The 113,214-nt window shown below is 75.3% G+C and carries 108 protein-coding genes (1 of these 108 only partly in view); 63 read left to right on the top strand and 45 right to left on the bottom strand.

Annotation, left to right across the window (positions count from 1 at the left end; translation table 11 throughout):
• Positions 1-1,088, top strand: the 3' portion of a protein-coding gene (locus D0Z06_RS07710; RefSeq protein ID WP_158579908.1) for an FUSC family protein. The gene continues 73 nt to the left of window position 1, outside the view; 1,088 of the gene's 1,161 nt are visible here — the last part of the coding sequence; its start codon lies beyond the left edge, outside the window; the stop codon is at positions 1,086-1,088.
• 92 nt (positions 1,089-1,180) lie between these two features.
• On the opposite strand, the gene D0Z06_RS07705 is transcribed toward D0Z06_RS07710, so the two are convergent.
• The gene (locus D0Z06_RS07705) at positions 1,181-1,573 is read right to left on the bottom strand and encodes a tautomerase family protein (RefSeq protein WP_117376794.1); all 393 of its coding nucleotides are present in this window, start codon (positions 1,571-1,573) and stop codon (positions 1,181-1,183) included.
• Positions 1,574-1,674: 101 nt separating this feature from the next.
• Positions 1,675-2,469 (bottom strand): GntR family transcriptional regulator, encoded by a 795-nt coding sequence (locus D0Z06_RS07700; RefSeq protein ID WP_304999752.1) that lies wholly within the window; start codon positions 2,467-2,469, stop codon positions 1,675-1,677.
• Positions 2,470-2,637: 168 nt separating this feature from the next.
• Here D0Z06_RS07700 and iolC point away from each other — a divergent pair, with 168 nt between their 5' ends.
• The 10 genes from iolC to D0Z06_RS07650 all read left to right on the top strand — a co-directional run bounded on the left by iolC (position 2,638) and on the right by D0Z06_RS07650 (position 13,586).
• The gene (iolC, locus tag D0Z06_RS07695) at positions 2,638-3,612 is read left to right on the top strand and encodes a 5-dehydro-2-deoxygluconokinase (RefSeq protein ID WP_199522192.1); all 975 of its coding nucleotides are present in this window, start codon (positions 2,638-2,640) and stop codon (positions 3,610-3,612) included.
• The gene (locus tag D0Z06_RS07690; protein ID WP_233517526.1) at positions 3,605-4,543 is read left to right on the top strand and encodes a class I fructose-bisphosphate aldolase; all 939 of its coding nucleotides are present in this window, start codon (positions 3,605-3,607) and stop codon (positions 4,541-4,543) included. Before iolC ends, D0Z06_RS07690 begins: the two co-directional genes overlap by 8 nt.
• Entirely contained in the window at positions 4,540-5,451 is a 912-nt protein-coding gene (gene iolB, locus D0Z06_RS07685) for a 5-deoxy-glucuronate isomerase (protein WP_117376793.1), read from the top strand. The genes D0Z06_RS07690 and iolB overlap by 4 nt, the downstream gene beginning before the upstream one ends.
• Positions 5,448-7,397 carry a 3D-(3,5/4)-trihydroxycyclohexane-1,2-dione acylhydrolase (decyclizing) gene (gene iolD, locus D0Z06_RS07680; RefSeq protein WP_117376792.1) on the top strand — a complete coding sequence of 650 codons (1,950 nt, stop codon included), beginning with the start codon at positions 5,448-5,450 and terminating at the stop codon, positions 7,395-7,397. Before iolB ends, iolD begins: the two co-directional genes overlap by 4 nt.
• Before the next feature lie 25 nt (positions 7,398-7,422).
• Entirely contained in the window at positions 7,423-8,409 is a 987-nt protein-coding gene (locus tag D0Z06_RS07675) for a sugar phosphate isomerase/epimerase family protein (RefSeq protein ID WP_117376791.1), read from the top strand.
• A complete protein-coding gene (locus D0Z06_RS07670; protein WP_117376790.1) occupies positions 8,406-9,491 on the top strand; it encodes a Gfo/Idh/MocA family protein in 1,086 nt (361 codons plus the stop codon). Before D0Z06_RS07675 ends, D0Z06_RS07670 begins: the two co-directional genes overlap by 4 nt.
• On the top strand, positions 9,488-10,363 hold the full coding sequence (locus D0Z06_RS07665) for a sugar phosphate isomerase/epimerase family protein (protein ID WP_117376789.1): 876 nt from the start codon (positions 9,488-9,490) through the stop codon (positions 10,361-10,363). Before D0Z06_RS07670 ends, D0Z06_RS07665 begins: the two co-directional genes overlap by 4 nt.
• 33 nt (positions 10,364-10,396) lie before the next feature.
• Positions 10,397-11,890: a CoA-acylating methylmalonate-semialdehyde dehydrogenase gene (locus tag D0Z06_RS07660; RefSeq protein ID WP_117376788.1), complete on the top strand. Its 1,494-nt coding sequence runs from the start codon at positions 10,397-10,399 to the stop codon at positions 11,888-11,890.
• A gap of 159 nt (positions 11,891-12,049) precedes the next feature.
• On the top strand, positions 12,050-12,904 hold the full coding sequence (locus tag D0Z06_RS07655; RefSeq protein WP_117376787.1) for a mycofactocin-coupled SDR family oxidoreductase: 855 nt from the start codon (positions 12,050-12,052) through the stop codon (positions 12,902-12,904).
• Positions 12,905-13,034: 130 nt separating this feature from the next.
• Positions 13,035-13,586 carry a nuclear transport factor 2 family protein gene (locus D0Z06_RS07650; protein ID WP_370453297.1) on the top strand — a complete coding sequence of 184 codons (552 nt, stop codon included), beginning with the start codon at positions 13,035-13,037 and terminating at the stop codon, positions 13,584-13,586.
• Between the two features lie 57 nt (positions 13,587-13,643).
• On the opposite strand, the gene D0Z06_RS07645 is transcribed toward D0Z06_RS07650, so the two are convergent.
• From D0Z06_RS07645 to D0Z06_RS07620, 6 genes are all read right to left on the bottom strand, one after another.
• Complete coding sequence (locus D0Z06_RS07645; protein WP_117376785.1) at positions 13,644-14,030, bottom strand: YybH family protein; 387 nt, start codon at positions 14,028-14,030, stop codon at positions 13,644-13,646.
• A 119-nt stretch (positions 14,031-14,149) separates the two neighbouring features.
• Positions 14,150-16,369 carry a DUF222 domain-containing protein gene (locus tag D0Z06_RS26890; RefSeq protein WP_117376784.1) on the bottom strand — a complete coding sequence of 740 codons (2,220 nt, stop codon included), beginning with the start codon at positions 16,367-16,369 and terminating at the stop codon, positions 14,150-14,152.
• A gap of 102 nt (positions 16,370-16,471) precedes the next feature.
• The gene (locus tag D0Z06_RS07635; RefSeq protein WP_117376783.1) at positions 16,472-18,190 is read right to left on the bottom strand and encodes a TIGR03086 family metal-binding protein; all 1,719 of its coding nucleotides are present in this window, start codon (positions 18,188-18,190) and stop codon (positions 16,472-16,474) included.
• Positions 18,187-18,864 (bottom strand): hypothetical protein, encoded by a 678-nt coding sequence (locus D0Z06_RS07630; RefSeq protein WP_117376782.1) that lies wholly within the window; start codon positions 18,862-18,864, stop codon positions 18,187-18,189. The genes D0Z06_RS07635 and D0Z06_RS07630 overlap by 4 nt, the downstream gene beginning before the upstream one ends.
• A gap of 13 nt (positions 18,865-18,877) precedes the next feature.
• Positions 18,878-19,552 carry a hypothetical protein gene (locus tag D0Z06_RS07625; protein WP_117376781.1) on the bottom strand — a complete coding sequence of 225 codons (675 nt, stop codon included), beginning with the start codon at positions 19,550-19,552 and terminating at the stop codon, positions 18,878-18,880.
• A complete protein-coding gene (locus tag D0Z06_RS07620; RefSeq protein WP_117376780.1) occupies positions 19,549-19,914 on the bottom strand; it encodes a putative quinol monooxygenase in 366 nt (121 codons plus the stop codon). The genes D0Z06_RS07625 and D0Z06_RS07620 overlap by 4 nt, the downstream gene beginning before the upstream one ends.
• Positions 19,915-20,038: 124 nt before the next feature.
• Between D0Z06_RS07620 and D0Z06_RS07615 the strand changes: the two genes are divergently transcribed.
• On the top strand, positions 20,039-20,554 hold the full coding sequence (locus tag D0Z06_RS07615; RefSeq protein WP_233517524.1) for a MarR family winged helix-turn-helix transcriptional regulator: 516 nt from the start codon (positions 20,039-20,041) through the stop codon (positions 20,552-20,554).
• Positions 20,551-20,982: a DUF5313 family protein gene (locus tag D0Z06_RS07610; RefSeq protein WP_233517523.1), complete on the top strand. Its 432-nt coding sequence runs from the start codon at positions 20,551-20,553 to the stop codon at positions 20,980-20,982. The genes D0Z06_RS07615 and D0Z06_RS07610 overlap by 4 nt, the downstream gene beginning before the upstream one ends.
• A gap of 29 nt (positions 20,983-21,011) precedes the next feature.
• Here the strand turns inward: D0Z06_RS07610 and D0Z06_RS07605 are convergent, their stop codons facing one another.
• Positions 21,012-21,218: a dodecin gene (locus D0Z06_RS07605; RefSeq protein ID WP_117376778.1), complete on the bottom strand. Its 207-nt coding sequence runs from the start codon at positions 21,216-21,218 to the stop codon at positions 21,012-21,014.
• Between the two features lie 41 nt (positions 21,219-21,259).
• Positions 21,260-21,934, bottom strand: a complete 675-nt coding sequence (locus D0Z06_RS07600; protein WP_117376777.1) for a prolyl oligopeptidase family serine peptidase — start codon at positions 21,932-21,934, stop codon at positions 21,260-21,262.
• 35 nt (positions 21,935-21,969) lie between these two features.
• Here D0Z06_RS07600 and D0Z06_RS07595 point away from each other — a divergent pair, with 35 nt between their 5' ends.
• Both D0Z06_RS07595 and D0Z06_RS07590 read left to right on the top strand, forming a co-directional pair.
• Complete coding sequence (locus D0Z06_RS07595; protein ID WP_233517522.1) at positions 21,970-23,364, top strand: amidase family protein; 1,395 nt, start codon at positions 21,970-21,972, stop codon at positions 23,362-23,364.
• Positions 23,365-23,374: 10 nt separating this feature from the next.
• Positions 23,375-24,787: an NAD(P)/FAD-dependent oxidoreductase gene (locus D0Z06_RS07590; protein WP_117376776.1), complete on the top strand. Its 1,413-nt coding sequence runs from the start codon at positions 23,375-23,377 to the stop codon at positions 24,785-24,787.
• A gap of 12 nt (positions 24,788-24,799) precedes the next feature.
• On the opposite strand, the gene D0Z06_RS07585 is transcribed toward D0Z06_RS07590, so the two are convergent.
• Positions 24,800-25,672, bottom strand: coding sequence for an alpha/beta fold hydrolase (locus D0Z06_RS07585; RefSeq protein ID WP_233517521.1), 873 nt, complete (start codon positions 25,670-25,672; stop codon positions 24,800-24,802).
• A gap of 121 nt (positions 25,673-25,793) precedes the next feature.
• Between D0Z06_RS07585 and D0Z06_RS07580 the strand changes: the two genes are divergently transcribed.
• Entirely contained in the window at positions 25,794-26,057 is a 264-nt protein-coding gene (locus tag D0Z06_RS07580; protein WP_117376775.1) for a hypothetical protein, read from the top strand.
• Here the strand turns inward: D0Z06_RS07580 and D0Z06_RS07575 are convergent.
• Entirely contained in the window at positions 26,054-27,295 is a 1,242-nt protein-coding gene (locus tag D0Z06_RS07575) for an alpha/beta fold hydrolase (RefSeq protein ID WP_117376774.1), read from the bottom strand. The two genes, D0Z06_RS07580 and D0Z06_RS07575, sit on opposite strands and share 4 nt — an antisense overlap.
• A gap of 203 nt (positions 27,296-27,498) precedes the next feature.
• On the opposite strand from D0Z06_RS07575, the gene D0Z06_RS07570 reads away from it, so the two are divergent.
• Together D0Z06_RS07570 and D0Z06_RS07565 are read left to right on the top strand one after the other, a co-directional pair.
• Positions 27,499-29,244 carry a PHA/PHB synthase family protein gene (locus D0Z06_RS07570; protein ID WP_117376773.1) on the top strand — a complete coding sequence of 582 codons (1,746 nt, stop codon included), beginning with the start codon at positions 27,499-27,501 and terminating at the stop codon, positions 29,242-29,244.
• A 63-nt stretch (positions 29,245-29,307) separates the two neighbouring features.
• Positions 29,308-30,174 carry a beta-ketoacyl-ACP reductase gene (locus D0Z06_RS07565; protein WP_117376772.1) on the top strand — a complete coding sequence of 289 codons (867 nt, stop codon included), beginning with the start codon at positions 29,308-29,310 and terminating at the stop codon, positions 30,172-30,174.
• 32 nt (positions 30,175-30,206) lie between these two features.
• Here D0Z06_RS07565 and D0Z06_RS07560 read toward each other — a convergent pair whose 3' ends face one another.
• Both D0Z06_RS07560 and D0Z06_RS25295 read right to left on the bottom strand, forming a co-directional pair.
• Positions 30,207-30,875 (bottom strand): hypothetical protein, encoded by a 669-nt coding sequence (locus tag D0Z06_RS07560; protein ID WP_117376771.1) that lies wholly within the window; start codon positions 30,873-30,875, stop codon positions 30,207-30,209.
• 194 nt (positions 30,876-31,069) lie between these two features.
• Complete coding sequence (locus tag D0Z06_RS25295; protein WP_158579906.1) at positions 31,070-31,207, bottom strand: hypothetical protein; 138 nt, start codon at positions 31,205-31,207, stop codon at positions 31,070-31,072.
• On the opposite strand from D0Z06_RS25295, the gene D0Z06_RS07555 reads away from it, so the two are divergent.
• The 3 genes from D0Z06_RS07555 to D0Z06_RS07545 all read left to right on the top strand — a co-directional run bounded on the left by D0Z06_RS07555 (position 31,206) and on the right by D0Z06_RS07545 (position 33,115).
• On the top strand, positions 31,206-31,745 hold the full coding sequence (locus D0Z06_RS07555) for a ComF family protein (protein WP_147331996.1): 540 nt from the start codon (positions 31,206-31,208) through the stop codon (positions 31,743-31,745). The two genes, D0Z06_RS25295 and D0Z06_RS07555, sit on opposite strands and share 2 nt — an antisense overlap.
• Before the next feature lie 94 nt (positions 31,746-31,839).
• A complete protein-coding gene (locus D0Z06_RS07550; protein WP_199522191.1) occupies positions 31,840-32,631 on the top strand; it encodes a crotonase/enoyl-CoA hydratase family protein in 792 nt (263 codons plus the stop codon).
• 94 nt (positions 32,632-32,725) lie between these two features.
• On the top strand, positions 32,726-33,115 hold the full coding sequence (locus tag D0Z06_RS07545) for a universal stress protein (protein ID WP_117376769.1): 390 nt from the start codon (positions 32,726-32,728) through the stop codon (positions 33,113-33,115).
• A 92-nt stretch (positions 33,116-33,207) separates the two neighbouring features.
• Here D0Z06_RS07545 and D0Z06_RS07540 read toward each other — a convergent pair whose 3' ends face one another.
• Together D0Z06_RS07540 and D0Z06_RS07535 are read right to left on the bottom strand one after the other, a co-directional pair.
• Positions 33,208-34,257 (bottom strand): PD-(D/E)XK nuclease family protein, encoded by a 1,050-nt coding sequence (locus D0Z06_RS07540; RefSeq protein WP_117376768.1) that lies wholly within the window; start codon positions 34,255-34,257, stop codon positions 33,208-33,210.
• A gap of 67 nt (positions 34,258-34,324) precedes the next feature.
• Entirely contained in the window at positions 34,325-35,797 is a 1,473-nt protein-coding gene (locus D0Z06_RS07535; protein ID WP_199522190.1) for a hypothetical protein, read from the bottom strand.
• A gap of 266 nt (positions 35,798-36,063) precedes the next feature.
• Here D0Z06_RS07535 and D0Z06_RS07530 point away from each other — a divergent pair, with 266 nt between their 5' ends.
• The 5 genes from D0Z06_RS07530 (at position 36,064) to D0Z06_RS07510 (ending at position 39,620) form a co-directional block, all read left to right on the top strand.
• The gene (locus D0Z06_RS07530; protein WP_117376767.1) at positions 36,064-36,549 is read left to right on the top strand and encodes a methylated-DNA--[protein]-cysteine S-methyltransferase; all 486 of its coding nucleotides are present in this window, start codon (positions 36,064-36,066) and stop codon (positions 36,547-36,549) included.
• Between the two features lies 1 nt (position 36,550).
• Positions 36,551-37,039 (top strand): RNA polymerase sigma factor, encoded by a 489-nt coding sequence (locus D0Z06_RS07525; protein WP_117376766.1) that lies wholly within the window; start codon positions 36,551-36,553, stop codon positions 37,037-37,039.
• Complete coding sequence (locus tag D0Z06_RS07520; RefSeq protein WP_117376765.1) at positions 37,026-37,592, top strand: methylated-DNA--[protein]-cysteine S-methyltransferase; 567 nt, start codon at positions 37,026-37,028, stop codon at positions 37,590-37,592. The genes D0Z06_RS07525 and D0Z06_RS07520 overlap by 14 nt, the downstream gene beginning before the upstream one ends.
• 143 nt (positions 37,593-37,735) lie before the next feature.
• Positions 37,736-37,993 carry an Ada metal-binding domain-containing protein gene (locus tag D0Z06_RS07515; RefSeq protein ID WP_117376764.1) on the top strand — a complete coding sequence of 86 codons (258 nt, stop codon included), beginning with the start codon at positions 37,736-37,738 and terminating at the stop codon, positions 37,991-37,993.
• Between the two features lie 118 nt (positions 37,994-38,111).
• Positions 38,112-39,620 (top strand): HNH endonuclease signature motif containing protein, encoded by a 1,509-nt coding sequence (locus D0Z06_RS07510; protein ID WP_117376763.1) that lies wholly within the window; start codon positions 38,112-38,114, stop codon positions 39,618-39,620.
• A gap of 6 nt (positions 39,621-39,626) precedes the next feature.
• Here D0Z06_RS07510 and D0Z06_RS07505 read toward each other — a convergent pair whose 3' ends face one another.
• Together D0Z06_RS07505 and recD2 are read right to left on the bottom strand one after the other, a co-directional pair.
• Positions 39,627-40,067, bottom strand: a complete 441-nt coding sequence (locus tag D0Z06_RS07505; RefSeq protein WP_117376762.1) for a VOC family protein — start codon at positions 40,065-40,067, stop codon at positions 39,627-39,629.
• A gap of 119 nt (positions 40,068-40,186) precedes the next feature.
• Positions 40,187-42,436 carry an SF1B family DNA helicase RecD2 gene (gene recD2 / locus D0Z06_RS07500; protein ID WP_117376761.1) on the bottom strand — a complete coding sequence of 750 codons (2,250 nt, stop codon included), beginning with the start codon at positions 42,434-42,436 and terminating at the stop codon, positions 40,187-40,189.
• 180 nt (positions 42,437-42,616) lie between these two features.
• On the opposite strand from recD2, the gene D0Z06_RS07495 reads away from it, so the two are divergent.
• Positions 42,617-43,114 (top strand): single-stranded DNA-binding protein, encoded by a 498-nt coding sequence (locus tag D0Z06_RS07495; protein ID WP_117376760.1) that lies wholly within the window; start codon positions 42,617-42,619, stop codon positions 43,112-43,114.
• A 78-nt stretch (positions 43,115-43,192) separates the two neighbouring features.
• On the opposite strand, the gene D0Z06_RS07490 is transcribed toward D0Z06_RS07495, so the two are convergent.
• Positions 43,193-43,708, bottom strand: coding sequence for a hypothetical protein (locus D0Z06_RS07490; RefSeq protein WP_117376759.1), 516 nt, complete (start codon positions 43,706-43,708; stop codon positions 43,193-43,195).
• A 451-nt stretch (positions 43,709-44,159) separates the two neighbouring features.
• Between D0Z06_RS07490 and D0Z06_RS07485 the strand changes: the two genes are divergently transcribed.
• The 4 genes from D0Z06_RS07485 to D0Z06_RS07470 are packed head-to-tail and all read left to right on the top strand — an operon-like array spanning position 44,160 to position 49,218.
• Positions 44,160-47,699 (top strand): indolepyruvate ferredoxin oxidoreductase family protein, encoded by a 3,540-nt coding sequence (locus D0Z06_RS07485; RefSeq protein WP_117376758.1) that lies wholly within the window; start codon positions 44,160-44,162, stop codon positions 47,697-47,699.
• A gap of 55 nt (positions 47,700-47,754) precedes the next feature.
• Positions 47,755-48,006, top strand: a complete 252-nt coding sequence (locus D0Z06_RS07480; RefSeq protein ID WP_117376757.1) for a hypothetical protein — start codon at positions 47,755-47,757, stop codon at positions 48,004-48,006.
• A 49-nt stretch (positions 48,007-48,055) separates the two neighbouring features.
• Positions 48,056-48,526 carry an Lrp/AsnC family transcriptional regulator gene (locus D0Z06_RS07475; protein WP_117376756.1) on the top strand — a complete coding sequence of 157 codons (471 nt, stop codon included), beginning with the start codon at positions 48,056-48,058 and terminating at the stop codon, positions 48,524-48,526.
• Positions 48,527-48,579: 53 nt separating this feature from the next.
• Complete coding sequence (locus D0Z06_RS07470; RefSeq protein WP_117376755.1) at positions 48,580-49,218, top strand: trimeric intracellular cation channel family protein; 639 nt, start codon at positions 48,580-48,582, stop codon at positions 49,216-49,218.
• A 3-nt stretch (positions 49,219-49,221) separates the two neighbouring features.
• Here the strand turns inward: D0Z06_RS07470 and D0Z06_RS07465 are convergent, their stop codons facing one another.
• Complete coding sequence (locus D0Z06_RS07465) at positions 49,222-49,959, bottom strand: IclR family transcriptional regulator (protein WP_117376754.1); 738 nt, start codon at positions 49,957-49,959, stop codon at positions 49,222-49,224.
• Between the two features lie 77 nt (positions 49,960-50,036).
• Here D0Z06_RS07465 and D0Z06_RS07460 point away from each other — a divergent pair, with 77 nt between their 5' ends.
• Together D0Z06_RS07460 and D0Z06_RS07455 are read left to right on the top strand one after the other, a co-directional pair.
• Complete coding sequence (locus D0Z06_RS07460) at positions 50,037-51,974, top strand: FAD-dependent monooxygenase (RefSeq protein WP_117376753.1); 1,938 nt, start codon at positions 50,037-50,039, stop codon at positions 51,972-51,974.
• A gap of 149 nt (positions 51,975-52,123) precedes the next feature.
• Positions 52,124-52,513, top strand: coding sequence for a hypothetical protein (locus tag D0Z06_RS07455; RefSeq protein WP_233517520.1), 390 nt, complete (start codon positions 52,124-52,126; stop codon positions 52,511-52,513).
• Positions 52,514-52,541: 28 nt separating this feature from the next.
• On the opposite strand, the gene D0Z06_RS07450 is transcribed toward D0Z06_RS07455, so the two are convergent.
• Entirely contained in the window at positions 52,542-53,345 is an 804-nt protein-coding gene (locus D0Z06_RS07450; protein ID WP_117376752.1) for a PaaX family transcriptional regulator, read from the bottom strand.
• A 154-nt stretch (positions 53,346-53,499) separates the two neighbouring features.
• Between D0Z06_RS07450 and D0Z06_RS07445 the strand changes: the two genes are divergently transcribed.
• The 4 genes from D0Z06_RS07445 to D0Z06_RS07430 are packed head-to-tail and all read left to right on the top strand — an operon-like array spanning position 53,500 to position 59,991.
• Complete coding sequence (locus tag D0Z06_RS07445) at positions 53,500-55,092, top strand: FAD-dependent monooxygenase (protein ID WP_117376751.1); 1,593 nt, start codon at positions 53,500-53,502, stop codon at positions 55,090-55,092.
• A complete protein-coding gene (locus D0Z06_RS07440; protein WP_117376750.1) occupies positions 55,089-57,155 on the top strand; it encodes an acetate--CoA ligase family protein in 2,067 nt (688 codons plus the stop codon). The genes D0Z06_RS07445 and D0Z06_RS07440 overlap by 4 nt, the downstream gene beginning before the upstream one ends.
• The gene (locus tag D0Z06_RS07435; protein WP_199522189.1) at positions 57,152-58,849 is read left to right on the top strand and encodes a (2,3-dihydroxybenzoyl)adenylate synthase; all 1,698 of its coding nucleotides are present in this window, start codon (positions 57,152-57,154) and stop codon (positions 58,847-58,849) included. The genes D0Z06_RS07440 and D0Z06_RS07435 overlap by 4 nt, the downstream gene beginning before the upstream one ends.
• Entirely contained in the window at positions 58,846-59,991 is a 1,146-nt protein-coding gene (locus tag D0Z06_RS07430) for a cupin domain-containing protein (RefSeq protein WP_117376749.1), read from the top strand. The genes D0Z06_RS07435 and D0Z06_RS07430 overlap by 4 nt, the downstream gene beginning before the upstream one ends.
• 60 nt (positions 59,992-60,051) lie before the next feature.
• Here D0Z06_RS07430 and serA read toward each other — a convergent pair whose 3' ends face one another.
• Positions 60,052-61,263, bottom strand: coding sequence for a phosphoglycerate dehydrogenase (serA, locus tag D0Z06_RS07425; protein WP_117376748.1), 1,212 nt, complete (start codon positions 61,261-61,263; stop codon positions 60,052-60,054).
• A 103-nt stretch (positions 61,264-61,366) separates the two neighbouring features.
• Here serA and D0Z06_RS07420 point away from each other — a divergent pair, with 103 nt between their 5' ends.
• Genes D0Z06_RS07420 through katG form a run of 3 tightly spaced genes read left to right on the top strand, consistent with a single transcriptional unit; the run spans position 61,367 to position 64,795 of the window.
• Positions 61,367-62,077 carry an NRDE family protein gene (locus D0Z06_RS07420; RefSeq protein WP_233517519.1) on the top strand — a complete coding sequence of 237 codons (711 nt, stop codon included), beginning with the start codon at positions 61,367-61,369 and terminating at the stop codon, positions 62,075-62,077.
• 31 nt (positions 62,078-62,108) lie between these two features.
• A complete protein-coding gene (locus D0Z06_RS07415) occupies positions 62,109-62,579 on the top strand; it encodes a Fur family transcriptional regulator (RefSeq protein WP_117376746.1) in 471 nt (156 codons plus the stop codon).
• Complete coding sequence (gene katG / locus D0Z06_RS07410) at positions 62,576-64,795, top strand: catalase/peroxidase HPI (RefSeq protein ID WP_199522188.1); 2,220 nt, start codon at positions 62,576-62,578, stop codon at positions 64,793-64,795. Before D0Z06_RS07415 ends, katG begins: the two co-directional genes overlap by 4 nt.
• A gap of 64 nt (positions 64,796-64,859) precedes the next feature.
• On the opposite strand, the gene D0Z06_RS07405 is transcribed toward katG, so the two are convergent.
• The 4 genes from D0Z06_RS07405 to D0Z06_RS07390 form a co-directional block, all read right to left on the bottom strand.
• Positions 64,860-65,801 (bottom strand): NAD(P)-dependent oxidoreductase, encoded by a 942-nt coding sequence (locus D0Z06_RS07405; protein WP_117376744.1) that lies wholly within the window; start codon positions 65,799-65,801, stop codon positions 64,860-64,862.
• 125 nt (positions 65,802-65,926) lie between these two features.
• Positions 65,927-67,570 (bottom strand): AMP-binding protein, encoded by a 1,644-nt coding sequence (locus D0Z06_RS07400; RefSeq protein ID WP_117376743.1) that lies wholly within the window; start codon positions 67,568-67,570, stop codon positions 65,927-65,929.
• A gap of 30 nt (positions 67,571-67,600) precedes the next feature.
• On the bottom strand, positions 67,601-68,554 hold the full coding sequence (locus D0Z06_RS07395; RefSeq protein ID WP_117376742.1) for an NAD-dependent epimerase/dehydratase family protein: 954 nt from the start codon (positions 68,552-68,554) through the stop codon (positions 67,601-67,603).
• Positions 68,555-68,570: 16 nt separating this feature from the next.
• Entirely contained in the window at positions 68,571-69,845 is a 1,275-nt protein-coding gene (locus D0Z06_RS07390) for a flavin-containing monooxygenase (protein ID WP_117376741.1), read from the bottom strand.
• A gap of 102 nt (positions 69,846-69,947) precedes the next feature.
• Between D0Z06_RS07390 and D0Z06_RS07385 the strand changes: the two genes are divergently transcribed.
• Positions 69,948-70,535, top strand: coding sequence for a TetR/AcrR family transcriptional regulator (locus D0Z06_RS07385; RefSeq protein ID WP_158579905.1), 588 nt, complete (start codon positions 69,948-69,950; stop codon positions 70,533-70,535).
• Between the two features lie 81 nt (positions 70,536-70,616).
• Here the strand turns inward: D0Z06_RS07385 and D0Z06_RS07380 are convergent, their stop codons facing one another.
• From D0Z06_RS07380 to D0Z06_RS07370, 3 genes are all read right to left on the bottom strand, one after another.
• Positions 70,617-71,873, bottom strand: coding sequence for a M23 family metallopeptidase (locus D0Z06_RS07380; RefSeq protein ID WP_117376739.1), 1,257 nt, complete (start codon positions 71,871-71,873; stop codon positions 70,617-70,619).
• A 108-nt stretch (positions 71,874-71,981) separates the two neighbouring features.
• Positions 71,982-72,830 (bottom strand): formyltetrahydrofolate deformylase, encoded by an 849-nt coding sequence (purU, locus tag D0Z06_RS07375; protein ID WP_117376738.1) that lies wholly within the window; start codon positions 72,828-72,830, stop codon positions 71,982-71,984.
• Between the two features lie 10 nt (positions 72,831-72,840).
• Positions 72,841-74,214, bottom strand: a complete 1,374-nt coding sequence (locus D0Z06_RS07370) for an L-serine ammonia-lyase (RefSeq protein ID WP_117376737.1) — start codon at positions 74,212-74,214, stop codon at positions 72,841-72,843.
• A 132-nt stretch (positions 74,215-74,346) separates the two neighbouring features.
• Here D0Z06_RS07370 and D0Z06_RS07365 point away from each other — a divergent pair, with 132 nt between their 5' ends.
• Positions 74,347-75,015, top strand: a complete 669-nt coding sequence (locus tag D0Z06_RS07365; protein WP_199522187.1) for a GntR family transcriptional regulator — start codon at positions 74,347-74,349, stop codon at positions 75,013-75,015.
• A 71-nt stretch (positions 75,016-75,086) separates the two neighbouring features.
• On the opposite strand, the gene D0Z06_RS07360 is transcribed toward D0Z06_RS07365, so the two are convergent.
• The 7 genes from D0Z06_RS07360 to D0Z06_RS07330 all read right to left on the bottom strand — a co-directional run bounded on the left by D0Z06_RS07360 (position 75,087) and on the right by D0Z06_RS07330 (position 84,634).
• Entirely contained in the window at positions 75,087-75,608 is a 522-nt protein-coding gene (locus D0Z06_RS07360) for a dihydropteroate synthase (protein WP_117376735.1), read from the bottom strand.
• A gap of 93 nt (positions 75,609-75,701) precedes the next feature.
• On the bottom strand, positions 75,702-78,170 hold the full coding sequence (locus tag D0Z06_RS07355; RefSeq protein WP_117376734.1) for a GcvT family protein: 2,469 nt from the start codon (positions 78,168-78,170) through the stop codon (positions 75,702-75,704).
• Positions 78,171-78,264: 94 nt separating this feature from the next.
• Positions 78,265-78,849 (bottom strand): sarcosine oxidase subunit gamma, encoded by a 585-nt coding sequence (locus D0Z06_RS07350; RefSeq protein ID WP_117376733.1) that lies wholly within the window; start codon positions 78,847-78,849, stop codon positions 78,265-78,267.
• The gene (locus D0Z06_RS07345) at positions 78,842-81,712 is read right to left on the bottom strand and encodes a 2Fe-2S iron-sulfur cluster-binding protein (RefSeq protein ID WP_117376732.1); all 2,871 of its coding nucleotides are present in this window, start codon (positions 81,710-81,712) and stop codon (positions 78,842-78,844) included. Before D0Z06_RS07345 ends, D0Z06_RS07350 begins: the two co-directional genes overlap by 8 nt.
• A complete protein-coding gene (locus tag D0Z06_RS07340; RefSeq protein ID WP_117376731.1) occupies positions 81,709-82,020 on the bottom strand; it encodes a sarcosine oxidase subunit delta in 312 nt (103 codons plus the stop codon). The genes D0Z06_RS07345 and D0Z06_RS07340 overlap by 4 nt, the downstream gene beginning before the upstream one ends.
• A 29-nt stretch (positions 82,021-82,049) precedes the next feature.
• Positions 82,050-83,309, bottom strand: a complete 1,260-nt coding sequence (locus tag D0Z06_RS07335; RefSeq protein ID WP_117376730.1) for a sarcosine oxidase subunit beta family protein — start codon at positions 83,307-83,309, stop codon at positions 82,050-82,052.
• Complete coding sequence (locus tag D0Z06_RS07330; RefSeq protein WP_117376729.1) at positions 83,306-84,634, bottom strand: serine hydroxymethyltransferase; 1,329 nt, start codon at positions 84,632-84,634, stop codon at positions 83,306-83,308. Before D0Z06_RS07330 ends, D0Z06_RS07335 begins: the two co-directional genes overlap by 4 nt.
• A gap of 184 nt (positions 84,635-84,818) precedes the next feature.
• Here D0Z06_RS07330 and D0Z06_RS07325 point away from each other — a divergent pair, with 184 nt between their 5' ends.
• Together D0Z06_RS07325 and D0Z06_RS07320 are read left to right on the top strand one after the other, a co-directional pair.
• Positions 84,819-85,910, top strand: coding sequence for an S-(hydroxymethyl)mycothiol dehydrogenase (locus D0Z06_RS07325; RefSeq protein WP_117376728.1), 1,092 nt, complete (start codon positions 84,819-84,821; stop codon positions 85,908-85,910).
• A 47-nt stretch (positions 85,911-85,957) separates the two neighbouring features.
• Positions 85,958-86,890, top strand: coding sequence for a methylenetetrahydrofolate reductase (locus D0Z06_RS07320; protein WP_117376727.1), 933 nt, complete (start codon positions 85,958-85,960; stop codon positions 86,888-86,890).
• A 54-nt stretch (positions 86,891-86,944) separates the two neighbouring features.
• Here the strand turns inward: D0Z06_RS07320 and D0Z06_RS07315 are convergent, their stop codons facing one another.
• Together D0Z06_RS07315 and D0Z06_RS07310 are read right to left on the bottom strand one after the other, a co-directional pair.
• Complete coding sequence (locus D0Z06_RS07315) at positions 86,945-88,066, bottom strand: aromatic ring-hydroxylating oxygenase subunit alpha (RefSeq protein WP_117376726.1); 1,122 nt, start codon at positions 88,064-88,066, stop codon at positions 86,945-86,947.
• Positions 88,067-88,454: 388 nt separating this feature from the next.
• Positions 88,455-89,255 carry an IclR family transcriptional regulator gene (locus D0Z06_RS07310; RefSeq protein ID WP_117376926.1) on the bottom strand — a complete coding sequence of 267 codons (801 nt, stop codon included), beginning with the start codon at positions 89,253-89,255 and terminating at the stop codon, positions 88,455-88,457.
• A gap of 133 nt (positions 89,256-89,388) precedes the next feature.
• Here D0Z06_RS07310 and D0Z06_RS07305 point away from each other — a divergent pair, with 133 nt between their 5' ends.
• Positions 89,389-89,709: a bifunctional 3-phenylpropionate/cinnamic acid dioxygenase ferredoxin subunit gene (locus D0Z06_RS07305; RefSeq protein ID WP_117376725.1), complete on the top strand. Its 321-nt coding sequence runs from the start codon at positions 89,389-89,391 to the stop codon at positions 89,707-89,709.
• Entirely contained in the window at positions 89,706-90,878 is a 1,173-nt protein-coding gene (locus D0Z06_RS07300; protein WP_117376724.1) for an NAD(P)/FAD-dependent oxidoreductase, read from the top strand. Before D0Z06_RS07305 ends, D0Z06_RS07300 begins: the two co-directional genes overlap by 4 nt.
• A gap of 225 nt (positions 90,879-91,103) precedes the next feature.
• Here the strand turns inward: D0Z06_RS07300 and D0Z06_RS07295 are convergent, their stop codons facing one another.
• Entirely contained in the window at positions 91,104-92,933 is a 1,830-nt protein-coding gene (locus D0Z06_RS07295) for a BCCT family transporter (protein WP_117376925.1), read from the bottom strand.
• Between the two features lie 420 nt (positions 92,934-93,353).
• Between D0Z06_RS07295 and D0Z06_RS07290 the strand changes: the two genes are divergently transcribed.
• The 4 genes from D0Z06_RS07290 to D0Z06_RS07270 all read left to right on the top strand — a co-directional run bounded on the left by D0Z06_RS07290 (position 93,354) and on the right by D0Z06_RS07270 (position 96,935).
• Positions 93,354-94,352, top strand: coding sequence for a peptidase (locus D0Z06_RS07290; protein ID WP_117376723.1), 999 nt, complete (start codon positions 93,354-93,356; stop codon positions 94,350-94,352).
• Positions 94,353-94,361: 9 nt separating this feature from the next.
• Positions 94,362-94,568 carry a hypothetical protein gene (locus D0Z06_RS07285; RefSeq protein ID WP_117376722.1) on the top strand — a complete coding sequence of 69 codons (207 nt, stop codon included), beginning with the start codon at positions 94,362-94,364 and terminating at the stop codon, positions 94,566-94,568.
• Positions 94,569-94,643: 75 nt separating this feature from the next.
• Positions 94,644-96,533, top strand: coding sequence for a M28 family peptidase (locus tag D0Z06_RS07280; protein WP_117376721.1), 1,890 nt, complete (start codon positions 94,644-94,646; stop codon positions 96,531-96,533).
• Between the two features lie 90 nt (positions 96,534-96,623).
• Complete coding sequence (locus D0Z06_RS07270; RefSeq protein WP_147331995.1) at positions 96,624-96,935, top strand: hypothetical protein; 312 nt, start codon at positions 96,624-96,626, stop codon at positions 96,933-96,935.
• Between the two features lie 22 nt (positions 96,936-96,957).
• Here D0Z06_RS07270 and D0Z06_RS25290 read toward each other — a convergent pair whose 3' ends face one another.
• Positions 96,958-99,168 carry a zinc metalloprotease gene (locus tag D0Z06_RS25290; protein WP_117376719.1) on the bottom strand — a complete coding sequence of 737 codons (2,211 nt, stop codon included), beginning with the start codon at positions 99,166-99,168 and terminating at the stop codon, positions 96,958-96,960.
• A 246-nt stretch (positions 99,169-99,414) separates the two neighbouring features.
• On the opposite strand from D0Z06_RS25290, the gene D0Z06_RS07260 reads away from it, so the two are divergent.
• Positions 99,415-99,804 (top strand): hypothetical protein, encoded by a 390-nt coding sequence (locus D0Z06_RS07260; RefSeq protein WP_117376718.1) that lies wholly within the window; start codon positions 99,415-99,417, stop codon positions 99,802-99,804.
• A gap of 100 nt (positions 99,805-99,904) precedes the next feature.
• On the opposite strand, the gene D0Z06_RS07255 is transcribed toward D0Z06_RS07260, so the two are convergent.
• Entirely contained in the window at positions 99,905-100,291 is a 387-nt protein-coding gene (locus D0Z06_RS07255) for a hypothetical protein (protein WP_117376717.1), read from the bottom strand.
• Positions 100,292-100,475: 184 nt separating this feature from the next.
• Here D0Z06_RS07255 and D0Z06_RS07250 point away from each other — a divergent pair, with 184 nt between their 5' ends.
• Together D0Z06_RS07250 and D0Z06_RS07245 are read left to right on the top strand one after the other, a co-directional pair.
• Positions 100,476-100,658, top strand: coding sequence for a PspC domain-containing protein (locus D0Z06_RS07250; RefSeq protein ID WP_117376716.1), 183 nt, complete (start codon positions 100,476-100,478; stop codon positions 100,656-100,658).
• 40 nt (positions 100,659-100,698) lie between these two features.
• The gene (locus tag D0Z06_RS07245; RefSeq protein WP_117376715.1) at positions 100,699-100,902 is read left to right on the top strand and encodes a zinc-ribbon domain-containing protein; all 204 of its coding nucleotides are present in this window, start codon (positions 100,699-100,701) and stop codon (positions 100,900-100,902) included.
• Between the two features lie 15 nt (positions 100,903-100,917).
• Here the strand turns inward: D0Z06_RS07245 and D0Z06_RS07240 are convergent, their stop codons facing one another.
• Positions 100,918-101,232, bottom strand: a complete 315-nt coding sequence (locus tag D0Z06_RS07240) for a hypothetical protein (protein ID WP_147331994.1) — start codon at positions 101,230-101,232, stop codon at positions 100,918-100,920.
• Positions 101,233-101,445: 213 nt separating this feature from the next.
• Here D0Z06_RS07240 and D0Z06_RS07235 point away from each other — a divergent pair, with 213 nt between their 5' ends.
• The gene (locus D0Z06_RS07235; RefSeq protein ID WP_233517518.1) at positions 101,446-103,176 is read left to right on the top strand and encodes a PHA/PHB synthase family protein; all 1,731 of its coding nucleotides are present in this window, start codon (positions 101,446-101,448) and stop codon (positions 103,174-103,176) included.
• Here D0Z06_RS07235 and D0Z06_RS07230 read toward each other — a convergent pair.
• Positions 103,149-103,421: a hypothetical protein gene (locus tag D0Z06_RS07230; RefSeq protein WP_117376713.1), complete on the bottom strand. Its 273-nt coding sequence runs from the start codon at positions 103,419-103,421 to the stop codon at positions 103,149-103,151. The genes D0Z06_RS07235 and D0Z06_RS07230 overlap by 28 nt on opposite strands.
• 219 nt (positions 103,422-103,640) lie before the next feature.
• Here D0Z06_RS07230 and D0Z06_RS07225 point away from each other — a divergent pair, with 219 nt between their 5' ends.
• The gene (locus D0Z06_RS07225; RefSeq protein WP_117376712.1) at positions 103,641-104,627 is read left to right on the top strand and encodes a coiled-coil domain-containing protein; all 987 of its coding nucleotides are present in this window, start codon (positions 103,641-103,643) and stop codon (positions 104,625-104,627) included.
• A gap of 125 nt (positions 104,628-104,752) precedes the next feature.
• Here D0Z06_RS07225 and D0Z06_RS07220 read toward each other — a convergent pair whose 3' ends face one another.
• Positions 104,753-104,965 (bottom strand): hypothetical protein, encoded by a 213-nt coding sequence (locus D0Z06_RS07220; protein ID WP_117376711.1) that lies wholly within the window; start codon positions 104,963-104,965, stop codon positions 104,753-104,755.
• A 334-nt stretch (positions 104,966-105,299) separates the two neighbouring features.
• Positions 105,300-105,995, bottom strand: coding sequence for a peptidoglycan-binding domain-containing protein (locus D0Z06_RS07215; RefSeq protein ID WP_233517517.1), 696 nt, complete (start codon positions 105,993-105,995; stop codon positions 105,300-105,302).
• 322 nt (positions 105,996-106,317) lie between these two features.
• Here D0Z06_RS07215 and D0Z06_RS25285 point away from each other — a divergent pair, with 322 nt between their 5' ends.
• From D0Z06_RS25285 to D0Z06_RS07165, 8 genes are all read left to right on the top strand, one after another.
• Positions 106,318-106,545, top strand: a complete 228-nt coding sequence (locus tag D0Z06_RS25285) for a hypothetical protein (RefSeq protein ID WP_158579904.1) — start codon at positions 106,318-106,320, stop codon at positions 106,543-106,545.
• 198 nt (positions 106,546-106,743) lie between these two features.
• On the top strand, positions 106,744-107,553 hold the full coding sequence (locus tag D0Z06_RS07210) for a hypothetical protein (RefSeq protein WP_117376709.1): 810 nt from the start codon (positions 106,744-106,746) through the stop codon (positions 107,551-107,553).
• A 1,126-nt stretch (positions 107,554-108,679) separates the two neighbouring features.
• The gene (locus D0Z06_RS07195) at positions 108,680-108,964 is read left to right on the top strand and encodes a type II toxin-antitoxin system Phd/YefM family antitoxin (protein ID WP_117376707.1); all 285 of its coding nucleotides are present in this window, start codon (positions 108,680-108,682) and stop codon (positions 108,962-108,964) included.
• Positions 108,961-109,254: a type II toxin-antitoxin system RelE family toxin gene (locus D0Z06_RS07190; protein WP_117376706.1), complete on the top strand. Its 294-nt coding sequence runs from the start codon at positions 108,961-108,963 to the stop codon at positions 109,252-109,254. The genes D0Z06_RS07195 and D0Z06_RS07190 overlap by 4 nt, the downstream gene beginning before the upstream one ends.
• Positions 109,255-110,118: 864 nt before the next feature.
• Positions 110,119-110,361, top strand: a complete 243-nt coding sequence (locus tag D0Z06_RS07180; RefSeq protein ID WP_117376705.1) for a hypothetical protein — start codon at positions 110,119-110,121, stop codon at positions 110,359-110,361.
• Entirely contained in the window at positions 110,358-110,615 is a 258-nt protein-coding gene (locus D0Z06_RS07175) for a PIN domain-containing protein (protein ID WP_117376704.1), read from the top strand. Before D0Z06_RS07180 ends, D0Z06_RS07175 begins: the two co-directional genes overlap by 4 nt.
• 488 nt (positions 110,616-111,103) lie before the next feature.
• A complete protein-coding gene (locus D0Z06_RS07170; protein WP_147331993.1) occupies positions 111,104-112,339 on the top strand; it encodes a site-specific integrase in 1,236 nt (411 codons plus the stop codon).
• Between the two features lie 302 nt (positions 112,340-112,641).
• Positions 112,642-113,214, top strand: a 573-nt coding sequence (locus D0Z06_RS07165; protein WP_233517516.1) for an N-terminal phage integrase SAM-like domain-containing protein, incomplete at its 3' end; no start/stop codon positions are given.

Raw genomic sequence — 113,214 nt, 5'->3', positions numbered from 1 at the left:
CCTACCTCGTCGCGCGGGCCCTGGGGCTGGCGGACCCGCCCCCGCTGATCGCCGCGCTCACCGCGCTGCTGGTCGTCCAGGCCACGCTCACCGGCACCGTGGTCAACGGCGTCCAGCGGGTGCTGAGCGTCGTCTCCGGCGTGGCCCTCGCCGTCCTGTTCGTCGCGGTCGTGGGCCTGACCTGGTGGAGCCTCGCGGCGCTCGTCGCGGCGTCGATCCTCGTCGGCCAGCTGCTGCGCCTGGGGCCGCACCTGGTGGAGGTGCCGATCAGCGCGATGCTGGTGCTGGGCGTGGGCGCCTCGACGGCGGGGACCGTCGGCGCCGACCGCGTCCTCGAGACGCTGGTCGGGGCGGCCGTGGGCATCGCCGTCAACGCCGCCGTCCCGCCCGCGGTGCAGACCCGGTACGCGACCCGGTCGGTCGGCCACTTCGCCGCGGAGATCGCCGGGCTGCTGCACGGGGCGGCGGCGGAGCTGCGCGCGGGCGCGGTGGGGGTGGAGCAGTCGTCCCGCTGGCTGCAGGACGCCCGCCGGCTCAACCGGCACGTCCCCCGGCTGGACCGCGCGCTCGCCGACGCCGAGGAGAGCCGCCGGCTCAACCTGCGGGCGCTGCGGGCGCCGTGGGTGCCCGACGGCATGCGAGCCGGGCTCGACGCGCTGGAGTACACCTCGGTCTCGCTGCGCACGCTGTTCCGCGCCATCGACGACGCCACGCGGGAGCGGACCGGCGTCGCCGCCGACGCCGCCTACGCCGACACGGTCCGGTCGAGCACCGCGGCCCTGCTCGAGCGCATGGGGGACGTGGTCGACGCCTTCGGCCGGCTGCTCACCGAGCCGGCGCGGGGTCCGGAGGACGACCGGGCCGGGCTGCTCGCCGGCTCGCTGGCCGCGCTGGGCAGCGACCGCGCCCTGGTGCGGGACCTGCTCCTCGAGGACCCGCGGAGCCGGGCGGGGCTGTGGGAGCTGAACTCCGCGCTCCTCACGACGGTGGACCGCATGCTCGACGAGCTGGGCCCCGTCCCCGGCGGAGGTGCGGTGACGAGGCGCCGCGCCGCGCTGCAGCTGCGGGTCGGTCGCCGTCCGCTCTGATCGCGGTGCGGGCATGGCTGGTCTCCAGACGGGCGGGGGCGGGCCGGGCGGGGCAGGGCCAGGGGCGGGCCGGGCGGGGGCAGGGCCCGGGGTCAGAGGTCGCCGTCGAGGAACTGGGCGCGGCCGAGCCCGAAGGACCAGTCGGCCCGGGTGTTGGCGGTGACGGAGACGACGAGGTCGCCGGGCGCCAACCCGGTCACCTCGCCCAGGCGCTCGCACAGCCGGGCGTAGAGCGCCCGCTTCTGCTCCTCCGACCGCCCCTGCTGGACGACCTGGAGCACCACGAGGTCGTCGGTGCGCTCGATGCCCAGCCCGGTGTCCTCGCAGATGAGGTGACCGGGCCGGTGCTCGGTGAGGACCTGGTAGCGGTCGCGGGGCGGTGCGGCGAACACGTCGAGCAGCACCTCCTGGACGGTGTCGGCCAGGAGCCGCAGCTGCTCGGGGGTGCGTCGTCCCTCGACGACGTCGATGCGGACCAGGGGCACGGGAACTCCCTCGACGGCGGGATCGGCCGGCGTGACGCCAGCCACACGTCGAGGACTATGTCAGGACATTACGTCTTTGTGAAGAGGGAGCCGGAAGATCCTCAGCGGCCGACGAGCGTGGTCTCGAAGTCGTAGCGGGACGCGCGGTAGACGTGCCGGCCGTGCTCGACGGCGGCGCCCTTGTCGTCGAAGGCGGTGCGCTGCATGGTCAGCAGGGCCGACCGTGGCGGCTCCTCGAGCAGCCGCGCCTCGTCCGCACGCGCCAGCCGCGCGCCGATGCGCTGGTGGGCCACCCGCAGGTGCACCCCCTGCCCGCGCAGGTACTGGTAGAGCCCGCGCTCGGTGAGCTCCTCGAGCGTCGGCTCGAAGCGCCCGGGCAGGTAGTTGGTGAGCAGCGCCAGCGGCTCCCCGCGGGTCCGCCGCAGCCGGCGCAGCGCCACCACCTCCTCGCCCGGCGCGAGGTCCAGCTCCTCGGCGACGTCGGCCGGCGCGGGCACCCGCTGCAGCGAGAGCACCTCGGTGGTCGGCTTCTCGCCGCCGCGGGCCAGGTCGTCGTAGAGGCTGGTCAGCTCCACGGAGCGGCGCACGTGCGGCTGGATGACCTGCGTCCCGACCCCGCGCTTGCGCACCAGGAGGCCCTTGTCGACCAGTTCCTGGACCGCGCGCCGCACGGTGGGCCGCGACAGCCCGTAGCGCTCGGCGAGGGAGAGCTCGTTCTCCAGCCGCGACCCGGTCGGCAGCCGCCCCTCCGAGATGGCGCTCTCGATGGCGTGCGACAGCTGGAACCACAGCGGCGTGGGGCTGGAGCGGTCGATGTCGAAGGTCGGCACGTCGGCCACCTCGTCCTCCTCGTCCTCCTCGTGCGGGCGGGCGCGCGGCCGGAGCGGCGGCGACACACCCGCATGATCGCACCGGGCACCGGGTCTGCCCTCACCTCATCGGGGCAATCGGTCGTCGACACAAAAGTTCGTCCGTATGTCAGGACAAAGTCTTGACGGCGTGCTGTGCGGTGGCGCACAGTCGCAGACGACCGACGACAGACCGCCGACAGGACGGAGCGCACCGTGGAGAACGCCCACGACGTGGTGGTGATGGGCCGCAGCGGCGTCGACGTCTACCCGCTGCAGACCGGGGTCGGCCTCGAGGACGTCGAGACGTTCGGCAAGTTCCTCGGCGGCAGCGCGGCCAACGTGGCCGTCGCCGCGGCCCGCCTCGGGCACTCCCCCGCCCTCGTGACCGGCGTGGGCGAAGACCCCTTCGGCCGCTTCGTGCGCCGGGCGCTGCGCGACCTCGGGGTCGACGACCGGTTCGTCGTCGTCGACCCCGACCACCCCACGCCGGTGACCTTCTGCGAGGTCTTCCCGCCCGACGACTTCCCCCTCTACTTCTACCGGCGCCCCACGGCCCCGGACCTGCAGGTCCGCCCCGAGGACCTCGACCTCGACGCCGTCCGGGGTGCCGACCTCTTCTGGGCCACGGTGACCGGCCTGTCCGAGGAGCCCAGCCGGTCGGCGCACCACGCCGCCTGGGCCGCCCGCGGCCGGCGCCGGCACACCGTGCTGGACCTCGACTACCGTCCGGTCTTCTGGGCCTCCCGCGAGGAGGCGAGCGCCCAGGTGCGTGCCGCCCTCCCCCACGTCACGGTGGCCGTCGGCAACCGCGAGGAGTGCGAGGTCGCCGTCGGGGAGACCGACCCCGACCGCGCCGCCGACGCCCTCCTCGACGCCGGGGTGGAGCTCGCCGTGGTCAAGCAGGGGCCGCGCGGCGTCCTCGGGAAGACCCGCACCGAGCGGGTCGTCGTCCCCCCGACCCCCGTGGACGTCGTCAACGGCCTCGGCGCCGGCGACGCGTTCGGCGGCTCGCTGGTCCACGGCCTGCTCACCGGCCGGCCGCTGGAGCAGCTGCTGCACGCGGCCAACGCTGCCGGCGCCCTCGTCGCCTCGCGGCTGGAGTGCTCGACCGCCATGCCCACCGCCGACGAGGTCGCCGCGCACGTCGCCGCCCACCCCGTGCCCCGCCTGGAGGAGACCCGTGCCTGACACCGCCCTGACCCTGGACGAGGTGGCGGCACCCGCGCCCCGCTGCCGCACCTACGCCGAGATCACCGAGCTGCGCAGCCGCGACCCGTGGGCGGTCGGCCGCGCGCTGGCCGACCGCCGGCGCCGCGCCTCGTTCCTGCCCGAGGACGGCCGGCTGATGCTCGTCGCCGCCGACCACCCCGCCCGCGGTGCGCTGTCGGCGCAGGGCCGGCCCACCGCGATGAACAGCCGGACCGAGATGCTCGACCGGCTGCGGACCGCCCTGGCCCGGCCCGGGGTCGACGGGCTGCTGGCCACCGCCGACATCGCCGAGGACCTGCTCCTGCTCGGCGCCCTGGAGGACAAGGTCGTGGTCGCCTCGATGAACCGCGGCGGGCTGGCCGGGGCGACGTTCGAGCTCGACGACCGCATGACCGGCTACGACGTGGCCGGGGTCGTCGACGCCCGGTTCGACGCGGCCAAGATGCTCAACCGCATCGACCTCGACGACGCCGGGACCGTGGCCATGCTCGAGAGCGCCGGCCGGGCGGTGAGCGAGCTGGCCCGCGCGGGCGTGATCGCCATGCTCGAGCCGTTCCTGTCCCGGCGGGTCGACGGCCGGGTCGTCAACGACCTCGGCCCCGACGCGGTCATCAGGTCGGTGCACATCGCCCAGGGCCTGGGCGCCACCTCCGCGTTCACCTGGCTCAAGCTGCCCGTGGTCACCGAGATGGCCCGGGTCATGGACGCCACCACGCTGCCCACCCTGCTGCTCGGCGGCGACCCCTCCCGCCGGCCCGAGGAGACCTACGCGCAGTGGCAGGACGCCCTGGCCCTGCCCTCGGTCCGCGGCCTCGTGGTGGGCCGGACGCTCCTCTACCCCCCGGACGACGACGTCGCCGCCGCCGTGGACACCGCGGTCGGGCTGGTCCACCCGGGGGGCGCCCGGTGACCGCGACCACCCGCTCGCTGCACCTGCCGGCCGGCAGCGCCGCCTCCGGCCCGTACGCCGTCGAGGTCACGCCGGGGTCCGCCGGCTGGGGCCACGCCGGGCTGCGCGTCCTCGAGCTGCCCGCCGGCGGCGTCCACACGCTCGGCACCGGGGACGACGAGGTGCTCGTCGTCCCGCTGTCCGGCTCGCTCACCGTCCGCTGCGAGGGGCAGGCGCTGACCCTCGCCGGCCGGGCCGGTGTCTTCGCCGGGCCCACCGACTTCGCCTACCTGCCGCTGGGCAGCACCGCCGAGCTCGCCAGCGAGAGCGGCGGCCGGTTCGCCCTCTGCAGCGCCCGCGCCTCCCGGCGGCTGCCGGTCCGCCACGGCCCGGCGGCCGGGGTACCGGTGGAGCTGCGCGGCGCCGGGCGGTGCAGCCGGCAGGTGAACAACTTCGCCACCGCGGGGGTGTTCGAGGCCGACTCGATCATCGCCTGCGAGGTCCTCACCCCGGGCGGCAACTGGTCCTCCTACCCGCCGCACAAGCACGACGAGACCTCGGCGGAGGAGACCGAGCTCGAGGAGATCTACTACTTCGAGGTGGCCCCCGGCCCGCACGGGGAGGCCGGCCTCGCCTACCACCGCGTCTACGGCACCCCCGAGCGGCCGATCGACGTCCTCGCCGAGGTCCGCGACCGCGACGTCGTCCTCGTCCCCCACGGCTGGCACGGGCCGTCGATCGCCGCGCCCGGCCACGACCTCTACTACCTCAACGTCATGGCCGGCCCCGGCCCCGAGCGCGCCTGGCGGATCGTCGACGACCCGCAGCACGCCTGGGTGCGCGACACCTGGGCCGGGGAGGACCTCGACCCGCGCCTGCCCCTCACTCCCCCCGCCGGCCGACCCCAGGACGGAGCGTCCCGACCGTGAGCGACCACTTCCCGCCGCCGGCCGCCGAGGAGACGGTGCGGCTCACCGTCTCCCAGGCCGTCGTCCGCTTCCTCGCCCAGCAGCACACCGAGCGCGACGGGCAGCGGCAGCGCCTGTTCGCCGGCTGCTTCGGCATCTTCGGCCACGGCAACGTCGCCGGGCTCGGCCAGGCCCTGCTGCAGGCCGAGGTCGACGAGCCCGGCGCGCTGCCCTACGTGCTGGGCCGCAACGAGCAGGCCGTGGTGCACACCGCCGTCGCCTACGCCCGGGCCCGGGACCGGCTGCAGACCTGGGCGGTCTCGACCAGCGTCGGCCCCGGCGCCACGAACATGGTCACCGGCGCGGCCCTGGCCACCATCAACCGGCTTCCGGTGCTGCTGCTCCCGGCCGACACCTTCGCCACCCGGTCGGCGAGCCCGCTGCTGCAGGAGCTCGAGCGGCCCGACAGCGGCGACGTCACGGTCAACGACGCCTTCCGCCCGGTCTCGCGCTACTTCGACCGGATCTGGCGGCCGGAGCAGCTGCCGGCCGCCCTGCTCGCGGCCGTGCGGGTGCTCACCGACCCGGCCGAGACCGGCGCGGTCACCCTGTGCCTCCCGCAGGACGTGCAGGCCGAGGCCTTCGACTGGCCGGTGGCGCTCTTCGCGGAGCGCACCTGGCACGTCGGGCGCCCGCTGCCCGAGCCGGCCGCCCTGGCCCGCGCCGTCGAGGTGATCCGCTCGGCCCGCCGGCCGCTCGTGGTCGCCGGCGGCGGGGTCGTCTACTCCGGCGCCACCGACGCCCTCGACGCCTTCGCCCGCGCCACCGGCATCCCGGTCGGCCAGACCCAGGCCGGCAAGGGCGCCCTCCCCTACGACCACCCGCAGTCGGTCGGCGCCATCGGCTCGACCGGCACCACGGCCGCCAACGCCCTGGCCCGGGACGCCGACGTCGTCATCGGCATCGGCACCCGCTACCAGGACTTCACCACCGCCTCGCGGACGGCGTTCAACGACCCGGGCGTCCGCTTCGTCAACGTCAACGTCGCCGCGCTGGACACCGTGAAGAACGCCGGCGTCGTGGTGCAGGCCGACGCGCGGGAGGCGCTGACCGCGCTGACCGCGGCGCTGGCCGGCTGGTCGGTCGACGACGGCCACCGCGCCCGCACCGCCGAGCTGGCCGCGGAGTGGGACCGCATCGTGGAGGCCGCCTACCACCCGGCCACCCCGGGTGCCGGGGAGGGCGGCCGGCTGACCCAGAACGAGGTCATCGGGCTGGTCAACGACGTGTCCGCGCCGCGGGACGTCGTGGTGTGCGCGGCCGGCTCGATGCCCGGCGACCTGCACAAGATGTGGCGCACCCGCGACCCCAAGGGCTACCACGTCGAGTACGGCTACTCCTGCATGGGCTACGAGGTCGCCGGCGGCATCGGCGTGGCCATGGCCAGCCCCGACCGCGACGTCTTCGTCATGGTCGGCGACGGCTCCTACCTGATGATGGCCACCGAGCTGGTCACCGCCGTCCAGGAGGGCGTGAAGGTCGTCGTCGTCCTGGTGCAGAACCACGGTTTCGCCTCGATCGGCGCGCTGTCCGAGCAGCTCGGGTCGCAGCGCTTCGGCACCCGGTACCGCTACCGCGACGCCCGCGGCCGGCTCGAGGGCGACGTCCTCCCGGTCGACCTGGCCGCCAACGCCGCCAGCCTGGGCGTCGACGTGCTGGTGGCCCAGGACGGCCCGAGCCTCGAGGCCGCCCTGCGCAAGGCCAAGGCCGCCGACCGCACCACGGTCGTGCACGTCGAGACCGACCCGCTGGTCGACGCCCCGTCCAGCGGGTCGTGGTGGGACGTCCCGGTCGGCGAGGTCTCCACCCTGCGGAGCACCCAGGAGGCCCGGGCGGTCTACGACCGCTGGAAAGCCGTCCAGCGCACCCCCCTGGCGCCGTCCGAGCGGCCCACCACCGAGTCCTGAGCACCCCACCCCGGAGGAGAGACGAATGACCGCGCAGAGCTCAGCGGCGAGCACGCCGACCGGCCCGGGCGGCCCCCGGATCCGGGTCGGGTCGGCCCCCGACTCGTGGGGGGTGTGGTTCCCCGACGACCCCGTGCAGGTGCCCTGGCAGCGCTTCCTCGACGAGGTGAGCGCCTCCGGGTACGAGTGGATCGAGCTCGGCCCCTACGGCTACCTCCCCACCGACCCGTCGCGGCTGGCCGACGAGCTCGGCGCGCGGGGGCTGAGGGTCTCGGCCGGCACGGTGTTCGAGCACCTGCACCGGCCCGACTCGTGGGACGCGGTGTGGCGCCAGGTCACCGATGTCGCGGCCCTCACCCGGGCCGTGGGCGGCACCCACGTCGTCGTCATCCCCGACGTCTGGCGCGACCACCGGACCGGTGCGGCCGTCGAGCCGCGCGACCTGCCCGCCGAGGGGTGGGCGCGCCTGGCCACCGGGATGGACCGGCTGGGCCGGGCGGTGCAGGAGGAGTACGGCCTGTCCGTCGCCTTCCACCCGCACGCCGACAGCCACGTCGGCCACCAGCACGACATCGAGCGCTTCCTGGCCGAGACCGACCCGTCGTACGTGCCGCTGTGCCTGGACACCGGTCACGTCAGCTACTACGGCGGCGACAACCTGGACCTGATCCGCCGCTACCCCGAGCGGATCGGCTACCTGCACCTCAAGCAGGTCGACCCGGCCGTGATCGAGCGGGTGCACGCCGAGGACATCCCCTTCCCCCAGGCGGTGCAGCTGGGCGCCATGATCGAGCCGCCGAACGGCGTGCCCGACCTCCCACCGCTGCTCGAGGCGGTGGAGGAGCTGGGCCTGGACGTCTTCGCGATCGTCGAGCACGACCTCTACCCCTGCGACCCGGACCTGCCGTTCGGCATCGCGCAGCGCACCCACCGCCACATCGGCTCCTGCGGGCTGCGCTCGCTGGAGATCGGCACGCCGCGCACCGCGGTCCCCGGGGGAGGCCGGGCATGACCACCGCCGAGACCGTCGCGGGCGTCCTGCCGGCCCGCACCGAGGTCCCCGCCACCGAGCTGCGCGTGGCCGTGCTGGGCGTCGGCCTGATGGGCGCCGACCACGTCGCCCGCCTGCACGCGCGGATCTCCGGCGCCCGGGTGGTCGCCGTCAGCGACGCGTCCGCCGAGCGCGCCGAGCAGGTCGCCGGCACGGTGCCCGGGGCCCGGGTGGTCACCGACCCGCTCGCCGCCATCGCCGACCCCGAGGTCGACGCCGTCGTGATCGCCACGCCCGGGCAGTTCCACGAGGAGCAGCTGCTCGCCTGCATCGACCGAGGCCTGCCGGTGCTCTGCGAGAAGCCGCTGACCCTGGACGCGGCCAGCTCGCTGGCCGTCGTCCGGGCCGAGGACGCGTACGCCGCGCGGACCGGGCGACGCCTGGTCCAGGTCGGCTTCATGCGCCGCTTCGACCCGGAGTACGCCCAGCTGCGGGCACTGATCGCCTCCGGTGGGATCGGCGAGCCGCTGCTGCTGCACTGCGCTCACCGCAACGCCGCCGTCCCACCGCACTTCGGCAGCGAGCTGACGATCACCGACTCGGTCGTGCACGAGGTCGACGTCACCCGGTTCCTCCTCGACGAGGAGATCACCGCGGTGACCGTGCTCCGGCCGCGGGCCACCCGGCACGCGCTGCCCGGGCAGTCCGACCCGCTGCTGGTGCTCCTCGAGACCACCGGCGGCCGGCTGGTGGACGTCGAGGCCTTCGTGAGCACCGGCATCGGCTACGAGGTGCGCACCGAGGTGGTCGGCGAGGACGGCAGCGCGGTCATCGGCCTCGACCAGGGCCTGGTGCGGGTGGGTGCGGGGCCCCGCGGGGCCGCGCGCAGCACGACGATCGCCCCCGACTTCCGCGTGCGGTTCGGGCGCGCCTACGACGTCCAGGTGCAGCGCTGGGTCGACGCGGCCCGCCGCGGCGGCACCGACGGCCCGGGCGTCTGGGACGGGTACGCGGCCGCGGCCGTCGCCGAGGCCGGCGTCGAGGCCCTGCGCAGCGGCCGGCGCACGGAGGTCCGGATGGCACCGCGAGAAGGCCGGTCATGAGGATCGCCCTGGACCCGCAGATGCTGCGGACCACGCCGCTGCTGGAGCTGCCCGACGTGGTGGCCTCGATGGGCTACGAGTGGATCGAGCTCTCGCCGCGCGAGGACTTCATCCCGTTCTTCAAGCACCCCCGGGTCGACCTGGCCACGGTGCGCGCCTTCCGGTCGAGGCTGGCCGACGCCGGGGTCGGCGTGACCTCGCTGCTGCCGGTGATGCGCTGGTCGGGGCCGGACGAGGTCGAGCGGCAGGCCGCCGTCCGCTACTGGCGGCGGGCCATCGAGATCTGCGCCGAGCTGGGCGTGGACACGATGAACAGCGAGTTCAACGGCCGCCCGGAGGCGCCCGAGCTCGCCGAGGCGATGTTCTGGCGCTCGATGGAGGAGCTGCTGCCGGTGTTCGAGCGCGAGGGCATCAGGCTCGCCCTCGAGCCGCACCCGGACGACTTCATCGAGCTCGGGTCCCCTGCGGTCGACATGGTCCGCGGCATCGACTCGCCGTGCGCGTCCTTCCTGTACTGCCTGCCCCACACGTTCCACCAGGGCGACGACGCGCCGGGGATCATCGCCCGCGCCGGCGAGCTGCTGACGCACGTGCACGTCGCCGACTCGATGGACCACCGGGCCTCCGACGGGTTGCGCTACATCACCAACCCGCCGGGCAACACGACGCGCGTCCACCAGCACATGGAGATCGGCCGCGGCGACGTGGACTTCGACGAGGCCTTCGCGGCGCTGGCCGGCGTCGGCTTCGACGGCGTCCTCACCACCTGCGTCTTCGGCTGGGACGACCAGGCCCGCGAGTCCGGCATCCGGATGCTCGAGGCCATCCGGGCGCTGGTCGCCGAGCACTTCCCGAACGCCCCCACCCCCTGAACCTCCGACCCCCTGACCCCGAGAGAGGCACCCATGCCCACGTCCATCCCGCACTGGATCGACGGTGCCCGCCGCGAGGGCACCAGCGGCCGCACCACCCCCGTCACCGACTCCGCGACCGGCGAGGTCACCGGCGAGGTCGCGCTGGCCTCGGTGGAGGAGGTCGACGCCGCGGTCGCCGCCGCGTCGGCGGCCTTCCCGGGCTGGCGCGACACGTCGCTGACCAAGCGCACCGCCGTGCTGTTCCGCTTCCGGGAGCTGCTCAACGCCCGCAAGCCCGAGCTGGCCGCGATCATCACCGCCGAGCACGGCAAGGTCCTCGACGACGCCCTCGGCGAGGTCTCCCGCGGCCAGGAGGTCGTCGAGTACGCCTGCGGCGTGCCCTCGCTGGTGCGCGGCGGGTTCACCGAGAACGCCTCGACCAGCGTCGACGTGCACTCGGTGCGCCAGCCGCTCGGCCCGGTCGCGATCATCAGCCCGTTCAACTTCCCGGCCATGGTGCCGATGTGGTTCTTCCCCATCGCCATCGCCACGGGCAACACCGTCGTCCTCAAGCCCAGCGAGCAGGACCCGTCGGCCGCGCTCTGGATCGCCGAGCTGTGGAAGGAGGCCGGGCTGCCCGACGGCGTGTTCAACGTCGCCCAGGGCGACAAGGTCGCCGTCGACCGGCTGCTGGAGCACCCCGACATCCAGTCGGTCTCCTTCGTCGGCTCGACCGCCATCGCGCGCTACGTGTACGAGACCGGCACCCGGCACGGCAAGCGGGTGCAGGCCCTCGGCGGGGCGAAGAACCACATGATCGTGCTGCCGGACGCCGACCTGGACCTGGCCGCCGACCAGGCCATCAACTCCGGCTTCGGCTCGGCCGGCGAGCGCTGCATGGCGATCAGCGCGGTCGTGGCCGTCGGGGGGATCGGCGACGACCTCGTCGCCCGGATCTCCGAGCGCGCCCACACGCTGCGCACCGGCGACGGGCGCAAGGGCTGCGACATGGGCCCGCTGATCAGCCGCACGCACCGGGACCGGGTCGCCTCCTACGTCGACGCCGGCGAGGCCGACGGCGCCAAGGTCGTCGTCGACGGCCGGCAGGTGACCCCCGACGGCGGCGAGGACGGCTTCTGGCTGGGCCCGACGCTGCTGGACCACGTGCAGCCGCACATGAGCGTCTACACCGACGAGATCTTCGGCCCGGTGCTGTCGGTGCTGCGCGCCGACACCTACGAGGAGGCCCTCGCGCTGGTCAACGGCAACGAGTACGGCAACGGGACGGCGATCTTCACCAACGACGGCGGCGCCGCGCGCCGGTTCGCCCACGAGGTGGAGGTCGGGATGATCGGGATCAACGTGCCGATCCCGGTCCCCATGGCCTACTACTCGTTCGGCGGGTGGAAGAACAGCCTGTTCGGCGACTCCCACGCGCACGGCGCCGAGGGCGTGCACTTCTTCACCCGCGGCAAGGTCATCACCTCCCGCTGGCTGGACCCCAGCCACGGCGGGTTGAACCTGGGCTTCCCCCAGAACGCCTGACAGGGCCCTCCTGCCCACCACGCGCGAGCTCGCGGCGGGACCCCCGCAGGAGGCTGCGGAGGGTGGCCGGCGCCGACGGGACGCGTTCCCGACGGCGCCGGCCACCCTGCGCCGCTGCCCCCCCACCCCCACTGCCCCCCCGACAGACGAGGAAGAGACATGACAGAGCCGTCGTTCGACCCCGGCCGGTTCGCGGGCCGGGTGGCCTTCATCAGCGGCGCCGGCCGCGGGCAGGGTCGCCAGTTCGCCGTGGACCTCGCCAAGGAGGGCGCGGACATCATCGGCTTCGACATCTGCGAGGACATCCCCGGGGCCAGCACGCCGATGGCCACCAAGGCCGACCTCGAGGAGACCCGCGCCGCGGTCGAGGCCGCGGGCCGCCGGATGGTGGCGGAGCAGGCCGACGTGCGGGACTACGCCGCGGTCGAGGCCGTGCTGAACCGGGGGTTGGCGGAGTTCGGCCGGGTCGACATCGTCGTCGCCAATGCCGGCATCCTGGCCGGCGCCGCGCCCTTCTGGGAGATCGGTCTCGAGGACTGGCGGTCCACCGTGGACACCGACCTCACCGGCGCCTGGCACACCGTGCGCGCGGCCACACCGGCCATGATCGAGGGCGGCCGTGGCGGGGCGATCGTCATGGTCGCGTCCGCGGGCGCCACCAAGGGCTTCCAGAACATCACGCACTACGTCGCCGCCAAGACGGCTCTGGTGGGGATGCTCAAGCCGATGGCCGCCGAGCTCGGCCCGCACTTCATCCGGGTCAACGCCCTGTCGCCGACCAACGTCAACACGGCGATCTACATGACCGAGACGAACAAGCGGCTGTTCCTCCCGGACAACCCGGCCCCCACGGACGAGGAGTACGAGCTCGCCTCGCGGCCGCAGCACGTGATCCCCATCGGGTGGATGGAGACCCGCGACACCTCGGCCGCCCTGCGCTGGCTCGTGTCGGACGAGGCGCGGTACGTCACGGGGCTCGAGCTCCGGGTGGACGCGGGCGTCGTCCTCCGCTGACCGGGGCGGTCTGCGTCCGCTCGGCGCCCCGGGGCGGTGACGAACGCCCGTCCCGGGGCCCGGGGGCTCGCGCGAGCGCGCGGAGCCGTCATGCTCACCGCAGTGCCGGGCGGAGCGGTGGCAGCTGCGCGTGCCTGCCCGGCTCCGTCCCGAGAGGAGACCCGTGGCAGCCCTGGCCGATCCCCGGACGGCATCCGATCCCACCGCAGCCTGGACCGCGTTGATCACCCGCTACTACGACGGCTGCAGCGCCGGTGACGTCGACCGGGTGCGGGAGACGCTGCACCCGGACGTCGTCCACTGGTTCCTGGCGCCGAACACCGGCTCCGCGGCCGTGGCCGGGGCCGAGCACCTCGCCCGCTACTGGCGCAAGGTGGCCCGCACGCTGCAGGCCCGCTGGGTCGTGGAGAGCATCTGCGCCACCCCGGAGCAGGCGGTCGTCGAGTGGACGATGTGGTGGCAGCCCGAGGGCGCTCCGGCGCGGGTCGCCACCCGCGGCACCGAGTGGTTCACCTGCGCCGACGGGCTGATCCGGGAGATCCGCTCCTACCACCAGCTGCGGCCGGTGACGACCGAGCTCGACGGGTTCCCCTACGCCGAGCGGGGCTACTCCGTGCCCGGCTCCGAGCACAGCCGCCTGCACGCCGACGCCGACTCGCACGGTCCCGCGGACGTCACCTGAGCTCCCGCGGCCCCCGGTCTCGCCCGGTGCCGGTGCTCCACCACGCCGGGCTGCGCCTCACCCGGCCGATCCGGCGTCCGCGGTGTACGGCCTGCCCGGCCAGTACGCCCACTCCTCGAAGTCCTCGACCCGGCCGTCCGCCGCGAAGCGCAGCACCCACAGGTCCCGGTACTCCCGGGGCTCCGGGTCGCCGTACCGGACCTCCAGCCGGACCACCGCCTCGCGTCCCTCGACCGCGACCGGCTCGGCGGCCACCGTGAACGTCCTGCCCTCGTCGTCCCGCCAGAACTCCCGGATCTGCGCGTGTCCGACCTTCGACGGCTCGTAGGGCGACCGCCGGTAGCGGGCGTCGTCGGTGAACAGCCGAGCGACCGAGGCGAGATCACCCTCGCGCCACGCGCGCTCGTAGCCGGCGACCCACTGCATCACGCCGGCGCGGTCCACGGGGGCACGCTGCCACGTCCCGGGGCGACGCGGCGGACCTCCGTGCACGGGACCGGTCGGCGGGCCGGAGCAGGAGAACGCTCGTGCCACAGGTCGCAGCACCGTCACCGGTCGCGGGGTCAGTACGGGCAGTCCTGGTCGCCGTAGGGGGGCGGGTCGGTGGTGGCGGTCAGGCCGGCGGGGGTGGTGACGGTGAGCGCAGCATCGCCGCTGGGGGTGTGGGTCCAGCCGGGGGCCTGGTGCTTGCCGCGGTGGTGGCCGGTGCAGAAGCCGGCCATGTTGGCCGCGGCGGTGGGCCCGTCGGGATAGCGGATGCGGTGGTCCAGCTCGCCGCCGGCGGGCACCCGGCGGCGGCAGCCGGGAAAGCGGCAGCGGCGGTCGCGGGCGCGCAGGAACCGGTCCAGCGCGGCGCCGGGCCGGTAGCCGGCGGTCGAGCCGGGCGCCCCCAGCCCGGGCCGGCCGGTGAGGTCGTGCGGGCAGCCGCCGGCCGGGGCGCGCCGGCAGCCGGGGCGGGCGCAGGCGCCGGTGCGGCGCAGCGCGGGCAGGTCGGTGAGGGCGATCAGCGCGCCGGTGAGGGCGTCGACCAGGGCCAGGCGGGGCCGGTCGGCCAGCCCGCCGCCGGCGGTGGCGGCCAGCAGCGCGCCGAGGGCGGCCCGGTCGGCGGCGCCGGCGGCGGCCAGCGCGGCCAGGCTGGTGGCCGCGGCGTCCAGTGCGGCGGCCGGGCGGGTGCGCCAGGTGTGCTCGTCGGCGGCGGCGGCGTGCTCGGCGGTGCGCACCAGCCGGCGGGCCCGGGCCAGGGCCAGCAGCGCCTGGTGGGCGGCGGAGGCGGCGTCGGTGACCGCGGCGTCGGCCGCCGCCCACCAACCCGACCCCACCGCCGCGTCACCGGGCGCGGTGTCACCGGGCGCGGTGTCACCGGGCGCGGTGTCACCGGGCGCGGTGTCACCGGGCGCGGTGTCACCGGGCGCGGTGTCACCGGTCCGGTCGCCGGGCGCGGCGGGGCCCGGCGGGGGCGCCTCCGGTGCAGGTGGGCCCGGCGGCCACTCCTCCGGCCCCGGCGGGCCCGGCGAACTCGGCGCGAGGAGGTCGTCCACCATCCCCGCGCCGAATCCGGGCATCGGGTCATCGCCGAAGACCTCGCCCTCGCCGAAGACCTCGCGGTCCCGGTCGGCCCACCAGCGGGCCTCCGCGGCGGCCAGCGCGCGCCGCTGGGCCGGGGTCAGGTCCGGGGCCAGGGCCGGGTCGTCGTCACCGGCCCAGTCCAGCCACCCCGCATCGCCCCCGGCCCCGGCCCCGCCCGCGGGCCCGGCCCCGCCCGCGGCGCCGGTGCCGGTGTCGCCGGGGTCGTCGGGGTCGTCGGTGGGGTCGTCGGTGGGGTCGTCGCCGGTGCCGGCGGGGGTGCCGGTGAGCAGCCGCAGCAGCTGGCGAACCATCTCCGCCGAGATCACCTGCCCGTCCAGCTCGCCGGGGGCCTCCCCGCCCAGCACGGTCTCCAGCGAGGCCACCAGCGTCAGCGCCACCTGCACCGGCGGCCACGCCCCCTCACCCGGGCGCAGCACCAGGTCCACCAGGCAGTCGGCCATCCGCTCGCCCCGGGACCGGGCGTCACCCGGGTCGGCGGGCAGCGCGTCGACGCAGGCGCCCAGCGCCGCGTGCACCGCCCGGGCCTCGGGCAGGGTCAGCAGCGCCGACAGCGACGCCATCCCCGCCGTGCGCTCCGCCACCACCGCCACCCCGCGGGCCCGGATCGCCGCCGCCAGGTCCTGCGCGGCCTGCCGCAGCCCGCGGCCGGCCAGCACCCGCCGGGCCTTGTCCCGCAGCTGCGCCGGGGTGGTCACCCGCCCGCCGGCGGTACGGGCGGCCACCCAGCCCAGCAGCTGCGCCTCCACCGCGGCGCGCACCGCGTCCTCGGCCAGCGGTGCCACCAGGTCCAGGAACACCCACAGCTGCCCGCGGTGCAACCGGCCCTCCTGCAGCGCCGCGTGCACTCCCGGCAGCCGGAGCACCAGCGTCAACGACCGCTCGAGCAGCAGCTCAGCCGACCGCTCGCTGCACGACAGCGCCACCGCCAGCTCCGGGGCGGCCCACTCACTGACCTCCCGCAACAGCTCCGGGCGCGCCGCCCACCGCTCCGCGCTCATCGCCCCCCGCTGACCCTGCGGCCGGTCGACCGAGGCAGGCCGGGCGTCGGCGAACTCCGCCACCGCGGTCGCCTGCACCGCCACGAGGCGGGCCATCTCCCGCTCCGCGGCCTGCACCACCCCCAGCGGCCCGGACGCCCAGCCCGCCGCCGGCGCCACCACCGCCGGATCGGCGGGCGGAGCGGCGACGGGCGGCATGCATCGATCATACGTTCGAGAACTAGCCACAGGCAACCGCTGTGGACAAAGAATCCGCAGGTCAGCCGGCAGCACCCCAGGGACCAGGGAGCCGGCGGGACCTCAGCTCGGCACCCGTCCCAGGAAGGCCGCGAGGCGGTCGTAGGGACCGGCGTCCGCCGGGACGGGCACCGGCTCACCGAAGGCCGCCGACTCCCCGCGGAGCTCGGCCGGAACCAGCCGCTCGGCGAAGCCGAGCGCAGCGGTCGCGAGCCCCTCGTCGAGCGGCCGGCCGGACGACGTCGCGACGGCCAGGTCGTGCGTGTGCGCGACGACCTCCAGCACGAACCCCGACAGGCCGGCCGGCGCCGGCACCGCCCCCCAGGGGGCCGGGACGTCGACCGGCGCGCCGTCCGCCGCCCACGCCTCCCGCGCCCGCCGCGCGGACGCCGCGAAGGTGGACGCCCAGCGCCCGCGCGGGTCGACGACGGCGACCGCCGGAACGGACGACGCCGGGCGTCCCCGCGCCACCCGCTCGGCCCGCCGGACCGCGGCCAGCAGGTGCCCGAGCAGCGCCCGCACGTCCCAGTCCGCGCACGGGGTGGGCAGCGGCAGGTGGTCGGCGGTCACGTCGGCGACGACGCGCTCGGCCTGCGCCAGCGCATCGGCGAAGAGAGTCGCGGCGTCCGGGGACCGGGCCGCGAGGGCGACCCGGGCACGCCCCGGTCCCGCGGGCACCGGCTCGGCAGCGCCGGCCGGCTCGGCGACCACGACCGGTTCCCCGACCGCGGCCGGCTCGGGAACGGCAGCGGGGAGCCCGAACAACCGCCGCGTGTTGTTCTCGAGGAAGGCTCGCAAGACGTCCGGCTCCAGCAGGCGGGCCAGGCGCAGGAGGCTGGTGTTGTAGTTCTCGACCAGCTCGATGTTCGGCGGCGTCCGGACGAAGTGGGCGGGCCCGTCGACCGCCGCATCGGACCCGAACAGCACCCGGTCGGGCCCCACCTCGTCGATCAGCCGCCGGACCTCCTCCGAGCGGCACCACGACGTCTCCAGGTGCAGGTTCGGCAGCTCCCGGGCGTGCCGGGCCGCCCGCCGCCGGCCCTCCGGGAGGCCGAGGAAGGTGTGGTACAGGACGACGGGCACGGTGGGGAACCGCTCGGCCAGCCGGCGGATCAGGTCGGGGTCCGAGGGCCCCGGCGCGGTGTGCACGGTGACCGGCACGCCCGTCTCGGCCGCGACCCGGAGGAACGGGTCCAGCGCCGGGGTGTCGGCCGGGTACTCGTCGTAGGAGGGGTGCAGCTTCAGCCCGACCGCGCCGTCGGCCAGCCGCCGGCGGACCTCGTCGGGGTCCGGCCCGCCCGGGCTCACCCAGACCAGCCGGGTCAGCCAGGGCACCCCCGCGGCCACCCCGTCCACGAAGGCGTTGTCCTGCCAGGACACCAGCCCGTGCGTCATCCCCCCGGAGGCCAGCGCGACCCGCAGGCTCTCGAACCCCATCTCGTCCAGGCCGGGCGTCCGCACGTGCACGTGGGAGTCGACCGGGTCCAGGCCGATCCAGAGCCGGTGGTCGGCCCCGCCGTTGTTGTCCCACTCGCCGTCGGCGGTGGCGACGGCGCCGTCGAGCAGGACGTGGCCGCCGGTGTCCGGCACCTCGCCCACCCAGCTGCCGTCGTCGGCGCGCTGCAGGGGGACGGCGGTGAACGGCGGGCCCGCGCCGTCGAGACCGAGGTGCAGGTGCAGCGGCCGGTCGGCGCCGGCGAGACTCCCTCGGTAACGCACCCACCCCGTCGGGGCCCGCTCCTCCACCGGCGAGGCCCAGCTCAGGGGCAGCACCGTGCTCACAGGGTGATCGTCCACCCGGCCCCGCCGTTGTCCTCCCAGGCCTCCGCGTCCTCCTCGGGCCGCGGGCTCCCCGCGCGGACCAGGTGGACGACGTAGCGGACGTCGGCCCCCCGCGGCCCCCACACCAGGCCCCGGAAGACGTGCGGCAGCGGCTGCGCCCGCACGAACTCGTGGATGGGGGAGGGCTCCGGAGGCGCGCCGGCGCCGGCGTCCTCGAAGGTCAGGCCGTCCATCGCGGCGGCGGTGTAGTTCGGTGCGGCGAGCCCGGGGGCGCCCGGGGACACCCCCCAGCCGATGCCCACGTGCGTCCAGTCACCGGTCTCGTCGGTCCAGGTCACCTCGCGGGTGACGACCTCCTCGGTGAACACCGGCGAGCTGACCCACTCGGTGCCGCGGACCACGTAGAAGAAGTGGTGCAGCAGGTACTCCCGGCTCCCGTCCAGCTCCCGGGGCACCTCGAGGACCGCGGTCCGCAGCCGGGAGAGCTCGCCCGGCGTCATCACCCGGGACTCGGCCGACTCCCAGTCCGGTTCCCCGTCCGGGGGCGTCCAGGCGAAGTGGATCTGCACCATCTCGATGCCCGGCGCGGGGTCCCACCACGTCTTGCGCAGGCCGAACAGGTGGTCGGCCCCGGCGTGCCGGGCCCCGGCGGCGCCGGCGGTCAGTTCGCTCACGGGTCTCCCGTCCTCACAGGTGCTGGACCCACCAGTTGCCGCCGGGCGCGGACCGGCCGTCCGGCCCCAGCCAGAACTCGTCCTTCTCCTCCGGCGGGTGCATGCGGCCGATGTGGTACTGCTGGACGAGCGTGGCCCCGCGCGGCCCGTACATGCGGGCCTGCCAGCGGTGCGGCCGCTCCATCGCCTGGAGCATGTGGAACTTGTCGTGGTGGAAGCGGTCCTTGTCCCAGTAGGAGTAGTACCGCGTCGACCGGAACTCGGAGTCCGCCGGGAAGCGGGGGTCCTCCATCGGGCTGTAGACGGGGGCGCCCCAGTCCCCCACCGACCAGTAGATGCAGATGTTGGTCGCCCAGCCGTGGTCGTCGACGTACTCGAGGTCGCGGTAGACGATGTCCTCGCTGAACAGGTCCGTCGTCCAGCGGGCGCCGTCCTGGAAGACCTCGAAGTAGTAGTGGAACCGGTACTCCGGGGTCGACCACCCGTGCTCCATGTCCCAGACCTCGCGGGGCATCCGCAGCACCTTCAGCCGGGTGCGCGGGTACCCGCCGCGGTCCTCCAGGACGCGGGACCCGTGCCCCCAGGACCAGTCGGGGTACTGGCCCGGCGGCGTGCAGGCGTAGTGGATGAGGACCTGCTCGACGCCGTCCTCCTGGTCGGTCCAGCCCTTCGGGTAGTACCAGCTCACCGCGCACCACCGCCCGCGGGCGCACCGCCGTCCGCGGGCGCACCGCCGTCCGCCCACGCCGCGGCGCCGTCGTCGCCGGACCCCAGCACCTCGTACGTGCGGACGCTCGGCGTCCCCATGAGCAGGTCGGTCAGGGCCCGGTAGAAGCGCTGGGTCACCTCCTGGTCCAGGTAGCGCGCGACGTCGTCGGCGCTGCGCCAGCTCGAGACGGCGAGCACCTGGTCGCCGCTGCGCAGCGCCTGCGCGAACAGCGCACCGGGGGCCGAGGAGACCACCTGCTCGTTCTGGCGGACGAGGAGCTCGGCGAGGCGGTCGAGCGCGCCGGGGCGCGCCCTCGCCTCGAGGATCCGGAAGACGGCCATGACCCCTCCTGCTCGGACGGTCACCGGGCGGTGCCGCCACCGTAGGGCGGTCGGCGGCGGGGCGCAGGCCGAGGAATCCTTGGGGGGCCAACCATTGGGGTACCACACGTGTACGGTCGGTGGCGTGCGGACGACGACCGACCCGGCGGCACCACCGGACCCGCTCGCCCTCGACCAGCAGGTCTGCTACGCGCTCTCCGTGGCCGCCCGCACCGTCGTGGCCGTGTACCGCCCCTGGCTCGAGCCGATGGGCCTCACCCACCCGCAGTACCTCGTGATGCTCGCGCTCTGGCAGCACGGGCCGCTGGCCATCCGGGACCTCAGCCGGCTGCTCCAGCTGGACCCGGGGACCCTCTCCCCGCTGGTCAAGCGCCTGGAGGCCGCGGGCCTCGTCCGCCGGGACCGCGACCCCCGCGACGAGCGCGCCCTCGCCATCGCGCTCACCCCGGAGGGGCGGGCGCTGCGCGCCCGGGCGGAGGAGATCCCGGCGGGGATCGTGGCGCACCTCGGCCTGCCGGTGGAGGACCTGGTGTCCCTGCACGGGGCGCTCACCCGGGTCATCACCGCGGCGCAGGGGGCCCTGGAACGCCGGGGGCCGGACGGATCGCCGGGGGACGACGAGCCCGAGGGGGCCCCGTGACGCAGCCGGCCCTGCAGCGGCCGGGGGTGCTGCGCTGGCTCTGGTACGCCCTGGGCGGCGGCCTCCCCGAGCGCCACCGCACCTGGGTGCTGCACGACACCACGACCCGGACCTGGGCGCTGCGGCACGTCGGCCGGGCCGTCGTGCAGATGGCCGTCCCGATCGCCCTGGTCCTGCTCGTCGTCCCCGGCCCGTTCTGGATCCGCGGGATGGCGGCGCTGGGCGGCATCGCCCTCGGGCTGATCTTCTCGCTGGCCTACATGCCGGAGGCGACGGAGAACCGGGTGGTCAAGGCCGGCTACCCGGCCGGCACCGCGACCGCCGTGCGCGAGGAGGCGGCCCGCACCCGCGAGGCGGAGGACTCGGCACGCCGCCGGGCCGCCGCCGCCCGGCGGGCCGCCCGGTACCGGGAGCGCCAGGGCCGCTGACACCGGCGGGACCCGGCCCGGGCCCGCGGTCAGTCGACCCGGAAGCCGATCTTCAGGACGACCTGGAAGTGCGCGACGTCGCCGTCCACCACCTGGCCGCGGACCTGCTGGGTCTCGAACCACTCGATGTTGCGGACCGTCTCGGCCGCCTTGCGGATGGCCGTCCTGATCGCGTCGTCGACGCTGGTGGTGCTGCTGCCGACGACCTCGCTGAGCCGGTAGACGTGGTCGCTCACGGGGTCCTCCTCGCCGTCGTGGGGACCGGACCGAGGCTAGGTCAGCCGCGCCCCGGCCGCAGCCCCCCGGAGCCGTGCGGTCGGTCCAGCGCGACGCGCAGGGAGGACTGGACGGTCGCGAGGGTCGGTGGGGTGCCCACCGGCCACGGCACGGCGGGGAGGGTCGAGCGGACCTCGGCGGTGGGGGTGCCCGGGTCGACGATCGTCCGGCTGTGCCCCGTGCCCGGTAGCGAGGAGAAGGTGGCCGGCACGCCGGCCCCGGCCAGCGCCGCGAACAGCAGCTCGCTCCGGTGGCGCGGGACCACGGCGTCCTCGCGGCCGTGCGCGATGAGGAACGGCGGGGCCCCCGGGCCGACGTGGGTGACCGGGTTGGCGGCCCGAACGGCCTCGGGGCCGGTCCCGATCGGCCGGCCGAGCAGCAGCGACTCGGGCGAGGCCGGGTCGCCGTGGCAGCCCGACAGGCCGAACACCGCGTCGAAGTCCTGGCAGGCCCCCGGGAGCACGTGCTCGTCCATCTGCAGGAAGTCGGTGGGTCCGTAGAGGTCCACGACGGCCTGGACCGCGCTCGGGTACCCGGCGTTGCCGCCGACGTCCCCCTCCAGCGCGGCCACGTCCCCGGTGACACCGGCCATGGCCGCCGTCCACCCGCCCGCCGGCTCGGCGGGCGCGTACGGGACGCCGGTGTGGACGGCGACTGCTCGGTCCGGTGGCGGCACGTGTGGCAGTCTCCGGGGCGGCGAGAGGGGACGGCATGGCGGGGCCCGACGGCACGGCGGGGCCCGGCGACCGGGTGGGGCCCGGCGACCGGGCGGGGATCGACGAGGTCCGGCGGCGGATCGCCGCGTCCTCCGCCGCGGACGTCGTGGCCGCGAGCCTCGAGCGGGCCCGGGGGGTCGCCCACCTCGGCGCCTTCACCACGATCGCCGACAGCGCCGCGGGCGGGGACGGGCCGCTGGCCGGCGTCCCGGTCGCGGTCAAGGACAACCTCGACACCCAGGACCTGCCCACCACCGGCGGCACGCCGGCGCTGCGGCACTCCCACCCGGCGCACGACCAGCACGCGGTCGGCCGGCTCCGGGCGGCCGGTGCGGCGGTGGTCGGGAAGACGAACCTGCACGAGCTCGCGCTCGGCATCACCAGCAACAACGCCGCCTTCGGCCCGGTCCGCAACCCCGCCGACCCGGGCCGGTCGGCCGGCGGCTCCTCGGGCGGCTCGGCGGTCGCGGTCGCCACGGGCGTCGTCCCGGTCGCGCTCGGCACCGACACCGGCGGGTCGGTGCGGGTGCCGGCCGCGCACTGCGGGCTGGTCGGCTGGCGGCCGACGGTCGGCCGGTGGGGCACCGGGCGCACCGTGCCGATCTCCAGCACCCGCGACACCGCCGGCGTCCTGGCCACGCGCGTCGCCGACGCCGTCCTGGTCGACGGGCTGGTCACCGGGGAGCCCGCCGGCGCGGCGCCGGACCGCCCGCTGCGGCTGGGCGTCCCCCGCACCGGCTTCTACGACGACCTCCACCCGGAGGTGGCCGACACCGCCCGGCGCGCGCTCGACCGGCTCGCCGACGCCGGGGTGCGGCTGGTCGAGGTGGACGTCGCCGACGCGCACGCGCTCGACGCCGAGTGCGGCTTCCCCATCGTGTTCTTCGAGATCGCCCGCGAGCTGCCCGCCTACCTGGCCACGCTGCCCGGACCGGAGAACCGGCTGACCCTGGCCGAGGTGATCGAGCAGGTGGCCTCCCCCGACGTCCGCGCCGCGCTCGAGATGGCCGCCTCCGGCAGCGTCACCGAGGAGCTGTACCGGCAGAACCTGGAGGTCCGCGCGCGGCTGCGGCAGGCCTACGGCGCGGCGCTGCGCCCGGCCGGCGGCGAGCGGCTCGACGCGCTCGTCTACCCGACGGTGCCGCTGCCCGCCCCACCTGTCGGGGACGACGAGACCACCGAGCTCAACGGCCGGCAGGTACCGGTCTTCCTCACCACCATCCGCAACACCGGCCCCGGGTCGACCGCCGGCATGCCCGCGATCTCGCTGCCCGCCGGCGCCACGGCGGCCGGCCTGCCGATCGGCGTCTCGCTGGAGGCGCTGCCGGGCGACGACGCCGCCCTCCTCGCGGTCGCCGGCCGGGTCGAGGCGCTCCTCGCGGCCGGCTGACCGGGCTCCCGTGGGCGCGCGCGCGTACCGGACCCGGGAGCGGGCCGGCACCGTCACCGGCGGGGTGTCGTTCTGGTACCGGCAGATCGGCGTCCCGGAGCGCGGCCCCGCGCTGCCCGGCGACCGGACCGCCGACGTCTGCGTCGTCGGCGGGGGCCTCACCGGTCTGTGGACCGCCTACCACCTCGCCGGGGCCCGGCCGGACCTGCGGGTCGTCGTGCTGGAGAAGGAGTTCGCCGGCTACGGCGCCTCCGGCCGCAACGGCGGCTGGCTGTCCGCCGAGCTGTCCGGGGACCTCGGCCGCTACGCCGCGACCGGCGGCCGGGACGGCGTGCGACGCCTGGTCCGGGCGATGGAGCGGGCGGTCGACGAGGTCATCGACGTCTGCCGGCGCGAGGGCATCGACGCCGACGTCGCCAAGGACGGCGTCCTGCTCGTCGCCCGGTCCGAACCCCAGCGGGCCCGCCTGCGGGCGGGGCTCGACCACCACCGCGCCTGGGGCATCGGCGCCGACCACGCCCGGTGGCTGACCCGCGGCGAGGTCCGCGACCGGGTGCGCGTGGAGGGTGCGCTGGGTGGGGTGTACAGCCCGCACGGTGCCCGCGTGCAGCCGGCGGCGCTGGTCCGCGGGCTCGCCGGGGCGGTGCGCCGGCGCGGGGTCACCGTGCACGAGGGCACCGAGGTCACCGCGGTCTCCCCCGGCCGCGCGGTCACCCGGCACGGGACGGTCCGCGCCGAGGTCGTGCTGCGCTGCCTGGAGGGCTGGACCGCCGCGCTGCCGGGGCAGCGGAGGGCGTGGCTGCCGATGAACAGCTCGATGGTGGTCACCGAGCCGCTCCCGGCGTCGGCCTGGGCGGAGATCGGCTGGGCCGGTGCGGAGCTGGTCGGGGACGGCGCGAACGCCTACAGCTACGCGCAGCGGACCGCCGACGGGCGCATCGCGATCGGCGGCCGCGGCGTCCCCTACCGGTTCGGCTCGCGCACCGACACCGATGGCGTGACCCAGCGCCGGACGGTCGAGGCCCTCACCGCCGTCCTGCACAGCCAGTTCCCCGCCACCCTCGACGTCCCGCTGGCGCACGCCTGGTGCGGGGTCCTCGGCGTGCCCCGCGACTGGTGCGCCAGCGTGACCCTGGACCGGCGGACCGGGCTGGGCTGGGCCGGCGGGTACGTCGGCAGCGGGCTGACCACCGCGTACCTGGCCGCGCGCACCCTCGCCGACCTCGTGCTCGGCCGGGACACCGAGGCGGCGTCACTGCCCTGGGCGGGCCGCCCGGTCCGGCGGTGGGAGCCCGAGCCGCTGCGCTGGCTCGGCGTCCGGTCGATGTACGCCCTCTACCGGGCGGCCGACCGGCGGGAGGCGGCCGGGCTGCGCCGGCCCAGCCGGATCACCGACGTCGCGGACCTGCTCACCGGCCGGTGAGGCGGGCGCGGCTCAGCGCCGGGACCCGCCGCGGGCCTGCAGCATGCGCAGCTCCGCGGTCATGACCTCGGGGTACTGCAGCGGGAGGAAGTGGGTGCCGAGCAGCTCCCGGAAGCGGGCGCCGGGGACCGCGCGGGCGGCGGCCCGCACGTCCTCCACGTCGACGAGGGAGTCGAAGCGACCGGCCAGGAAGGTCACCGGGCAGCGCACCCGGGCGACGTCGAGCGGGGCGTGGTCGCCCGCGGCGACCGCGAGGTGCCGGAACCACGACCAGTCGTGCCGGGAGAACTCGCGCAGCACCGTGGCCAGGGCCGCGGGGTGGGTGGCCTCGCGCGCCGGGCCGCGGAGCGCGTCGGCGGAGAACGCGCTGCCCCACGACGGCAGGCTGGCCACCAGCACCGGCAGCACCGGGCCGACGAGGGGCAGCAGGCGGGAGCTGAGCCGGCCCAGCGGCGGCCGGAGCGGCCGGGGCACCCCCTGGGGGCCGAACAGCGCGGAGAAGCTGCCGCCGGGCACCCCGGCCACCGCGAGGACGCCGGACACCCGGTCCGGGTCGGTCAGGGCGAGCTCGAACGCCACGTTGACCCCGAGCGACCAGCCCACCAGGAGAGCCGAGTCGACGCCGTACGCGTCGAGCACCGCCCGGGCGTCGTCGGCGTGGTCCTCCACCCGCACCCGGGAGCGGTCGCGGGGCCGGTCGGAGCCGCCCAGCCCCCGCTGGTACCAGGTGACCACCCGGAAGCCGCTGCCGCGGGCCACGACCCCCGGCCAGGCCTGCGGCGGGGTGCCCAGGCCGTTGCACACGAGCACCGCCGGGCCCGCCCCGTCGTTGCACCAGGCCCGCAGCACCGTGCCGTCGCGGCTGGTCACCCTCGTCTCGCCCACCGGCACCCCTCCCCTGCCCGGGGACCGTCGTCCCCGGGCAGAGCATGCCGCGCGCGGGCCGCCCCCGCGCCGGCCGGACCCGGCAGGATGGGTGCACCACCCGCCCGCAGGGAGGAGCGCGATGCCCACCGGACCGCTGCTCGGCCGCGTCACCCGCCTCGCCGACCAGGGCGGGCACGCCGTCACCGGTGCGGCCCGCGCCTGGGCCGGAGCGCTCCGGCAGCTGGGCGAGGTGGTGCCCGACCCGGAGACCGCGGTGCGCGCCTCCTACGACGTCGCCGCGGAGGTGCTGCGGGCCCAGCGGGACCTGACCCTCGAGGTCCTGCGGGTGGTCCGCAGCGGCAGCGGGCGCCGGGGTGCGGGGCGCGGGGGTGCGGGAGGCTAGGAGGCGATCCCGACGTCGCGGCGGCTGCGCCGCGCGACGTCGGCGAAGATGACCGGCCAGTGGTCGCGCAGCGCCTCGGTGCCCATGAACAGCCCGAGGTGCCCGCCCGCGGTGGTCGCGGCGCGGATGTCCGCGACCGGCGTCCCGACGTGGGCGGCGGCGGCGAAGACCTGGGCCGGCGGGGTGATGTGGTCGGTGGCGCCGCCGAGCAGGTGCAGCGGGCAGGTGATCCGGGCGAGGTCGACCCGCTGCCCGCCCACGACGAGCTCGCCGCGCACCAGCTCGTTGTCGCGGAAGAGGTGCTGGACGATCCAGAGGTAGAACGCGCCGGCGACGTCCTGGGTGTGCTTGAACCAGTCCTCGAACTCGCGGTAGCGGGCCACGTGGTCGGGGTCGTCGAGGTGGGTGAGCAGCTGCAGCTGGCGCTCCACCTCGGCCTCCGGCTTGAGCGCGATGAACCCGCCGAGCTGGTAGCGGCCGGGCAGCACCCCGCCGCCGCTGGCCACCAGCGCGCGGTAGAAGGCCATGTCGCCGGCCTCGAGCACGCCGATCCAGTCCCCGACCTGCGGGGCGCCGATGACCGTGTCGATCGGCGCCCCGGCCAGGGTCAGCGTGTGCACTTTCGCCGGGTGGAGCGCGGCGTAGATGGCCGACAGCCAGCCGCCCTGGCAGTCACCGACCAGGTTGACCCGGCCGCCCAGCGTCTCCACGGCCCGGTCGACGACGGCGACGTGGTCCTCGATGCCTGCGTCGCGGGTCTCGTACGTGGCGCCGATCCAGTCCAGGGACCACAGCGCGGTCAGCCCGGCGGCTCGCGCCGCCCGGACCTGGCTCTGCTGCGGGCTGAAGTCGACGATGCAGGAGTCGTGCCCGGCCTGCGGCGGCAGCAGCAGCGTGGGGACGACGTCGTCGCCCGCGCCGTCGGTGAAGTCGCGGAGGCGGGCGATGGGCGTGCTCCAGACGACCTCGTTCGGGCTGTGCCAGACCGGCGGGCGGCGGTCGAGGACGATCGCGGCCCACCGGCCGAGGTCGGCGAGCACGGTCAGGGGCGGGAACCCGCGGCGCGGCAGCCGGGACCAGTAGCGCCAGCCCTCCGAGAGCCCGACCCGGCCGATGGCGAGGGCGCTGGCCACCGCGCGACCGGCCAGGGTGGGCGGGTCGGGCGCCTCGGCCGTCGGGAAGAACCCCGCCTCGGGCTCGGCGGGCGGGTCCGCGGCCCCCGCGCGCGTCTCGGTCATGCGCCTGCTCCCGTCCCGCGGTCCCGCCACCCCGTCGTGTGAGACCGCACACGACTGTAGGCCCGCGGGCGTGTCGCGGGGTCGGTTCGGCACGCTGGCCCCCGCGCCGGGAGCGCGGCCGGCGCCGTGCCACTACCGTGTGATCTCGATCACGAGGTCACCCGCGACACGGCCGCCCGCACCGGCGGCCAAGGGGAGGCGACATGGTCAGCGAGCCCACGAGGACCGCTGGGGCCGGGAGCGGCAGCACGGCCCGGGAGGGCGCCGAGGCGCCGCCGGGGCTGCTCGAGGAGGCCGCCGCCGAGGCCGTGCTCGGCGCCAACCCCTTCGTGGGGCTCAACGTCCGCCAGGTGCTCGCCGCCGCCGGTCGGCTGCTCACCCGCCTCGGGCTGCGCCCGCGGGTGGTCGCCCGGCAGCTGGGCCTGCTCGCCCGCGACCTCGCGCTGGTGGCCGCCGGCCGCTCGGAGCTCACCCCGGCCCGCGGGGACAAGCGCTGGGCGGACCCGGCGTGGCAGGGCAACCCGGCCTACCGGCGGATGCAGCAGACCTACCTGGCGGTGACCGCGGCGGTCGACCGCGCCATCGAGGAGGCCGACCTCGACGTCAAGAGCGAGATGCGGGGCCGGTTCGCCGTCGGGATCATCACCGAGGCCCTGGCCCCGACCAACAACCCGCTGCAGCCCGCCGTCCTCAAGCGGGTCATCGACACCGGCGGCGGGTCGCTGCTGACCGGCGCCCGGCACCTCGTCTCCGACCTGCGGCACAACGGCGGCATGCCCAGCACGGTCGACCGCCGGCCGTTCGTCGTCGGCGAGAGCCTGGCCGCCACGCCCGGGCAGGTGGTGTTCCGCAACGAGGTGCTCGAGCTCATCGAGTACGCACCCACCACCGACACCGTGCACGAGGTGCCGCTGGTCTACGTGCCCCCGCAGATCAACAAGTACTACGTCCTCGACCTGGCGCCCGGGCGCTCCCTCGTCGAGCACGCCGTCGGGCAGGGCGTGCACTGGTTCACCGTCAGCTGGCGCAACCCCGGCCGCGAGCACGCCGACTGGGACCTCTCCACCTACGCCGGCGCCCTGCTGGAGGCCCTGGACGCGGTCGAGGAGATCACCGGCCGGCCGTGCGCGCACGTCCTCGGCCTGTGCGCCGGGGGGATGACGGCGGCAGGGCTGCTGGGCCACCTGGCCGCCACCGGGCGGCTGTCCCGGGTGCGCACGCTGACGCTGCTGGTCAACATGCTCGACACCTCCGCGCCCACCCAGCTGGGTGCGCTGGCCTCCCGCCGGTCGGTGGCCGCGGCCGTCGCCCGGGCCCGGCGCCGCGGCGTGCACTCCGGCCGCGACATGGCCCGGGTGTTCGCCTGGCTGCGCCCCAACGACCTGGTGTGGAACTACGCGGTCAACAACTGGCTGCTCGGCAAGGAGCCGCCGGCCTTCGACGTCCTCGCCTGGAACGCCGACACCACGGAGCTGCCGGCCGCGCTCTACGCCCAGTACCTGGAGCTCTACGAGGGCAACCTGCTCGCCACCCCCGGCGGGCTGACCGTCCTCGGGACGCCGGTGGACCTCTCCAAGGTCGACGTGGAGACCTACGCCATGGCGGGCAGCACCGACCACATCGTGTCCTGGCGGGCCGCCTACGCCACCACCCAGGTCCTCGGCGGCCGGGTGGAGTTCGTCCTCTCCAACGCCGGCCACATCCAGTCGATGGTCAACCCGGTCGGCGGCGCGAAGGCCTCCTACCGGGAGGGCCCCGACACCGGGCCGGACCCCGACCGCTGGCTCGAGGCGTCCACCGAGCACCGGGGCAGCTGGTGGGAGCACTGGATCGCCTGGCTCGCCGAGCGCAGCGGCCCGCGTCGCGCCGCCCCGGAGCAGCCCGGCAGCACCGCCCACCCGCCCCTGGGCCCGGCGCCCGGCACCTACGTGCGCGCCGACCGCCGCTGACGACCGCACCCCCACCCCGAGCCGCCCCACCCCAGCCGCCCACCCGAGCCCAGGAGGAGACCCATGACCACGACCTCGTCCACGAGCACGGAGTTCCGCGAGAACACCGCGCAGACCGACGCCGCGCCCGGCACGGCGGCCGCGGGCAGCAAGCTGCGCGACCGGGTCGCCTTCGTCACCGGCGGCACCCGGGGCATCGGCGCGGCGATCTGCCGCAGCCTGGCCAGCCAGGGCGCCGCGGTCGCCGCCGGCTACAGCGGCAACGACGAGGCCGCCGAGCGCTTCCGCACGGCCTTCTGCTCCGACTTCCCCGACCAGGGCTTCAGCGTGCACAAGGGCGACATCAGCGACGCCGACGACTGCCGGCGGACCATCCAGGAGGTCATCGACCAGCACGGCCGGCTCGACATCCTGGTCAACAACGCCGGGATCACCGCCGACCGCACCGTGCTGAAGATGACCGACGACGACTGGCGCCGGGTCATCGACGTCAACCTCTCCGGCGCCTTCTACCTCTCCCAGGCCGCCCTGCGGCACATGCTCGAGCGGGGCACCGGCCGGATCATCAACATCTCGTCGGTCATCGGCGAGATGGGCAACATCGGCCAGTCCAACTACGCCTCGGCCAAGTCGGGCCTGTTCGGGCTGACCAAGACGCTGGCCCGCGAGGCCTGCTTCCAGCTCCAGCGGTCCGGCAAGCTCGGCGAGGGCATCGGGCTGACGGTCAACACGGTGACGCCGGGCTACATCGCCACCGAGATGGTCGAGGCGGTGCCGGAGAAGGTCCTCGAGAAGATCACCGCGCAGATCCCCATGGGCCGGCTCGGCCGCCCCGAGGAGGTCGCCCGCATCGTGCACTTCCTCGCCGCGGACGCCTCCGGGTACGTCACCGGCCAGGTGTGGGGCGTCAACGGCGGCCTCGACATGTGACCGCGGACGGGGGGCGGGCGCGCCCGCCGGGGTCAGGCCGGGAGGATGTTGACGACCCGGGCGAGCACCACCACCAGGACGCCCAGGGAGATCGCGGACTGCACCGCCATCAGCCCCTTGGCCCGCAGGGTCAGCGGCAGGGTGTCGGTCGGGCTGAAGGCCACCAGGTTGGTGAACGCGAGGTACAGGTGGTCCCCGAACCGGGGCCGCCAGCCCGGCGCCGCCAGGGCCGGCGCGGTCGTCTGCGGGAACTGGAAGTCGGGCAGGGGTGGGTGATCGGCGACGCGCCCGGCCGGCCCGCCGCCGTCGAGCTGCCAGTAGAGCAGCGCGAAGGTGACCACGTTGGTCAGCAGCACCAGGGCGCCCGCGACGAGCAGCCGCTCCGCGGTCAGCGCGGCGCCGTCGACCTCGCCGCCCTCCAGCACCAGGACGACCAGCCGCGTCGCCGCGGACGCGTTGGCGCACACCAGCACCCCGAACAGGGCCAGGACGACGGTGCGGGCGGTCCGCGGGACGGGGCCCGGTCGCGCCGCGATGCCCACCAGCACGAGCAGGACGACCGCCTCGACGACCGGCACCACGAGGGGCGGGCCCACCCGCCTGTCGGCGGGCACCAGCACCTGGGCCGCGATGACGACGGCGATCGAGAACAGCGGCCAGGTGAAGCTCTCCTGGACGTCGCGACCGACCGCACGGCTCACCGCGGCACCGCCCCTTCCCTCCCGGAGGAGGGTGCGGGCGCGGAGGGGCCGGCGCGTCACCCCGCGGGGACGAACCCGCGCGACGCCGGTGGCGGTGGGCCGACCGCCACCGGCTGCCCCCGGGCTGCGCCCCGGTCCGGGGGCGCGGACCCCGCACCGCTCCCGGCCGGGTTCGGCGCCTGCGGGGACTGCGCCTACCGGGCCCGCGGCACCTCGGCGGTCTGCTTCGCGTGCGCCCGCTCCCCCGGGGCGGCGGCCGGGGGGCCGGCGTGCGCCGTCTGCGGCGAGCCCTGCGACGCCGGCGGCCGGTGCCCGAACACCGTGTGCGGCATGGCCGACCGCCACTTCTCCCGCATCTACGCCCTGACCGACCGGCAGGAGGCGATGTGGGGCGCGGTGGCGGCGTACAAGTACGGGGACGACCGCGGCTGGGCCGAGATCCTCGGGCGCATCCTCGCGGGGTTCCTGGACGAGCACCGGGAGGACCTGGCGCGCTTCGACCTGATCACCACCGCCGCCGCGTACGTCGGACCCCCGGCGCCCCGGTCGTGGGACCACCTGCGCCTGATCGTCGAGGCGGCCGGGCGGGCCGCTCCCGGCTGGCCGTTCGCGCCCGGCCTCATCGTGAAGTCGGTGCCCACGCGGCGCTTCCTCGGCATCGGGCCGGGTGACCGCCGGACCGTCGCCGAGGGACCGCTGCGGGCGGCCCTGTCCGTGCCGGAGCGGTCCCGGGTGGCCGGGCGCCGGGTCCTCGTCTTCGACGACGTCTACTCGGAGGGCTTCTCGCTGCGCGAGATGGCCCGGGTGCTCCTCGAGGCCGGGGCCGCGGAGGTCGCCGGGCTGGTGCTGACCCGCCGGAAGGGCTGCTGAGCAGCGCCGCGGGCCGGCGCCGGCCGCCGGGGCGCCGGCCGGACGCGCGGCCGGGGCGTTGACACCCGCGTCACGCCTCCGTAGACACCGGGGGGTGGACGAGCCGCGCCGGGTGGCGCTCGAGGTGTCCGACGGCGTGGCGACGGTCCGGCTGGACCGGCCGGAGAAGCTCAACGCCCTCGACCCCGCGATGTTCGAGGCACTGGTGGCGGTGGGCCGGGAGCTGGTCGAGCGGGACGACGTCGGCGCGGTCGTGCTCACCGGCTCCGGTCGCGCGTTCTGCGCGGGCCTGGACCTCGGCTCGTTCGCCGCGATGGCCGAGGGGGGCGCCGGCCGCGTCGTCGTCCCCCGGGAGCCGCTGGGCGCCGCCCGCGCCCGCGGCCAGCAGGCCGTGCACGTGTGGTCGCTGGTCCCCGCCCCGGTGGTCGCCGCCGTCCACGGGGTCGCCTTCGGCGGCGGCCTGCAGATCGCCCTCGGCGCGGACATCCGAACCGTCGCCCCGGACGCGCAGCTGTCGGTGATGGAGGTGCAGTGGGGGCTGGTGCCGGACATGTGCGGGACCCAGCTGCTGCCCGAGCTGGTCGGCCGCGACGTCGCCAAGGAGCTGGCGCTCACCGGCCGCCGGGTGCCCGGCACCGAGGCGGTGCGGCTCGGCCTGGCCACGCGGGAGGCCGCCGACCCGCTCGCCGCGGCGCAGGAGCTGGCCGCCGAGATCGCCGGGCACAGCCGCAGCGCCACCCGCGCCACCAAGCGGCTCCTGGACCTCGCCGGCCGGGTACCGCTCGCCGAGGGGCTGCAGGCCGAGCAGGACGAGATCGGTGCCCTCATGGGCTCCCCCGAGCAGGTCGCCGTCGTCCGCCGGAGGCTGGGCACGGTCACCCGGTGAGCTGGCGGCCGACCCGCTGCCCGCCGGGCCCCCGACGTGGTCCCCGGGCGGGTGATCGGGCCAGTACGCTTCCGGGCACGACCAAGGAGCCCGTATGACCGTCCTGGCCGGCTACCTCCCCACCCCCGAGGGGGACGCCGCCTTCCGCGCCGCCCTCGGTGAGGCGGTGCGCCGCGGGGAGCGCCTGGTGGTGCTCAACTCCGCCCGCACCGGCGCCCCGGTGAGCGCGGACGTCGCGCCGGAGGCCGCCGTCGCGGAGATGACCGCTCGCGCGCGGGACGAGGGCGTCGACATCGAGGTCCGGCAGTCCGCGCACAGCGGCGAGGTGGCCGACGAGATCCTGCGCGTCGCCGACGAGACCGACGCCTCCGTCATCGTCATCGGGCTGCGCCGGCGCTCCCCCGTCGGGAAGCTGCTCATGGGCAGTTCCGCCCAGCGCGTCCTGCTCGACGCCCACCGCCCGGTGCTCGCCGTCAAGCCGTAGGCCGCGGCTCCGGTCGCAGGGCCGGCCACCACGCCGGGGCCCGGGAGGGGTCCGGGGCGCCGTCGTCCGCACCCGCGGCGGGACGCGGGCCCTCAGCCCGGCGGGGTGCCGTTCCGGGTGACCCGGATGGTCTGCGCGCTGCGGGTGGTCCGGGTGGGGACGACCTCACCGAGCTCGGCCAGCCGCTCGACCGCGGCCTCCTTGTCCACCTGGGTGCGCAGGCCGCCCCCGGTCCACTCGCAGTGCAGGTCGTCGGCCGGGCCGGACCGGCCCCGCAGCCGTTCCCGCGCGTACTCCTTGTGCCGACGGGCCTCGTTCTCGGCGGCCCGCCAGGCGTCGTAGTCGTGGACCGCGGCGACGTAGTCGTCGTCGGTGACCGTCAGGCGCGACTGGCGCGAGACCTCGCCCTCCCTCGCCGGGTCGACCGGCGGGCCCCAGCACAGGTCGAGGAACGGGCACCAGTCGCACATGGTGTCCACGCCCGGCCCGAACCCGTCGCGGGGGACGGCGTCCACCCCGTCGTCCTCCACGGTGGCGTAGACGTCGGTGAGCCACAGGATCGCCTCGGCGGTCAGCGCGGGGTCGTGGTCGGCCTCGAAGACGACGTCCTCGCCGGAGTCCCGGGACAGGTAGCGGATCCGCAGCCCCTCGACGTCCTGCGCGCCACCGGCCGGCAGCCGGCGGTCGGCGGTCTGCCCCGTCCGCAGCAGCCAGGCGTAGACGGCGACCTGGAACCAGTGCCGGACCGGCACCCCGCGGGTCAGCACCCGCTCGAACCCGAAGCGGGAGGTGGTCTTGAGGTCCTCGACGACGGGGGCGTGCCACCAGTCGCAGCGGCCCTTGACCTGCTCGCCCCTGAGCGCGACCTCGGTCAGCCCGCCGTACTGGCGGCGCAGCGCGCGCAGCACCCCGCGGTGCAGCTCGGTGCCCATGAAGGCCTGCAGCCCGGTGCGGGTGTTGGTCGGCCGGCGGCGGGCGACCCGGTAGGCCGCCCGCCGCCGGCACTCGCCCAGCTCCGAGGCACCGATCATCCGCTGGCGGGACCGGGCCCGGCGGCTGTCCAGGTCGCGGACCGCGGCGGCCAGGCTCGGGGCGGCCCGGCGCTCGGCGGCGCTGGGCCGGGCGGGGAGGACGGCGGTCACCACGTCCTCCCCGCGGCACGAGGGGTGGGGCGGGGCCGGTGGACCGGCCCCGCCCCGGCGGCGTCGCTCACGCGACGATCTCCTGCTGCCCGGTCAGGCCGGCCCGCTGGACGGCGATGACCTCGCGGACGAGGGCGGTCAGCCGCCTGGTCGCCACGTGCTCGACCGGCCGGCCGAACCGCTCGCCGATCTGCTCGCCGGTCACGCCCAGCGACTCCAGGCTGGCCAGCACGCCCCGGCGGGCCGCGGTGAGCCGGCGCTCCCTCGGGTCGTCCGGCGTCGGCGAGGCCTCCAGCAGCGGGTTCGCCGACGGGGGCTGCTCGCCGCCCGCGGCGCCGGCCGCCGTGCCGGAACCGCTGCCGGCGGCCGGGCGGGCGGCCGCGGAGGCCGCGCGCGCCGACGCGAGCACCGCCTCGGGCGTCCGGTCGGCGGGCGGCGCCGAGCGCCGCCCGGCCGGGTGGGCCTGCACCGACGCCTCGAGGAACTCCTCGTGGCGGGCCTGGATCAGCTGGGCGAGGGTGTACGAACCGCCGGGGGTCGGCACCTCGACCTGCAGCAGGCCGCCGCGGTTGGCCTCGGCCCACACCTCCCGCAGCTCGTCGTCGTCACCCGCCTCGCCGATCCGCGCGACCAGGTCGGCGACGTCGGCCTCGTCCGGCCGGCGGGTGCGCCCGGCCGCGGCGTCCTCGGTCCGCTCGTGGTCGAGCAGCCCGCCGCCGTGGAAGGGAACCAGGTCGCGGACGTGCGCGGTGCCCGGGTCGCACTGGAGCGCGTCGAACACCAGCCACTCCAGCAGCCGGCCGGTGGCGGCCTTGTCGGTGACCTCCTTGGCCGGGTCGGTGTTGGGCTTGATGCCGACGTGCACGCTGCGCGCGCCGACGATCAGCGGCCGGCGCCCGCGCCGCAGCCGCAGCCACACGCTGGCCGCGTACGGGAACTCGCGGTGGGTCTGCACCGACCAGGTCTTCTGCCCCTCGATCGGGCGGCCGTTGGCGTCGACCTCGGTGACCTCCTTGCCGCGGGCGGTCACGACGACGATGCCGGGGAAGGTCAGCAGCTCGGTCTGCAGCTTGCGCCAGCGGGCGCCGGCGTCGTTCCACAGGTTCTGGCTGATGGTGATCTCGGCGTTCGGGTCGCGCTTGAGCAGCTCGCGGTTGCGGGCCGACTTCGCGGCGCGCTCGCTGGCCCAGTCCTTCAGGCCGTCCCAGATGGCCGAGCCGGTGTCGATGCCGAGCACGACCGGCGGCTCGCCGGCGTCGGCGGCCCGGCGCGCCTGGGCCTTGACCGCCTGGACGGCGGCCAGCACCGCGGCGTAGGAGCCGTCGTGCTCGATGATCTGGTAGTTCGCGCCGGGGATGGCGCCGTACTCGTCGCCGGCGCCCTCGTTGAGGTCGATCCAGTAGAGGGCGCCGATCTTGTCGCTGGTGCTGAACTGGGCCAGCGCCCAGCTCTTGCCCGCCTTCTCCTCACCCTCCAGGAGGATGCAGGGCCACGGCACGCGGCCGGTCGGCTTGCGGGTCTTGAGGCCGGAGACGGCCATGGTGAACTCCTCGTCGACATGGGGAAGATGTCGATCCGGAAGCTACGGAGGGGTACTGACACACAGATCCGGCCGTGACGCAAGCGCATCCACCTCTCCGAGGTGACGTCGCAGGTCAGGAGCGTGCCAAGGACGTCACCGGCGTGTCGGGTGTTCGCTGTCGGCGTAACCGGGGCCGGCGTCGTGCCCGGCGGAGCCGAAGATGTCGTCCCCCGACCTCACGATCACGAGGTCCGGGGCGTCTACCCGGTATGGAGATGCGAACGATGAGCAGGACGCACACGGTGGTGCCCTCGCCGATCGGCCCGCTGACCGTCGTCCAGGAGGACGGGGCGCTGGTCCGGCTGGCCATGTCGCCGCCCGGGCGCTTCGCGGACGCCGAGGTCGGCGAGCGGTCCGGGGAGGGGTTCGCCGACGTCGTCCGGCAGCTGGGCGAGTACCTCGCCGGCGAGCGGACCGCCTTCGACCTGCCGCTGCGGCCGGTGGGCAGCGACTTCGAGCTGGCCGTCTGGGAGCAGCTGACCCGCATCCCCTACGGCGAGACCCGCTCCTACGGCGCCGTCGCCCGGGCCGTCGGCGAGCCCGGCGGGGCGCAGGCCGTCGGGGCCGCGAACGGTCGCAACCCGCTGGCGATCGTCGTCCCCTGCCACCGGGTGATCGGCGCGGACGGCAGCCTGGTCGGCTTCGGCGGCGGGCTGGCCCGCAAGCGGTTCCTGCTCGACCTGGAGCAGCGCGACCACCGGCTGTTCTGACGTGCGGCTCGAACCGTTCGAGGCGGTCGTGCGACGGCACGGGCCGGCGGTCCTGCGGGTCTGCCGCGCGGTCGTCGGCCCGGACGCCGCCGACGACGCCTGGTCCGAGACGTTCCTCGCGGCGCTGCGGGCCTACCCCGTGCTGCCGCCGGGCAGCGACGTCGAGGCCTGGCTGGTGACGATCGCGCACCGCAAGGCGGTCGACCAGCTGCGCGCCGCGGCCCGCCGCGCCGTCCCCGTCGCCGAGCTGCCGGAGGTGCCCAGCGCCACCGGCCTGCCCGGGGAGCGGGACGGCGAGCTGTGGGCGGCGCTCGCCGCGCTGCCGGAGAAGCAGCGGCAGACCGTCGCCTACCACCACCTCGCCGGCCTGCCCTACGCCGAGATCGCCGCCCTCGTGGGCGGCACCCCCGAAGCCGCCCGCCGCGCGGCCGCCGACGGCGTCGCCGCGTTGCGCCGCACCTACCGAGGAGCCCTCGATGACGACCGCTGACCTGGACCGCCTGGCGGCGCGGCTGGCGTCCGCCGCCGACGACGCCGGCCTGCTCGACGTCGCGTTCACGACCCTGGACACCCCGGTCGGGCCGCTGCTGCTGGCCGCCACCGACCGGGGCCTCGTGCGGGTGGCGTACGCCGCCGAGGACCACGACGCCGTCCTGCAGTCCCTCGCCGACCGGATCAGCCCGCGCCTGCTGCGGGCACCGGCCCGGCTCGACCCCGCCGTCCGGCAGCTCGAGGAGTACTTCGCCGGCGGGCGCCGCGCCTTCGACCTACCGCTGGACCTGCGGCTGTCGGCCGGGTTCCGCCGCGACGTGCTGGCCCGGCTGCGCGAGATCGGCTACGGGACGACGGCCAGCTACGCCGCCCTGGCGGCGGCCGCCGGCAGCCCGCGGGCGGTGCGCGCGGTGGGGACGGCGTGCGCGACCAACCCGCTCCCGGTCGTCGTCCCCTGCCACCGGGTGGTGCGCAGCGACGGTGCGCTCGGCAGCTACGTGGGCGGCGTCGCGGCCAAGCGGACGCTGCTCGGCCTGGAGGCGGCGGCATGAGGGACCGCGTGGACGCGGCCGGGCGGCCCGGGCGCCGGCCGGTCCGATGCGGCACCGGGTGAGCACGGTGCGTTCGCGGGTGCGGCACTCCCCCGGCCTCGTCCTCCTCGGCGCGGCGGGGAGGCGTGCCGCAGGATCGCCCCGTGTACACCCTCCTCGGCGCCGACGGCCGGCCCTACGCCAGCGAGCACCGCGGCACGCTGGGCGGCAACTCGAGGCTGCGGATCTACGGGCGGCTCGACTGCTGGAGCGCTCGTCGTGCCCTCGGCCGGGGCTACGAGCGGATCCGCGTCTTCTTCGCCGACGAGGAGACGGCCACCGCGGCCGGCTACCGGCCGTGCGGGCACTGCATGCGGGCGCAGTACCGGGAGTGGAAGAGCCGGCAGCCGGGCCCGGCGTAGTCCACGGCGCCCACCGGGTGGTCGGATCGCCGCGGCGCCGGTCCGCAGGCCCGAGGGCCGGTTGAGAAAGTCCCGCTCACCCCCCGGAACTGTCGTACCCCGCCCGTAGCTTCGGGGCATGACACCGGCCGGCACCGCGCCCTCACCGCTCGAGGCAGCGCTGGTCGGCCGGCTGCTCGAGCTGCCGCCGACCAGCGCTCGGCTGCCCGTGGCGCTGCTGAGCCGCGAGCAGAAGGCCGCCGAGTTGCAGCGGGTGCAGGCCCGCAAGGCGATGGAGGCCGCCTACGAGGCCGAGCTCGTCCTGGGCCTGGCCGACGACACCCCCGACACGGCCGACCCGCCGCCGGGCCACCCCGGCGCGCGCACGGGCTCGTGGGCGCCCGACACCGAGCTGCCCGGCGTGTCGGAGTTCTTCCCCGCCGAGCTGGCGGTCGTGCTCAACTGCGGCCGCGGCACCGCGTCGCACGTCGCGCAGCGCGCCTGGACCTACCGGGAGAGCCTGCCCGGCACCTGGGCCGCGATGGCCGCCGGCGCGCTCGACGAGGCCCGCGCGAAGGTGCTCGTCGACGTGCTGCAGCACACGACGCCGGCCGTCGCCCGGCAGGTCGAGTCCCGGCTGCTCCCCGAGGCCGCTCAGCTGTCGACCGGGCGGTTGCGGCGCCGCGCCCTGGCGCTGCTCCTGGAGCTGGACGCCGACGCCGTGGATGCGCGCCGCGAGGACGCGCAGCGGCAGGCCGACGTCCGCGCCCACCCCTCGCACCGGGAGGGCATGAGCACGCTGGCGGCCGATCTGCCCACGGACGAGGTCGCCGAGGCCTACGACGTGATCAACCGGCTGGCGGAGATGGCCAAGGCCGACGGCGACCCCCGCCCGATCGGTCAGGTCCGGGCCGAGGTCTTCTCCGTGCTCCTGCGCCGCCCCGGGGGCTCCGGGCTGCCCGGGGTCACGGCGGCGGTGACGATCACCGCCGCGCTGACCGCCCTCGAGGGCACCGCGGCCACGCCGGGCGAGGTCGACGGCCTGCCGATCACCGCCGCCCACGTGCGCGAGCTGGCGGCCCGCATCGGAGCCCTCGGCCTCTGCGCGCCCGAGGGCGGGGCGCTGCGCCTCGCCCTCACCGGCGCCGACGGGCGCCTGCTGGCCACCACCACCCCGGAGCAGCTCGAGCGGCTGGCCCGGTCCGGCTGCCGCCGGCACCCCGACGGCGACTGCGGGTGCGCGGTACTGGGGCGCCCGGTGGCGACCGCGGCGTACGCGCCGACCGCCGCCCAGTCCGCGTTCGTCGACGTGCGCGACCGCACCTGCCGCTTCCCCAACTGCGGCCGGCGCGCGGGCTGGGCCGACCACGACCACGTCGTCCCCCACGCCTGCGGCGGGGCGACCGACTGCACCAACCTCTGCTGCCTGTGCCGCAGCCACCACCGGCTCAAGACGCTGGCCCGCGGCTGGCGGTTCGTGATAGAGGCCGACGGCACGCTGCACGTGACCACACCGTCGGGGGTCACCCGCACCACCCGACCGCCCGGCCTTCGGCCACCCGCACCCGAGCCGCCGCCACCGACGCCGACACCGACGCCGACGCCATCGAGCGACCCGCCCCCGGACGACGACCCGCCACCGTTCTGACCGCCGTCAGCCGAGCTGCTCGGCCAACGCGACGATGATCCCGGCGGGGCCGCGGACGTAGCAGAGCCGGTGGCTGTCCTGGTACTGCGCCACCTCTCCGACGAGCTTCGCGCCCTGGGCCCGCAGGGCGGCGACAGCGGCGTCGACGTCGTCGACGGCGAACATGATGCTGCGCAGGCCCAGCGTGTTCCCCAGTGCGTCCTCCGGCTCGGCGCGGACCGCCTCCGGGGAGTGGAACTTCGTCAGCTCGAGCCGGCCGTGGCCGTCGGGGGTCCGCATCATCGCGACGTCGACGCGGACGCCGTCGAGCCCGTTGACGCGGTCCACCCACCGTCCCTCGATCGGCGCCTCGCCCTCCAGCTCCATGCCGAGCTCGACGAAGAAGGCCTTGGCGGCCTCGAGGTCGTCGACGACGACGCTCACGTGGTCCATCCGCTGGATCGTCATGGTGTCCTCCTTCGTCGCGCGGCCTGGCGTGGCCACCGCTGCCCCCGGGACGGAGCCGGCACCGCGTTCGTGACATCCCGGCACGTGCAGGGTCCTCGGCAATGGCCCGCGGCGCCGTCCTACCCGGCGGCCAGTACGGCGGGCGCGGCGCGGGTGCGGCCCGGGTCCCCGCGGAGGCGGTGGGCGAGGGCGGTGTGCCGGCGCCCGGAGCCGCCGGCGCGCACGGCCTGGGCGAGCGCCCGCGGCGAGCCGACCAGGACGACCAGCTGCTTGGCGCGGGTGACGGCGGTGTAGAGGAGGTTGCGCTGCAGCATCATCCAGGCGCTGGTCGTCAGCGGGACGACGACGCAGGGGTACTCGCTGCCCTGGGAGCGGTGCACGGTGACGGCGTAGGCGTGCACCAGCTCGTCGAGCTCGGCGAAGTCGTACGCGATGGTCTCGTCCTCGTCGGTGACGACGGTGACGGTCTGCTCGACGGGGTCGACGGCGGTGACGACCCCCTGGGTGCCGTTGAAGACGCCGTTCCTGCCCTTGTCGTAGTCGTTGCGGATCTGGCTGACCTTGTCCCCGACCCGGAACACCCGGCCGCCGAAGCGCTTCTCGGGCCGGTCGGGGCCGGCCGGGGTCAGCGCCTCCTGCAGGAGCTCGTTGAGCGCCACGGCGCCGGCCGGACCGCGGTGCACCGGCGTCAGCACCTGGACGTCCCGGCGGGGGTCGAGGCCGAACCGGACCGGGATGCGGCGGACGACGACGTCCACGGTGAGGCGGGCGGCCTCCTCGGCGTCGTCGGTGCTGAACAGGAAGAAGTCGTCCAGGCCGCGCACCTGGGGCGGGCGGCCGGCGTTGATCCGGTGGGCGTTGGTCACCACCCCCGACCGGCTGGCCTGGCGGAAGACCTGCGTCAGGCGCACGTGCGGGACCGGGGTGCCGTCGGCGAGCAGGTCACGCAGCACCTGGCCGGCGCCGACCGAGGGCAGCTGGTCGACGTCCCCCACCAGCAGCAGGTGCGCCCCCGGCGGGACGGCCCGCACCAGCTTGTTGGCCAGCAGGAGGTCCAGCATCGAGGACTCGTCGACCACGACCAGGTCGGCCTGCAGCGGCCGCTCCCGGTCGAAGGCGGCGTCCCCGCCCGGCCGCAGCTCCAGCAGCCGGTGCACCGTCACCGCGTCGACCCCGGTCAGCTCGGTCAGCCGCTTGGCCGCCCGGCCGGTGGGGGCGGCGAGCAGGATCCGCGCCCCCTTGGCCGCGGCCAGGGTGACGATGGAGCGGACCGTGAAGCTCTTGCCGCAGCCGGGGCCACCGGTGAGGACGGCGACCCGCTCGGTCAGCGCCAGGCGCACCGCCTCCCGCTGGCCGGGCGCCAGCTGCACGCCCGTGCGCCGGTGCAGCCAGCCCAGGGCGGCGTCCCAGTCCACGGCGGCGAAGCCCCGCATCCGGTCGGCGTCGGCATCGGCCAGCCGCCGCAGCCCGGCGGCGAGCGAGACCTCGGCCCGGTGGAACGGGACCAGGTAGTACGCCACCGTCGGCTCCCCGTGCGCACCGGGGAGCTCCTCGCGGATCACCCCCTGCTCGGCGACCAGCAGGGCCAGGCAGTGGCCCACCAGGCCGGCCGGGACCTGCAGGATCTCGACGGCCTGGGCGACGAGGTGCTCCTCGGGCAGGAAGCAGTGCCCCTGCCCGGTCGCCTCGGAGAGCACGAACTGCAGCCCCGCCTCGACCCGCTGCGTGCTGTCGTGCGGGATCCCCACCGCGGCCGCGATGGTGTCGGCGGTCCGGAAACCGATGCCCCACACCTCGGCGGCGAGGCGGTAGGGCTCGGTGCGGACCACGCCGATCGAGGCGTCGCCGTACCGCCGGAAGATGCGCACGGCCAGCGAGGTCGACACGCCCACGCCCTGCAGGAAGACCATCACCTCCTTGATGGCCCGCTGCTCCTCCCAGGCCGCGGTGATGAGCCGGGTCCGCTTCGGGCCGAGGTTCGGCACCTCGGCCAACCGGGCCGGCGCCTCCTCGATCACCCGGAGCGCGTCGGTGCCGAAGTGGTCGACGATCCGCTCGGCCAGCCGCGGGCCGATGCCCTTGACCAGCCCCGAGCCCAGGTAGCGGCGGATGCCCTGCACCGTGGCCGGCAGCACCGTGCGGTAGTCCTCGACCTGGAACTGGCGGCCGTACTGCGGGTGCGCCCCCCACCGCCCCCGCAGCCGCAGCGTCTCCCCCGGTTGCGCGCCGAGCAGCGAGCCCACCACGGTCACCAGGTCACCGCCGCGGCCGGTGTCCACCCGGGCCACGGTGTAGCCGGTCTGCGGGTTGGCGAAGGTGATCCGCTCCAGCGTCGCCTCGAGGACCGCCCCGCTCCGTGCCTGCTCCACCGCCGCCCCTCGCCTCCGCGGTTCCCGCCGTCCCGAGCGTGGCACGGCCCGCCGACAGATCCGCTGCACCGCGGGTGTCGAGAAGGCTCGCCGGTCGGACGGCGCGGGAATGTCGGTGGTCGCCCATAACCTCCGGGCGCTCACCCGAGCGCTGCACCGACACACACGGAGGACCGGATCATGGCCGGCGAGACTGTCATCACCGTCATCGGCAACCTGACCAGCGACCCCGAGCTGCGCTGGACGCCCTCGGGCGCGGCGGTCGCCAACTTCACCATCGCCTCGACCCCGCGCACCCTGGACCGCCAGACCCAGGAGTGGAAGGACGGCGAGGCGCTCTTCCTGCGCTGCAGCGTGTGGCGGCAGGCGGCCGAGCACGTCGCCGAGTCACTCACCCGCGGCTCGCGCGTGATGGCCCAGGGTCGCCTCAAGCAGCGCTCCTTCGAGACCAAGGAGGGCGAGAAGCGCACCGTCGTCGAGCTGGAGGTCGACGAGATCGGCCCGTCGCTGCGCTACGCGACCGCGACCGTCACCCGGGCCGGCCGGTCCCACGACCGCCCCGGCGACGAGGCCGGCGGGGGCGCAGCCGGCAACGGTGGCGCGGGGGCCGGCCGGGGCGGCTCGGAGGACCCGTGGGCGGCACCGGCCGGCGCCCTGAGCGAGGAGCCGCCCTTCTGACCTCGACGGCGGGCGCACCGCGCACCGGAGGAGGGCGGGGACCCGTCAGCGGGCCCCCGCCCTCCTCGACCGACCGGGTCAGGCCACGGGGCGCTGCCCGTCCGGCGGGGCGAGGAGCCACGTCGTGCGGCCGTGCAGCGGCGGGGTCTTGGTCCCGTCGGTGAACCAGACGACGACCCCGCCGTGCGCCCTGCAGTGCGCGCGGACGGTCCGGACCCGGCTCCCCTGGCGGGTCCGGGTCGGCCGGACCAGCGGGAGCCCGAAGTCGCTGCCCACGACGTCGGTGGTCAGGACCGGCTCACCGGAGGGCAGGTGGGCCGTCGGGACGGTGACCGCCCGCTCCGGCGCGGCCCGCCGCACCCGGGCCCGCGGAGCGGCCCGGTCGGGGGCGGGCGCAGCGGCCCGGGGCGGGGCGGGCGTGGTGGTGCGGTCGGAGGCGCGTGCAGCCTCCCGGGCCGGGCCGGGCATGGCGTCCCGGGCCGGGGCGGGCGCCCCGCGGTGCACGGCGGCGTTGCGGCTCCTGCCGCAGGAGCAGCGCCAGGCGACCTCCCCGGCGGCCCGGCGGAAGGGGTGGGCGGACGTGGGCTCGGTCATCGGGACCTCTCCGGGATCAGGGGGCGCCGGGGCCGGCCGGGCACCGGACCGACCCGGGCGAGCCGGGGTGGCAGCAGCGCGGAGGTGGGCGACGGGGCCGGCGCCCCGCCACCCCGGCCGAGGAGCGACCACCAGGGTACGAACACGTGTTCGATTGTGCGCCCGGGTGTGACAGTCCCGCCGTCCCGGGGCCGCACCCCGGCGCCCGCAGGACGGGTGGCGCCCTGACCGCCGAGGCGGCGGCCCCCGGCCGACCGGTAGCCCTCCCGTGCGACCGCTCGTCCGGTCCTGGCGCTCGCGACTGGACAGACGGCCGCGGCGACCCGAGTGTGGGCCGGTAGGCCCCGCCCACCGGCCCCACCGGCGAGCCCCACCGGCAGGGTCCACCGGCGAGGCCCACCGGTCCCGGCCGCCGCCCGCTGCCCACCCCGAACGACGAGGCGAGTCCCCCATGGTCCTGCACGAAGCGTCGCCCCTGTCCCTCGACGACAAGTTCACCGTCGAGGACGGCACCATCTACCTGACCGGGGTGCAGGCGCTGGTCCGCCTGCCCCTGGTCCAGCGGCGGGCGGACCTCGCGCGGGGGCTGGACACGGCGACCTTCATCTCCGGGTACCCGGGGTCGCCCCTCGGCGGCTACGACCTGGAGCTGCAGCGCCGCCGGGCCCTGCTCGCCGAGCACCACGTCGTCCACACGATGGGCGTCAACGAGGAGCTGGCCGCGACGTCGGTCATGGGCAGCCAGCTGGCCCAGCAGCTGCCCGATCCGCGCTACGACGGCGTCGTCGGCATGTGGTACGGCAAGGCCAACGGCTTCGACCGCGCCATGGACGCGCTGCGCCAGGCGAACTTGTGCGGCACCACGCGGACCGGCGGCGCGCTGGCCCTGGTCGGCGACGACCCCACCGCCAAGTCCTCCCCGACCCCGGGGGCCAGCGAGGTCGCCGCCGCGGCGCTGATGATGCCCATGCTCTACCCCGGGGACGTCCAGGAGGTCCTGGACCTGGGGCTGCACGCGATCGCGATGTCCCGGTGCTCGGGCCTGTGGACCGCGCTGAAGATGTCCACCCCGGTCGCCGACGGGTCGGGCTCGGCGCTGGTGTCGCCCGACCGGGTAGACCCGGTGATGGTCGCCGCCGAGCTCGACGGCCGCCCCTACGAGCACGTGCCCTCCTCCCACCTGTACGGGGAGAGCGTGCTGCAGCTGGAGCGCTCGATGGTCTACGCCCGCATCGAGGCGGCGCTGGCCTACGCCCGCGCCAACGACATCAACCGGATCACCGTGCGCACGCCCGGCGACCGGCTGGGCCTGGTCGCCTCCGGCAAGACCTACTTCGAGCTGCGCCAGGCGCTGCGCGAGCTCGGCCTGGACGACGGCGAGCTGCGCCGCCTCGGCGTCCGGCTGCTGCAGCTGCGCATGCCCTACCCGCTCGACGGCCGGGTCGTCCGGGAGTTCGCCTCGGGGCTGGAGGAGGTCCTGGTCCTGGAGGACAAGCGGCCGTTCGTGGAGCTGTTCCTCAAGGACGAGCTGTACGGCCTGACCGACCGGCCGCAGGTCTTCGGCAAGCTCGACGAGCGGGGCGCCCACCTCGTGCCGATCCACGCCGAGCTGGACACCCGGTCCATCGCCCGGCTGGTGGCCGGGCGCCTCCGCCGCTTCGCGGAGGTGCCGGCCGTCGAGGAGCGGCTGGAGCGGCTGGCCGGCGGACCGCAGCTCGCGCCGCTGGCGCTGTCCCGCTCGCCGTACTTCTGCTCCGGGTGCCCGCACAACTCCTCGGCCGCGGCCGTGCCCGAGGGGGCGGTCGTCGGCGGGGGGACGGGCTGCCACGTGCTCGCCGTCTTCATGCGCCCGGAGGACGTCGGCTCGATCATCGGCATCACCGCGATGGGCAACGAGGGCGCCCAGTGGATCGGCGCCGCGCCGTTCACCGGCCTGCCGCACCTGATCCAGAACATCGGGGACGGCACGTACGCCCACTCCGGCACCCTCGCCATCCGCGCCTCGATCGCCGCCGGCACGAACATCACCTACAAGCTGCTCTACAACGACCACGTCGCGATGACGGGGGCGCAGCCGGCGATCGGCATCCAGGCGGTGCCCCAGCTCGTGCAGGAGCTGCTCGCCGAGGGCGTGAAGCGGGTCGTCGTCACCACCGAGGACCTCGACCGGTACGCCGGCGTGCGGCTGCCGGCGGGGGTCGAGGTCTGGGACCGCGACCGGATGGTGGAGGCCCAGGAGCTGCTGCGCGGCATCGAGGGCGTCACCGTGATCGTGCACGACCAGGAGTGCGCCGCCGAGAAGCGCCGGAAGCGCAAGCGCGGCAAGCTCGAGGACCCCGCGCTGCGCGTCCTCATCAACGAGCGCGTCTGCGAGGGCTGCGGGGACTGCGGCGTCCAGTCCAACTGCCTGTCGGTGCACCCGGTCGAGACGGAGTTCGGGCGCAAGACCCAGATCCACCAGCCGTCCTGCAACAAGGACTACTCCTGCCTGAAGGGCAACTGCCCCTCCTTCCTCACCGTCGTCCCCGGGAAGCAGGGACCCCGGCGGTCCGCCGTGGCCGAGCTCGACGGCACGGAGCTGCCCGAGCCCGAGCTGCGGGTGCCCACCGACGAGTTCGGGATGCGGATCACCGGCATCGGGGGAACCGGGGTGGTCACCGTGGCGCAGACGCTGGCCACGGCCGCCCTGCTGGACGGCCGGTTCGTCCGCGGCCTGGACCAGACCGGGCTGGCGCAGAAGGGCGGCCCGGTCGTCTCCGACCTGCGGATCACGACCGCCCCGGTCGACCAGGCCAACAAGCTCACCGCGGCCGACTGCGACCTCTACCTCGCCTGCGACCTGCTCGTCGGCGCCCAGCAGGGCAACCTCGCGGTCACCGACCGGGCGCGGACGATCGCCGTGGTGTCCACCGCCCAGGTGCCGACCGGGCAGATGGTCGTCGACACGCGGACCACCTTCCCCGACCCCGGCGTGCTGTTCCGCCGCATCGAACGGGCGGCCCGGCCCGACGCCGCCGTCGGGCTCGACGCGCAGGCCGTGGCCGAGCGGCTGTTCGGCGGCGACCAGGCCGCCAACATCCTGCTGGTCGGCGCCGCCTACCAGAGCGGCGCCCTGCCGCTGAGCGCGGACTCGATCGAGCAGGCGATCGAGCTCAACGGGGTGGCGGTCGCGACGAACCTGCAGGCCTTCCGCCGGGGCCGGCAGGCGGTCAGCGACCCGGAGGGGCTGGAGGCGGCGCTGACCCCGGCGACCGGTGCCGGCACCCCGCAGCCGGTCCGCTCGCGCACCGCGCGCCGGCTCGCCGCCCTCGTCCGGTCCGAGCCCGGCTCCCCCCTCGAGCACCTGGTCGACGTCCGGGTGGCCGACCTCGTCGGCTACCAGGACGCGGCCTACGCCGAGCGCTACGCCCGGGCCGTGGAGCGGGTGCGCGCCGCCGAGGCGGACCGGGTCCCGGGGCACTCGGAGCTGGCCGAGGCCGCCGCCTCCGGCCTGCACAAGCTGATGGCCTACAAGGACGAGTACGAGGTCGCCCGGCTGCACCTCGACGACGCCCTCGCCACGGACCTGCGGGCCCGGTTCGGCCCCGACGCCAGGTTCGGCTTCATGCTGCACCCGCCGACGCTGAAGGCGCTCGGCATGCAGCGCAAGATCACCGTCCCGGGGCGGGCGGGCCTCGCGGCGTTCCGGGCGCTGGCCGGGATGAAGCGGCTGCGCGGCACCCGGCTGGACCCCTTCGGGCGCGACCACGTCCGGGTCGTCGAGCGCGGGCTCGTCCGCGAGTACGAGCAGCTCCTGGAGGAGATCGCCGACCGCCTCACCCCGGCCGACCACGAGCTGGCGGTGGAGCTGGCCCGGCTGCCCGACGTGGTCCGCGGCTACGACGAGATCAAGCTGCGCAACGTCGAGATCTACCACGAGCAGATGGACCGGCTCCGGGCCCGCCTGACCGACGGCCGCCTCCGGGGCGGATCGCTCCCGGTGGTCGGCTGACGCGGGCCCGTCCACACCCCGCACAGCCGGCACCCTGCCCGACGAGGAGGTCCCCGTGGCCCTGCTACGACGCTGGCTCACCCACCTGCCCACCCGCGGCCGCCGCGGCCGGCCGGGCGCCCGGGACGACGACGGGCTCGAGGCCGACCCGGCGGTCGAGGGGCGGCTGGAGCCCAACACCGCCGCGCTCACGGAGGGGGCGCCGCCCGCGGGGGCGGGCGGCCGGGTCCAGCCGAGCGGGACCTCACCGGACCCGCGCGACCCCCGGGGGCCCTCGGAGGGGGACGTGCAGAACCTCCCCGGCTGACACCGGGCCGGCCCGCTGCGCCGATCCCCCGGTGCGCCACCATGGCGTCGTGCTGACCCGGCTGGACGACATCGACCGGCGCATCGTCGACGCCCTGCGCGGGGACGGGCGACTGTCGGTCCGCGCCTTGGCCGAGCAGGTGCACGTCTCCCGGGCGGCCGTGCACGCCCGGGTGCAGCGCCTGGAGCGGGAGGGCGTGATCCGTGGCTACCAGGCGGTCGTCGACCCGGAGCGACTGGGGCTGGCGGTCTCGGCACTGGTCCACCTGCGCATCGCCCAGCAGACCTGGAAGGACGTGCGGGAGGCCATCGGGGCCATCCCGGAGGTGTGGCACGCGACCTTGGTCTCCGGCGACCACGACCTGGTGCTGCTGGTCCGCACCACCGACGCGACAGCGCTGCGCGACCTCGTGCTCAACCGGCTCCAGGCGATCCCGGGGGTCCGGGCCACGCACACCCTCCTGGTCCTCGACGAGATGGGGGACGCCCCGGCCGGGCGCGGCGACGCCGGCCGGCCGTAGCCGCCCCCCGCCCGGGTGCTCCCGGCCGGAGGCCGGCGGGGCACCATCACCGGGTGACGCTGCTCCTGGTCCTCGACCTCGTGGGCACCTTCGCCTTCGCGCTGAACGGCGCGCTGACCGCCGTCCGCGCCGCGGACCTGGACATCGTCGGGGTCGTCGCCCTGGCCATGACCACCGCGCTCGGTGGCGGGATCCTGCGCGACATCGTCCTCGACGACCTGCCCCCGGCCACGTTCAGCGACTGGCGCTACCTCGCGGTGGCCGCCGGCGGCGGCCTGCTGGTGTTCGGCTTCGCCCACCACCTGGAGCGGCTGCGCACGCCGATCACCGTGCTCGACGCGGCCGGCCTGAGCCTGTTCGCGGTCACCGGGGCCAGCAAGGCGCTCGACTTCGGCCTCGGCCCGGTGCAGGCGGTCCTGCTCGGGGCGCTCACCGGGGTCGGGGGCGGGACGCTGCGCGACGTCCTCGTCCGGCGGGTCCCCGCCGTCCTCACCAGCGACCTCCACGCGATCCCCGCGCTCGCCGCGGCGGCGGTCACCGTCGTGGCCGGCCTCGCCGGCGTCTACGGGGTGCCCGCCGCGATCGGCGCCGCCGCCCTCTGCTTCGGCGTCCGCCTGCTCGGCGTCCGGTACCACCTGCACGCACCGGGCCCGCCCCGCCGGCGCCGACGGGAGAGCAGCGGGGACGGCTGACGGTCAGGCGCCCAGGTCCCGGGCGATCGCCGCGGCCGCGGCGGTGAGGTGGGTGGCCCAGCCCGGCCACCGGTCCGCCGAGCAGCGCACCGTGGGCGCGGCCACCGACAGGGCGGCACCGCCGATGCCGCCGGCCGGCGGGACGGCGACACCCACCGCGGTCAGCCCCTCCTCGGTCCCCTGGTCGTTGACCGCGAACCCGCGGCGCCGGACGGTGCGCAGCTCCCGTGCCAGCCGCGCCGCCCCGGCCTCCCCCAGCGGGGCGAGGAGCGGGGCGAGCTCCGCGCCCCCGAGCGTGGCCAGCACCGCCTTGCCGGCCGAGCTCAGGTGGGCCGGCAGCGTCCGGCCGGTGCGGTCCCCGACCCGCAGCACCCGGTCGCACTCCACCGTCGCGACGAAGCGCACGTCCGGGCCGGCGAGCACCACGACGTTGGCCGTCTCCCCCACCGCCTCGACCAGCGCCCGCAGGTGCGGCAGGGCCACCTCGCGCAGCCGGGCGACCGGTGCCTGGTGCAGCACCCCCCGCCGCAGCACCGGCCCGGGCCCGTACCGGCGGTCGGGCAGCTGCTCGGCGAAGTCGCGGTGGACGAGCATCCCCAGCAACCGGTGCGCCGTGGAGACCGAGACCCCCAGGCGCGCGGCGGCGTCGGTCACGCGGAGTGGACCCTCCTGCTGGAGCAGGGTGGCCAGCAGCAGGGCGGAGTCGACCGACCCGATCGCGTAGGCCGGCCGGTTCCTCACAGCAGAAAAGGCTATCCCCCCGTGCGGGACGTCCGGGACCGTCGGGAGGACGTCGGACGTGCCGAGGGAGTCGAGTCGTGCAGTTCTACCTGGACGGATACCGGACCGGCGACCCGCTGGTCGAGGAGCCGCACCCCGCCGTCGCCGGGCGGCCCGAGGGCCTGCCCGAGGAGGCCGACGTCGTGGTCGTCGGCTGCGGCCCGGCCGGCCTGGTCCTGGCGGCGCAGCTGGCCGCCTTCCCCGACCTCCGCACGGTCGTCGTCGACCGCCGGGACGGGCCGCTGGAGGTGGGCCAGGCCGACGGCGTCGCCGTGCGCACCGTCGAGGTGTTCGAGGCGTTCGGCCTGGCGACCCGGCTGGTCGACGAGGCCTACTGGGTCAACGAGGTCGCCTTCTGGCGCCCCGACCCGGACGACCGCAGCCGGATCACCCGCACCGGCCGCGTCCGGGACACCGAGGAGGACCTGTCGGAGTTCCCGCACGTCATCGTCAACCAGGCCCGGGTGCTCGCCTGGCTGCGCGAGCACATGGCGCGGTCGGGCGGCCGGCTGCGCCCCTCCTACGGCCTGCACGCCACCGCCGTCGACATCGACCCCGACGCCGCCGACCACCCGGTCACCCTCACGCTGCAGCACCTGGAGGGCGGCCACCCGACCGGCCGGACCTCGACCGTCCGGGCGAGGTACGTCGTCGGTTGCGACGGCGCGCGCAGCAGCATCCGGACGGCGATCGGCCGGGAGCTCGTCGGCGACCCGATGAACTCCTCCTGGGGCGTGATGGACGTCCTGGCCGTCACCGACTTCCCCGACATCCGGCTCAAGTGCGCCGTCCACTCGGCCAACCAGGGCAACCTGCTGATCATCCCGCGCGAGGGCGGGTACCTGGTCCGGCTCTACATCGAGCTGGACGCGGTGCACGACCGCGAGCTGCTCGACCGGCGCACCGTCACGCCCGAGAAGCTGGCCGCGGTCGCCAACCGGATCCTGCACCCCTACACGATCGACGTGCGCGACGTCGGCTGGTGGTCGGTGTACGAGATCGGCCAGCGGCTCTGCGACCGGTTCGACGACGTGCCGGCCGCCGAGACCGGCACCCGCCTGCCGCGGGTGTTCATCGCCGGCGACGCCTGCCACACGCACAGCGCCAAGGCCGGTCAGGGCATGAACGTCTCCATGGCCGACGCCTGGAACCTCGGCTGGAAGCTCGCCGCCGTCCTGCGCGGCACCGCCCGCCCGGAGCTGCTGCACACCTACACCGAGGAGCGGCAGGCGGTCGCCCGGGAGCTCATCGACTTCGACCGCGAGTTCGCCCGGATGTTCAGCGCCCCACCGAAGGACGGCGACGGCACCGGGGAGGGCGCCGGGGAGGGCGAGGGGGTCGACCCCGCGGAGTTCCAGCGGTACTTCGTGCAGCAGGGCCGCTTCACCGCCGGCGTCGCCACCCGGTACGCACCCTCGATGATCACCGGCCCCGCGACCCACCAGCACCTCGCCGAGGGCTTCCCGCTGGGCATGCGCTTCCACTCCGCCCCGGTGGTCCGGCTGGCCGACGCCCGGCCGGTCCAGCTCGGGCACGCCGCCCGCGCCGACGGCGCCTGGCGGCTCTACGTCCTCGCCGACCGGGCCGACCCGGCGTCGGCGGGCTCCCGGGCCCGGGCGCTGCTCGACGCGCTCGCCGCCGAGGGGTCACCGCTGCTGCGGCACACGCCGCCCGGCGCCGACCCGGACGCGGTGATCGACGTCCGCGCCGTCTTCCAGCAGGGCCACCGCGACCTCGCCGTCGAGGCCCTGCCGGCGGTGCTGCTGCCCCGCAAGGGCAGGTTCGGCCTGGTCGACCACGAGAAGGCGTTCTGCGCCGACCCGCGGGCGGACGTCTTCGACCTGCGCGGCGTCGACCGGGAGCGGGGCTGCGCGGTGCTGGTCCGGCCGGACCAGCACGTCGCCGCCGTGCTGCCCCTGGAGGCGCACCGCGAGCTGGCCGACTTCCTGTCCGGCGTGCTCCTCGACGCCCGGTAGCCGGGCGCCGGGTGGCCGCGGGAGCCCGGCGCTCGCGGCACCGGGCGTCCCTGAGGCTGTCGGGAGCGGCCGGTGGTCGTACGTTGGTCGCATCGGCCCGGACCGGCCCCGGTCCGCGCGACGAGCGGCACACGGTCTGGAGGAGACGGATGGCCAGCGACCGGCCCGACCCGGGCGAGTTCCTCGAGCTGGCGCAGCGGATGCTGCGCCAGTTCCTCGGCGACCAGGGCAGCGACCAGGGCAGCGACGAGCCGTGGGCGCAGGCGACGCGCGGTTCCGGGCGCACCCGGATCCCGCCGGCCGAGCGGGAGCCGAGCCCCGAGCGGCAGCGCGAGAACCTCACCTTCGCGCTCGGGACGCGCGCCGTCGAGGCGCTCGAGGACCTCGCGCTCAACGTCGCGGCGATCCGCCAGCGCCTGGAGCGGATGGACGCCCGGGCCCCCGGGGTGCGGCTCGGGAAGGACCAGGACGCGGACCAGCAGGGGGACGGCGACGGGGACGGGCGCGGCCCGGAGGGAGGTGCCGCCGGCGGGCGGTGACCGGGGGCCGCCGCACCCGCCGGCGGGCTCAGGGCACGTGCCGCCCCAGCACGGTGGCCACGAAGACGTCGGCCGGCTCCGCGAGCGCTTCGTGGGCGGCCACGAAGAGTTCGTGCGCGCGGGGACCGGGCCAGTCCTCCGGCAGCAGCTCTCCCGGCAGATCGGGGTCGCGGAACGGGAAGTGCCGGTAGCTGGCGACCAGCTCGATGCGCAGCCGCAGCGCCTCGCGGCCGGGCATCGTGGCCAGTTCCGACGGCGCGGGCAGCCCCTCCAGGCGGGAGATGAGGTCCTGGTAGTCGCGGCCGAGCGCCGTCAGGTGCCAGCACCGATCGACCATGTCGAGATCGGTCGCCCGGTTCCGGGACCGGCAGGTCAGGAGGTCCAGCCGGGCCGACGTGCCCGGCAGCGCGCGCTCCACCTCGTCGAGCCGCTCGTGCGGGCTCACCCACGTCGCCGTGGCCAGCGGCCCGAAGCCCAGCCAGGCCAGCGTCCGCCGGAGTCGCTCGCGTTCGGCGCGGTCCTGGTCGGAGACCGCGTAGATGACCATGCGCCACTGCCCGTCCCACGGCGGGTGGGCGCGCTCGAAGATCCTGGTGCGCCCCTCGTCCAGCAGCCGCCAGGCCCGGTCCGTCAGGGCGTACACGGCCTGACGTCCCTCGCGACGGGTGTCGAACCAACCCTCCTTCCGCATGCGCGCGAGGGCTACGCGCGCGGTCGGCTCCCCGACGTCGAACACCGCCAGCAGGTCGACCAGCGCCCGGGTCCGCGCCGCGCCGCCGTGGTAGCGCAAGTGGTCCCCGAACAGGTCGAAGACGACGGACCGCGGCTTCATCCAGCTCCCTCGGCGCGCACTCGTGGTGTTCGTCCGACCAGCACGCTGCGACGGCACCCGTGCCGGCAGGAGGTTGCCCCGGCGAGACGTTCTGTGTCAACGTTGCGCTACTCGACGCCGCACATGACACATGAGGGCCCGAGGGGGGCGCACGATGCGCATCGCGGTAGTGGGCGGTGGCCCCGGGGGCCTGTTCGCCGCCACTCTGGCCAGAGCCGGCAGACCAGATCGTGAGGTCACCGTCCTCGAGCGCAACCGGGCCGAGGACACGTTCGGCTTCGGCGTGGTCTTCTCCGACGCCGCGCTCGAGGGCATCCACGCGGCCGACCCGGTCGTCCGCGACGCGCTCACCGAGCACGGCGTGCACTGGGACCCCATCGAGGTCCGGCTGCACGGTGAGCGCTTCCTCTGCCACGGCAACGGCATGGCCGCCGTGGAGCGGAGGACGCTGCTGCACCTGCTGCAGCGGCGCGCCGTCGAGGCCGGCGTCGAGGTCCGCTTCTCCACCGAGGTCGATCCCGACGCACTCCTGGCGGCCGGCTACGACCTGGTCGTCGCCGCCGACGGCGCCCACTCCCGCCTGCGGGACCGGTTCGCCGACGTCTTCGAGCCCTCGGCCGAGACCGCGACCGCCAAGTTCGTCTGGCTGGGCACCACGTACCCGTTCGAGCGTCTGACCTTCCTCCACGAACGCGGGCCGCACGGGGTCTTCGCGGTGCACGGCTACCCGATCGGCACCGGCGTCGGCACGTTCATCGTCGAGACCGACGAGGACTCCTGGCGCGCCGCCGGCCTCGACGGGTTCGACGTCACCCAGCCTCCGGGCCCGAGCGACGAGAGGACGAAGGCCTACCTGCAGGACCTCTTCGCCGGGCAGATCGCCGGGCACCCGCTGCTGGTCAACAACTCGCGGTGGGGCAACTTCCGCACCCGCCGGGCCCGCCGCTGGCGGCACCGGGTGGGCGGCACCGCGGTCGCGCTGCTCGGCGATGCCGCGCACACCGCCCACTTCTCGGTCGGCTCCGGCACCAAGATGGCCATGGAGGACGCCGTCGCGCTGGTGACCGCCCTGGACGAGCACGGGGACGACGTCGACGCCGCCCTGGCGACCTACGAGACGGTCCGGCAGCCCCAGGTCGCGAGGATCCAGGACTCCGCGCGTCCCAGCCTGTCGTGGTGGGAGCACTTCGGCCGCTCCCACGACACCCTCCCGGCGTGGCAGTTCGCCTACCACTTCTTCACCCGCAGCCTGACCGAGTCGAAGCTGCGCCGCCGCGACGACGCGTTCGTCGCCGGCGTCCACGACCGCTGGCGCGCGGTCCACGGGGCCGAGCCGCTGGACAGCCCCCTCGAGGTCGCCGGTCAGCGGCTGGCGGGGCGGGTCGTCGTGGTCGGCGACGGGGCGGCCCACCTGCCCGGCGGCCCGCTCCCCCTGCGGCCGGGGCCCGCCGACGACGGCAGCCCCTGGGGCCTGCAGGTGGCTGCTCCCGACCGCGAGGACGGGCTGCTCGCCGCCCTCGACGCCGTCGCGAAGGGCGTCGCCGCCGGTACCGCCCTCGTCGCCGCCGGCGGCGGCACGGCGCTCACCCGCCGGCTGCTGTGCGAGGCGGCCCGGCTCGAGCACGGAGCGGTGAGCCTGCTGGTCGAGGAGGTCGACCCCGGTTCCGCCCGGGACGTCGCCGTGACCGCCGTGGTGTCCGGCCGCACCGACCTGGTGAGCGCACCCGCCGAGGAGGCGGGCCGGTGAGCCGTCTGGACCCGCTGTTCGCCCCCCGCGGGATCGCGGTCGTCGGGGCCTCGCGCGACCCGGCCAAGCTCGGCGCGGTCATGGCCCGCTCCCTGGGCCGCTTCACCGGCAGCGTGGTGGGGGTCAACCCCCGCGACGTGGACCCGGCGGCCGGCCGGTACGCCACCGTCGCCGACGCCGCGGCGGCCTCCCCGGACCCGATCGACCTGGCGGTGCTCTGCGTGCCGGCCGCGGTGTCCGCGCCGGCCGTGGCCGACGCGGCGCGGGCCGGCGTGCGCGCCGCCCTGGTCTGCTCCGGCGGCTACGCCGAGGCCGGGGGCCCGGGAGCGGGCCACCAGCAGGACCTGGCGGCAGCGGCCCGGGACGGCGGCATCGCGCTGCTGGGCCCGAACACCTCCGGCTTCCTCGTCCCCGCCCGCGGCCTGACCGCCAGCTTCGTGCCCGGGGCGGGCGCGGTGCCCGCCGGCCCGGCGGCGGTGGTCGCGGCCAGCGGCGGGGTCAACCACGCGCTGGCCTTCCTGCTCGCCGAGGCCGACGTCGGGGTCTCGCTCGCCGTGGGCCTGGGCAACGCCGTCGACGTCACCGCCGCCGACGTTCTGGCCCACCTGTCCGGGGACGGGACCACCCGGGCCGTGACCCTGCACGTGGAGACGGTTGCCGACGGCGCGGCGCTGACCGCCGCGGTGCGGACCCTGACCGCGCGGGTCCCGGTCGCCGCGCTCGTCGTCGGGCGCACCGACGTCGCCGAGTTCGCCCGCTCGCACACCGGCGCCCTGGTCACGTCCTGGCGCACCACCCGGGCCTCGCTCCGGGCGGCCGGCGCGGTACTGGTCGACGACGAGCGCGAGCTGGTCGACGCGGTCACCGCGCTGTCGGCGCTGCGGCTGCCGCCGGTTCCCGCCCCCGGGGTCGGGGTGGTCACCGCCCAGGCCGGGCCCGCCCTGCTGCACGTCGACGGGCTGCGCGGCCGCGGCGTCGCGGTCCCGCCGCTGGCCGACACCACGCAGGCCGCGGTGCGCGAGCTGCTGCCGCCGCTGACCTACCAGGCCAACCCCGTGGACACCGGCCGCCCCGGCCCCGGCTTCGGCCGGGTGATGGCCACCGTCGCCGCGGACCCGGGGGTCGACCTGGTCAGCGTCTACGCCCTCTCCGAGCCCGACGCGCTCGACCTCCCGGCGGCCGTGGAAAGCGCCCTCGCCGACGGCGCCGGACCGGTCGTCGTCGGCCTGGGCGGCCCGGCCGAGCAGGTGGCACCGCAGCGCCAGGCGCTGCGCAAGCTCGGCGTGCCCGCCCTCGGCGGACCGACCGCCTTGACCGTCGCGGTCGCGGCCCTCGTCGAGGACGCCCGCGCCCGGGGTCGCGCGGCGACCGCGGCTCCGCGCCCGCCGGTGCAGGCAACCGTCCCCCATCGCGCCCTCGACGAGGACGAGGCCAAGACCCTCCTCGGCCGGCTCGGGGTGCCCACGCCACCCCGGCGGGCCTGCGCCGACCGGGCGGGCGCGCACCGCGCCCTCGCCGAGCTGCCCGGGCCGGTCGCGGTGAAGCTGCTCGACCCCACGGTGACCCACAAGTCCGACGTCGGCGGCGTGCACCTCGGCATCCGGGACGCCGCCGGGCTCGACGCCGCCCTCGACGCCCTGGCGGGGATCGGAGCCGAGCGTTTCCTCGTCGAGTCGATGGCGCCCTCCGGGGTCGACCTCGTCGTCGGGGCCTCCCGCGACCCGGTCTTCGGGCCGGTCGTCCTGCTCGGGCTCGGCGGCGTGGTGGCCGAGGCCCTCGCCGACGTGGCGGTCGCGCCGGCGCCGCTGGGTGTCGAGGAGGCCGGGGCGCTCGCCGACGAGCTCGGCGGCCGGGTGCTGCTCGACGGCTTCCGCGGCGGCCCGGTCGCCGACCGCGCCGCGCTCGGCCGCGTCCTGGCCGCCCTCGGGGACCTGCTGGCCACCCACCCCGAGGTCGAGGACGTGGAGATCAACCCGCTGCGCGTGACCGCCCGCGGGCTGCTCGCGCTCGACGCCGTGCTGACCCTGGGCGACCCCACCGGTAGCAGGGAGGAGCGACCGTGACCCGCGCCCGCGCCGTTCCGCCGATCGCCGAGGGCGTCGTCCCCTGGCCCGAGGAGTTCGCGCGGCGGTACACCGAGCGGGGCTGGTGGCGCGGGGTCGCGCTCGGCGCCGACCTGCTCGCCGCCGCCGACGCGCACCCCGACGCGGTCGCCCTGGTGGACGGCGACGTCCGGCTGACCTACCGGTCGCTGGTCGCGCGGGCGGACACGCTCGCGGGCCGGCTGGTCGACGACCTCGGCCTGGTCCGCGAGGACCGCATCGTCGTCCAGCTGCCCAACTGCTGGCAGTTCGTCGTGCTCACCCTGGCCTGCCTGCGCGCCGGGATCGTGCCGGTGATGGCCCTGCCGGCGCACCGCCAGCACGAGCTCGGCCACCTGGCCGCGCACAGCGCGTCGGCGGCCCTGGCGGTGCCGGGCACGCTGCGCGGGTTCGACCACGCCGAGATGGCCGAGGAGCTGCGCACCGGGTCGGAGACCCTCGAGCACGTCCTCGTGGTCGGGGACCCGGTGCGCCCGGGTCACGTCGACCTCACCGCGCTGTGCGCCGAGCCCGACGACCCGGCCGCCGTCCGCTCGCGGTGGGACGCCGACCAGCCCGCCGGCCGCAGCGTGGCGGTCTTCCTGCTCTCCGGCGGCACGACCGGGCTGCCGAAGCTCATCGCGCGCACCCACGACGACTACGCCTACAACGCCCGCGCCAGCGCAGAGGTGTGCGGCCTCGGCCCGGACTCGGTCTACCTGGTGTCGCTGCCGGCGTCGCACAACTTCCCCCTGGCGTGCCCGGGCATCCTCGGCGCCCTGCTGACCGGCGGCCGGGTGGTCATGCTGCCCTCCCCCGAGCCGGAGCGCGCCTTCGCCACCGTCGCCGCCGAGGGCGTCACCGTGACCGCGGTGGTGCCCGCGGTCGCCCAGCGCTGGCTGGCCTCCGCCGCCGAGCAGGGCGCCGGCCGGCTCGCCTCCCTGCAGCTGCTGCAGGTCGGCGGTGCCCGGCTGGCCGACGAGGTCGCCCGGACCGTGCGCCCGGTGCTCGGCTGCACCCTGCAGCAGGTGTTCGGCATGGCCGAGGGCCTGCTCAACTACACCCGCCTCGACGACCCCGCGGACGTCGTCTGCACCACCCAGGGCCGGCCGATGAGCGAGGGCGACGAGGTCCGCGTGGTGGACGAGCTCGACCGGGACGTCCCCGACGGCACGCCGGGTGCCCTGCTCACCCGCGGGCCCTACACCCCGCGCGGCTACTACCGGGCGCCGGAGCAGAACGCCCGCGCGTTCACGCCCGACGGCTGGTACCGCAGCGGCGACATCGTTCTCCGCCGACCCGACGGCAACCTCGTCGTCGCGGGTAGGGACAAGGACATGATCAACCGCGGCGGGGAGAAAATCAGCGCCGAGGAGGTCGAGAACCTCGCCTACCGGCTCTGCCCGCAGGTGGCGCACGTCGCCGCCGTCGCCATGCCCGACCCCCGGCTCGGCGAGCGGGTCTGCCTGTACGCCGTGCTGAGGCCCGGGACCTCCCTCACCCTCGACGCCGTCCGGGCGTCGATGGCCGCCGCCGGCATCGCCTCCTTCACGTGGCCCGAGCACCTCGAGATCGTCGACGAGCTGGCCACCACGAAGGTCGGGAAGATCGACAAGAAGGCGCTGCGCGAGGACATCGCCCAGCGGCTCACCGCACGAGAGGACGCCCTGCCATGACCTCGAACCTCGCCTCGCCGGTCTCGCTGACGGCGGTCGACGCGCCCGACCAGCCGACGCCGACGCCGGAGCTGGCGGAGCTGTACCGCGGGTTCGAGCGGGAGCTGCTGGTCCCGCTGTGGACCGAGATCGGCGACCTGATGCCGGTGCACCCGCGCTCGCGGGCGGTGCCGCACGTCTGGCGGTGGCAGCAGCTGCTGGAGCTGGCCGACCGGGCCGGGCACCTCGTGCCGGTCGGCCGGGGCGGGGAGCGGCGGGCCATCGCGCTGGCCAACCCGGCGCTGGGCGGCAAGCCGTACGCCACCCCGACGCTGTGGGCGGCGATCCAGTACCTGATGCCGGGCGAGGACGCCCCGGAGCACCGGCACACCCAGCACGCGTTCCGCTTCGTCGTGGAGGGCGAGGGGGTGTGGACGGTGGTGGGCCGCGACCCGGTGCCGATGAACCGCGGCGACTTCCTCCCGCAGGCGGGGTGGAACTGGCACGCCCACCACAACGCCGCGAGCCGGCCGATGGCCTGGATCGACGGCCTGGACATCCCGTTCCAGTACGCCACCGAGTCACAGTTCTTCGAGTTCGGCCGCGACCGGATCAGCGAGGCCGAGCACAGCACCCCGGAGCGGTCCCGCTCGCAGCGGCTGTGGGGCCACCCGGGCCTGCGCCCGGTCTCCGCGCCCGGCGCGACCCCCGGCACCCCGCTGTTGAACTACCGGTGGGCCGACACCGACGCCGCGCTGGCCGACCAGCTGGAGCTGGAGGCCGAGGGGCACCCCGGCACCGTCGAGCCCGGGCACGCCGCCGTCCGCTACACCAACCCGACCACCGGCGGCGACGTGCTGCCGACCATCCGGGCGGAGCTGCACCGCGTCCGCCGGGGGACCGAGACCGCGCCGCGCCGGGAGGCCGGCTCGTCGGTCTGGCAGGTGTTCGACGGCAGCGGCACCGTGACCGTGGGCGACGCCTCGTGGCGGGTCGGGCGTGGCGACCTGTTCGTCGTGCCCTCGTGGCAGCCGCTGACGGTGCGGTCGGAGGCCGGTACCTCCGACTCCGACTCCGGTGCCCTGGACCTGTTCCGGTTCAGCGACACCCCGGTCCTCGAGGCCCTGCACCTCGACCGCGTCTCCGTGGCCGGAGCTCGGTGAGGCCGGCACCCTCCGCCGTCACCGGCGGTCCGCTGCACCCGGTCGCAGGCCCGGTGTCGCTCAGTCCCAGCAGCTCCGGGGGAACGTCGTCAGGCGGACGGTCTCGGGCAGCTCCCGCAGCGCGGCCAGCAGGGCCGGGGGCAGCTGCCCACCCACGTCGGTGACGACGTAGCCGAGCTCCCCGCGGGTGGCCAGCACCTGGCCGTCCACGTTGAGCCCGTGCTCGCCGACCAGCGCGTCGACGCGCGCCATGACGCCGGGCACGTTGCGGTGCAGCAGCGCGAACCGGCCGGCGGAGGACCCGTGCAGGGCGACCGCGGGCAGGTTCACGCTCAGCGTCGTCGTCCCGGTGCGCCCGTAGTCGGCCAGCTTGCCGGCCACGAACCGGCCGATGTCGTACTGCGCCTCCTGGGTGGACCCGCCGACGTGCGGGGTGAGGATGACGTTGGGCAGCCCGCGCAGCACCGAGTCGAAGGGGTCGCCCTGCTCGCGCGGCTCGTCGGGGAAGACGTCGACCGCCGCCCCGGCGATGTGGCCGGACAGGACGTGCTCGCGCAGCGCCCCGTGGTCGACGACGAAGCCGCGCGAGAGGTTGAGGAACAGGCTGCGCCGGCGCATCCGGGCGAACTGCGCGGCGCCGAAGAGCCCGGCGTTGCCGGCCCGCCCGTCCACGTGCAGCGACACGGTCTCCGCCCGCTCCAGCAGCTCCTCCAGGCTGCCGCAGGCCTCGGCGTTGCCGAGGGCGAGCTTGTCCTCCAGGTCGTAGAACAGCACCCGCATGCCCAGCGCCTCGGCGAGCACCGACAGCTGGCTGCCGATGTTGCCGTAGCCGACGATGCCCAGCGTCCGCCCGCGGATCTCGTGGCTCCCGGTCGCCGACTTGTCCCAGACCCCGGCGTGCAGCGCCCGGTCCCGGTCGTTCAACCGCCGCGCCAGGCTGATGATCTCCGCGATCGCCAGCTCGACGACGCTGCGGGTGTTGGAGTAGGGCGCGTTGAACACCGCCACGCCCGCCCCCGCCGCCGCGGCCAGGTCGATCTGGTTGGTGCCGATGCAGAAGGCCCCCACCGCGGCGAGACCGGGGTGCCGGTGCACGACCTCCGCGGTCACCTGCGTCTTCGACCGGATGCCGAGCAGCTCCACGCCGTCGAGGGCGGCGACCAGGTCGGTCTCGTCCAGCGCGCCCCGCCGCGCCTCCACCTCGTACCCGGCCGAGGACAGCAGGTCCACCGCCACCGGGTCGATGTTCTCCAGCAGCAGGGCTCTGGGCATGTCGGACTCGTCCTCCTCGGGATGCGGGCTCGCCCGATCCTCGCAGGGCCGCGCGCGGGCCCCGCCGTCGACCGGGCGCCCCGGGCGCTGGGATCATCGGCGGGTGTGCACCGTGGTGGTCCGCTGGGCCGCCGGACGCCCGGTCCGGGTCCTCGCGCTGCGCGACGAGCTGACGACTCGGGAGTTCGACGACCCGGGCCGGTGGTGGCCCGGGCTGCCCGAGGTCGTCGGCGGGCGGGACCGCGCCGCCGGTGGCACCTGGTGCGCCACCGACGTCGGCACCGGCGTCACCGCCCTGGTGCTCAACCGGCCGCAGCGGCCGGCCGCCGCGCCGGGCGCGGCCAGCCGCGGCGTGCTCCCCCTGCGGGGGGTCGCGCACGGCGCGGACTGGCCGGCGCACGTGCGGCTGGAGGGGATGGCGAGCTTCCTGCTGGTGCTGGCGGCCCCGGACGGGCTGACCACCTGGGACTTCGACGGTGCCGCGCTGACCCGCACGGCCCACGCCGAGGGGACGACGATGATCACCTCCGGCGGCCCCGAGGACCGCAAGGCCGACCGCCACCTGGCCGCCTTCACCGCGGCGGCGGTCCCGGAGGGCTGGCGCGCGCTCGTCCAGGGGGCGCCACCCCAGGACGACCCCGGTGCGCTGGTGGTCCGCCACGAGCGGGACGGGCTGGTCTTCGCCACCGTGTGCGGCCAGCTGATCGAGGCGCGCCCGGGTGCCCTGCGCCTGGAGTTCAGCCGACGGCCCTGGACACCGGGTTCCTGGCAGGCCCTCGACCTCGCGGCCGCGCCGGGCCGGGCCAGTTCTTGACCCGTTCAAGGTAAGCGGCGAGGATGGAGCCGTGCCGGACGCCGCGGAACTCGAACGCCTCCTGCGGGCGGCGGGGCTGCGGGTCACCCGCCCGCGGCTGGCGGTGCTCGACGCCGTCCACGCGCACCCGCACGTCGACACCGAGACGCTGATCGGGGCCGCCCGCGCCCGCATGGGGGCCGTGTCGCACCAGGCCGTGTACGACGTGCTGCGCGCCCTGACCGACAGCGGGCTGGTGCGGCGCATCCAGCCGCAGGGCTCGGTCGCGCGCTACGAGGCGCGGGTCGGCGACAACCACCACCACCTGGTCTGCCGGTCCTGCGGCGCCATCGTCGACGTCGACTGCGCCACCGGTACCACACCCTGCCTGACCCCCTCCGACGACGGCGGCTTCGTCATCGACGAGGCCGAGGTCGTCTACTGGGGCCGCTGCCCGTCGTGCGCGGCCGGCCCGTCCCCCGCCCCACCCGACCGCACCGCAGCAGAGAGAGGGACACCGTGAAGAGCGAAGAGAACAAGGTCCGGACCGACAGCACCAGCGAGAGCGAGAACCCGGCGATCCCGTCGCCGACCGCCGACACCAGCCAGCGCCCCCGCACGAACCGGGACTGGTGGCCCAACCAGGTGGACCTCTCGGTGCTGAACAAGCCCTCGAAGGACTCCGACCCGCTGGGTGCGGACTTCGACTACAAGGCCGAGTTCGCGAAGCTGGACGTCGAGGCGCTGAAGCAGGACCTGCGCCGGCTCATGCGCACGTCGCAGGACTGGTGGCCGGCCGACTGGGGCCACTACGGCCCCCTGTTCATCCGGATGTCGTGGCACGCGGCCGGCACCTACCGCATCGCCGACGGCCGGGGTGGCGGCGGCCAGGGTGCCCAGCGCTTCGCCCCGCTCAACAGCTGGCCGGACAACGCGAGCCTCGACAAGGCCCGTCGGCTGCTGCTGCCGATCAAGCAGAAGTACGGCCGCACGCTGTCCTGGGCCGACCTGCTCGTGCTCGCCGGCAACGTCGCGCACGACGACATGGGCCTGCCGACCTTCGGCTTCGCCTTCGGCCGCGAGGACGTCTGGCAGCCCGAGGAGGTCTTCTGGGGCCCGGAGGACACCTGGCTCGGCGACGAGCGGTACGCGGGCGAGGAGCCGCTCGACCTCGACGAGGGCCCGCTCGCCAACGTCACCATGGGGCTGATCTACGTCAACCCCGAGGGCCCGAAGGGCAACCCCGACCCCCTCGCCTCGGCGCACGACATCAAGGTGACCTTCCGCCGGATGGGCATGACCGACGAGGAGACCGTCGCCCTGATCGGTGGTGGCCACACCTTCGGCAAGACCCACGGCGCCGGCAACCCCGAGCTGATCGGCCCGGAGCCCGAGGGCTGCCCGGTGCACGGCAACGGCCTGGGCTGGATCAGCCAGTACGGCACCGGCAAGGGCGCCGACACGATCACCAGCGGCCTCGAGGGCGCCTGGACCCCGACGCCGACCCAGTGGGACAACTCCTACTGGGACACGCTGTTCGGCCTCGACTGGGAGCTGACCGAGAGCCCGGCCGGCGCCAAGCAGTGGCAGCCGAGCAACCCCGAGGCCCAGGAGCTCGTGCCCGACGCGCACATCGAGGGCAAGAAGAACCCGCCGATGATGTCGACGGCCGACGTGGCCCTGAAGGTCGACCCGGAGCTGCGCCGGTACGCGGAGCGGTTCCGCGGCGACCCGGAGTACTTCCAGGACACCTACGCCCGCGCCTGGTTCAAGCTGCTGCACCGCGACATGGGCCCGAAGAGCCGCTACCTCGGCCCCGACGTCCCGGCCGAGGACCTGATCTGGCAGGACCCGGTGCCCGCGGTCGACCACGAGCTGGTCGGCGAGGCCGAGGTCGCCGCCCTCAAGCAGCGCCTGCTCGCCTCGGGCCTGACGGTCTCGCAGCTGGTGCACACCGCCTGGTCGGCCGCCGCGTCCTACCGCGGCACCGACAAGCGCGGGGGCGCCAACGGCGCGCGGCTGCGGCTCGAGCCGCAGATCGGCTGGGCGGTCAACGCGGGCGTCCGGGACGTGCTGCCGGTGCTCGAGCGGGTCAAGGGCGAGTTCGAGCAGCAGACCGGCACGAAGGTCTCGCTGGCCGACCTCATCGTGCTCGGCGGCACCGCGGCGGTCGAGAAGGCCGCGGCCGACGCCGGCGTGCCGGTGACCGTGCCGTTCTCCCCGGGGCGGACCGATGCCTCCCAGGAGCAGACCGACGTCGAGAACTTCGGCTGGCTCGAGCCGCGGGCCGACGGGTTCCGCAACTGGATCGTCCCCGACACCAAGATCGCGCCGGAGACCCTGCTCGTCGACAAGGCCTACATGCTGGAGCTGACGCCCAAGGAGATGACCGTCCTGGTCGGCGGGCTGCGGGTGCTGGGCGCCAACACCGGCGGCGTGCCGCACGGCGTCTTCACCGACCGGCCGGGGGTCCTCTCCCAGGACTTCTTCCAGAACCTGCTCGACCTGGGCATCTCGTGGTCGACCTCGGCCGAGACCGAGGGCGTGTACGAGGGCCGGGACGCCGACGGCACCGTCGTCCGCACCGCCACCGCGGCCGACCTGGTGTTCAACTCGAACTCGATCCTGCGCGGCATCGTCGAGGTCTACTCGTCCGACGACGCGAAGGAGAAGTTCGTGCAGGACTTCGCCGCCGCCTGGGTCAAGGTGATGGAGCTCGACCGCTTCGACCTGCGGTAGACCCCACCTCCCCGGACGCCCCGGCCCGCACCCGCGGGCCGGGGCGTCCGCGCGTCCGGGCTGCTCAGCGCTCCACGACGTTGCGCAGCCGCCGGCCGGCCAGCAGCGCCGCGGCGTTCGCGGCGATCAGCTCGTCGGCGCCGACCGGCCGGCCCCCTGCGGCGTGCGGGGTGAGGAGGAGGCCCGGCGCGTCCCACAGCGGGGAGTCCGGCGGCAGCGGCTCGGCCCCGGTCACGTCGAGCGCCGCGCCGGCGAGGCGGCCCTCGGCCAGGGCGGCGGTGAGCGCCGCCTCGTCGACGGTGGAGCCGCGGCCGACGTTGACCACGAGGGCGTGCGCCGGCAGCGCGCCGAGGCGGCGGGCGTCCAGGGCGTGCCGGGTGCCGGCGGCCGCGGGCAGGATCATGACCAGCACGTCGGTGCCGGCGAGCTCGCGCTCCAGGTCGGCCTCGGCGGCGACGGGGAACCCCGCCCGCTCCCCCGCGCTGCGCGCCACGCCCCGCACCCGGGCGCCGAGCGCGCGCAGCACCGGCGCGAGGGTCTGGCCGATCGACCCGAAGCCCCAGACCAGCACCCGGGCGTCGATGAGGGTGGTCACCGCACCCTCGGGGTGCAGCGGCTGGAGCCCCCCGAGCTCCCCGGCCCAGCGGTGCGCGGCCTGCGCCCGCCCGGCCGCGGGCAGCCGGCGCACCAGCGCGAGCACCAGGGCCAGCGCGTGCTCGGTGACCGTCCGGTTGTGCAGCCCGGCTCCCGAGGTGAGGACGACGCCCTCCGGGAAGCCCGCCGCGAGCACCGCGTCCGGCCCCGCCGCCAGGGTCTGCACCCAGCGCAACCGCGGCATCCGCCCGGCGACCGCGGCGAGGTCGTCCTCGGAGCTGCCCCACACCACCAGCGCCTCGGCGTCCCGGTGCTCGTCGGGCACCGGTGCGCCGGCGTCGTAGCCGACCGCCCGGACGCCCTCGGGCAGGTCCGGGGACAGCGGGACCGAGTCGGGCAGCAGCAGCTTCACGTCGGATTCCTCCCTCGCGCCCCCCGCGGCACGGGGGGCCGGCATCCGGCTCCTCGACCGGCCGGCTCCCGTACACCTTGCCGAGGACCGGCCCGGTCGGCTCGGGGGGACCCCGGTCCCGACCGTCAGCCGGAGAGCCGCTGCGCCCACTCCCGGAGGACGTCGGCGCGGATCTTGGTGCCGTTCGTGCCGCTGGTGGTGGGCATCGCCTCGAGCACGTGCACCGCAGCGGGCACCTTGAACCCCGCCAGCGCCGACGCGCACCACCGGCGCAGCTCGGCCGGGTCCGGGGCACGGCCCCCCGCGGCCTGGACGAACCCCACCGCCGCGGTCGCACCGTCGGCGTCCTGGACCCCCACCACCTTGGCGATCCCGACGTCGGGGTGCGCGACCAGGCGCTGCTCGATCTCGGCGGGGTCGACGAGGAACCCGCGCAGGCGCAGGGCGTCGCCCATCCGGACGACGTACGCGAACGCGTCCACGGCGGTCTGCAGCCCCAGGTCACCCGAGCGGAACCAGCCGTCGGCGGTGGACGACCGCCCGGCCACTGCTGCGTCACCGAGGTAGGCGTCGACCACGTTGGGGCCGCGGAACTGCAGCTCGCCCTCCCGCCCGTGCGGCAGCACCGCACCGGTCACCGGGTCCGCGACGCGGACCTCGATGCCCTCGTGCACCACCCTGCCGCCGCCCAGCCAGCGACCGGGAGCCGGCTCGTCGAGCGGCCGGACGGCCGTCAGGGCGAACAGCTCCGAGGAGCCGTAGACCCCGCAGGTGGTCGTCCCGAAGGTCTCGGCCGCCCACGCCGCCAGTTCCCCCACGCGGCCCTGGAAGTCCGCGGCGCCCCACCAGCGCCAGGAGGAGAGGTCCCGCGGGTGCTCCTGCCAGGCCTCGGCGAGCCGGGCCACCAGGTCGTCGCCGGACGCCACGTGGGTCACCGCGTGCGCGGCCATGTCGTCCAGGACGGCCGCGGGGTCGAACACCGGTTCCAGCACGCACACCCCGCCCGCGGCGAGCGCCGCCATCGCCAGGGTGTGGCCGAACGTGCCGGACAGCGGCAGCGCGCACAGCACGTGCTCGCCGGGGCCGATGCCGAGCACGGCCGCGTCCGCGACGGCGTGCGACAGGACGCCGGCGGCCGTGTGCGCGGCCAGCTTCGGCATGCCGGTGGACCCCGACGTGGTGAAGGCGACGGCCAGCGCGCCCGGGTCCGGGTCGGGGAGCGCGGGGGGTGCCGCGGTGCGGCTCGGCGTCCAGGCTCCGCCGCCGACGTCGGCAGCGGCGACCGCCGCGGGATCCGGCCGCCCCCGGCCCGGACCGGGCACCAGCGCGACCCCCGGCGCCGGCCACGGGGCGTGCGCGACCGCCTCCCGCAGGCGTCCCACCAGGTCCAGCCCGTGGAAGTCCTGCGGCAGCGCCACGAGCCGCGGCCGGGCCCGGCCGAGGACGTGGGCGACCTCGCCGACGTTGTAGCGCGTGTTGATCCCGACCACGTGGGCCGAGCGGGCGGCGGCGGCGAACTGCCACGCCAGCGCGTCGCTCCAATTCGGCAGCCACACGGCCACGCAGTCCCCCGCGCCCACACCGGCCGCACCCAGGTCCCGGGCCAGGGCGCCGACGCGCTGCCACAGCTCGCGACGGGTCACCGGCACCGTGCCCCCGTCGGGCCCCTTGTCCAGCGCCACCACCGCGTCGGGGTCCTGCCGCACGAGTCGGCCCAGGAGGTCGGGCAGGTCCCGCGGCCGTCCCGACCGGCGTGCCTGCGTGCCCATGGTCGCCCCTCCCCTGGTGCCGGCCGGCCCTCAGGCCGTCGCCCGCGCGGCCGCGATGTGGGCGCGCAGGCCCGACTCGAGGTCGTAGCGGCGCTGGTAGCCGACCAGGTCGGCCAGGGCCCGGCCGCTGACCCGGGTGGCCAGTCCCGCGACGTCCGGCTGCCCGTCCGAGGTGACCTCGAGACGGGCCTCCGGCACGATCTCCCGGACCAGCGCGGCGAGCTCCCGCACCGTGGTGGCATCGCCTCCGGTGTTGAAGAAGTGGCGGTCGGTGAACGCCGTCGCGTCGAGCTCGACCAGCCGGACGAGCTGCTCGGCGACGTCCTCGACGTGGACCAGGCTGATCCGCGCATCGCCGCGGTCGACCGTGACGGTCCGCCCTGTGGCGGCCCCCTCGATGACCCGGGAGAGCCAGCCCGACACCCCGCGCACACCCCCCGGTCCGTAGACGGGGCTCGGCCGGATCCCGACGCCCAGCAGGCCGTGGGTCGTGCGGTACACCCGGGCGAGCTGCTCCAGGTAGAGCTTCCCGGCGCCGTACAGCGGCATGCCCGGGGCGAGGCGGGTGGCGGCGTCCTCGGTGAGCGGGAGCTCCGCCGGGGCGTAGGCCCCGTCGGATCCGTAGACGGCGATGGAGCTGGCGAGCACCACGCGGTGCACGCCGAACAGCCGTGCCGCCTCGAGCACCGTCGCGGTCCCCTGGACGTTGAGCTGCGTGGCGGCGTAGGGGCGCCGGTTCGTGGCCTCGCCGAGGCTGTAGGCCAGGTGCACGACCACGTCGACGTCCCGCGCCGCGGCGCCGACGTCCCCGAAGGAGAGCACGTCACCCGCCACGACCTCGACGCCGTCCCCTCCGCCGTTGCGCGCCACCGCGACCGGATCGGGGGCGAGGTCGAGCAGCCGGACCCGGTGACCCCGGTCGGCGAGCTTGCGGCCGCTCAGGCTGCCGATGATCCCGGTGCCACCGGTGACGAGCACCCGCACGTCCCCTCCTCGGACCTCAGACGGACATGTCGCGCCGGAGCTGGCCGGCGTAGGTGCGGAAGTCGACCTCGAGGCGGTAGCGCTCCGAACCGACGAAGGTCGCCCGCACCCAGCGGCGGTGCGCCGCGATCTCCTGCGCCATCGCGTCCCGGCCGGGCAGCACGACGTCCCCGGTCAGCACCCGGGCCAGCCACCGGCCCTGGACCTCGACCAGCGGGATCGTCGGGCCGACCGGCTGCACCAGGCCGGCGAAGTACAGGCCGGGGGCGTCGGGGTGCACGATGCGGCGGTACAGCCGCCCGCCGTGCTCGGCCCGCGCCACCAGGTCGGCGGGGAGGAAGGGGAACGACGGGTCGTACCCGGTCGCGTAGAGGACGACGTCGGCGGTCGTGCTCGTGCCGTCGGTGAAGCGCACCCGGTCCCCGTCCAGCGAGGCGATGTCGGGCCGCACCCGGATCCAGTCGTAGGCGACGTACTGCAGCAGCTCCTGGCCGATCGTGGCGTGCTCGCGGTGGACGGCGTGCGCGGGCCTCGGCACGCCGAACCGCTCCTGCGGCCCGACGGCCAGGCGTGCCAGCGACGCCACCAGGTTCCGGGCGACCGGGGTGGGCAGCCGCAGGCGGCGCGTGAGGAAGGCCGACCAGCGGTCGGTCGGCACGCCGAGGAGGTACTTGGGGAGGATCCACGCGCTGCGGCGCGTCGAGAGGTGCACCTGACCGGCGACCCGCGCGAGGTCGACGGCGATGTCGCAGCCGGAGTTGCCCATCCCGACCACGACCACGCTCCTGCCGCTGAACGGCTCCGGCGTCCGGTAGTCGTGGGAGTGCAGCTCCTGGCCGCTGAACGTGCCCGGGAACCGCGGGCGCCGCGGCACGCTCAGGTGCCCGTTGGCGACGACGACGGCGTCGTACCCGCGGGTGCCGTACCGGTCCGTCGTCACCGACCACCGGCTGCCCGCGGGCTCCACCGAGGTGACCTCGGTGGAGGTCTGCAGCGCGTCGGCGACACCGAACTCGGCCGCGTAGCGCTCCAGGTACTCCAGCACCTGGCGCGCGCGGAGGTACGCCGGCCACTCGCGGGGCACGGGGAAGTCCGGGTAGGCGAGGCTGCGCGAGCTGGTGTCGATCTGCAGCGAGCGGTAGGCCGAGGAGGTGTCGCTGTCGTTGTCGTAGCGCCAGAGGCCGCCGAGCGCCGAGCCCTTCTCGAACCAGTCGAAGGCCACACCCCGCTGCCGGAGGCTCTTGGCGACGGTCACGCCGGAGGCGCCCGCGCCCACGATGCACACCTTCACTGCAGATCCTCATCGCTCGGTGGCCCGAGGATTCCTACCGGCCGGTCGGAAGGCTAGGTCGGCGCCATTCGGGCTGTCAACTCGCTGGTAATCTGCGCGGCCGTGACCAGCGACGGAGCCGTGAGACCGCGGCGGGCCCAGATCCTCGAGGTTGCGACCGAACTCTTCGACCGGCTCGGGTACCACGAGACCACGATGCAGGCGATCGCCGACGGGACGGGGATCCGCAAGGCGTCGCTCTACCACTACTTCCGCAGCAAGGACGAACTCCTGGTCGAGCTGCACGGGACGCTGATGGCCGTCGTCATCGGCCGCCACCTGGACCGGCAGGGCGCGGGTGGGCGCGGACCGCGGGAGGAGCTGCGGGCCATGATGCGGGACGTCATCGGGTTGATGGACTCGCACCCGGGCTACCTGCGGATCTTCTTCGAGAGCTACCGGGAGCTGCCCCTCGAGGCCCGCATGTCGGTGGCGGTCCAGCGCTCCCGCTACCGGCAGATGGTCGTGGACGTCATCGCCGCCGGCAAGGAGGCCGGTGAGTTCGGGGACGTGGACCCCGGGCTGGCCGGCCTCGCCGTGCTGTCGCTGGTGAACTGGACCTACCAGTGGTTCGACCGCGGCGGCCCGCTCTCCACCGACGAGGTGGCCGACCGCTTCTGGTCGATGCTCCTGGAGGGCATCGGCGCGTGACCCACCGCCGCGGGCGCCGGTCGCACCGCCGCGGGCGCCGGTCGCACCGCCGCGGGCGGCCGCGGGGTCGGCCCGCCGGGCCTACCGGCAGGGGGCGGGCCTCTGCGGCGGGAAGGTCACGACGTCGCGGCCGAGCGGCAGCTGGTGGCGGTGGACGCCCGGCTCGACGGAATCGATCGGGACGGGCGCCCCTTCCGCGACCAGCTGCGCGACGCGGTCGTCCAGGACGGGGAACCGGCCGGTGAGGGTGAACTGGTCGAAGACGTAGGGCAGCCCGTCGGCGTCGAGCGTCGGACCGGTCGCCACGTGGAAGTGCAGGTGCGGGCCGCTCGAGCTCCCCGAGTTGCCCAGCCGGCCGATCTGCTGGCCGCGGCAGACCCGGTCCCCCGGCTCGACCGTCACGCTGCCCGGGGCGAGGTGGGCGTACAGCGCGTAGCGGCCGTCCCCCAGGTCGAGCACGACGTGGTTGCCGTCGGCCTCCTCCAGGCCCACCGGCGCCGGCGCGTCCGGGACCTGGTCGGCATACCCGTCGACGGCCACGACGACCGTCGCGTCGGCGACCGACAGGACCGGCGCGCCGTGGAAGACCCAGCTCTCGTTCCGGTCGACCGGCCCGGTCGCCATCCGCCCGTCGGCGTCCACCCCGTTCCAGTCGACGGCGAAGCGCTGGGCCAGGGTCAGGTGCCCGTTGATCGGCTGCAGGGCCCGGCGGTGGGGGCCGTCGCAGCAGCTGCCCACGGCGACCCAGCCCGGGCCGACCAGCGGGGGCCCGAGGCCGACCGGCGCCCGGCGGTCGACCTCGACCGCCGCACCGGTGTAGGTGATCGTGCCGGGCACCGGCAGCTCGGGTGGGACGGACACGGTGACCGTGTGCTGCAGCCGCTCGGGGACCGCGGACGGACCACCGGGCACGGGGAGGTCGAGCCAGACGACGCCGGCAGCCGACGGCGGGACCGTCGTGGCGGGCTCACCCCCCGAGGTCATGAGCGACGTGGCCGCGGACAGGTCGGCTCCGGTCAGGCTCGCCAGGGGCGGCCCACCGGGCGGTCCGACCTCGACCGCGGTCACCGTGACCGGCGCCGGGAAGGCGTTGAGCAGCTGCAGCTCGTGGACGATCCGGACCGTGCCGTCGCTGCCCTCGAACCACCTCGGTGTGGACAGCACCGTCGGCACGAGCGGGGTGTAGGACACGCCGGCCGGACCGGCAGCGGCCGGTGCGGTCCCGACCACCTCCGGGGCTCGGGGACCCGACGCGCAGGCCCCCAGCAGCACCGCGGCCAGCACGATCCCGGTCACCGGGGAGGTGCGGCGCCGTGAGGTGACCGAGGGTGTCCACATGGCCGCTCCTCGACAGACCGGGACGCGAACGCTACACCGCGACGCCGGGCCCGCCCCCGCCCACCCCCGGCCGGGCCGTCCGGCCGGCTCGGGGCGGGGGCGGCCGGGTCAGCGGAAGACGACCGTGCTGTGCCCGTTGAGCAGCACCCGCCGCTCGCTGTGCCACCGGACGGCGCGCGACAGCGCCAGCGCCTCGGCGTCCTGGCCGACCGTGGCGAGCGCGCGCGGGTCGTGGGTGTGGTCGATGCGGATGACCTCCTGCTCGATGATCGGCCCCTCGTCCAGGTCGGGGGTGACGTAGTGCGCGGTCGCGCCGACCAGCTTCACGCCCCGGTCGAAGGCCTGGTGGTAGGGCTTGGCGCCCTTGAAGCCCGGCAGGAACGAGTGGTGGATGTTGATCGCCCGGCCGTGCAGGGCGGCGCACGTCTCGTCGGAGAGCACCTGCATGTACCGCGCGAGGACGACGAGGTCGGCCCGGTGCTCGTCGACCAGCTCGAGCAGCCGCGCCTCGGCCGCCCGCTTTGTCGCCGGGGTCACCGGGACGTGGACGAACGGCAGCCCGGCCGCTTCCGCCATCGGGCGCAGGTCCTCGTGGTTGGACACCACGGCGACGAGGTCGGCGCCGAGGCTGCCGGCCCGCCAGCGGAAGACCAGGTCGTTGAGGCAGTGCCCGAGCTTCGACACCATGACGAGCACGCGCTGCGGCCGGTCGCCGCTGACCTGGTAGCTCATGCCGAACTCGTCGGCCACGGCGCGGAAACCCGCCGACAGGCGCTCGCAGTCGGTGTCCTCGGCGCAGACGAAGGCGGTGCGCAGGAAGAGCTGGCCGCGGACGGCGTCGTCGAACTGCTGGTGCTCGACGATGTCGCAGCCGTGCCCGAACAGGAACGAGCTGACCGCGTGCACGATGCCCGGGCGCTCCTGGCAGCTGAGCGTGAGGGTGAACGGGTGGGACACGGGTGCCTCCTCAGCACTCGACGATGTTGAGCGCCAGCCCGCCCCGGGCGGTCTCCTTGTACTTGTCCTTCATGTCCGCACCGGTCTCGCGCATCGTCTTGATCGCCTTGTCGAGCGGGACGTGGTGCCGGCCGTCGCCGCGGACGGCCATGCGCGCCGCGGTGATCGCCTTCACCGAGCCGACGGCGTTGCGCTCGATGCAGGGGATCTGCACCAGCCCGCCGACCGGGTCGCAGGTGAGCCCGAGGTTGTGCTCGATGCCGATCTCGGCGGCGTTCTCCACCTGCTCCGGCGTGCCGCCGAGGACCTCGGCCAGGCCGGCGGCGGCCATGGAGCAGGCCGAGCCGACCTCGCCCTGGCAGCCGACCTCCGCCCCGGAGATCGAGGCGTTCTCCTTGAACAGCAGGCCGACCGCGGCGGCGGTGAGCAGGAACCGCACCACCCCGTCCGCGGAGCACGAGCCCACGAAGTCGCGGTAGTAGTGCAGGACGGCCGGCACGATCCCGGCCGCGCCGTTCGTCGGGGCGGTGACCACCCGCCCGCCGGCCGCGTTCTCCTCGTTGACCGCGAGGGCGTAGAGGGTGACCCACTCCATCGCGCGCAGCGGGTCGGCCTCGTCCGGGTGGGCCTCCAGCTGGGCCCGCAACGCGGCCGCGCGCCGACGGACCTTGAGCCCTCCGGGCAGGACGCCGGTGGTGCGGGTGCCGCGCTCCACGCACTCCTGCATCACAGACCAGATGTGCAGCAGGCCGGCGCGGACTGCGTCCTCGCTGCGCCAGGCCAGCTCGTTGGCCAGCATCACGTCGCTGATCCGCAGCCCGGTCTCCCGGGTGCGCGCGAGCAGCTCCTCGCCGGTGCGGAAGGGATACCGCACGGGCGTGGGGTCCTCGACGATGGCGGGGTTCCCGGCGTCGTCCTCGTCGAGGACGAAGCCACCACCCACCGAGTAGTACTCGCGCCGGTCGACCTCGTCGCCCGCCGCGTCCAGGGCCCGGAAGAGCATGCCGTTGCTGTGGAACGCCAGCCGCCTGCGCCGGTGCAGCACGACGTCGTCGTCCACCGAGAAGGCGATGACGTGCTCGCCGACCAGGGCCAGTTCGCCCTCCCGGCGGACGGCGTCTACCCGTGGCCCGGCCGCCACCGGGTCGACGAGGTCCGGCTGCTCCCCCTCGAGGCCGAGGACGACCGCCGGCACGCTGCCGTGCCCGTGCCCGGTCGCCCCCAGCGACCCGAACAGCTCGCAGCGCACTCCGGCGACCCGGTCCAACCGGCCCTCGTCGCGGAGCCGGGACGCGAAGGCGCAGGCCGCCCGCATCGGGCCGACGGTGTGCGAGCTCGACGGGCCGATCCCGACCTTGAACAGGTCGAAGGCGCTGATGGTCACCCGTGCCTCCCTCTCCCCGCCGCACCCACTGCGAAGCTAGGTACACAGCTGGTATATCAGATGTAGTGTGACGGTATGTCGATCCCTCTGACGAGGCAAGGTCCGGTGGCCGCCAACCTCTACGATCTGGTCGTGAGCGCTGCGCCCCTGGACCTCGACCCGTCCGCTGCCGCGTCCCTGGCGGACAAGGCCTACGTGGCGATCCGGGATCGGCTCATCATGCTCGACATCCGGCCGGGCGATCCGATCGACGACGACGACCTGGCCCAGGACCTCGGGGTGGGCCGGACCCCGGTCCGCGAGGCGCTGAAGCGCCTGGAGGGCGACCGGCTCGTGGTGTCCTACCCGCGGCGGGGGACCTTCGCGACCGGGATGGACATCTCCGACCTGGCGCACATCTCCGACATCCGCGCCCAGCTCGAGCCGCTGGCCGCCCGCCGTGCCGCCGAGCGGGCCGTCCGCACGGCGCGCGCCGAGCTCGAGGACCTCGCCTCGCGCATCCAGCACCTGGACGTCGGCCGGATCGACCGGACCGAGCTGATGCGCTGGGACCTCGCGGTGCACCGGTCCATCTACCGGGCCGCGGGCAACCCCCACCTCGAGGACGTCCTGATCCGCTACGACAACCTGGCGACCCGGATCTTCTGCCTGTTCCTCGACCGGCTGCCCACGGTCGACGAGCACGTCCGGGAGCACGTGGACCTGCTCCGCGCGATCGCCGCCGGCGATGCCGATCGGGCCGACGACCTCGCCCGCGAGCACGTCCTGGGCTTCGAGCGGGCGATCCGCGAGGTGATCTAGGGGAACCGGCGTCCGGCTCATCGCTCGTCGGCCCCTCTGCCGGCGCCGGTGGGGGGCGGAGGGGGCCTTCCTCACACCGGGCCGACGGCGTCGAGCACCGTCAGGACGTCCCTCGTGGCCGCGACGTCGTGCACCCGCAGCACCGCGGCACCCCGCTGGGCGGCGGCCACCAGGGCGCCCGGCGACCGCAGCGCCCGGACGTCGTTGACCATGCTCGCCCCGGCCGCGACGGCGGCCCGCATGACCTCGGGCCGCGAGGTGTCCACGGACAACGGCACGGGGACCCGCGGCGCGAGGGCCTCGACCACCGGGACGACGCGCGCCAGTTCCTCGGCCGTGGTCGGCGGGCGCGAGCCGGGCCGGGTCGACTCCCCGCCGACGTCGATGATGTCGGCACCCTCGGCGGCCAGGGTGAGCCCGTGCTCCACGGCCCGGTCGGAGCGGCAGTAGCGCCCGCCGTCGGAGAAGGAGTCGGGGGTCACGTTGAGGATGCCGCAGACCAGGGGCCGACCTGCGCGGAGGACCCGGCCGAGGGGGTGCGTCGCGGTCCGCGTGCCCACGGGCGGGCGGGCGGCCAACGCCGTGCCGGTCATCTGACTGCTCCGATCTGTGCGGGGCGGGTCGCGACCGGCCCCGTCCAAGGGCTCGCCGCGAGCCTGCGAGCGGTGCGGAGGACGGGTCCTCGTTCAGCCGCGGAGCCGGGTCATGCCCGGGTCGACGAGCGGCTCGGCGGCGACGGTGGCGCGGACCCGGGTGCCGAAGTACTCGATCTCGACACCCGTGCCCACGGTCGCCGAGGCCGGCAGCCAGGCGTAGGCGATGGGCCGGCCGACGGTGTGCCCGAAGGCCGCGCTGGTCACGTAGCCGGCCGGTCGGCCGTCCACGAACACCGGCTCGTGGCCGAGGACGACGCTCCGGCCGTCGTCGATCGTCAGGCAGGACAGCCGGCGGCTCACCGTGTCGTCCCCCCGTCCGGCGACGGCCTGCCGCCCCACGAAGTCGGCCTCCTTCTGCCTGCGGACGGCGAAGCCGAGGCCGGCCTCGTAGGGGTCGTGCTCGGTGGTCATGTCATGGCCCCAGGCGCGGTAGCCCTTCTCCAGCCGCAGGCTGTTGAAGGCGGCCCGGCCCGCCGCGACCACCCCGAGGTCCTGGCCGGCACGCCACAGCACGTCCCACAGCCGCCGGCCGTTGTCGGCGCTCGTGTAGAGCTCCCAGCCGAGCTCGCCGACGTAGGACAGCCGCATCGCCGTGACCGGCACGCCGCCGATCCGGGCCCGCTTGGCGCGGAAGTACCGCAAGCCCTCGTTGGTGAAGTCGTCGGCGCTGACCCGCTGCACCAGGTCGCGGGCGCGCGGACCCCACAGCCCGATGCAGCAGGTGGCGCCGGTGACGTCCCGGACCTGCACGCTGCCGTCGTCCGGCGCCTCGCGCAGCAGGAGGTCGTGGTCGAGGGGCCCGTTGGCGCCGACCTGGAACAGCTGCTCCCCCAGCCGGGCCACGGTGAGGTCGCTGCGGATGCCGCCGGCCTCGTCGAGGGCGAGCGTGTAGGTCACCGACCCGACGGACTTGTCCATCTCCCCGGTCGTCAGCCGCTGCAGGAGTGCGAGGGCGCCGGGTCCGCTGACCTCGAGCCGCTTGAGCGGCGTCATGTCGTACATGGCCACGGCGGTGCGGGTCTTCCACGCCTCTGCCGCCGCGATCGGGGACCAGAACCGCCCCGCCCACGCGTCGCGCCCCGGCGGCACCCACTCCGCGGGCAGCTCGTCGACCAGCGCGGCGTTGGCCTCGTACCAGTGCGGCCGCTCCCAGCCGGCGGCCTCGAGGAAGACCGCGCCGAGTTCCTGCTGCCGGGCGTGGAAGGGGCTGACCCGCAGGTCGCGCGGCGACAGCCGCGGCTCCAGCGGGTGGAGCACGTCGTAGACCTCCACGAAGTTCTGCTGGGAGGTCTCGCTGACGTACTCCGGCGCGAGCTGGACGTCCTCGAAGCGGTGCACGTCGCAGCCGTGCAGGTCGACGTCCGAGCGGCCGTCGACGAGCAGCTGGGCCACCGACCGGGCCACCCCCGCCGAGTGGGTCACCCAGACCGCCTCGGCGATCCAGAAGCCGGCCACGTCCCGCGACTCCCCGATCAGCGGCCCGCCGTCCGGGGTGAACGAGAAGATGCCGTTGAAGCCGTTGTCGATCTTGGAGGAGCGCAGCGACGGCAGCAGCAGCCGGCTCTGCTCCCACGCCGGGGCGAAGTCCTCCTCGGTGAAGGGCAGCATCGAGGGCATCGACGACTCGTGGACGCCGTCCCCCTGGGGCAGCTCGCGCAGGTCGACCGGCATCGGCCGGTGGGCGTAGGAGCCGATGCCGAGGCGGTCGGCGCGTTCCCGGTAGTAGAGGTCCTGGTCCTGGTGGCGCAGGATCGGCAGGCTCGCCTCGCTCAGCTCGTCGTTGCGGCCGACCAGGTCGGGCACCTGGCCGGTCCAGACGAACTGGTGGGCCAGCGGCAGGAGGGGGACGTCCATCCCCACCATCGCGCCGAGCTCCTGCCCCCAGAAGCCGGCGCAGGAGACCACGACGTCGGCGGGGATGACGCCGTCCGGGGTCCGGACGCCGGTCACCCGGCCGCCGGTCTGCTCGATGCCGGTCACCCGGGTCGAGCCCTGGAAGACCGCACCCCGCGCCTCCGCGCGGCGGGCCAGCGCGACGACCGCGCGCGACGCCTTGGCCAGGCCGTCGCTGGGGATGTGCAGACCGCCGAGGATGCGGTCGCGGTCGACCAGCGGGTGCAGCCGCACGCACTCGTCCACGTCGACCACCTGGGCCTCGACGCCCCAGGAGGTGGCCCAGCCCTGCTTGCGGTGCAGGTCGGCGAGCCGCTCCGGCGTGGTGGCGACCTCGAGGCCGCCGACCTGGTTGAAGCACCAGGCGCCGTCGACGTCGAGGTCCAGGAACTTCTCGACCGTGTAGCGGGCGAAGGCCGTCATCGTCTTGGAGGGGTTGGTCTGGAAGACCAGCCCCGGCGCGTGCGAGCTGGAGCCCCCGGTCAGCGGGAGGGGGCCCTGGTCGACCACGGTGACGCGGTCCCAGCCGCGGGCGGTCAGCTCGTCGGCCAGGTTGGCGCCGACGATCCCCGCTCCGATGATGACCACTCGAGGGGTGGTGGACATTGCTCTGCTCCTGACGTGCCGGTGGGTGTGGGTCGGCCCCTCTGCAGGGTCCCGCCGCGAGCCTGCGAGGGGCGGGGGGCAGAGGGGTCCTTCATCAGCGGTCGGGGGTGGGGGTGAACTCGAGGGCCGCGTCGAGCAGCCAGTCGGCGAGGTAGCCGGCGAAGGACGACCGGACGAGGACGAGGACGTCGTCACCGGCGTCGGAGAGGGCCAGCAGCACGACTCCGGCCTGGCCGAGCAGCGTCTGCGCACTGCTGCCCCGGCCGAACACCCGCGGGTGCAGGTCGATCGAGCAGCCCTTGACCAGCACGTCCCGCACCCGCGCACCGGTCAGCCGCAGGCCGATCCGCTGGGCGGAGACGTCCGTCGCGGACCCGCCCAGGCCGGCGACGGCGGCGCGCACCCGGGCCTCCAGCTCCTCGGGCGCCTCGGTGGTGCTGGTGAGCAGCCACTCGTCCGGGCCGAGCCAGACGGCCCGCCCGGCGCCGGCCGGCACCCAGGTGCCGGGCGTCGTCGGCAGGTCGACGCCCAGCGCCGCCGACGCCTCGGCGCCGACCGGAGCCAGCCGGACGTCGACCATCGCCACGTACGGCTCGACCGTGATGCGGACGGTGTCGGGCAGGCGCTCGAACCGGGTGGTCCAGCCCTCGAGCGGGTGGGTGCGCAGCAGCTCAGCCATCGCGACGGGCTCCTTCGGGGTCGACCAGCACCGAGCCGGTGACCTCGGCCGGGACGAGGGTGCCGTCGACGGGGACGTGGACGGTCTCGCCGATGCGCTCCCGGCCGCCCCTGACCAGTGCGAGGGCGAACGGGCGGGCGAGCTCGGCGCTGCGGTAGCTGGAGGTGACGTGGCCCAGCATCGGGACCGGCGGCGGCGGTAGCTCGCCGTCGGCGAGGAACTCGACGACCTGCGAGCCCTCCGGCAGCACGGTCTCCCGGTCCACGGGCAGCAGCCCCACCAGCTGCTTGCGCAGCGGGTCGGCGTTGGCCGGGCGCGCGAAGGAGCGCTTGCCGATGAAGTCGGGCTTCTTCTTCGACACCGCCCAGGCCATGCCCAGGTCGTGCGGGGTGACGGTGCCGTCGGTGTCCTGCCCGATGATCGGGTAGCCCTTCTCCGCGCGCAGGACGTGCATGGTCTCCGTGCCGTACGGCGTGATGCCGTGCGGGCGCCCGGCCTCGAGCAGCCGCTGCCACACCGCGACGGCGTACCAGGGGTTGACGTAGACCTCGTAGGCCAGCTCGCCGGAGAAGCTGATCCGGGCCAGCCGGACCGGCACCCCCTCGAGGGAGGTGTCCCGCCAGGTCATGAACGGGAAGGCCTCGGCCGAGACGTCCACGCCGGGGAAGACCGCGCCGACGACGTCGCGGGAGCGGGGGCCGACGACGGGAAGGGTGACCCACTGCTCGGTGACGGAGGTGCAGTGCACCCGCAGGTCCGGCCACTCCGTCTGGACCCACTCCTCCATCCAGTCGAGCACCTTCGCCGCGCCGCCGGTGGTGGTGAGGACGAGGAAGCGGTCCTCGGCCAGGCGCAGCACGGTGCCGTCGTCGATGACCATGCCGTCGACGCCGCACATGACCCCGTAGCGGACCGAGCCGACCTTCAGGCTGCTCATCATGTTCGTGTAGAGCCGGTCGAGGAGGACGGCGGCGTCCGGGCCCTGGACGTCGATCTTGCCGAGGGTGGAGCCGTCGAGGATCCCGACGCCGGTCCGGGCCGCGGCGCACTCCCGCAGGACCGCGGCCGCCATGTCCTCGCCGGGCCGCGGGTAGTAGCGGGGCCGCTTCCACTGGCCGACGTCCTCGAAGACCGCGCCGGCCGCCACGTGCCACTCGTGCAGGGCCGTGACCCGCTCCGGGTCGAACAGCCGGCCGCGGTCGCGGCCGGCCAGGGCGGCGAAGGCGACCGGGGTGTAGGGCGGCCGGAACGTGGTGGTCCCGGTGTCCTGCACCGGGATCCCGAGCAGCTCGGCGGTGATCCCCGAGGTGAGGACGCCGGAGGTCTTGCCCTGGTCGTGCGCCGTCCCGATGGTCGTGTAGCGCTTGACGTGCTCGATGGAGCGCAGGCCGGCGCCGATCGCGCGGGCGATGTCGGCGACCGTGGCGTCGCGCTGCAGGTCGACGAACGACGTGCTGCCGTCGGCGCCGGAGGTGTCCGGCACCCGCCACAGCACCAGCGGCGCGGTCGGGACGGCGGACTCCGGGGCGGCGGGCAGCCGGTCGTCGGCCGCCGGCGTGATCCCCAGCGCGGTCAGCGCCGCGCGCGCTCCGCGCCGCCCGTCGGCCAGGCACCCGGCCAGGTCGAGCACGCCGGCCGCCGAGCCGGCGACGGTCAGGCCGTCGAGCCGCTCCCCCGGGAGGAAGGCGCCCAGGACCTCGTCGTAGCGGAGCCGGCCGCGGGCCTGGCTGTACAGGTGCACCGCGGGGTTCCAGCCCCCGCTGACCAGGAGCAGGTCGCAGGCGATCGCGCTGCCGGCACCGACCGCGCCGTCCGCGAACGGCGCGACGAGGGCGTGCGTGACCCGCTCGACGCCCTGCGTGCCGGTCACGACGGCGCCGGGCAGGAGTCGGATGCCGGCGGCTTCGCACTCCTCCCGGCGCCGCGGTGAGCCCTCCGGCCGGGCGTCGACCACCGCCTGCACGTGCACACCCGCGCGGGACAGGTCGAGGGCGGTGTCGTAGGCGCTGTCGTTCGTGGTGAACACGACGGCCGCGCGGCCGGGCAGCACGCCGTAGCGGTGCAGGAACGTCCGGGCGGCGCCGGCGAGCATGGTCCCCGGGCGGTCGTTGTCGGCGAACACGACCGGGCGCTCGTGCGCCCCGGTCGCGACGACGACCGAGCGCGCCCGGATGCGCCACACCCGCTGGCGCGAGACGTGCCGGGGCGCGGCGGCGCCCAGGTGGTCGGTGCGCCGCTCCAGCGCGAGGACGAAACCGTCGTCGTAGCTGCCGAACGCGGTGGTGCGCTGCAGGTGCAGCACCTCCGGGGAGCCGGCCAGCTCGGCGACCGCCGCGGCGACCCACTCCAGCGCCGGGGCGTCGTCGAGCCGCTCGGTGCCCGACAGCAGGGAGCCGCCGGCCTCGGACTGCTCGTCCACCAGGGCGACGCGGGCACCGGCCCGGGCGGCGGTGAGCGCGGCGGCCAGCCCGGCAGGGCCGGCTCCCACGACCAGCACGTCGACGTGGTGGTGCACCGCGTCGTAGCGGGCGGAGTCGGGGACGTCGGCGAGGCGGCCCTGCCCCGGCAGGCCGTGGGCGACCAGCCCGTCGAAGAGCTCGACGGTGGTGGCCAGCAGCATGGGCTCGGGGAAGGGCTCCTCCACCTGGACCAGGCCGCCCGGGTCCTCGGCCCAGGCCGCGGCGATGCCCCGAGAACGGCCGAGCGTGATGCTGGTGGCGACCTGGTGCCGGCCGTGGGCGAGCAGCGCCGAGGCCAGGGTGTCGCCGGGGTGACCGGTGAGGGTCTGCCCGTCGAAGATGAACTCGACGGCGGTGGCGCGGTCGATGCGGCCGCCCGAGGCGGTGCGGAAGGGGGGGCTCACGGGGCTGTGCTCCTTCGCGACCTCGCGAGCTCGGTCACGGGCGGCTTCGGGTCGTCGAGGCGGTACACGCTCTCGAAGCGGTAGGTGGTGGTGTCGCGGATCGCGTTGAACCAGCGGCGGCAGCCGGTGGTGTGGTTCCAGCGCTCGGCGAAGCGGCCCTTGGTGTTGTCGCGGAAGAAGACGTAGAGCGCCCACTCCTCGTCCGAGAGCTCGGCGGGGCTGTCCGGGTAGGGGACGTGGGCCTGGCCGCCGTAGTGGAACTCGACCTCCTCGCGGGGGCCGCACCACGGGCATGCGATGAGTTGCACGGGGACTCCTGGATCAGTGGGCTGCGGCGTCAGTGGGCAACGGCGGCGGCGCCGTGCTCGTCGACGAGTGCACCGGTGACGAACCGGTCGAGGCTGAACGGCGCCACGAGCGGGTGGGGCTCGTCGTGCGCGATGGTGTGCGCCAGGGCCGAGCCGATGCCGGGCGTGGCCTTGAAGCCGCCGGTGCCCCAGCCGCAGTTGAGGTAGACGTTCTCGTAGGGCGTGCGCCCGACGATCGGCGAGGCGTCGGGGCTGACGTCGACGATGCCGCCCCAGGTCCGCAGCAGGTGCGCCCGCGCGAACACCGGGAAGAGCTCGACCGCGGCAGCCATCTGGCGCTCGATGACGTGGAAGGCGCCCCGCTGGCCGTAGCCGTTGTACGAGTCGACGCCGGCGCCCATGACCAGTTCGCCCTTGTGCGCCTGCGAGACGTAGACGTGGACGGCGTTGGACATGACCACCGTGGGGTGCACCGGCTCGAGCAGCTCGGAGACCAGCGCCTGCAGCGGGTGGCTCTGGATCGGCACGCGGATGCCGAGCATGTCGGTGAGCACGGAGGTGTGGCCGGCCGCGCAGAGGACCACGGTGCCCGCGCCGATCGCGCCGCGGGTGGTCCGCACCCCGGTGACCCGGTCGCCGTCGGTGGTGAAACCGGTGACCTCGCAGTCCTGGACGAGGTCGATCCCGGCCTCGTCCGCGCGGCGGGCGAAGCCCCAGGCCACGAAGTCGTGCTTGGCGATGCCGGCGCGCGGCTGGTAGGTGGCCCCGAGCACCGGGTAGCGGATGTCGGTCGAGGTGTTGACGACCGGGCAGACCTTGCGGACCTCGTCCGGCTCCAGCCACTCCGCGTCGACGCCGTTGAGCTTGTTGGCCTCGACCCGGCGCACGCTGTCCCGGACGTCCTGCAGCGTGTGGGCCAGGTTGAGCACGCCGCGCTGGCTGAACAGGATCGGGTAGCCGAGGTCGTCCTCGAGCCCCTCCCACAGCTTGAGGGCGTGCTCGTAGATGCCCGAGCTCTCGTCCCACAGGTAGTTGGACCGGATGATCGTGGTGTTGCGGGCCATGTTGCCGCCGGCCAGCCAGCCCTTCTCCAGCACCGCGACGTCCGTGATGCCGTGGTTCTTGGCGAGGTAGTGCGCGGTGGCCAGGCCGTGCCCACCGCCGCCGACGATCACCACGTCGTAGGTGCGCTTCGGCTCCGTGTCGCGCCAGAGGAGGTCGGGGTGTTCCGGCAGGTCCGCGCCGGGGGTGGGGGGGGTGCCGGTGGCGTGGGAGGAACCGAGGCTCATCGGGGGACCTCCGTCAGGTCGGGGTAGAGCGGGTGGCGGTCGGCGAGCCGGGTGACCTGGCCGCGCAGGTCGGCGAGCCGGCCCCCGCCCACCGAGGGCCGCAGCGCGGCGGCGATGACGTCGGCGACCTCGGCGAAGTCCTCGAGGTCGAACCCGCGCGCAGCCAGGGCCGGGGTGCCGATGCGGACCCCGGAGCTGACCATGGGCGGGCGGGGGTCGAAGGGCACCGCGTTGCGGTTGACGGTGATGCCGATCGCGTGCAGCCGGTCCTCGGCCTGCCGGCCGTCCAGCTCCGACTCGCGCAGGTCCACCAGGACGAGGTGGACGTCGGTGCCGCCGCTGACCACGTCGATGCCCGCCGCTCGGGAGTCGGCGGCCAGCAACCGGTCGGCCAATATCCGGGCGCCGGCGAGGGTCCGCTCCTGGCGCTCGCGGAAGTCCGGCTCGCCGGCCAGCCGGAAGGCCACCGCCTTGGCGGCGATAACGTGCTCCAGGGGCCCGCCCTGCTGGCCGGGGAAGACCGACGAGTCGAACTTCTTGGCCAGGTCGGCCGTGGCCAGGATGAACCCGCCGCGCGGGCCGCCCAGGGTCTTGTGGGTGGTCGAGGTGACCACGTGCGCGTGCGGCACCGGGGAGGGGTGCAGCCCAGCGGCGACCAGGCCGGCGAAGTGCGCCATGTCGACCATCAGGTAGGCCCCGACCTCGTCGGCGATCCGGCGGAACCCGGCGAAGTCCAGGTGGCGGGGGTAGGCCGACCAGCCGGCGACGATGAGCCTGGGCCGGCGTTCCTGCGCCAGCTCCTCCACCTCGGCCATGTCGACCCGGTGGTCCTCGCGGCCCACGTGGTAGGCGGCGACGTCGTAGAGCTTCCCGGAGAAGTTGAGCCTCATCCCGTGGGTCAGGTGACCGCCGTGGGCCAGGTCGAGACCCAGGATGGTGTCGCCGGGGTCCAGCAGGGCGGACATCGCCGCGGCGTTGGCCTGCGCTCCCGAGTGCGGCTGCACGTTGGCGTACTCCGCGCCGAACAACGCCACCAGCCGGTCGATGGCCAGCTGCTCGATCACGTCGACGTGCTCGCAGCCGCCGTAGTACCGCCGGCCGGGGTAGCCCTCGGCGTACTTGTTGGTCAGCACCGAGCCCTGGGCCTGCATGACGGCCACCGGGGCGAAGTTCTCGCTGGCGATCATCTCCAGGGTGGTCTGCTGACGGGTCAGCTCGGCGGCGATCGCACCGGCGACCTCCGGGTCGGTGTCCGCCAGCGACCGGTCGAGCACCTGGCTCGGAGCGGTCGGGGCCTGGAGCGCTGCGTCGACCTGGATCACCATGCCGGGATCCCTCCTGCCAGGAGATGTAGTCAAGGACTGGTATATCAGTCGTCTAACACCGTAGGGTGACGGCCGGACGCGGTCAAGGGGTGCTGGGCACGACCTCTCGGCTAGGCCAGGGCACGGCCTGCGGGGACGCCGCCGCGTCGGGTCCGCACATCCGCGAGAGAGGAGACCCACGACCATGGCCTACGAGGTGAAGGGCGTCGTCGCCCGCAGCAAGGGAGCCCCGGTCACCGTCGAGACGATCGTCGTGCCCGACCCGGGCCCGGGGGAGGCCGTCGTCGACATCGCCGCATGCGGGGTCTGCCACACCGACCTGCACTACCGCGAGGGCGGGATCACCGACGAGTTCCCCTTCCTGCTCGGCCACGAGGCCGCCGGCACGGTCGCCGCGGTCGGGGAGGGCGTCACCGACGTCGCCGTGGGCGACTACGTGGTGCTCAACTGGCGGGCGGTGTGCGGGCAGTGCCGCGCCTGCCGCAAGGGGCAGCCGCAGTACTGCTTCGACACCCACAACGCCGCGCAGCAGATGACCCTGGCCGACGGCACCGCGCTGAGCCCGGCGCTGGGCATCGGCGCGTTCGCCGAGAAGACGCTGGTGCACGCCGGGCAGTGCACCAGGGTCGACCCCGCCGCCCCGGCTCCCGCCGCCGGGCTGCTCGGCTGCGGGGTGATGGCCGGCGTCGGCGCGGCGATCCACACCGGCGGCGTGCAGCGCGGGGAGACCGTCGCCGTGTTCGGCTGCGGCGGCGTCGGGGACGCCGCCATCGCCGGCGCGAAGCTGGCCGGGGCGAGCACGATCGTCGCCGTCGACATCGACGACCGGAAGCTGGCGTGGGCGAAGCAGTTCGGTGCCACCCACACCGTCAACTCGAAGCAGACCGACCCGGTCGCGGCGATCAAGGGCCTCACCGGCGGCTTCGGCGTGGACGTGGCCATCGACGCGGTCGGCCACCCCGCGGTGTTCGAGCAGGCCTTCTCCGCCCGCGACCTGGCCGGCCGGGTGGTGCTGGTCGGCGTGCCCACCCCGGACATGACCATCACCCTGCCGCTGATCGAGGTCTTCGGCCGCGGCGGGGCGGTCACGTCCTCCTGGTACGGCGACTGCCTGCCCTCCCGGGACTTCCCGATGCTGGTCGACCTCTACCTGCAGGGCCGCTTCCCGCTGGCGGACTTCGTCACCGAGACCATCGGCCTCGGCGACGTCGAGGCCGCCTTCACCAGGATGCACTCCGGCGACGTGCTGCGCTCCGTGGTGGTGCTCGACGAGTGAGCGGCCTCGTGAGCCCACCGGCGGGAACGGCGGCGCGGAGGCGAGCCGTGCCCACCGAGGTCCGGGACGGGACCCGTGCACCGACACGGGCGGGGCTGCCAACCCCCGCCGACGGGCCGCCGACGGGGCACGGTGCCCGCACCGCGCTGGAGCGGGCGCTGCGAGCGGCCAGCTACGAGGTCCTGCCGCTGCGGGGCGCCGAGGAGTCGGTCGTCGAGCACGTCCCTCGAGCCGTGCCCCTCACCGTGACGGTGACCGAGGCCAAGGGTCTGGTCCCGACCCTCGAACTGGCCGAGCGGCTGACCGGTCACGGGTTCACCGCGACGCCCCACCTCGCCGCCCGGCTGGTCCGGGACGCGGCCCACCTGGCCGAGGTCGTCGCCCGCCTGCGCGCCGCCGGGGTGTCCGGGGTCTTCGTCGTCGGGGGCGACGCCGCCGAGCCCGCCGGGACGTTCCCCGACGCGCTGAGCCTGCTCGAGGCGCTGGACACCACCGGCTCCCGCTTCGAGACCGTGGGGATCGGCGGCTATCCCGAGGGGCACGGGCACATCGACCCGGAGCTCATCGACCGCGCCCTCGAGCAGAAGGCCCCGCACGCGACGCACGTGACCACGCAGCTGTGCTTCTCGGCCGCGACGACGGTGGCCTGGGCACGAGAGGTCAGCCGGCGGGGGGTCGACCTGCCGATCCGGGTGGGGCTCCCCGGCGCGGTGACGCGGCAGAGGCTCGTGCGGATCTCGGCCCGGCTCGGGCTCGGCCGGTCGGCCCGGTTCCTGGCGAAGCAGCAGGGCGTGCTTGGGCGCTTCTTCCTGCCCCACGGCTACCGGCCGGACCGCCTCGTGGACGGCCTCGCACCCACCCTCGGTCGGCCCGAGCACCGCGTGCAGGGCTTCCACTTCTTCACCTTCAACGAGGTGGCGCGCACGGAGGCGTGGCGGCAGGAGTGGCTGGCCCGGCTGTCCGACGCGGGCACGGGGTGACGGGGGTGGGCGACCGGCGGGAGGACGGCACGGGCAGGCCCGTGGGGTCCTCCCTCAGCCGGACAGGCGCTGGGTCAGCCAGTGGTGGAACTCGCCGATGTGGTGCTCGGACGGGACAAGGACACCGCCGTTGGCGTAGGCCCGGGACGACATGGCCGGCTGGGTCCGCTCGCAGGCCGCGAAGTCCTGCTCGTTGACCCGGTGGAACAGCTCCACCGACCGGGACACGTCCTTCCCGGACTCCACCACCTCGCGGGTGTACAACCAGTCGCACTCCACGATCGTCCGGTCGACCGACACCGGGAACATGCGGTGGAAGATCACGTGGTCGGGCACCAGGTTGACGAAGACCGTCGGCCGGACGGTGATCGCGTAGTAGCGGCGGTCGTGGTCCTCGTCGACGCCGGGGAGCTTGCCGAAGCCCTCGCTGCCGTCGACGGTGAAGCCCTGGACGTCCGCACCGAACTCCGCGCCGTGCCCGACGTAGAACTGCGCGGCGTAGCCGTCGGCGAACTCCGGGAGCACCTCGGTGAGCTCGGGGTGGATCGTCGCGCAGTGGTAGCACTCCATGAAGTTCTCGATGATGAGCTTCCAGTTGGCCTGCACGTCGTAGGTGATGCGGCGGCCGACCGTGAGCGAGTCCAGCTCGTAGTCGTCGATGGCCTCCCGGCTCCCGAGGCGGTCGGCGATGGCGCCCACGACGTCGTCCTCGAAGGACGGGGGCTGCTCGGCCAGGGAGACCCAGGCGTACCCGAGCCACTCCCGCAGGTGCACCGGCACCAGGCCGTACCGCACGCGGTCGATGTCGGGCATCTTGGTCAGGTTCGGAGCCGCGACCAGCTTGCCCGAGAGGTCGTAGGTCCAGGCGTGGTACGGGCACTGGAAGGCCCGCTTGACCTCGCCGGAGTCGTCCGTGCAGATCTGCGCGCCCCGGTGCCGGCAGATGTTCAGGAAGGCCCGCAGCCGACCGTCACGGCCGCGGACGACCAGCACGCTCTCCCGGCCGACCTGGACCTTCCGGAACGTCCCGGGCGTCGGCAGGTCGGCCGACCGCACCGCGCAGAACCACATGGCCTCGAAGACCCGGGTCTGCTCGAGGGCGAAGATGGCCGGGTCCGTGTAGTACTGGCCCGGCAGCGTGGAGATGAGGCTCGCGGGCAGGTCGGTGGTGGTCATACGGCACCTCGGGGTTCCGTCGGGCGATCGGGGTACGCCGGAAGTCGGGCAGCACGGGTCTGCGACACGCCTCGGCCGTCGCCTGCCGACGGGCTCAAGACGACCGATGTGTTGCACATTACTCAGCGGATCGCGCACAGCGCAACAAGCATCGGACGGACGACCCGACCCGACATTCCTCGGGAACTCCGAGCCGGACGCCCTCCCGCCGCACCGGCCTGCTGACGTGATGACGTGCGCACGAGGCACGCCCCCCACGCCGGCCGCGCCGCGCGGTGTGGACACAGCGCGGACGCGGGGAGATGCGCGGTGTGGACACAGCGCGGACGCGGGGAGATGGCCAGGTCGGGCGGAGTGCCGGCCGTCCCGGGAGCGGCCTCCCGCCCGGTCAGCGAGCCCGGCCGAAGTGGCCCAGCCTCCTGCCCAGCTCGTCGGCGCCCGACACCACACGCCGGGCGAGCATCGGGAAGTCCTCGGCGTCGATGCGGAAGGACGGCCCCGAGACGCTGAGGGCCGCGACCACGTCGCCGTCCGCGCCCCGGACGGGCGCCGCGACGGCGTTGAGCCCGACCTCGTACTCCTCGACGGTGGCACCCCACCCCTGCTCGACGATCCGGTCGAGGTGCTGGTGCAGCACCTCGGGATCGGTGATCGTGGCCGGGGTGAAGCTCTGCAGCTCCCGGGAGAGCACCTCCTTGCGGACGGCGTCGGGAGCGTACGCCAGGAGCACCTTGCCGCTCGATGTCGCGTGCACAGGGGTGCCCTGGCCCACCCAGTTGTGGGTGCTGAGCGCTCCCGGCCCGCGGACCTGGCTGACGTTCACCGCACGGTCGCCGTCCAGGATGGCGATGTTGACCGTCTCCTCGAGGTCGGCAGCCAGCGCGTCGCAGATCGGCCGCCCCTCCCGGGCGATGTCCAGCTGCGCGGCGGCCGCGCCGGCCAGGCGCACGACGCCGAAGCCCAGCCGGTACTTGCCCCGATCGGCCAGCTGCTCGACGAAGCCCCGGCTCTCCAGCGCCGCCACCAACCGGAAGGCCGTGGACTTGTGCACCCCGAGCTCGGCGGCCACATCGGTGACGCCGGCCTCACCGTGGGCCGCGAGGATCTCGAGGACGCTCAGCGCCCGATCGACCGACTGGACGACGGCGACCGAGCCCCGCTCCCCGTTCTCACCCTGCGGACCACCCATGACCTCAGCGTAGGTGGCGAACCGCGGGACGCCGCCGGCGTTCCCCTTGACGATGGGGTGAAGCCCAGCCATGCTGTTGCGCACAAGGCAAACAGTTGCGGTATCCGCAACAGTCGATGAGCCTGGAGCACCCATGATCCCGGTCTGCCCCACGACCGCGTTGCCGCCCGGCGAGGCCACCCGCATCGAGGCCGATGAGCCCATCGCGGTCTTCAACGTCGACGGCGAGTTCTACGCGATCGACGACACGTGCACCCACCAGGACGCCTCGCTGGCCGACGGCTGGCTGGACGGCTGCTCTGTGGAGTGCCCGCTGCACGCCTCGTGTTTCGACCTGCGGACCGGGAAGGTCTCCGGCCCGCCGGCCAAGACACCGGTCCGCACCCACCGGGTCGTCGTCCAGGACGGCATGGTCTACGTGCAGCCGGGGACGACCGGGGACGGCGTCGCGTGAGCTCCACGATCGCCGTGGTCGGGGCCTCCCTGGCCGGCCTCTCCGCGGCGCGCGCGCTCCGGGAACAGTCCTACGACGGCCGGATCGTCGTGGTCGGCGACGAGGTGCACGCCCCCTACGACCGCCCGCCCCTGTCCAAGGAGTTCCTGGCCGGCACGGCGTCCCTGGAGGACATCGCCCTGGGCGCGCCCGACGACGAGGACCTCGGGCTCGAGTGGCGGCTGCACACCACCGCCGTCGGGCTGGACCACCCCAGCCGCTCGGTGCTGCTGCACGACGGCAGCACGATCCGGGCCGACGGCGTCGTCCTGGCCACGGGGGCCCGGGCCCGGCGCCTCCCCGGCAGCGAGGGGCTCGACGGCGTGCACGTGCTGCGGTCGCTGGACGACGCGATCGCGCTGCGGGAGGACCTGGCCGCCGCCGGGCGTCTCGTCGTGATCGGGGCCGGCTTCATCGGGGCGGAGGTGGCCGCCACGGCCCGCACGCTCGGGCTGGAGGTCACCGTCGTCGAGACGCAGCCCGTCCCGCTCGCCGGCCCGCTGGGCGCCGACATGGGTGTGGTCTGCGCCGGGTTGCACGCCGACCACGGCACCCGCCTGCTGCTCGGCACCGGGGTCGCCGGGCTGGTCGGCACCGGCAGGGTCGAGGCCGTCGAGCTGACCGACGGCACACGCCTGCCGGCCGACGTGGTGGTCGTGGGCATCGGCGCCGTCCCGAACATCGGCTGGCTGGCCCGCTCCGGCGTGGCCCTCGGCAACGGCGTCCTCACCGACGCACGCTGTGCGACCAACATCCCGGGCGTGGTCGCGGTGGGCGACTGCGCCGCCACGTGGTCGGCCGCCGCGGAGCGGCACGTCCGCATCGAGCACTGGACCAACGCGCTCGAGCAGCCGGCCACCGCGGTCGCCACCCTCCTGGGCGCCGGGGGGCCGGCGCCGACGCCCGTGCCGTACTTCTGGTCCGACCAGTACGGCGCCCGCATCCAGTTCGCGGGGTCGCGCCGCGAGGGCGACGTCGCCCGCGTGGTGGAGGGCAGCTGCGCCGACCGCAGCTTCCTGGTGGTCTACGAGCGCGACGGGCGACCCGTCGCCGTCCTGGGCATGAACCAGCCCCGGCTGTTCACCCGCTGGCGCCGCCAGTTGCGCGCAGCCGTGCCGGCTGGGTCCTGACCCCCCGGCCGGGCGAGCCGGCGCTCCTCCGTCCGCGGGCCCGCCGCGCCGGGAGCCCGCCGACGGCCGGTCTGCCGGTCCCGGCCCCCGGCGCGGCCGGCAGACCGGGCACCCGGGCCTCGACGGCCCGCCCCCGGACGCAGCAGGAGCCTCCCGGCACCGGCGCGGCTGGGTGCCGCTCCGGTGCGGGGGGCTCCTGTCCTGCCCGTCCGGGCGCCTCACCTGTCAGGCGCGCGGGTTCCGGGGGCGGCCGAGGGCCTCCTCCCTGGGCTGGCCCTGCGGTGGAACGGCCGCGATCCCCTCCGGCGCCACGAAGTTCCCGTTGGGGCTGACCGACGGCCGGCCACCCACCTCCGCGGACGGCCGTTCCGGCGCGGCCGCAGCGGCCGGCGCCGCGCCCGGGGTCTTCTCCACGACGAGGACGAAGTCGTCGCCGTGACGGGTGATGCCGTCGACGACGGCCTGCTCGATGGCCAGGGTGGCGTAGCTCCCGCGCAGCACGATGGGATCGTGGCGGAGGTCCTTGACCAGGCTCACGGCCATCGCCGCCATCACCAGCGCGAAGGGCAGCGCCGCGATGATCGTCAGGTTCTGCAGCCCCGTCAGGGCGGCGCCGTCCTCGCCGAGGAGCAGCATGATCGCGGCGACGGAGCCCATCACCACACCCCAGAAGACGACGACCGAGCGGCTCGGCTCCAGGGTGCCGCGCTGCGAGAGCGAGCCCATGACGATCGAGGCCGCGTCCGCACCGGACACGAAGAAGATCGCCACGAGGACCATGACGAGCACGGTCGCGGCGGTGGACAGGGGGTACTGCTCGAGGACGGCGAACAGCTGCCCCTCCGTGGTGCCCTGGCCGGCGACGTCGACGCCGCCGCGCTGGGCGGCGATCCCGGCGCCGCCGAAGACGGCGAACCACAGCAGGCTGACCAGGCTCGGCACCAGGAGCACGCCCGTGACGAACTGCCGGATGGTGCGGCCGCGGCTGATCCGGGCGATGAACAGCCCGACGAACGGCGTCCAGCTGATCCACCAGGCCCAGTAGAAGACCGTCCAGCCGCGCAGCCAGGTGGCCATCGGGTCACCGCCGGTGGCCTCCGTGCGTGCCGCCATGTCGCCGAGGTCGGAGAAGTAGCTGCCGACCGCGTCCGGGATCAGGTTGAGGATGAAGATGGTCGGGCCGAGGACGAAGACGAACACCGCGAGCAGCAGCGCCAGGACCATGTTGGTGTTGGCCAGCCACTGGATCCCCCGCTCGATGCCGGAGACGGCCGAGACGACGAAGGCCGCGGTCAGGATCGCGATGATCGCGACCAGGACGCCGTTGCCGACGTCACCGGCCCACCCGAGGATCTCGACGCCGCTGCCGATCTGCAGGGCACCCAGACCCAGGGAGGCCGCCGACCCGAACAGCGTCGCGAAGATGGCCAGGACGTCGATGACCCGGCCGGCGGGCCCCTCCGCCCGACGCCGGCCGAGCAACGGGATGAAGGCGGAGCTGATCAGCTGCCGGCGTCCCCGGCGGAAGGTGCCGTAGGCGATCGCCAGCCCGACGACGGCGTACAGCGCCCACGGGTGCAGCGTCCAGTGGAACAGCGTGGTCGCCATCGCCGTCTCGATCGCCTGCGACGTCTCGGGCTCGGCCGTGAGCGGCGGTGGGGCGACGTAGTGCGACAGCGGCTCGGCGACCCCGAAGAACATCAGCCCGATGCCCATGCCGGCGCTGAACATCATCGCGCACCACGAGATGGTGCGGAACTCCGGCCGCTCGCCGTCCCGGCCCAGCGGGATCCGCCCGTACTTGCCGGCCGCCAGCCAGATCACGAACACCACGAACGCCGACGCCAGCAGCACGAACAGCCAGCCCAGGTTGCCGGTGATCCAGCCGAGGAGCGAACCGCTCACGGTGCCGAGGCCCGTGGGGGTGGCGAAGCCCCAGACGACGAAGCCCAGCGCCATGACCGCGGCGATGGCGAACAGGACGCGGTCGACGGCAGCGTGCCGGTCGGCGACGCAGGGTGGCGGCTCCGCGATGGCCGGGTGGGTCCCGGTCACGGTCACGTCCGTGGCGTGCACCCCGGTGCGCCGCTCCCCTGCCCCGGCGGCGCCATCCACCGGCGCCGGCTCGGCTTCGGGTCCACCCGGTCGGCGGTGGGCCGGGCCCTCCGTGCTGTGCGGTTGCTCCATGACACTCCCCTCTCTGTTGCGTCATCCGAGACCGGCTTCGCATGAGGGAACCAGAGGCCGCGGCGGCGGACAAGGGCCGAACGTGATTCTTCACACACCGCCGCTCCGGCGGGAGGTCTGTCACGTCGGTGGAACGCGCCGGACACGCCAGGCGGTGACGCCGGGGTGACGGGCGGGTGACGCGGCAGCGCCTAGCGTGCTCGCGCCGGATCGCCGCGGACCGACTCCCGGCAGGGGCCGGGACCACGTCGGACCGTCGTCACCACGACGCCCGGGAGGGGAGTTCAGGTGCCCGAGCAGAAGACCTTCTACGCCGGCCTGGGGTCAGGACTGGAAGCGGTCGACGTCGAGGAGGTGTACCAGGCCACCGCCGACAAGGCCGCCGCGGAACGCGTGGCCGGCACCGACAACCCGTTCTGCATCGAGGTCCGCTTCCTCGGCGGCCTCACGGAGGAGCAGAAGGGGGCCTTCCGGACGGCCGCGGACAGGTGGGCCCAGGTCATCGTCGGTGACCTCGAGGACGTCGTCCTCCCCGACGGCACGAAGGTGGACGACGTCCGCATCGACGCCGCCGGCGTGTCCATCGACGGGCCCGGGCGCGTCCTCGGCCGGGCCGGCCCCCGCCTGCTGCGGCCGGCCGGCAGCACGCACGAGTTCCTGACGATCACCGGCATCATGGAGTTCGACGTCGCCGACATCCCGACCATGATCGCCCAGGGCCTGTGGAACACCGTGATCATGCACGAGATGGGTCACGTCATCGGGATGCTCGACTTCGTCTGGAACGCGAAGGGCTTCGTGGCCAACCGGAACACGCCGCAGTGGTCCTTCACCGGACCGACCGCCATGGCGGAGTTCGGCAAGCTGCAGGACCCGTGCGCCGGCACCGCGATCGCCCGGCTGCCCGACCTCCGGGCGGCGGCCGGAGCCGGCGACGGCGGGGGCGGGGGCGTTCCCGTCCCGATCGAGGACAACTTCGGTCCGGGCACCATCGGCAGCCACTGGCGGGAGAGCGTCTTCGGGGCCGAGATGATGACCGGCTTCGTCAACCAGGGCGCGAACCCGCTCAGCAGGGTGACCGGCGGCGCGCTGAAGGACCTCGGTTACGAGGTGGACCTCGACGCCTGCGACGACTACACCCTCCCGTCCCCCACCGCGCTCGCCATCATGGGCGTGCTCACGGCCGGGCGGCTGCACGAGGCCATCGGGGAGGTCGGCGGCACCGGCGGTTACGTCGAGCACCCGACACCCGAGGTCGCCCCGACCTCGGTGCTCACCCACCGGTAGCGGGCTCCGGTGCAGCGGCCCGGCGAGGAGGACTGGCGGTGGATCGACGAGCACGTCGAGCACCCCGTCCCCGAGGTCGCCGGTGACGAGGTCCGCGTCGTCGGACGCGAGGAGAGCCCCTCCCCCGGCCCGGACGCGGCCGATCGGGAGGGGACCGAGGACGGGTCGGCGCGGACGGACCGGGACCGGCCGGCGGACGCGGACGGGGGCCGCTGACGTCGGTCGGCCCCACCGGCCGAGGGCCGGGCCGCCTTCGCCGACCGGGTGGCCCGGCAGTGCTGAGGAGTGACGATGGACCCACGGACCGGCGCGGTGGTCTTCTTCGACATCGGCGGCACGCTGGCCTCGGCCAGGCTGTCGGCGAGCGGGGACCGGATCGAGGAGCTCGCGGTCTACCCGTACGTGCGCGGGGTGCTCGCAGAGCTCCGGGAGCGCGGCGCCCGCCTGGGGATCCTCTCGGACCCCGGTCCCCTCCCCGCCGACGAGGTCGACCGGGCGCTCGAGGACGCCGGCCTCCGCAGCTCCCTCGAGCCCGACCTGGTCCTCTACGGGCCGAAGGACTCCCCCCGGCTCTTCGAGCAGGCCCGGGAGCGCGCGGGCGGCGCGGACCGCGTGCTGTTCGTCGGGGAGGACCCGGACGAGCGGGCGCAGGCCCTGCGCGCCGGGCTGCTGGTCGCGCCGCACCCCCGGCTGGCGGCCGCGGTGCTGGACGACCGGGAGCACCTGCGCTACCTGCGGCTCACGGTCCCGCCGGCCCACGCCGGCGAGGACTGGCGGACCGCGCTCGGCGACCTGCCGCTGGTGCCGCTGCACGTCACCGGCCGGGCCGGCACCACGGTCTACGCGATCGGGACGGCGGCGGCCGCCGCGCGGCTCGACGACCTGGGTTTCCGGGTGGACCGCCTGGGCGCCGAGGACGAGCCGCTCACGACGGAGCTGTACCTGCTGCGCGACGACCGCCAGGTCGCCAGCGGCTTCCTGGCCCTCGACGGGAACTCGACCGACTTCTTCGGGGCCGGTCCGGCCGCCCGCGCCGTCCTCACCTCCACCGACGACGGCCTCGTGGTCGCCGTGCCGGCGGGGCGGTCCGTGGAGGACTACCACTTCGACGGGACCCGGCACGGGCACAACCTGAAGCTGGCACCGACCGCCCCGGCGGTCCGGCCGGTCGACGAGCGCGCCGCGGCGGCGGAGGCCGGCGCCGTCCCCCCGGTCCTCTCCCCCGCGGAGAAGGAGGTCCTCGACGCCCGGATCGGGCCGAAGGAGCTCACCGACCACCTCGCGCGCTACACCGGGGCCGCCCCGGCCCCCGGGGACGGCGGGGTCATCGCCAGCAGGCACATCCACCACCCGCACAACGCGCGGGCGGTCGCCGCGCTCGTCGCGGACCTGGAGCGGATCGGCGGTGGGCGCTTCGCCGTCCGCCGGCACCGGTTCCCGCACCAGGGGCGCCGGCTGGAGAACGTCGAGGCCGAGCTGCCCGGGACCGGGCTCGACGGCGTCGTGCTGGTGACGGCGCACATGGACTCCACGGGAGCCCTGCACCGGGGCTACCGGCCGGCGACCGACCCGGCTCCCGGGGCCGACGACGACGGCAGCGGGGTCGCCGGGGTGCTCGCCGCGGCGGACGCCGTCCAGGCGCTGGACGCCGCGCTCGGACCGCCCCGCCGGGCGGTGCGGTTCGTCCTGTTCAACGCGGAGGAGCACGGTCTGGTCGGCAGCCTGGCCTACGCCCGCGACCAGGCCCTGCTCGGCACCGACGTCGTCGGCGTGTTCCAGATGGACATGATCGGCTGGGACGTGCAGCCCGAGCGCACCTTCGAGCTGCACGCCGGCTTCGGCGACTCACCCGCGGTCGAGCAGCGGTCGCTGGCCCTCGCGCGGACCGTCGCCGCGCTCGTCCCGCAGGTCTCGCCCTCGCTGCCGGCCCCGCAGCTGTACCCGCACCCCGGGGAGCCCGACCCGGCGGAGGCGCGCAGCGACCACTACAGCTTCCAGCTCAACGGCTACACCGCGTGCCTGGCCTCGGAGGACCTGTTCGCCGGCCCCGGGCCGGGTGCGCCGCCGGCCGAGATGAACCCCCACTACCACACGCCCGCGGACGACTCGATCGACGCCGGGTACGCGGCGGACATCGCCCGCCTGGTCACCGCCGCCGCCTGGCTGGCCGCCACGCGCTGACGCGTGCACCGACCGCACCGGACCGGGGGCATCGACCCCGGGGGTGTGGTCCCCTGGGAGCCCTACCGGGGGGCGGCCGGCGAGAGGTGGGTGGCAGTCGTGGCGGTGCTGGACATCGCGCTCGAGGAGGGGTTCGAAGGCGACTCCGTGGTGGTCGAGGTGGACGGCCGCCGGGTCTTCGAGCGGGACGGCGTCCGCACCCGCATGCAGATCGGGCTGGCCGACACGGTGGAGGTGCCGGCCGGCGACGGGGGCGACGTCGACGTCGAGGTGCGTCTGCCGTCGCGCCCGGTCACCGGCCGGCTCCGGGTCCACGTCACCGACCGGCTGCACGTCGGGGTCTCGGTCCACGGGGACGCCGTGGTGTTCCGGACCTCGCCGACGCCGTTCGGCTACGTCTGATCCCCGCCTGTCCGACCCTCCGTCAGCCCACCGCGGCCCGCGTGTACCGGTCCCGCTTGCGCGCCAGCTCCTCGAGGACCGACGGCAGGACCCGCCGCCGGTCCACCACGCGGCGGACCAGGGTGTCGTGGGCCACGCCCATCAGCCGACCCGCGACCTCCGGGTCGTCGGAGGTGCTCAGCCGCTCCGAGGCCGTCTCGGTCTCCTGCGCGAACCGGATGTGGCCCAGCGTCGCGGCCGCCTCGTCGGCGCGGTCCACCAGGGCCTGCTCGAGCAGCCGCCGGGCCTCCTCCGGCCGGGCCCTCCGGACGTCGACCGACAGGCCGGCCGGGGACTCGGGTCGCGCCGTCGCCACCTTGTAGTCGGCGGCGGCGGGCAGGGCGAGGGCGAGCGCCGCGTGGACGGCGACCCGCCGGTCACCCAGGCGGTCGACCACCGTGGACAGGGTGTCGTTGGCCTCCTCGAGCACCGCGGTGCCGCCGAAGGCCAGGGCCCGGGCGACGTCCTCGGTGAAGACGTCCGGGGCGAGGGCCTCCTCCTCGCGGCTGGCCGGGGCGGCCACCCGCAGGGTCAGCGGCTCGCACACCACGTCCTCCCCGCCGTGGCGGAGGGCGGCCTGGACCCGGTAGGTGCCCGGCTCGGCGATCGCCTGGCCCTCGACGCCGGCCGAGACCAGCAGCGAGGAGTAGAGCGACTCCCCCGGTCCGAGCACCATCGTCTCCGGGGCGTGGCAGTAGCGGGCGAACGGGACGTGCCGGCGGGCGGGCCCGCGCGGTGGCAGGACGACCAGGGTCATGTCGTCCAGGGAGTCCAGCACGTGGGCGTCCACCAGCTGGGGGCTGCCGGAGGTGTTGGTCAGCTTGGCCTCCAGGACCACCGGCTCGAGGAACTCGTAGACGGGGCGCTCCCGGTTGACCCGCAGCTGCAGCCGGAGGGCCGGCTGCACCGGGACCCGGGCCTCGCCGAACCCGTGGTGGTCGAACCAGGCGGCGTCGCCCATCCGGACGAAGCGCTCGGGCGAGTGCCGCAGGAACAGCAGCTCCTGGTCGCTGAACCGGAAGCCGAAGTCGGCGAAGAACGCCGCCTGCCCGCCGGCCACCCGGAACGGGTAGTTCATGAAGCTCCGGGCCTCCGGTTCGTCGGGGAGACCGGGCACCCACGGCGTCCCGAGGGACTTCTGCCAGGAGTGGGCCAGGTTGAAGGCGTGGCCCATCTCGTGGCAGGCGGTCCAGAAGATCATCCGCCGGACCCAGGCCTGCGGGTTGGCGTCGCCCGCGGGTGCCTCGGCGATGAACGAGTCGTTGAAGATCGCGGTGCCCTGGCGGTGGTTCGGGCCGATGTCGTCGAACATGATCCCGCCGAGGCCGGTCCCCCGCTCGTGCAGCGAGGCGAAGAAGACCCACATGGCCCACTGCGCGCTCGACGAGAAGCGCGACCAGAAGACCTGCATGGCGTCGTGCATCTCCGCGTCGCTCCACCGGGCATCGGCCCCGGCGCCGGCGATCGGCACGGTCCCGCCGGGGGACTCCGTGGCGTCGAAGCCGGCCCGCTGGAACACGGTCCGGATGCTGAGCTGCTCGCACGGCAGCGCCCCCGGCCGGTTCGGGTGGGCGCAGGTGTTGATGCTGGTCGTCGCCGACTCCCCGGTGGCGGCGTCGAACTCGAAGTCGACGGTGTGGAAGTACCGCGAGGAGTACCGGTAGCGGCGGGTGCGGCGCAGCCCCCCCGGGGCCTCGAACCGGGCCATGGCCCGCATGTCCCCCGCGTCGCCGTGGCCGCCGACGTGGATGGTCACGGTGGTGTAGGGGAAGGCGGCGGTGGGGCCGTCCTTGTAGTGGACGGGCCCACGCCACCGGCGGGGACCCATCGGCGTGAGCGCGGCGATCCAGTGCACCCGGTCCAGGCCGAGGCCGAGGACGCCGCTGGCCACCTGCTGGGCGTGGGGGCCGTCGACGTCGAGGCGCAGCTCCTCGCGCCCGGCCTGCGAGACCAGGGTCACCGGTACCGCACGGGCCATCCCGTCGAGGCCGCCGTCCACGGCGCCGTCCAGCGCGGCGACGCCGTCGGCCGCGTCCCGGATGTCGATCGAGACGTCCTCGGAGTCGTGGGGACGGGCCTCGTACAGGCCGCTGACCTGCTGCTTGAGCGGCTCCGGTCCGCCCTGGAACTGGATCTCGGGCATCCCCTCGACGCTGACGTCGGCCGTCGAGGGGGCATCGGGCTTGACGATCATGTCGCTCTCCCTTGGAGGTGCGCGCGGTGCGGGCCGCGCGGTGCGGGCCGCGCGGTGCATGGCCGCGCGGTGCGCGCCGAGCCTCTCCAGGGAGGCGTCACCGATCCGTCATCCCCGCGTCACCGGCACCCGGGCCGTCCGGGTGAGGGCGCGGTGACGCCGACGTGACGCGCCGCCGCCTACCGTGCGAGCGCCGTCGGGCCCCCGGGGGACGGGAGGCCGCGGTAGTCGACCGAGGAGGCCAGGATGACCCGGACCGTGGAACCCGCTGCACTCGCCGCGGGGACGAGCATCGTGGGGACGTGGAACGTCGTCATCGTCGACTGGGGGTGTGCCGGCAGCCCGCTGCGCGCCAGCCCCTTCACCTTCAACGCCGACGGCACGTGGACCTACCAGTTCGGCGGAGGCCGCTGGTTCCAGGTCGAGGGCATGGCCGTGTGGACCTTCACCAACGCCCCCGGGCTGGTCTACACCGCCACCGTGACCCGCAACTCCCTCGCCGGGATCCAGGGGTACGCGAGCGCTCCCCCGAACCCGGGGACGGGCTGCTTCTACGCGCTGCGGCAGGCCTCCCCCGCCGTGGCGGAGGAGTTGGCCGCCGCTCCGGAGGCGGATCGCGACGCCGCCGTCGGCTGACGTCGCGGGTGCGCGGGGGCGGCGACGGTCGCCGAACGGGGTGCAGCCGGCCCCGCCCGCCGAGCGGCGGAGCGGGGCCGGGTCTCGCGCTCCCCGTGCCTCAGGGCAGGACCACCGCCAGGTGGAAGGACCGGTCCGCGTCCTTCCCCGTGCTGTCCGACGTCTGCACGAAGACGCCGTTGGTGGTCCCCACGCGGAGGTTGACGATGATCTCGCCGGGCGGGGACTGGCCGGCGTCGGCGGACAGCCCGATGGTGCTCAGGAAGGCCCCCCGGTTGATGGTGCGGTTGAAGAGGACCTGGTACTCGCCCGTCGCGGGGAGCTTGGTCGCCGACACCGCTCCCGAGCCGCGGGCCAGGGTGCCGTTGCCGTTCACGACGGCGAACAGCATCCCCGGGGCCGCCGCGGCGGACTCGTCGATGGCCGCACGGGCCTGCTCCTGCTCCTCCTCGCTCAGTGGTGGCTGCTGGCGTTCGGGCTCGGCCATGAGCTGCTCCTCTCTCCGGTGAGCGGCGCCCTCGTCGGGCTCGCGGACCGCTCGGGCACGAGCCTGCGCGGGGATCGTCACGGGACCGTCAGCGCTCCGTCACCGCGCCTCCTCGGCACCGGGGTGGCCGGTCGACGCACGAGTCCCGGCGTTGCACCCGCCCGGTAACGGGTAGGACGGCCGCATGGCAGGGCAACTGGTGCGTCCCCGTTCGCAGCGCGTCATCGCCGGTGTCTGCGCCGCGCTGGCCGACCGGTTCGGCCTCTCCCGCACGCTCGTGCGCATCGGCTTCGTGCTGTTCGGCCTGTTCGGGGTGGGTGAGCTCGCCTACATCGTGCTGTGGATCCTCATCCCCAAGGGCCCGTGACCACCGCGCCGGGCCGGGGGCGGCTGCCTAGGGTGGCGCCGTGTTCTTCCTCTTCGGCTTCGGCACGAGACAGCGGGACCTGGGCCCCGGAGAGGTCCGCACCTGCCCGCGCTGCGCCAACACCACCCGGTGGGCGCGCGTGCGCCGGTTCACGCAGGTGACCGTGTTCTTCGTGCCGGTCGCCCGGTGGGGACGACGGCGGCTGGAGGTCTGCGGCATCTGCGGCACCGCCGTCGAGACCTGAGCCCGGCACCCCGGGTCACCGCAGGACGCGGATCTCGATCCGGGTCCACGTGACCTCGACCTGGCCGGGGACCGGCTGCCGCGGCACGTCGCCGACCGCGGCCTGCCAGGCCATCCGCCCCGCCAGCTGCGCCACCTTTGCGGCCGCCACCGCGGTGAGCGCGAACGCCGACGCGGCGAGGACCGGCCCGGCGCCGGCCAGCCGTACCAGTGCCGGGATCCTCGGCACGGACGGGAGCGGCGCCCTGCCGTCCCCCGCGCGGCGGGACGCGATCGCCGTCCCGTCCCCGTCGATGATCGCGTCGGGCTCCACAGGCCGGTGATCCGTCATCGCATCCTCCGTACGCGCGACCCGCTGCACCGCGGGCTCCCCGCCCTCGAGGGGGTACCCCACGATGCCGCACCCGACCGCACCGCGCCTCCAGGAGGCGGCCCTGCCCGAGGACCACGTCCCGCTCGCCGGTCCCGGTGCCCGGCCGGTGTCGCCGGACCGGTCCAACGGCTACGGTCGACCCGGAAGTGACCTGAGTCACAAGGGGGACCGGTGACGACCACGACCTCGCACCAGCGCCCGGGCCGCCGCACCGGCCCGATCAGAGCCGTCCCGCAGACCGAGTCCGAGGCGCTGGCCTCGGTGGAGAGCGCCGAACCCGTGGGCCTGCCGACCCCGCGGGGCATGGTCCGCGGCGTCCTCGCCACCCTCACCCAGCCCCGCCCGGTCGCCCGGGAGGTCGCACACCTGGCCCGTGACTCCGTCCGGATCCTGCGCGGCACCGCCGAGATCGCGCCGAGGCCCGGGGACAAGCGGTTCACCGACCCGGCCTGGACCCTGCACCCGGGCTACCGGCGCCTGCTGCAGTCCTACCTCGCGGTGGCCGGGTCGCTGGACCGGCTGCTCGCCGACCACGAGGCCGGCGGAGCCGATTGGCGCGAGGTCGAGCAGGCGCGGTTCGTCCTCACCGCGTTCACCAGCGCCATGGCGCCCACCAACACGCTGCTCGGCAACCCGGCGGCCCTCAAGCGCGCCTTCGACACCGCCGGCCGGAGCCTGGTCCGCGGCACGCGGAACGCCCTCTCCGACCTGGTCCGCAACGGCGGCCTGCCCACGCAGGTCGACCGCAGCGCCTTCACCGTGGGCGAGGACCTCGGGATCACCCCCGGCTCGGTCGTGTACCGCGACGAGGTCGTCGAGGTGATCCAGTACGCCCCCTCGACACCGCGGGTCCGGCGGCGCCCCCTGGTGATCGTCCCGCCCCCCATCGGGCGCTTCTACTTCCTGGACCTCCGTCCGGGGCGCAGCCTCGTCGAGTACGCCGTGGCCCAGGGCCTGCAGGTCTTCATGATCAGCTGGCGCAACCCGACCCGGGAGCAGTCCGAGTGGGACCTGGACACCTACTCCGGCAGCGTCCTGCGGGCCGTCGACGTCGCCCGGGAGGTCACCGGCTCCCCCGACGCGATCACCATGGGCTTCTGCGCCGGCGGGCAGATCATGACCACCGCGCTCAACCACCTCGCTGCCACCGGCGACGACCGGGTCTCCGCCGCCGGGTACGCGGTCACCCTGCTCGACTTCTCCAGCCGGGCGCCGCTCGGTGCCTTCTCCGGACCGCGGCTGCTCCAGCTCGCCCGCCGCAACAGCCGCCGGCGCGGGGTCATCAGCGCCCGGGACATGGGGGCGGTGTTCACCTGGATGCGCCCCGACGACCTGGTCTTCAACTACGTGGTGAACCAGTGGCTCATGGGCGAGGACCCGCCCGCGTTCGACATCCTGGCCTGGAACGCCGACGGCACGAACCTGCCCGCCCGGCTGCACGAGCAGTTCCTGGACATCTTCGGCGGCAACGCGTTGGTCCGGCCGGGCGCGCTGCGGGTGCTGGACACCCCGGTGCACCTCAGCCGGATCACCATCCCCATGTTCGTCACCGGCGCCCTAACCGACCACCTGACCCCGTGGGACGGCTGCTACCGGACGACCCAGCTGCTCTCCGGGCCGAGCACCTTCGTGCTCAGCTACAGCGGTCACATCCAGAGCCTGGTCAACCCGCCCGGCAACCCCAAGGCGCACTACTGGACCGGCGGGGAACCCGGGCCGGACCCGCACTCCTGGCGCGCGGAGGCCGAACGGCACACCGGCAGCTGGTGGGAGCGGTGGGCCGGGTGGACCATCGAGAGGTCCGGGGACGAGGTGCCCGCGCCGGACTCCCCCGGCAGCGCCGCGCACCCGCCGCTGGAGCCCGCCCCCGGCTCCTACGTGCGCGACCGCGTCCCGGCCTGATCCCGCGCGGGCCCGCCCGGCAGCCCGCGGCGGGGGCCCTCTGCCGCGTCCCGCCTGCTCGGCCTCGCGGCCAGCCACGCCTGCCACTCCGACCGGCTGTTCCCGGCGAGCCCGATCGCCCCGGCCACCAGGAGCAGCAGGGCCGCGAGGACGACGAGCGCCACGAAGGTCGCGACGTCCTCCCACCCGTGCAGCAACGGGACGGTCATGCTGCCGGGGGCCGGCGTGGGCGGAGCGGGCGCCATGCCAGCAGCGTGCCCGCCGTCGCGTGCGTCCGGACGCCCGGAGCGGGTCCGGTCACCCGCAGGGGGGATGGCTCGGCGTGAGGGGCACCCGACGAGGGGCCCGGATCGGCGGGTGCGCCCCGCCCCTCCGGGTGAGGCGTCCTGGAGATCCGGCTCACTCCCGGTCCCGGTCGACGTAGCGTCCGCCCTCCACCCGGCGTGCGTGGGGAGGCAGGTGCGATGAGCGTCGAACTGGACGCCGAGGAGGGCGCTGCCCGCCTCCCGGGCGCGCCGTGGGCGGGCCCCGCGCCCGACCCGCCGGGGAGCCGGCCCCCGAACGTCTCCGGCGACCTGCCCACCGTCCTCGAGGCCGCCGCCCCCATGTTCCGCCGGACCCTGGCCGGCTACGACCGCTTCCAGGTCGACACCTACGTGCGCTGGGCCGAGGACGAGCTCGCCGCGGCCGAGCACGAGCGCGAGCACCTCATGGCCGGCCTCCTGCGCACGCGGCAGGAGCTCGAGGAGGCCCAGCGGCTGGGCGCGCACTCGTCCGACGGCGCGGAGCTCCTGCGGTTGTCGGACCGGATCGGGTCGATGCTCGCCGCCGCGGCCGACGAGGCCTCGACCATCCGGGCCGAGGCGGCGGCCGAGCTGAGCGCCGCGGCGGCCCGGGCCAGGCGCTTGCGCGCCGAGGCCTCCCGGATGCGGGCCGCCGCCCGGGCCGAGGCCCAGCGGGTGCGCGCCGGCGCCCGCGCCGAGGCCGAGCGGCTGCAGGCCGAGGCCGCGCGTGCCCTCGACGCGGCCGGACGCGCCCGGGAGGAGGCCCGCGCCGCCGCCGGGATCCGCCTGGAGCAGGTGCGCGCCCTCGAGGAGCGCGCCGCCGCCGACGCCGAGCAGGTCCGGCAGCGGGCCGCCCGGGACGCCGAAGACGCCCGGCTGAACGCCCGGGACGAGGTGGTGCGGATGCTGGGCGCCGGGTGGCGGGAACGGCTCCGGGCGGACGGCGAGGCCGTCGCGCGACGGGAGGGCCGGGACCGGGACGCCGCGACGCGCACCGCCTCGCTCCTGGCGGAGGCGGCGGACCTCGAGCACCGCCGGGACACCCTCCGGGCGGAGGTGGAGCGGCTCGCGCGGCAGGTCGCCGCGACCTCCACCACGCCGGAACCCCACCCCCGCCGGCGCCTGCAGGGCCTCCGGCGTCGAGCCCGGACACCGCGCGCGCCCTGACGCGAGCCGGGAGGCGGAAGGGCGACGGGCCGAGGGCAGCGGACGCCGCAGGGGCGGGCCGGAGGTGGCCCCACCGCCCTCGCCGGTCGACCCGTCGACCCGTCGACCGGCGAGAGCGGACGCGCTCAGGCCGACAGCCGGTGCACCGCACCCGCGCTGAGCGTCAGACCGGCCGTGGTGAACGCGGTCAGCAGCCGGTCGGCCCGCTCGCGGAGCAGCCCGGACGCCGCCGCGTCGAGGACCTCGACCCCGTCGTCGAGGCAGCGCGCGATCAGCGCCAGGATCTCGGGCGGCGGGCCGGCAGCGGGCCGCTGGCGGGCGGGGATGCGGGTGACCATCCCGCAGGGGCACGCCCCTCCGGCCCTCGGGGCCACGTGGTTGCCACCGGAGCACCTACCAGGTTCGAACATCGCCGAACTCAACTCCTCAGTGAGGCTGGCCCCTACGCCGTCCGTCATGGGCCGCAGCACAAGAGTCCCGCCAGCCACTCCTGTCACAGGGCGCGCCACACCCGTGCGTATCCATGTCGTGACTTCCGACACACGGTTGTCCGTGCGGACGGGGCGCGACGCTGCCGTGCACCGGGCCGCTGGATGGTCGCCGTGGTGCCGATCACCGGGCAGCACCACGGGCGTCCACCCGTCCCAGGCCCTGCTGCCGGCTGTCCCTGTGTCACAGGCCGAGGGCGCGCACCATCGCGGCGCGGGTGCGGGGTCCCACCAGGCCGTCGGCAGTGAGCCCCTGGGCACCCTGGAAGTTCCGGGTGGCCTGCTCCGTCATCGCCCCGAAGACCTCGTCGACGTCGAGCCGCCTGTCGAGGGCCTGGGCGAGCCGCCACTGCCAGGTCGCCACCGCAGCTCCGCGGTCACCGCGGCGCAGCAGCCGGTCCCCGGTCCCCGGTTCGGCGTGGACGACGTCGACGGCGACGCGGGTCGGGCTGCGGAGCGTGGTGACGCGGAGCCCCGTCTCGGCGGCCACCCCGATGCCCCAGGTGAGCACGGCCTCGGAGTCACCGGCGTCGGCGATCTGGCGGAACGCCGCGAAGCCCGTCACGTCCGGGAGCGGGCCGGTCCACGTCGGTGTGCCGTCGTCCCGGTGGGCTGCCGCGGGCTGCAGGGTGATCTCGACGACCGCTCGACCGCGGAGGGGGACCGGGTCGCCCGTCCCGTCCTCGACGAGCCGGTCCACGTACTGGACGCGGAACCCGGGGAGCGGGCCCGCGAAGTCGAGGACGAGCCGGTCGAAGTCCTCGTTCCGGCCGGCGCGGACGCCCACGAGGAGGGTCCGCTCGTCGTGGTCCGCCCCCGCCTCCTCGATCGGGCCCGTCGTCAGGGTGCCCGAGATCGCCTGCCCCAGGAGTTCGGTCATGAGCCCCACCGAACCCTGCCCTCGTCACGGGTCCGTCACGTGTGCATCACGGCCTGACCTCCGGCTCGTCCGGGCCGTGGCCGTCGTGCCACCGGTGAACCCAGCGGAGGCGGCCCGGCCCGCGACGGGGCAGGGCGCCGAGGACCAAGGTCCCCGCGGTGACGACGAACGGCTCCGCACCGCCAACTCCGTGGTACACAGCGGCATGGGCGGACGCGGTGCGGCCGCGGGTGTGGTCGCCGTCTTGTCGGTCGTCTCCCTCGGCGCCTGCGCCGAGGCGGGCGGGTCGTCCGGTGGGGATCCCACGGACGGGAGCTCGGAGGTGACCACGACGTCGGTCACCACCAGCCAGGCCGACGGGGGCGAGTTCCCCACGCGCAGCGGGACGATCTTCCCGACGTCCTCCCCGCCGCCGCCGGTGACCCCGGGCCCGACCACCACGGCGAGTCCGCCCCCGACGACCACGCACCCGATGACCACGCCCCCGACGACCACGCCCACGACCACCACGCCCACGACCACCACGACGACCACGACGCCGTCCCCCTAGCGTCGGCCACTCGCGCGGGACGGACGGGAACGGTCGGCGATGGCGCGGCAGGCCGGCCGGGTGATCAGCAGGGGCCCACCCGGTCGTGGCCCCGAGCGGCCTTTCCCGCCGCGGCGGACGAACGCCGGGAGCGCCGCGGCCGGCCGGGGACCGGCAGCGGAGGACGAACAGGCGCGCAGCCCGGCCGAACTGCTGAAGGTGGTCATCGGGCAGTTCAGCATCGCGACGGCGCTCGCGTTCTACCTCGGCTGGGTGCGCAGCGCCGCCTACTACGGCTACTTCGGCCTGAGCACGTCGATGGTCGGGCTCTCGACCTCGGAGTACGTGCTGGGCAGTGTCGGCGCCCTCTACCTGCCGCTGATGGGCGTGGGCCTGGCGACGGCCCTCGTCACCGCGCTGCACCCGCGCGTCGTGGCCCTCCTCAGGAGGCTGCCCTCGGCCAGGAGCCTCCTGCCTGCCGGCCGGGCGGTGGGTTGGGGGCTCGTCGCGCTCGCCGCGGCCGGCTTCTTCGCGGCGCTCGCCTGGCGGATCTCCTGGGGACGACCGGCGATCCCCTGGCTGATCACCTGGGGCGCCGGTCTGCTCGCCTACCTCGAGCTGGTCCGTTCCTCCCTGGCCGGGAGGCGGTCAGGCGTCGGCGTCCAGCTCATCGCCCTGGCCGCGCTGGCGCTCGGTGGCGTCTTCTGGCTCCTGGGCGACTACGCGGGGTACGCCGGCCGGGCCCAGGCCCGGGAGGACGCCGCGACGATCGCCTACCGGACGGACGTCACCGTCTACAGCGCTCAGCAGCTCGCCCTCGGCGGGCGCGCCGGGATCGTGGAGGACGTCGCGCGCAGCGAGGGCGGCGCCTACCGCTTCCGGTACACCAACCTCCGCCTGCTGGTGTACGCCGGCGACCGGTACTTCCTGCTGCCGGTCGACTGGCGGCACAACGGCGCGGACCCGGTGATAGTCCTCTCCCCGTCAGAGACGATCCGGGTGGAGCTCATCGGCTCCCCGTTCCGGTGACGGCACCCCCGGGCGTGCGCGGGAGGGCGGCACCCTGTGCTGCGCGATCCTGCCGGACCTGTTCGGGGAGTTCGAGGCCACCCACCGACGCGGCGGCCGGGACCACGCATCGAACCGCGACCCGGACGGGCTCGTGGCCCCTCGCCGCCCGCCGCCAGCTCACCGCCCACCCCTGCGAGGCCGTCGCCGGCCGCTACGGGTTCGTCGTCGAGCCGCTCGCTGAACGGGGCGGTCCGGGGGACGGGGATCAGTAGCCCACGTGGACGTGGTTCGTGTGGCCGGCGACCACGCCGGACACGCCGATCTGCAACCGGAGGGCGTCCGGGTCGACCCGGACGCCCTCCGAGCAGATGACCTGACGGGGTGCGAGGTCGGTGCCCAGGAGCCCCTCAGCGCCTGCATGAACCTCACGGTCTCGGGCTTGGCGGCGTCACCACGTAGGCGCGCTGGACCGTACGACCAGATCCACAGGTTCGTCAGGATGGACTGACCGGCTCGACGAGGCCGGGCTGTCAGCCCGGCAGATCGCCGACCACCTCGGCCACAACCGCCCCAGCCTCACCCAGGACGTCCACCTCGGCCGCGGCACCGCCACCCCAGGAGCGCCGCGGTCATCCGCCGGGCTCCGTAGCGCCCCCGCGCTCGCGCACGCTCTGCTGCGCCTCACCACTGCCGAGCACCTGCCAGGGACGGCGACCACGCCCCTGGCCGGCTCACAGTCCGCGGCCACCTGGAGCTATTCCGAGCCCAGGTCCGCACACTGCCCGAGGTCGCAGCCAGGGGCCATCGCCCGTCCTCACAGTCCGGGGTTCGTTGCGACGGGCGAATGCTGGTACGGACCTGGAGCCGCCCACGGGTCGCTGACCTGAGGTGATGCTCCCCCGACCGGACGTGGACCAGTAACCCTACGAGTTGATCTTGAGATCGTCGGCAGGCAGTGGCTGGCGATGGACACGCAGGTCGAGCTGCCTGTCGGTCACTGGACGCCGTGGCCGTCGTCGGCCGCTGAGGGCGGTTCGTCGGTCGTGAGTCGGTCGCGTCGCCGAGGGAGCACCCGACTCCACCCCGTGGGCCCGACCGGGCGGGGGACTGGACCGCCAACGATGGTCTGGTCATACTTCTGACCATGGCGACGCTGTCCCTGGCCGACGCGAAGGCCCATCTGTCCAAGCTCGTCGCGCGGGTCAGCGGGCAGCACGAGCGCGTCTACGTGACCGTGCACGGCAAGCCGTCTGCGGTCCTGATCGCCACCGAGGACCTCGAGTCGCTCGAGGAGACCATCGAGGTCCTCGCCGACGCCGACGCCATGCGCCGGCTGCACGCCTCCGAGGCCGAACTCGCCCGCGGGGAGGTCGAGAGCCGCGCCGAGCTGGACGCAGCCATGGCCCGCCGGCGCAGCCAGCAGCGGTGACCGGCGACGGCGACCCCTACCTCCTGGCCATCACCCCCACCGCCCGTCGCCAGCTCACCGACCACCTGCCCGAAGCCGTCGCCGCGGCCGCACACGAGTTCATCACCGGGCCGCTGCCGGACAACCCCCACCGCGTCGGCAAGCGGCTGCGCCCGCCGCTGGAGGACCGGCACAGCGCCCGCCGCGGCACCTACCGGGTCGTCTACCGCATCGACGACGAGACCCGCACCGTCACCGTCCTCGACATCGCCCACCGCCGCGACGCCTACCGAACCCGCGGCTGGTCGTGACATGAGACCCCATCCCGAGTGACCCCTCCGAGCACAGGGGCAACCGATCCGCACCCGGCACGGCAGCCATGCCACGGTGAGCGCCCTGCACCGCCGCGACCCTGGTCCGTTCGGGCTCGCCGGCACCCCTCCCCGCTCCACCGGCTCAGGACCAGTCGCAGCGCCGCGTCGAGCGGTCGCACCTCGGCGACGCCGAGGCGGCCGGCGCCGGCCCCGGTCCCCTGCGGGCCGACCGCGCGATCTGCTCGGCGGCACCCGCATCGGTTGCCCATCGATCTCCACCTCCGGCCGGACGGTCGCCGACCGCGCCGCCGTCGAGGTCGGGGTCGAGGCGACCAGCCAGGCCGACAACGCCGGCTCTCCGGCTGCACCACCACCCGCGGACCGCCCCTCGGACTGCTCGTGGCCCCGCGCCTCGCGAGTTGCGGAGTCACCCCGCCGCCCCGGATCACTGCCCTCCACCCGGCCTGACCTGCACCGATACGCCTACGGAGGCCGCCGAAGCGTGTAGTGACACGCCTCTGCCTCATTCTGCGGCACGTCTCCGCAGGTCAACCCCGGAATTCAGTTGTCTCGTCGACCTACGGACTGCGGAACCCGGGGCTCACGGCAGCAAGCAAGAGGCTCCCGAGGGCCCCGTGCGGTACACCTCAGCGGGCTCGCCCGCACCACGGTGTTCCGGCGTCGCCGGACGACAGGAGCATTCTCATGGCCAAGGGCAGCGATCAAGATCACAAAGGCTTGCACCTCATGCCTCCAGGGAACCTGCGGGCCGGAGCGTGTGAGGGGTCCGCACGCGGATCCTGCGCTGCAGGGACTGGCGGGCGGGTCGGGTCTTGTTGTTGGCGACTTCCGTCTGAAGCCATGATCGAGCGTGGGACGGTCGACGATCCCCTGGTCGGGTGGGATCCCCGACGCCGCGCCGCCCTGGAACGCATCTGGCAGCGGTTCCGGGAGGCCGGGGCCGACGTCCGCCTCATCGACGAACTCGTGGCCGAACGCCGACAGGACGCCCGGGCGGCCGGCCGTGCCGGCATCGGCGCAGAGGGCGGCGTCGAGCGCGGCTCCGCGTCCCGGTCGGCTGATGGCGGTCCGAGCGGCGAGTGATCGTCCTCGACGCCTCCGCGCTGCTGGCCCTGATCAACCGCGAGCCCGGCTGGGAGGTCGTGGCCCGCGTCGCGGCCGGCGACGACGCCACGATCAGCGCGGTCAACTACTCGGAGGTCCTGCAGAAGGCCGCCCGGGTCGGCATCGCCGGGGAGATCGATTCCGCGCTCGACGAGCTGACCTCACCGTCACCCCCTTCGGGCGGCTCGACGCCCGGCTGGCGGCGTCCTTCTACCGGCACCGGTCCGACCTGAGCCTGGCCGACCGGGTCGGCCTGGCCTTGGGGCGCAGCCTGTCCAGGCCCACGAACACCACCGACCGCGACTGGTTGACCTGGGCCGACGAGCTCAGTGTGCACGTGGTCGTCATCCGCTGACGCGGACGACGACGCCGGCCCCTCCTGCTTCGACCGACGTCGCCGCCACCCAGTCGCAGCGCCGATCTCCAGTCCTCCTCCGGTACGGGCTGCCGGTCCACGCGCGGAGCCGCCGGCCCCACCCACGACCCCTGCTGCAGAACGACCGGAGGGCCGCCGACAGGCTGGAGGAAACCGGCGACAACCGGAATCCCGACCGCGCGAAGCCGGAGTCACGACCCGAGCTGTCAAGCCGGCTTCCACAGGTCTCGGTCCGTCCCCAGCCGCTGCTCGGGTCGCTGGTCTGGCACCGCGGCGCCGCGGACGCTGGCCGGGCGGCGGGCGCAGCTCAGCGTCGAGCAGACCGCGGAAGGGCGAGGAGTCGTCATGGGAAGGCCGCCACTGCCGGTGGGGACCTTCGGCGCCATCCACCTCCGGGTGCTCGGCCGGAACCGGGTGCAGGCCGGCGCCAGCTTCCGCGACCTGGACGGCCACCACCGCTACGTCGTCCGCAACGGGCCGACCCGGGCGCAGGCTGAGCGGCGGCTGCGCGAGGCCCTCCGTGACCGCGGCCGCACCGACACCCCGCCGGTGCCGGTCGACAGCCGGCTCGGCGCTCTGGCCGCCCGCTGGCTGGCCGAGGTCGAGGCCTGCGAGCTGGCCGCCGGCACCAAGCGGCTGTACCGGTTCGCCGTCGACGCCTACGTCCTGCCCGGCCTGGGCGAGCTGCGGCTGCGCGAGATCACCGTCCCGGCCATCGACCGGCTGCTCACCTCGATCCACGCCGAGCACGGCCCCGGCGCGGCCAAGTCCACCCGCAGCGTGCTCTCGGGCATCCTCGGCCTGGCCGTGCGCCACGACCTGCTGACCACCAACCCGGTCCGCCGCACCCCCGCCCACCGCACGGCCCGCACCCCCCGCGGCCCCCGGGCGCTCACCGTCACCGAAGCCGGCCTGCTCCACGACCGGCTGGCCACCGACCCCGCGGCGGCCCGCCAGGACCTGCCCGACCTCGTCGCCTTCCTGCTCGGCACCGGCCTGCGCATCGGCGAAGCCTGCGCGCTCCACTCGTCCGCGGTCGACCTGGACGCCGCCAGGCTCACCGTCACCGGCACCGTCATCCGCGAGCCCGGTCGCGGCCTGCTCATCCAGGACACCCCGAAGACCACCGCCGGCCGGCGCACCATCGCCCTGCCGGCGCGCACCGCCGACCTGCTCCGCCGCCGGACCGCTCCAACGACCGCCGAGGACCACCCGGTGGCCTTCCCCAGCCCGCAGGGGCGGCTCCGCGATCCGAGCAACACCAGCGGCGACCTGCGCAAGGCACTCGACCGGGCCGGCTTCGACTGGGTCACCTCCCACACCTTCCGCAAGACCGTCGCCACCCGGCTGGACGAGGCCGGGCTGTCAGCCCGGCAGATCGCCGACCACCTCGGCCACAACCGCCCCAGCCTCACCCAGGACGTCCACCTCGGCCGCGGCACCGCCACCCCAGGAGCGCCGCGGTCATCCGCCGGGCTCTGTAGCACCCCGCGCGCACGCTCTGCTGCGCCTCGCCACTGCCGAGCACGTGCCGGGCATGGCAACCACTCCCCTGGCCGGCTCATCGCCAGCGGCCCGTGAGGCCGGCCAGGCCCGCAGACCCCGAGGTCGCAGCCGGGGGCGTTGCGCGCCCCAAAGTTCCGGGCTTGTTGCGACTCCGGCGAACACTGGTAGCGTCCAGAAGCCGCCAACAGGCCGCTGACCTGCGGCTTTGCTCCCCCGACTGGACTTGAACCAGTAACCCTGCGATTTCGCGAGAGTCTCTGACCGCGGTTGTCCGCCCAGTACCGAGCATGCCCTTGACGTGCAGAGATGTGGCGTCATGAGGGGCCGCCCCGTACCGTGACGCACCACCGCGATCCGTCATTTTTCAGGGGTAGATCATGGGTAGGCCTGGTCTCGCACTGGGGACGGCAGGCAAGGTCCGAATACACGCCACGCCGTCCGGCCACCGCGCCGTCGCCTGGTACCGGGACTACGACGGCAAGTGTCGTCAGGTCGAACGACACGGCAGGACGAAAGCAGCCGCCGAGGCAGCGCTACGGCTCGCTCTGCGAGACCGTGCCCGCTTCGACGTCGGCGGGGACATCACCCCCGACACACGCGTCAACGTCCTGGCTGAGGCGTGGTTCGCCGGCCTGAAGAACCTCAGCCCCACCACGATGCAGGCCTACCGCAATCGCCTCGACCAGCAGGTGCTTCCCGGCCTCGGCAACCTCCGGGTGCGCGAGCTCAGCGTGGGCACGATCGATCGGCACCTGCGTCTCATCACCGACAAGCACGGGCCTGCGATGGCGAAGATGACCAAGAGCGTCCTGAGGCGCGTTATCCCGGGTTCCGCAGTTCGTAGGTCGACGAGATGGGCGAATTCGTGCGTTGACCTGCGGAGATGTGCCTCGGCGGGAGACAGGGGCGTGTCACTACACGTTCCGGCGGCCTCGGTAGCGGTATCTGTG

This window comes from Geodermatophilus marinus (assembly GCF_003428645.1).
GTDB lineage: Bacteria > Actinomycetota > Actinomycetes > Mycobacteriales > Geodermatophilaceae > Geodermatophilus.
This window is presented reverse-complemented; position numbering and strand designations above follow the sequence as displayed.

What these genes read in the sequence shown, in the direction of transcription:
- D0Z06_RS07575 (WP_117376774.1), bottom strand. Translation starts at nt 27,295, where the DNA reads ATGACCGAGACGCGCGCGGGGGCCGCGGACCCGCCCGCCGAGCCCGAG.
- D0Z06_RS07510 (WP_117376763.1), top strand. Translation starts at nt 38,112, where the DNA reads ATGACACCGGCCGGCACCGCGCCCTCACCGCTCGAGGCAGCGCTGGTC.
- D0Z06_RS07485 (WP_117376758.1), top strand. Translation starts at nt 44,160, where the DNA reads ATGGTCCTGCACGAAGCGTCGCCCCTGTCCCTCGACGACAAGTTCACC.
- D0Z06_RS07170 (WP_147331993.1), top strand. Translation starts at nt 111,104, where the DNA reads ATGGGAAGGCCGCCACTGCCGGTGGGGACCTTCGGCGCCATCCACCTC.
- D0Z06_RS07445 (WP_117376751.1), top strand. Translation starts at nt 53,500, where the DNA reads ATGCGCATCGCGGTAGTGGGCGGTGGCCCCGGGGGCCTGTTCGCCGCC.
- D0Z06_RS07455 (WP_233517520.1), top strand. Translation starts at nt 52,124, where the DNA reads ATGGCCAGCGACCGGCCCGACCCGGGCGAGTTCCTCGAGCTGGCGCAG.
- D0Z06_RS07250 (WP_117376716.1), top strand. Translation starts at nt 100,476, where the DNA reads ATGGCAGGGCAACTGGTGCGTCCCCGTTCGCAGCGCGTCATCGCCGGT.
- D0Z06_RS07400 (WP_117376743.1), bottom strand. Translation starts at nt 67,570, where the DNA reads ATGGGCACGCAGGCACGCCGGTCGGGACGGCCGCGGGACCTGCCCGAC.
- D0Z06_RS07565 (WP_117376772.1), top strand. Translation starts at nt 29,308, where the DNA reads ATGACCACGACCTCGTCCACGAGCACGGAGTTCCGCGAGAACACCGCG.
- D0Z06_RS07355 (WP_117376734.1), bottom strand. Translation starts at nt 78,170, where the DNA reads ATGTCCACCACCCCTCGAGTGGTCATCATCGGAGCGGGGATCGTCGGC.
- D0Z06_RS07430 (WP_117376749.1), top strand. Translation starts at nt 58,846, where the DNA reads ATGACCTCGAACCTCGCCTCGCCGGTCTCGCTGACGGCGGTCGACGCG.
- D0Z06_RS07570 (WP_117376773.1), top strand. Translation starts at nt 27,499, where the DNA reads ATGGTCAGCGAGCCCACGAGGACCGCTGGGGCCGGGAGCGGCAGCACG.
- D0Z06_RS07580 (WP_117376775.1), top strand. Translation starts at nt 25,794, where the DNA reads ATGCCCACCGGACCGCTGCTCGGCCGCGTCACCCGCCTCGCCGACCAG.
- D0Z06_RS07225 (WP_117376712.1), top strand. Translation starts at nt 103,641, where the DNA reads ATGAGCGTCGAACTGGACGCCGAGGAGGGCGCTGCCCGCCTCCCGGGC.
- D0Z06_RS07335 (WP_117376730.1), bottom strand. Translation starts at nt 83,309, where the DNA reads ATGAGCCTCGGTTCCTCCCACGCCACCGGCACCCCCCCCACCCCCGGC.
- D0Z06_RS07195 (WP_117376707.1), top strand. Translation starts at nt 108,680, where the DNA reads ATGGCGACGCTGTCCCTGGCCGACGCGAAGGCCCATCTGTCCAAGCTC.
- D0Z06_RS07380 (WP_117376739.1), bottom strand. Translation starts at nt 71,873, where the DNA reads ATGTGGACACCCTCGGTCACCTCACGGCGCCGCACCTCCCCGGTGACC.
- D0Z06_RS07220 (WP_117376711.1), bottom strand. Translation starts at nt 104,965, where the DNA reads ATGGTCACCCGCATCCCCGCCCGCCAGCGGCCCGCTGCCGGCCCGCCG.
- D0Z06_RS07240 (WP_147331994.1), bottom strand. Translation starts at nt 101,232, where the DNA reads ATGACGGATCACCGGCCTGTGGAGCCCGACGCGATCATCGACGGGGAC.
- D0Z06_RS07545 (WP_117376769.1), top strand. Translation starts at nt 32,726, where the DNA reads ATGACCGTCCTGGCCGGCTACCTCCCCACCCCCGAGGGGGACGCCGCC.
- D0Z06_RS07670 (WP_117376790.1), top strand. Translation starts at nt 8,406, where the DNA reads ATGACCACCGCCGAGACCGTCGCGGGCGTCCTGCCGGCCCGCACCGAG.
- D0Z06_RS07495 (WP_117376760.1), top strand. Translation starts at nt 42,617, where the DNA reads ATGGCCGGCGAGACTGTCATCACCGTCATCGGCAACCTGACCAGCGAC.
- D0Z06_RS07675 (WP_117376791.1), top strand. Translation starts at nt 7,423, where the DNA reads ATGACCGCGCAGAGCTCAGCGGCGAGCACGCCGACCGGCCCGGGCGGC.
- D0Z06_RS07530 (WP_117376767.1), top strand. Translation starts at nt 36,064, where the DNA reads ATGAGCAGGACGCACACGGTGGTGCCCTCGCCGATCGGCCCGCTGACC.
- D0Z06_RS25290 (WP_117376719.1), bottom strand. Translation starts at nt 99,168, where the DNA reads ATGATCGTCAAGCCCGATGCCCCCTCGACGGCCGACGTCAGCGTCGAG.
- D0Z06_RS07315 (WP_117376726.1), bottom strand. Translation starts at nt 88,066, where the DNA reads ATGACCACCACCGACCTGCCCGCGAGCCTCATCTCCACGCTGCCGGGC.
- D0Z06_RS07665 (WP_117376789.1), top strand. Translation starts at nt 9,488, where the DNA reads ATGAGGATCGCCCTGGACCCGCAGATGCTGCGGACCACGCCGCTGCTG.
- D0Z06_RS07535 (WP_199522190.1), bottom strand. Translation starts at nt 35,797, where the DNA reads ATGGCCGTCTCCGGCCTCAAGACCCGCAAGCCGACCGGCCGCGTGCCG.
- D0Z06_RS07360 (WP_117376735.1), bottom strand. Translation starts at nt 75,608, where the DNA reads ATGACCGGCACGGCGTTGGCCGCCCGCCCGCCCGTGGGCACGCGGACC.
- D0Z06_RS07230 (WP_117376713.1), bottom strand. Translation starts at nt 103,421, where the DNA reads ATGGCGCCCGCTCCGCCCACGCCGGCCCCCGGCAGCATGACCGTCCCG.
- D0Z06_RS07350 (WP_117376733.1), bottom strand. Translation starts at nt 78,849, where the DNA reads ATGGCTGAGCTGCTGCGCACCCACCCGCTCGAGGGCTGGACCACCCGG.
- D0Z06_RS07660 (WP_117376788.1), top strand. Translation starts at nt 10,397, where the DNA reads ATGCCCACGTCCATCCCGCACTGGATCGACGGTGCCCGCCGCGAGGGC.
- D0Z06_RS07215 (WP_233517517.1), bottom strand. Translation starts at nt 105,995, where the DNA reads ATGACCGAACTCCTGGGGCAGGCGATCTCGGGCACCCTGACGACGGGC.
- D0Z06_RS07555 (WP_147331996.1), top strand. Translation starts at nt 31,206, where the DNA reads ATGGCCGACCGCCACTTCTCCCGCATCTACGCCCTGACCGACCGGCAG.
- D0Z06_RS07490 (WP_117376759.1), bottom strand. Translation starts at nt 43,708, where the DNA reads ATGACCGAGCCCACGTCCGCCCACCCCTTCCGCCGGGCCGCCGGGGAG.
- D0Z06_RS07325 (WP_117376728.1), top strand. Translation starts at nt 84,819, where the DNA reads ATGGCCTACGAGGTGAAGGGCGTCGTCGCCCGCAGCAAGGGAGCCCCG.
- D0Z06_RS07595 (WP_233517522.1), top strand. Translation starts at nt 21,970, where the DNA reads ATGGCGGGGCCCGACGGCACGGCGGGGCCCGGCGACCGGGTGGGGCCC.
- D0Z06_RS07260 (WP_117376718.1), top strand. Translation starts at nt 99,415, where the DNA reads ATGACCCGGACCGTGGAACCCGCTGCACTCGCCGCGGGGACGAGCATC.
- D0Z06_RS07330 (WP_117376729.1), bottom strand. Translation starts at nt 84,634, where the DNA reads ATGGTGATCCAGGTCGACGCAGCGCTCCAGGCCCCGACCGCTCCGAGC.
- D0Z06_RS25295 (WP_158579906.1), bottom strand. Translation starts at nt 31,207, where the DNA reads ATGCCGCACACGGTGTTCGGGCACCGGCCGCCGGCGTCGCAGGGCTCG.
- D0Z06_RS26890 (WP_117376784.1), bottom strand. Translation starts at nt 16,369, where the DNA reads ATGCCGCCCGTCGCCGCTCCGCCCGCCGATCCGGCGGTGGTGGCGCCG.
- D0Z06_RS07180 (WP_117376705.1), top strand. Translation starts at nt 110,119, where the DNA reads ATGATCGAGCGTGGGACGGTCGACGATCCCCTGGTCGGGTGGGATCCC.
- D0Z06_RS07305 (WP_117376725.1), top strand. Translation starts at nt 89,389, where the DNA reads ATGATCCCGGTCTGCCCCACGACCGCGTTGCCGCCCGGCGAGGCCACC.
- D0Z06_RS07505 (WP_117376762.1), bottom strand. Translation starts at nt 40,067, where the DNA reads ATGACGATCCAGCGGATGGACCACGTGAGCGTCGTCGTCGACGACCTC.
- serA (WP_117376748.1), bottom strand. Translation starts at nt 61,263, where the DNA reads ATGCCCAGAGCCCTGCTGCTGGAGAACATCGACCCGGTGGCGGTGGAC.
- D0Z06_RS07620 (WP_117376780.1), bottom strand. Translation starts at nt 19,914, where the DNA reads ATGGCCGTCTTCCGGATCCTCGAGGCGAGGGCGCGCCCCGGCGCGCTC.
- D0Z06_RS07255 (WP_117376717.1), bottom strand. Translation starts at nt 100,291, where the DNA reads ATGGCCGAGCCCGAACGCCAGCAGCCACCACTGAGCGAGGAGGAGCAG.
- D0Z06_RS07655 (WP_117376787.1), top strand. Translation starts at nt 12,050, where the DNA reads ATGACAGAGCCGTCGTTCGACCCCGGCCGGTTCGCGGGCCGGGTGGCC.
- D0Z06_RS07520 (WP_117376765.1), top strand. Translation starts at nt 37,026, where the DNA reads ATGACGACCGCTGACCTGGACCGCCTGGCGGCGCGGCTGGCGTCCGCC.
- D0Z06_RS07280 (WP_117376721.1), top strand. Translation starts at nt 94,644, where the DNA reads ATGGACCCACGGACCGGCGCGGTGGTCTTCTTCGACATCGGCGGCACG.
- D0Z06_RS07450 (WP_117376752.1), bottom strand. Translation starts at nt 53,345, where the DNA reads ATGAAGCCGCGGTCCGTCGTCTTCGACCTGTTCGGGGACCACTTGCGC.
- D0Z06_RS07310 (WP_117376926.1), bottom strand. Translation starts at nt 89,255, where the DNA reads ATGGGTGGTCCGCAGGGTGAGAACGGGGAGCGGGGCTCGGTCGCCGTC.